Consider the following 115,343-nt stretch of genomic DNA (forward strand, 5'->3'; position numbering starts at 1 on the left):
GCCAGCCGTGTCATGGGAATGAATGAATACCGGCAGCGACTGCTCGGCCTTCAGCGCACGGACCAGTTCACCGGTCGCGAACGGTGTGAGCAGGCCGGCCATATCCTTGATTGCGACCGAGTCGCAGCCCATCGCTTCCATCTGCCGGGCCTGCGCCACGAACGCATCGATGGTGTGAACCGGGCTGGTGGTGTAAGCGATGGTGCCTTGCGCATGCTTGCCCGCGGCTTTTACGGCTTCGATGGCCACACGCAGGTTACGTACGTCGTTCATGGCATCGAAGATGCGGAACACGTCGATGCCATTCACGGCTGCCTTGGCGACGAACGCCCTGACCACGTCATCACTGTAATGGCGATAGCCCAGCAGGTTCTGACCGCGCAGCAACATTTGCAGGCGGGTGTTGGGAAGTGCCGCGCGCAACTGACGCAGGCGTTCCCACGGGTCTTCCTTCAGAAAGCGCACGCAGGCATCGAACGTCGCGCCGCCCCAGACTTCAAGGGACCAGTAGCCGACCTTGTCGAGCTTTTCGCAGATCGGCAGCATGTCTTCGGTGCGCATGCGCGTGGCCAGCAACGATTGGTGAGCATCACGCAGGATGGTGTCGGTGACGAGGATCTTCTTGGACATTTCAGTATTCCTTACAGGCCTGCGTGGGCGGCAATGGCGGCGGCGATGGCCAGAGCCAGCTCTTCGGGTTTGCGCTTGATCGAGTAGTTGGTCAGTTCAGGGTGGCTTTCGACGAAGCTGGTGTTGAACTCACCGCTGCGGAATTCCGGGTTGCGCAGAATTTCCTGGTAGTACGCGGCGGTGGTCTTCACCCCTTGCAGACGCATGTCGTCCAGGGCACGAAGGCCGCGGTCCATCGCTTCTTCCCAGGTCAGCGCCCAGACGATCAGCTTCAGGCACATCGAGTCGTAGAACGGCGGGATGGTGTAGCCGGTGTAGATCGCCGTGTCGGTGCGTACACCGGGGCCGCCGGGCGCGTAGTAGCGGGTGATCTTGCCGAAACTGGGCAGGAAGTTGTTTTTCGGGTCTTCGGCGTTGATCCGAAACTGCAACGCGAAACCGCGATGGATGATGTCTTCCTGTTTGACCGACAGCGGCTGGCCGGACGCGATGCGAATCTGCTCGCGAACGATATCGATCCCGGTGATTTCTTCGGTGATGGTGTGCTCCACCTGAACCCGGGTATTCATTTCCATGAAGTACACCTCACCGTCGGCGAGCAGGAACTCCACGGTGCCGGCATTCTCGTAGCCCACCGCCTTGGCCGCGCGCACTGACAGATCGCCGATGTAGGCGCGCTGTTCCGGGGTCAGTTGCGGGCTGGGGGCGATTTCGATGAGCTTCTGATTGCGGCGCTGGATCGAGCAGTCGCGCTCGAACAGATGCACTACGTTGCCGAAACTGTCGCCCAGAATCTGCGCTTCGATGTGCTTGGGGTTGACGATGCACTTTTCCAGAAACACTTCGGCCGAACCAAAGGCTTTGGTCGCTTCCGAGATCACTCGGGGAAACGCCTGCTCTAGTTCTTCGCGGCTGTTGCAGCGACGAATGCCCCGTCCACCACCACCGGAAGTGGCCTTGAGCATCACCGGATAGCCGATGCGATCCCCTTCGATCAGCGCTTCCTGAATGTCAGCGACGTTGCCTTCGGTGCCCGGTGTAACCGGCACCCCAGCCTTGATCATGCTGCGGCGCGCTTCAGTCTTGTCACCCATGCGGCGAATGACTTCAGCAGACGGACCAATGAACTTGATGCCACGTTCGGCGCAAATGTCTGCCAGTTCGGCATTTTCCGAGAGAAAACCATAACCGGGATGCAGCGCATCACACCCGGTTTCCACGGCGAGATTGACCAGCTTGCGGGGGTTCAGATAGCCCGCCAGCGGTTCGGCACCAATGCTATAGGCTTCGTCAGCGCGTTTGACATGCAGGGCATGCCGGTCGGCGTCGGAAAAGATGGCCACCGAGCGAATGCCCATCTCGGCACAAGCGCGCACGATACGGACGGCAATCTCTCCCCGGTTGGCGATCAATATTTTTGTTATCACTGGCGTTTCCTCGACCTTAAGGACCAACGTCCCGGCTACTTTTGTAACTGGGCATGTGACTGAATGCCGCAGGGACACCCTATGCCTGATCGACAATTAATAAAAATGAGTAAAAATTGGGTCAGTCATAAGTAAAAGCTTATAGTCATCATCCTGACCACTGACGGAAATCGATAACCATGCGTAAGTCATTGATGCGTATGACGTTGCGTCAACTGCGTATTTTCAATGAGGTGTGCGACCTGCGCTCGTACAGCCGGGCGGCCGAGGAAATGGCGCTGACTCAACCTGCGGTCAGCCTGCAGATTCGCCAGCTTGAAGAACTGATCGGGCAGCCGCTGTTCGAGTATGTCGGCAAAAAGCTGTATCTCACTGAAGCCGCCGAAGCGCTGCAGGCTGCCAGTAAAGATATTTTTGGCCGCTTGGAAAACCTCGATATGCAGCTCTCGGACATGCAGGGCTCACTGCAGGGCCAGTTGAAGCTCGCCATCGAATCGAGCTGCAAGTATTTCGTCCCGCACCTGTTTGCCGCTTTCAAACGCCAGCACCCGGAAGTCAGCCTGAACCTGACCGTGGTCAACCGTGCGCTGGTCATCAGAAGGCTGTCGGACAACCGCGATGATCTGGTCATCATGTCGATGGTGCCGCAGGACATGGGGCTGGAGTTTCTTCCATTCCTTAACAACCCTATCGTTGCCGTCGCGCCACCCGGGCATCCGCTGTGCAACCGCGCCGCGTTGAGCCTCAAGGACCTGGAGCCCTGGCCTCTTCTGACCCGCGAGCCGGGGTCGGGCACACGCCGGGCCTGCGAGGAATATTTCAAAGAGAAACGCGTGCACTTCGTGCAGACATCGGAAGTGTCTTCAAGCGAGGCGCAGCGTGAATGCGTGGTGGCCGGATTGGGACTGGCGATGCTGACACGTCACGCCGTGTGTCAGGAGCTGGCCAGCGGCGCTCTCGTGGAGCTGCCCGTGGCCGAGCTGCCGTTGTATCGAAGCTGGTGCGTGGTTCAAGCCAGAGACAAACGCCTGTCGCCAGTGGCACACGCTTTTCTGGCGTTCATTCGTAGCGAACGCGCGCAGATCAGCCAGCTTGTCGAACGCTTCGACGGCCGTCCTCGGACGGCGTGAGAGTCTGCCAGACCGGGCCGGTCACGCCGTCCAGATAGTCAGACAGATCCTGATTGAGCTGGCGTGCCTCACAGTAGCTCTCGATAGCGCGACGAAATTCCATGCGACGCTGATCTTCCTGCTGACGGCGGGTTTTCACGGTGCTGTTGGGTAAATCGTCGTAGTGCCGAGCCATGTCCAGTCTCCCAATACGTTTTGTGGAAATGCATCTTTACACCTCGCGGTTACGAAGACGCGGCGAAAACATGACAAGGCAGTTACATTTTCCAGGGGTATTGGTCGAAAACATCTAAATATGTATCGCGACTCCAGAGACTGAACGGTAGACACTGGCCCTGCAAGACGCAAATCACCGGCAATCGGCCGGTGAATGCATCCATGGAAAGGAGCTGAAAATGACTATCGAAAACAAAAACTGGAAGGCCCGCGATGACCGGATGCCAGGTGTCAACACCCTCAAAATCTCCGGCACCGTAACCGTACCTACCAGCAACACCACCGCTGTACTGGTTCCAAACGGCAGGCCAAGGGCGCTGAGCCATCTGAGTCTGGACCTGATTCTGGAGACCCAGGGTGTCGACCTGCAAGTCCTGACCGAGAAGGAAGTCGTATACACCCAGCGTAGCGGTGCGGACATTACGTCGGTCAGCATCTACTACAACAATGAATTGCTGGCATCCATTGATGGTGTAGAAGTTACCCATTGATGAGCGCGTAACAGCCTTTCGCATAACGACGCCCGCCAGTGATTTGAAGGTCTCTGGCGGGCGTTTCAGTGGCTGTCTGCTACTGACTGCGAACGCTGTCAGTCTTCGTGAGGCTTGATCGATTTCGGCGACAGACGCAGGCTGCGCAAGCTGCGCTTGACGCTTTTGAGGTGGTTGACCAGGCTCGGCCCACGCGCCATGGCCACGCCCATCGCCAGCACATCGATGACCACCAGATGTGCGATGCGCGAGGTCAGCGGCGTATAGATCTCGGTGTCTTCGTGAACGTCGATGGCCAGATTGACCGAAGACAGCTCGGCCAGTGGCGTCTGGCTCGGGCACAGGGTAATAAGGGTCGCGCCGCTCTCACGCACCATGTTGGCGGTGATCAGCAGATCCTTGGAGCGACCGGACTGGGAAATACACACCGCAACATCTGTCGGCTTGAGCGTCGCGGCCGACATGGCCTGCATGTGCGGGTCGGAGTACGCCGCCGCCGTCAAAAGCAACCGGAAGAACTTGTGCTGCGCATCGGCCGCCACGGCGCCGGACGCCCCGAAGCCATAGAACTCGACACGATTGGCACCGGCCATGGCCGTCACCGCCAGTTGCAGCGCATGGGGATCGAGGTTCTCCCGCACTTCCATCAGGGTGTGCAGGGTGGTGTCGAAAATCTTCAGGCTGTAGTCGGCGACCGAATCGTCTTCATGAATCGCGAACTGTCCGAAGCTGGCACCCGCCGCCAGGCTCTGGGCCAGCTTGAGCTTGAGGTCCTGGAACCCGGTACAACCGATGGCGCGACAGAAGCGAACGATGGTTGGCTCGCTGATGCCTACGCTATGGGCAAGATCAGCCATGGAACTGTGCATCACAGCGGCAGGGTCGAGCAGCACATGGTCGGCTACCTTGAGCTCCGATTTGCGCAGCAGGTGACGTGACTGGGCGATGTGTTGCAGCAGATTCAAAAGGCAGACTCGGTAATGAAGCGGTGGGCGGGTTGTAGCTTTCTTGTAGTTATACTACATGACCTGCGAGACGCCCAGTTAAACGAACGTAGAACGCCTTAAACGGAATGAGGACGGGCAAATCGCTCTTTTTTGTGGGAATAATCCTACATTATGCCGAGTCCACGACAACCACGGCGCTGTCTCAGCGCGACTGAATCAGCATCGCAGCCATGGCAGACGCCTCAATCGGCCGGCTGATCAGATAACCCTGTACCTCATCGCATCCATGCTCCCTGAGGAACTCCAGCTGACTCTGGTTTTCAACGCCCTCGGCGACCACCTTCAACCCCAGGCTGTGAGCCATGGAAATGATTGCCTGAATGATGGCGGCGTCTTCGGTGCCATCGCCCAACCCGCTGATGAATGCCCGGTCGATCTTCACGTAGTCCACCGGAAAGCGTCGCAGGTAACTCAATGAAGAGTAGCCGGTGCCGAAGTCATCGATGGCCAGCTTTACGCCCAGCTCACGCAACTGCTGAAAGGTCGCGATAATGTGTTCGACGCTGTCGAGCAACTGGCTTTCAGTCAGCTCCAGCTCCAGCCATTGCGGTTCCAGACCGGTTTCCTCAAGCACCTGCCGCACCAGACTCACCAGTTTCCCATGACGCAGCTGATGGACTGACAGGTTGACCGATACCCTGATCGGCGCCATGCCCTGACGCTGCCATTCGCAGGCCTGCCAGCATGCCTTGCGCAGCACGAATTCGCCGATGGCGCCGATCAGCCCGGTTTCCTCGGCAAGTCCGATGAACTCCCCCGGTGGCACCATGCCGCGCTGTGGGTGGTGCCACCGCACCAGGGCTTCGGCCGAGTCCAGACGCCCACTCCTCAAGCTCAGCTTGGGCTGATAAAAGACCAGCAGTTGATGATCTTCGATGGCCCTGCGCAACTGGATTTCCATTTGCAGGCGCTCCAGCGTACTGGCCTGCAGGCTCTCGGTGAAGAACTGGAAATTGTTGCCGCCCAGGTGCTTGGCGTGCTGCATCGCCATGTTCGCCTGACTCACCAGTGCCGAGACCTCACGGGCAGAGTCCGACAGCAGACTGATACCCACCGATGCGCTGATCACCAGTTCGTGGCCAGCCACCGATAGCGGTACGCGCAATTTGCCCAGCAGACGATTGGTTACGCGGGCCAGGCTGGAGAGGTTCGAGTAGCTGTCAAACAATACGCCGAATTCATCGCCCGAGAGCCTTGCGATCGTGTCGGCTTCCGGCATCGCGTTGCTCAACCGCCGTGCAATGTGCCTGAGCAATTGATCAGCGATTTCATGACCCAGGCTTTCGTTGAGCAGCTTGAAACGGTCCAGATTGATATGCAGCAGTGCCAGACTTCGACCTCCAGACCGCACACGCTCGCGAGCTTCACGCAGGCGCTCGTTGAACAGCGAACGGTTGGCCAGCCCGGTCAGTTCATCGAAATGCGCCAGATAGCGCATGCGCTCTTCAGCGGCACGTCGCGACGAAAGATCGGAGAAAAAGCCGACAATATGGCTCAATTTCCCCGCCTTATCGCGCACGACGTTCAACTGCAGCCATTGCGGATAAAGCTCACCGTTCTTGCGCGCTTCGACGAGTTCGCCCTGCCATTGACCGGTCTGCTCCAGTGATTGATGAATGGCCTGAAAGTGACGCCGCGCATCGCGGCTGCTGGCAATGTCCGTCACCCGGCGCCCGATCAAATCATCTGGCTGATAGCCACTCACCCGGCTGAACGCCTGATTCACCGTGAGGATGCAGTAGTCCGGATCGAAGATCACGATGCCTTCGCTGGCGGCGTCAAAAACGGTGGCGGCCAGGCGCGGCGGGCTTTTGCTCAACGCCTGATTGGCTTCCTCCAGCTCAAGCGTGCGCTGGGCCACACGATCCTCCAGCCCGATCTGCGCCTCTCTCAAACCGCGTTCGGCTTCGCGGCGCTGATCGATTTCGTGGGCCAGCTCGGTGTTGAGTGCCTCACTGGTCGCCTGCGCCTGCTGCAGATGCTCGATCAAAGCCTGATTCTGGAAGCGCCTCAGCAGGCTGCGCTCCAGCAGATGATTGACCTGCCACGCGACTACGCTCAAGGCAAACAGCAGGATGAGTCCGAGCCAGCCCCAACCACGAAACGGCACGTCCCCGCCCCAGAACAGGTACAGAATCGGAGGCAACAGGCAGGACAGGCTGAACACCAGAAACGCGGAAATGCTGACGGCGTAGGCGACGCTGGCGGACAGAATCGCAGCGCCGATCAGGCCGAACACCCAGGCCTGCTGCTCAAAGTTTTCCACCGGGACCAGCACCACTGCCGCAGCGGCCAGGGTCAGGCCACTGACACACGCGCCCATGAGAAACATCCTGCGCCAGACCGGTTGTGCCTGACGCTCTCTGGATGCCGACTCGAACGCGGCGACCTGAGTGATCCGAAGGCAGACAAGTGCAGACAGCCAGCCCAGCCAGATCCACACCAGCAAATAGCGTTCGGCGCCCCAGAGCAACCAGGCGCAGACCAGACCGTTCAGAAACATGAACAGCGTTGGCAGCAGTGAGCCCTGATAAAGAAGACGCGTGCGTTCGAGCGCCAGGGGCGCGGCGAACTGCCGGTAGAGGTCGCAGCGAGTGTTTTCAAGGGCCTCGCCCGCGCTGAAGCGGTATGTCATGGCGTCGTTCTTATCGTTGATCAGACCCCGCATGCGCCCGTTCAGGAGCGTTCAAACAGGGTCTTGGCCTTGAGCGTGTGCGGAGCATACACAAGGCTTCGGGCAGACCACACTGCCGGACTGAACAAAAGTATCAATTTGCCACTCCCCTGATCAATCAAGCCCCGCTCAAGGCACAGCGTGCCACGTTCGCGGCCCTGACCGACCGGTCGTCAGCGTCACCGGTTTTTTATTGCCTCACGCAAAGCATGGTTTGCCCACCATGACGCAGCACCCTAGAATGCGCCGATGCGCGATGATCTCTCTCTGCTTCTCAATTCCCTCAACGATGCCCAGCGTCAGGCCGTAGCCGCCTCCCTGGGTCGTCAGTTGGTCCTGGCCGGAGCTGGCTCCGGCAAAACCCGTGTGCTGGTGCATCGCATCGCCTGGCTGATGCAGGTCGAGCAAGCCTCCCCGCACTCAGTGCTGTCGGTGACGTTCACCAACAAGGCCGCTGCCGAGATGCGTCATCGCATCGAGCAACTGATGGGCATCAGCCCGGCAGGCATGTGGGTCGGCACGTTCCACGGCCTGGCGCACCGCCTGTTGCGGGCGCACTGGCAGGAAGCCGGGCTGGTGCAGACCTTCCAGATCCTGGACAGCGACGACCAGCAGCGCGTGGTCAAGCGCGTGATCCGCGACCTGGGTCTGGACGAGCAACGCTGGCCGGCCCGTCAGGCACAGTGGTTCATCAATGGGCAGAAGGACGAAGGTCTGCGCCCACAGCACATTCAGGCCAGCGGCGATCTGTTCCTGACCACCATGCGCAGCATCTATGAAGCCTACGAAGCGGCCTGCCAGCGGGCGGGCGTGATCGACTTCTCGGAACTGCTGCTGCGTGCTCTGGACCTGTGGCGCGACAACCCTGGTCTGCTGGCGCACTACCAGCGTCGCTTCCGCCATGTGCTGGTGGACGAGTTCCAGGACACCAACGCCGTGCAGTACGCCTGGTTGCGCCTGCTGGCCCAGGGCGGCGACAGTCTGATGGTGGTCGGCGACGACGACCAGTCCATCTACGGCTGGCGCGGCGCGAAGATCGAGAACATTCACCAGTACTCGTCCGACTTCCCGGACACCGAAGTCATCCGTCTTGAGCAGAACTACCGCTCCACGGCGAGCATCCTCAAAGCGGCCAACGGCTTGATCGTCAACAACAGCGGTCGCCTGGGCAAAGAGCTGTGGACCGATGTCGGCGACGGCGAACTGATCAGCCTGTACGCCGCCTTCAACGAACATGATGAAGCGCGTTATGTGGTCGAGACCATCGAGAGCGTGCTCAAGACCGGTATTTCGCGTAACGATATCGCCATTCTGTACCGCTCCAACGCCCAGTCTCGGGTGCTGGAAGAAGCGCTGCTGCGCGAGCGCATTCCATACCGCATCTATGGTGGCCAGCGATTCTTCGAGCGTGCCGAAATCAAGAACGCCATGGCGTACCTGCGCTTGCTGGAAGGTCGCGGCAACGATGCAGCGCTTGAGCGGGTCATCAACGTCCCGGCTCGCGGCATCGGTGAAAAAACCGTCGAAGCGATCCGCGAGCATGCCCGCCATGCCGACGTGTCGATGTGGGAAGCCATGCGCCTGCTGGTGGCCAACAAAGGCCTGACCGGCCGTGCGGCGACTGCGCTGGGCGGGTTCATTGAGCTGATCGAGAACCTGTCGGCCAAGGTCATGGACATGCCGCTGCACCTCATGACCCAGACCGTCATCGAACAGTCCGGGCTGATCACCTATCACGAGCAGGAAAAAGGCGAGAAAGGCCAGGCACGGGTAGAAAACCTTGAGGAACTGGTCAGCGCTGCACGTGCTTTCGAGAACACCGAAAGTGAAGAAGACCTCACCCCGCTGGCCGCCTTCCTCGGGCATGCGTCGCTGGAAGCCGGTGACACTCAGGCCCAGGAGCACGAAGAAAGCATCCAGTTGATGACGCTGCACAGCGCAAAGGGGCTTGAGTTCCCGCACGTGTTTCTGGTGGGCATGGAAGAAGGATTGTTTCCGCACAAGATGAGCCTGGAAGAGCCCGGCCGTCTTGAGGAGGAACGCCGTCTGGCTTATGTAGGCATTACCCGCGCGATGCAGCAACTGGTCATGACCTACGCCGAGACGCGTCGCCTGTACGGCAGCGAGACCTACAACAAGGTTTCGCGTTTCGTACGCGAAATCCCGCCCGCGCTGATTCAGGAAGTGCGCCTGTCCAACAGCGTCAGCCGGCCGTTCGGCGGCACGCAGAAGGTCAATAACAGCAGCCTGTTCACCGGTACCGGCATCCCGGAAACCGAGTTCACCCTGGGCCAGCGTGTGCAGCATGCCGTATTCGGCGAAGGCGTGATCCTCAACTTCGAAGGCGCAGGCGCTCAGGCCCGTGTGCAGGTCAACTTCGCCGAGGGCAGCAAGTGGCTGATGATGGGCTACGCCAAGCTGGTGGCGTTGTAACCGTTTCTGCGGAAGTGTCGGGTTGAATGCGCAGCGTGTAGGCGGCTTGCCGGCGATGCATTTTTTGAAGCGACCTGTCAGCGACTGAACGGACGCCATCGCTGGCAAGCCGCCTCCCACAGTCAGTTGATTGCTGCAAGACGTGCGTATAACTGAACGCGTCGGCGACCAAGCCCACAAGCCGCAGCGAAATGTCTTACGCTGTTTGTGTAAAAGTCCGAAACATTAACGCGCTGGTCATGCAGCCATGTGCTGTGCAACATGACGCGCGTGCAATCACAAAACGGGAATACCCATATGCAACGTTTTCTTAGCTTCGCGATGGCGCTGTGCATCGGGCTCACTCTGAGCCTGGATGTGAACGCCGCGCGTTTCGGTGGTGGCAAGAGCATGGGCTCGGCCCCGACCCATCAGGCGCGCCAGACTGCGCCTTCCACGCCTGCCGCAGCCCCTAACGCTGCCGGACGCCCGACACCTGCCGCCAGCGGCGCATCCCGCTGGCTGGGTCCATTGGCCGGTATCGCTGCCGGTGGCCTGCTTGCAGCCATGTTCATGGGTGACGGCTTCCAGGGCCTTCAACTGTTCGACATTCTGATCGTTGGCCTCATCGCCTTCCTGATCTTCCGCTTCATTGCGCGCAAGCGTCAGCAGAACCAGCCGAAAATGGCCGGTGCCGGTGCGCCTTACCAGCGTGAAGTCAGCCAGCCTGCGCAGAACCCGATTTTCGGCAGCAGCTCGGCCGCTTCCGCCGCACCGGTGATCAACGCGCCAGCCTGGTTCAACGAGGAACGCTTCCTTGAGGCCGCTCGCAGCCACTTCCAGTCGCTGCAGCAGCACTGGGACGCCAACGAGATGGACAAGATCGCAGAGTTCGTCACCCCGCAAATGCTCCAGTTCCTGAAAAAGGAACGTGCCGACCTGGGCGACGGCTTCCAGTCGACTTACATCGACAACCTCAACGTCCAGCTGGACGGTGTCGATGACCGCGCAGACAAAACAATCGCGACCCTGACATTCTCGGGCGTTTCCAAAACTTCGCGCTTTGATCAGGGCGAAGTGTTCAGCGAAAGCTGGAACATGGAACGGGCGCAAGGCGACAATCAGCCATGGCTGGTAGCGGGAATTCGCCAGAACGGTTGAACCAGATTCCGTTATTGCGTTCAGAACCCCGGACATGTCCGGGGTTTTTTGTTTATCCGTTCGGATAGTTATTTTGAGAAAGGCTTTACGCTACTGTATAACCCGCGCCATCAAGTAAGAGGATCCGTGTCGTGGAAGAAGTCATCGAACAATTGCGTGAAGCGAACGAACCGGTTCCGGTTCCGCTCGAACTGCCCGATGAAGACCTGTTGGTCGAGATCGAAGAACAGCTGTTCATCAACATTCCGTTCGTCTTCAAGGAGTTTCTCCTGACAGTCAGCGACGTGGTGTATGGCAGCCTCGAGCCCGTCACGGTCACTGACCCGCAGTCGCACACCTACCTGCCGGATGTAGCCGCAACCGCCTGGGACGACGGTGTACCGCGCGAGCTGATTCCGATCTGCCAGGACGGCGACGACTACTACTGCGTCGAAGAGGACGGCACCGTGCTGTTGTGGTCCGCCGAAGAAGAACTGGTCACCGAAGAGAGCTGGGAATCGGTCTGGCACTGGGCGCGGGACGTCTGGCTGGAAAGCTGATACCCGCTGGCAGTGCCTGCCGAACGTGCGTCACCGGGCTCAATGCCCGGATGACTCCTGATTGTTGTTACCCAATGTCTCTATCAACGCCAGCTGCATGCGCGTGTGCACGCGAATGAACCAGCGCCACAGCAGTGCAGCGACAAGCGCCGCCACCAGCGTGATGACCAGCAACAGCTCGTTGGCCGGCAGAATGCCGGCTGACAGCGCAGCCAGCATGACGAAAATCAGCGCCAGCGAAAGCAGCGGAATAACCTCCGCCAGGATCTTGCGTACCCGCACGGTGTGACGCCCGGCCATTTCCGGTTTGACGCCCATCTCTGCCAGAAGCATCGACAGCGCCTTGAGCTTGCGATATGCCGCGATCAGGAACGGCAGCGACAACAGCAACGCAGCACCACAGATCAATGCCTTCTGATAGCTGATATCCGCTACCCATTCGCTCATGTAGCCGCCAATGCGCTCGGCGAAATATCCGCCACTGAAGAAGATCGCCATCACCAGCGCCAGATTGACGCCGACCTGCAGCAGGATGCGACGGATCATCTGCGCCAGCACCGCCCCTTCCCCTTGTGGCTGAATACTGCGCAGCCATTCACCGTACATATTGAACACCCGCGCAACGCGCCCGGGCACCATCATGGCGAGCCTGTTCGACAGCGGGTCGGCACCACGAATCAGGTAAGGCGTCAGCAGAGTCGTGATGGCAGACACCGCGACCGCCACTGGATACAGGAAATCACTGGTCACCTGCAGCGTCATGCCCAATGCCGCGATGATGAAGGAAAACTCGCCAATCTGTGACAGCCCCATGCCTACACGCAGGGAGGTTCGGCCATCGTTGCCCGCGAGAAACGCGCCCAGCCCACAGGACAGCATCTTACCCAGCACCACCGCGACGGTAATCACGGCGATGGGCCAAGCATAATCGAGCAGGATTTTAGGGTCGATCATCAGCCCGATGGCCACGAAGAAAATCGCACTGAACATGTCTCGTATTGGCTCGATCAGGCGCTCGATCTTTATCAGTTCCCTGGATTCAGCCATGATTGCGCCGATCAGGAAGGCGCCCAACACCATGCTGTACTCCAGCTTGACGACCAGCAGGCAGAAACCGAAGCACAGCCCCAGCACCGTCACCAGCAGCATTTCGTTGCTTTCGAATCTGGCCACGTAGGCCAGCACGCGCGGCACCAGCAGAATGCCGATCACCAGCGCAACGATCATGAACAGTGACAGCTTGCCGACGGTCGAGAACACCTCGCCAGAGCTGACCGATCCGCTGACCGCGATGCCGGACAACAACGCGATGATGCCGATCCCGAGGATGTCTTCGACGATCAGCACCCCGAAGATCAACTGAGCGAAGCGCTCGTTCTTCATCTTCAGGTCGTTAAGCGCCTTGACGATGATGGTGGTCGAGGAGATTGCCAGAATCGCGCCCAGGAACAGCGAATCCATGGTTTTCCAGCCAAAGAACTGGCCGATCTCGTAGCCGATCCAGATCATCAGGGCGATTTCGAGGAACGCTGCAATGAACGCCGTGGCACCGACCTTGAACAGCTTGCGCAAACTGAACTCAAGGCCCAGACAGAACATCAGGAAGATCACCCCCAGCTCGGCGAGGGTCTTGATGGTGTCTTCGTCATGAATCAGGCTGAACGGGGGCGTGTGCGGGCCGATGATGAAGCCTGCGACGATGTATCCCAGCACGACGGGTTGCCGCAGCCGGTGAAAAAGAATGGTCACCACGCCCGCCACCAGCATGATCACTGCCAGGTCCTGGATAAAATTGATGGCATGCATTGGGGTGTGGCTCCTTTGGGTGATGAGTTCCTTGACCGGTAGTGACGTAATGGTCGCGTCGCCTGCCGAAATTTCGTCATCCAAATCTGACGCAAACGTAGGAAAAAACCCGATCCACGGGTTTTTGAAGGTTAACACTGCACTCTTCGACAAAAAGCCGGTGCAATATATAGAAACAGATGGAGTGACGCGTGACGGGCAGTGAATGGCCAGCGTCCCGATACTGTGCAGCCTGAGTGACTGCAACACCTCGAGCGCCAGCATAGGCGTCCTTGAACACCTTGACCGTGTGAGCACGCTATGGAACCCGGAAACGCCCAGCTGTCGATGACTGTATTGATGACCCCGGACATGGCCAACTTCTCTGGCAACGTGCACGGCGGTACGCTACTCAAGTACCTGGATGAAGTGGCTTATGCGTGCGCAAGCCGTTATGCCGGTCGCTACGTGGTCACGTTGTCCGTGGACCAGGTGATCTTCCGTGAGCCGGTGCATGTCGGCGAACTGGTGACCTTCCTGGCATCGGTAAACTACACCGGCAACACCTCGATGGAGGTCGGCATCAAAGTGGTGACGGAAAACATCCGCGAGCGCTCGGTACGCCACTCCAACAGTTGCTTCTTCACCATGGTAGCGGTTGATGACAATCGCAAACCGGCGAGCGTCCCGCCATTGGAACCGGCAACCCCTGAAGCCAAGCGACGTTATATCCAGGCGCAGCAACGCCGCCAGATCCGTCAGGAGCTGGAAAAGCGTTACCAGGAAATCAAGGAAGAAGCGCTCTGAAGAACGGGCTCAGGCAAGGAAGCCTGAGCGGCAGTCCTTTCGGCCATTACAGCCTGACGGCTTCGAAACGCACCCGCGGATGGGCGATACGGTCCTGAGCACGAACCAGTTCCAGTTCGTAACTTGCGCACGCCTGGGTTTCCAGCAGCACTTCGTGCACCGCAGACGCGGTGAATTCGAACGCCGCCACCAGATCATCGCCCAGCAGTATGCGCGACAGGAACAGGCCCGAGGTCAGGTCGCCCACACCCACCGGCTGGCGCGGAAACGCCAGCAATGGACGTCGCAGGTGCCAGCTGGCGTCGGCGGTCACCAGCAGCATTTCAAAACCGTCCGCTGCCTTGCCGGGGTAGTCCAGATGCTTGACCACCACGGCTTTCGGGCCGCGTGCCAGCAGCGCTTTGGCCATCCCCAGGCAATCGAGCAGTGACTCAGGCTTGCGTCCCGAGAAGCTGTCCAGTTCAAGCTGGTTGGGGCACAGGAAGTCGGCCATGGCGGCGGCCTCTTCCAGTAGAAAATCGCTGACTTCAGCCGGGACGATGCACCCCTTCTCAGGATGACCCATCACTGGATCGCACAGATAAAGTGCCTTGGGGTTGGCCGCCTTGATGCGTGCGACGCCGGTCAGGATGGCACGTCCTTGCGCGGCACTGCCCAGATAGCCGGAAAGCACGGCATCGCAGTTGCCCAGCTCGCCGATCGCGGCAATGCCATCGATCAGGGCCGGAATCTGCTGCGGGGCCAGCACTTCGCCGGTCCACTGCTTGTATTGCGTGTGATTGGAGAACTGAACCGTGTTGAGCGGCCAGACATTGACCCCGATACGTTGCATCGGAAACACCGCCGCACTATTGCCTGCGTGGCCGAAGACCACATGGGACTGGATAGCGAGCAAGTGGGGTGTACGTTTCATGGGGATATCCTGAACACGATGCAAATGCAGTAATGAGAAATATAAGTCGCACAGTATGGCTGTAAATCACTCAGGACAGTTAAGCTGGTGGCTCCTTTGCTGGAGCACTCCGTCATGCTGACCCTGGGAAACATTTTCGTGCTGATGCTGTTCGCAAGCGCTGCGGCCTGGTGGTGGCACGCCCATGGTCTGCGCGAGAAAGCGCTGGAGCGCGTCAAACAGCACTGCGCCCGCCTTGAGCTCGAACTGCTGGACGGCAACGTCGCGTTGCGCCGCCTCACTTTTGCACGCGATGCCCAAGGCCACAAGCGGCTGGCCAGGGTATACGGCTTCGAATTCACCGTCACCGGTGAACAGCGCCACCCTGGCACCATCACCATGTTCGGCGCACACACCGCTCAGATCGAACTGGCCCCCTACCCGTTCGAAATCAAGACGCCACCGCCCAGCGCCGAAATCATCCAGATGAGTGAGTGGCGTCAATCGCATCAGAAGTGGAAGCAGTAGGCGCTGTTTTGGGGCTTGTCAGTTGTAAGACCGCGCCCTATCACGTGCCTGCCAACAGGCACTCGGCCATCTGTTTCTGCAACACGTCTGCATCCTGAGGCGCCGAAAAGATCAGTTCCAGCCGCGAGTCCTGTCGCCACTCACTGAGCTGCCAGGCCAGCCGCCCACCTTGCGCAACATTGCCTGAATACCAGCCGCCTGCGCTGTGGATAACCATTTTCGCGCGCTGCCAGTTCAGGCTTTCAAGCCAGAGCAGCACGCGCTGAAGATCGAATTGCTGTGACGGATGCCAACGCCAGCCGATACTCCATCCATCCCCGCCTGGATGGCTGAGGCAGACAGGCACGCGGGGATCGGCCCAGACGGTCGGTAACTGGCCAATACTGCGAGGTACGGTCAGGTTATCCACAACGTTTTTATCCACAGCCGTAGACGTTCGATAACCGGGTAATCGAGCGAGAGGCAGTTCACCAAAACGCGTCCACAGCAAAGAATGCCCCGCAAGCTCATCAGCCAGCGCCTTACGAGACGTTTCCTCCAGGTGTTCGGATTTGTTCATCACCAGCAAACCCGCCATGGCCAACGCTTCCTGCTGGGTCACTGCCAACGGCTGCCCATCGCGCATCGCGGCCGCATCCAGCACCATCACACTGGGCAGCACGTCGAGCACGCCGAGCCAAGGTGCCTCGCGCAACTGCGCCATGAGTTGCGCAGGATGCCCCAGCCCCGACGGCTCGATCAGCAGCCGATCAGGCCTGGCCTTGCGCAGCAGGCGACCCAGCCCGATCTGAAACGGCACACCGTTTACACAGCACAGGCAGCCGCCAGCCACTTCGCCAAGTGCGATACCATCCTCGGCCGTGGTCAACAGTGCGGCGTCCAGACCGATCTGCCCGAACTCGTTGATCAACACCGCCCACCGCTCGCTGGATGGCTTTTGTGCCAGCAACTGTCTGATCAGGCTGGTCTTGCCGGCACCCAGCGGGCCACCGATGACGTGAGTCGGAATGTTCTGCAGCATTAAAATGACTTCTACGCGTGCGTTCGTGATTGAAGAGCAAGGAAAGGTAACCATGCAAGCCATGAAGCTGTCTGCCGGGCTGGCACTGATACTGTTGGCGTTGTCTTCAGGTGAGACCCGGGCTCAGGCGTGTCTGGTACACAGTCAGGCCGAAAGACTTGACGTCAAGGTATGCCAGGAGAATATCAATATCCCGGCAAACCTGTTCCACGACAGCTTCTGTCAGCCGCAACTGGCCGGCCAGAAGACCGAGGTCGTCTACTCGCCGCAATGCCCGACCGGTGCATTCGGCGTGTGCCGTAATGCGCAGGTCGCCAACATGCCTTATCGCGAGCATATCCATTATTACGGCGTGGCGAGTGACGCCTTGTATCTCAAGCCTTTCTGCGAAGGTCAGAGCAAGGGTCAGTGGATCACGCCGTAACAGCCTTCAGGCCAGCCAGTCCAGCGTGAGAATCAGCCTGCGCTCATTGCCCTCAAGTGCCGGCGAGCGATGCACCAGACCCGCGCCCTCGTTCCCACGCCAGCGCTCCCCCTTGAGTAGCGCGACATCTGCGGTGTTGATCTGCTGGATGACACGGGTATCCAGCGGCTCGAATTCAGCGCGGCCCAGTTGCCTGCGATCAATGTCACCTTCCTTGAGCCATTGGCTGCCACATCCGGCATACGTGGTAATCAAACGTACAGGCACGTGATCGACATGAAAGCGCGGGCACATCGCCTTGTCGAGCACCCGCAGGCGCAGGCCGACGCAGTCGCTACCCAGCAGGCACGCATAGGCACTGACCAGCCACGAGACGTCGGCGATGAAGCCGTCGTATCCCTGCAGGTCGGCGTAACCCGACGCCAGTGTGCGCAGATCCGGTTCCAGATCGCCGCCCTTCACGTCCAGCGTCAAGGACTCGGACAGCGGCTGGCCCATCGATAACAGCAATGCACCAAAGTCTTCAATGTGCGCCGGTAACTGACGCTGCCAGACAGCAAGGTTGACGCCGTCTTCCAGCACTTCACCCAATACGTCAGGGGTCGGTCCGCAAGCCTGCCGGATCGTCGTTTGATGGTTCAGGGAATGAGCAAGCATCAGGCGGCCACCTCTTCGTGCCAGGGACCGAACGGGTCGCGCAGGGTGCGCCAGCGCTCGGAGCCCGCGGCCATTTCGTCGTCGGTCAGCAGGCATCCGTCCAGCTCGGCGGTCAATTGGTCAAAATCGATGTTCTGGCCAATGAACACCAGTTCCTGACGGCAGTCGCCAGTCTCCGATGACCAGTTGCCCAGGATAGACGCGACATTTTCCTGATCGTCAGGCCAGCTCTCACGCGCGACGAAACGCCACCAGCGGCCCGCAAACCCGTGTCGCATCAAACCGCCCGCCTGAGACCAGCTGCCAGCGTCCTTGTACTTGCTGGCGAGCCAGAAAAAGCCCTTGGAGCGCAGTAGCTTGCCGTTGGTCCAGGGGCGGTTGATGAAGTCGAAGAACCGCTCCGGGTGAAACGGGCGACGTGCCCGGTAAGCCGTGGACGCGATGCCGTATTCCTCGGTTTCCGGCAGGTGCTCGCCGCGCAGCTCCTTGAGCCAGCCCGGTGCCTGAGAGGCACGGTCAAAATCAAAACGCCCGGTATTGAGAATCTTCGCCAGCGGCACTTCGCCCATCACCATTGGAATGATGTCGGCGTCAGCGTTGAGGCTTCTCAGGATGGCGATCAGTTCTTCGCGCTCGCTGGAACTGATCAGGTCGATCTTGCTGAGCAGGATCACGTCGGCAAATTCGATCTGCTCAATCAGTAGGTCGGTAATCGAACGGTCGTCGTCCTCACCCAAGGTTTCGCCGCGCGTGTCCAGACCGTCGGCGGCTTCGTAATCGAGCAGAAAATTCACACCATCGACCACCGTCACCATGGTGTCGAGACGCGCCAGGTCGGTCAGGCTCTTGCCTGCCTCGTCGCGAAAAGTGAAGGTCTCTGCAACGGGCAACGGCTCGGAAATGCCGGTGGATTCAATCAACAGGTAATCGAAGCGCCCGTCCTGTGCAAGGCGACTGACCTCTTCGAGCAGGTCCTCGCGCAAGGTGCAGCAGATGCAGCCGTTGCTCATCTCGACGAGCTTTTCTTCAGCGCGGTTCAGGCTGACGTCGCGCTGGACTTCACCGCCGTCAATATTGATCTCGCTCATGTCATTGACGATAACGGCCACACGCAGGTTTTCACGATTGCGCAGCACGTAATTGAGTAAGGTGCTCTTGCCAGCGCCGAGAAATCCGGACAGTACAGTAACGGGTAAGCGGTTCGACATCAGGATTCTCCAACCGGTCTGCAAGGCTTCAGCCTTGTTCGTACTGGCTGCAACGAATCCATCTGGCAGCCAGCTCTAATCACCGCCAGATGTTATAGTATAACAACACAAAATAGCTATATGGCTTCGCGAAGGGTTCGTCATGAAACAGGTCTCGTCAGGGTTGATCGCGTTGCTGGCTCTGGCCTGCACACAAGCCATGGCTGCCGGCGCACGGCCTGCCGCCGATCTTGCGCTGTGCACGCGCAGCGCCACCGTGCTGGCGTGCAGTGATGCGCAGGGCAATCACTACAGCGTCACCACGGCCGGACAGACAACCTGGCTGAGAGGCTATGAAGTGCTGGATAAACGCCGTTGGGTGCAGACCAACAGTCGCTACGACCAGTTGACGTTTTTTACAGGGCTGGCCTCGGACGGTGAGGCCTGGATCGGCACCATCCAGCGTGTGGGCTGGACGACGATCACGCGGGTTTCAAGCTCTGATGGTACGCGCAGCAAGATCACCTGCAGCCGCTTGAATGGCTGCAGGTAACGCAGATCAGACCTGCTGTTCCTGCTTCTGCGCCTGCATCCAGGCCATGTGTGAATCCATGGGCGGGTTGCGCTGGAAGTAGCGTTGCAGGCCTTCGAACAATCCGTCGGCGACCGCTTGTTGATGGCGCGCCGTGACCAGACGCTGACTGTCACGGGTATTGGAGATGAAACCTGTCTCGACCAGGATCGAAGGCACGTCCGGCGACTTGAGTACCGCGAAACCGGCCTGTTCCACGCGTTTCTGGTGCAGCGTGGTGATGCCTTCAAGGCTGCCCAGAATGGTATGGCCCAGTTGCATGCTGGCCGCGATGGTCGCATTCATCGACATGTCGAGAATCACCCCCGCCAGCATCGGGTCCTTGTCCTTGAGATTAAGCAGCGAGCTTGCACCCAGCAGGTCCGCGCCGTTCTCACGCTGGGCCATGAAACGCGCTGTGGCAGAGGTGGCGCCACCTTCCGACAACGCAAACACCGACGCACCGGATGCGGTCAGGCGTGGTGCTGCGTCGGCATGCACCGAGATGAACATGTCAGCGTTGGACTTGTGTGCGAACTCGACACGCTTGCGCAGTGGTACGAAGAAGTCATCGTTGCGCACCAGTCGTACGTCGAAACCTTTTTCGCGCTTGAGACGCTTGGCCAGCAACTGCGCGATGGACAACACCACGTCTTTCTCACGCTCACCGCGAGAGCCCACTGCGCCGGGATCCTTGCCGCCATGCCCCGCATCGACCACGACCATGATGTCGCGCCCGCCAGTACGTGCCTTGGCGGGCTCCTTGACGGGCACCGGCGGTGGCAGCTCGGCCATCTGTACCGGCGCACGTACCGTGGAACTCATGTCCAGCACCAGGCGATGGCCCTGATCACCCTGAGGGCCGAGCAGAAAGCTGTTCAGTTGCACGGGCGCGGTCAAGTCCAGCACGATGCGTGTGTCATCGCCCGAACCGTAATGGCCGGAGCGAATGGACGTGATAACAGTCCTGTCCAGCGCCAGTTGGCTGAAATCACCGGTCAGCCGTGAGCCGCTGACGTCGATGATCAGGCGATCCGGGGCTGTGAGGGTAAAGGTTTTGTATTGAACGGGACCGCTGAGATCCAGAACCAGACGCAGCTTGTCATTGGTCCGCCACAGGCGTGCGTTACGGATTTGCGTGGCATAAGCGCCCAGCGGCAAGGTCAGGGCCGCACCGGCCAGGAGCATATTGAGCAGCATTTGGCGTCTGTGCATGGGATGTCTCAAGCGCAAAAACGAGCATCCCGGCTCAGGAAGGTTTCATCCATGACATTAGTAACAATATAACATGCAGTTACGAATGACATATGAAGCACTTCATGAAGATTAAGTCATGGAACACTCTCGCTGAACGACAATAAATCGTCCATTTTTCAAGAATGTTCCACGTGGAACGTAACTCTATGAATTGACTCAGGTACGCGGTGCAACGGTTCCGCACTGCGCGCCCAGCCAGACGGCACGAGTGTCCATGCTGCCGTTCTGTTGCTGACCAGTGGCGTTAAACGTGCCTACAACGTTGGTGGTGAACTCGCGATCACTGAGGAACTGCGCCTGTCCTGTGCCCTGAGCCTTGGGGCAGCTGAACTGGAAATTCCAGGTTTTGCCATTGCGTGCAGTGATTTTCTGCGTGCAGCCTGATTTGGGATCGGTCAACGGGATATCGTCCGATTTAACCTGCGCAGGCGTCAGGCAAACACGCACGCCCTGGCCGCCCAAGGTTACACCCTGCTTCTGCATCATCTGCTCCATCATGGCGCGTTGCTCGGGCGGCAGGTTTTTCAGTTGCCCCAGCATCAGCTGCAGATCGGGCAATTGCTGACCGTCCACTTTCATGTTGCTGGAAGTCAGTTCCCACAAGCCAGGTTGCAGCATCTGGGCCTGAGCCAGCGGCGTCGCCAGACAGAAAAACCACGCCAACATACGTTTATTCATTTGAGTATTCCTGAGCGGCAGTGACAGATACACAAAGCCGGAACAACCGGCCGGAAGATGAGCCTTAGACGACGTAACCGCTGCCCAGTTGCACCGGGAATAAAATAGCGACATTCCGGTTCAGCTGTGGTCTGTTAGGCAGCAAAGCCGAGGAGCATTGTTCCACATGGATTATCACGACCCGTATTTTTTCGGTTACGTCCTGGGTTTCATTCATTTGTTGGGCACTGGTGCCGCGATTCACGCGCTGCTGACCGTACGCACCTCGCAAGGCGCAATTGCCTGGGCGATGCCGCTGCTGTTCATCCCCTACTTCACCCTGATTCCGTATCTGGTCTTCGGCCGCAGTTCGTTCGATGCGTATATCAAGGCGAGGCGTGAGGCCAACCAAGAGATGCGTGTCGCCATCGGCAGCCTGAACTGGCGGCCCTGGATCGAGGAAGCTGTCGCGGCGCGTCGTTCGAAAGCCTACACATCGCTGCGCGCCATGCCCAAACTCGGAAACATGCCAGCGCTGGCCAACAACAAGGTACGGCTGTTGATCAACGGCGAAGAAACATTTGGCGCGATCTTCGAGGCCATTCGTGCGGCCCGGCAAACCATACTGGTTCAGTTTTTCATCATCCATGACGACGCGCTCGGCAGGCAGTTGCAAACCCTGCTGCTGGAAAAAGCCGCGGCAGGTGTGTCGATCTTTGTGCTCTATGACCGAATCGGCAGCCACGCTTTGCCTGCGACCTACATTGACAGGCTGCGTGCTGGCGGTGTGCAGATCAAAGCGTTCGCCACCCACGGCGGCTGGCTCAACCGTTTCCAGATCAACTTCCGCAACCACCGCAAGATCGTGGTCGTGGACGGCCTGAAAGGCTATATGGGCGGACACAACGTCGGCGACGAATACATGGGACTGAAACCGCCGTTGGCACCCTGGCGCGATACTCACGTGGAAGTCATCGGGCCTGTGGTTGCCTGCCTGCAGGAGTCATTTGCCGAAGACTGGTTCTGGGCCACTCGCGAGCTGCCACCCTTGAGCCTGCCGGAAACCTTCCCCGAAGACGGCGTGCTGTGTCAGTTGCTGGCCAGCGGCCCGGCGGACGCTCAGGAAACCTGCTCGCTGTTCTTCGTCGAAGCCATCCATGCCGCAGAAGAGCGCGTCTGGATCACCAGCCCTTATTTCATCCCGGACGAGGCCGTGTCAGCGGCCCTGCGGCTGGCAGTGCTACGCGGCGTGGACGTCCGCCTGCTGTTGCCCTCACGTCCAGACCACTACGTGGTCTACGCCGCGTCCAGTCTGTACGCGTTCGATGCTGTCCGCGCTGGCGTACGGGTTTTCCGCTACGGGCCGGGCTTCCTGCATCAGAAAGTCGTCCTGGTGGACAACGAAATCACCGCCATCGGCAGCGCCAACCTCGACAACCGCTCGTTCAGGCTCAACTTCGAATTGATGCTGCTGACCGTCGACCCTGACTTCTCCAATCAGGTCGAAGCCATGCTCAACGCCGATTTCGCCCAGGCCCGGGAAATCTCTATTCAGGAAAGCCGTGAGACACGAAGGTTGCACCAGCTGGGCATGCGGGTGGCTCGGTTGATCTCGCCAATCCTGTGAAGCAAAGGCGGCCATGGCCCGAGTGCGTGACTGCGCCCCGCCCTGCAGCCTGAATAGTATGAACACGCTGCACGTGCAGGAGCGCCGCCGTCGCCAACGGCGGTCCTTGCTTTTGCACCTGTAACCGATAAGAAAGCCGCATTGATGTAACGCAGCTTGCGCCTGACGATCACCGATAAATATCCTCCCGCGTCAACGGCAGCCCCGTCCCGCCGTCGGCAAAGGGCTTCACAGCCAGGATCTGATGCAGATTGATCCAGCCCCGCGCGAACGCATAAGCACAGCCTGCAAGGTAAATTCGCCAGATGCGTAAGGTATGCTCCGGCACCATCGCAGCGGCTTCGCTCAAGCGGGATTCGAGGCGAGAACTCCAGTGCTCCAGCGTTTTGGCATAATGCGGCCGCAGGCTCTCGACATCGACGACTTCCAGTCCGGCTTCGCTGATGTATGAGCTGATCATTGCCATGTGCGGCAACTCACCGTTCGGGAATACGTAGCGGTCTATGAACTCGCCCGCCCCGCGCCCGACAGGTCGTCCATCGGTATGCCTGGCGGTAATGCCGTGGTTCATCACAAGACCACCCTCTCTCACCGCGCCAAACAGTCGCTGGGTGTAAAGCGGCAGGTTGGCGTGGCCTACGTGTTCGAACATACCGACGCTGACCACTTTGTCGAAGCGTCCATCCTGCGGCAAATCGCGATAATCGAGCAGTTGAAGCTCGACCTGATCGTCGAGTCCATCAGCGGTCACCCGTGCGCGGGCAAGCGCCAACTGCTCGCGGCTTAAGGTGATGCCGAAGACTTTCGCGCCATATTCACGGGCTGCAAAACGCGCCAGACCGCCCCAGCCGCAGCCGACATCCAGCAAATAATCACCGGGTCTGAGGCGCAACTTGCGGCACAGGTGATGAAATTTATCCTGCTGCGCCTGTTCCAGCGATTCGTTGCCGGTTTTGAAGTAGGCACAGGAATAGACCATCTCTTGGTCCAGCCACAGTTGGTAGAACTCGTTGGAAAGGTCGTAGTGGTACGAAATGGAGGCAGCGTCAGTATCCTTGTCGTGCCGGGTGCGCACAGGGGTGTCGGACTCGTCCTGCTCTTCCACCAGCGCGTGGGTCAGCTCGTCGCACACCCGCACCACTTCACTGATGGAGCCCTCGAGTTCGAGTCTGCCTTCCACGAACGCGCTGCCAAGCAGGTCGAGACTGGGATGGGTGAAGTCGGAGACAAGTCGCGGATCCTTGACGACAATCGTGACACTGGGATCAGGCCCCAGGTCCATCTGATGACCGTCCCAGAGCCTGAGACGCAGCGGCAGATGAAGGTTTTGCAAGACCGACGGAAGTTGCGTGAGCATGATGAATCACCCCCTTATCCAGAAACTCGAATAGAGCATCCAAGACAAGCCCTCCAAAAGGGCCGATAGGCTATTGGCGATGGCGACACTGCATTGAATCAACTTCCGGGGAACAGCCTTGTGCCCACTGACTCGAGCCAGACGACAGCCTGAATTTGGACCGCACTCTGTTGAATGACTCTTAATCTGTAACAGAGTTCTTCAAAGCTCAAGCCATTTCTTATACTTAAAAGATCTGTAATGACTCAGGCTTTTCAGGCAAAACGGCGATGCTCGCGACCTGCGAGGTCGCTCACAACGTGCTCAGCGGTTCCTGAAAACGTAGCAGACGCCCGGCATTGCCCAGGACCAGCAACGTGCTCAGGTTATGCAGAATAGCTGCAATCATTGCCCCGGCTGCTCCCAGCAGGCCGAAGGCGGCCAGCGCGACAATGGCCAGCGTCCAGCCAAGGCCAATGATCACATTGACCTGCAAGGTATGACGGCAGCGGCGGCTGAGGCGTACGCAGGTGCCCAGACGACGCAGATCGCTGCCGATCAATACGATATCGGCCGACGCGAGCGCGATGTCGGCACCGCCTGCTCCCATGGCCACGCCCACCACGCCCGCCTTCAGTGCCAGCGAGTCATTGACCCCATCACCCACCACCATCGGTCTGAAGCCGCTGCCGATCTCGCTCATTACCCGGTTGAGTTTGTCTTCGGGCAGTGCTTGGGCATGAACGTCGGTGATTCCGACTTCACGCGCCAGTTGATCAGCCACGCCCTGGCGGTCACCGGTCAACAGCAGTTGCCTGCCCATGCCCAGTTCGCGCAACGCCTGCAGCGCCGCCTGGGCTTCCGGTTTGAGGGTGTCGGCCAGCAACAGCCAGGCGAGGAATTCGCCATTCAGCGACAGACCCGCCAGCGGGCCGTCATGCTCAGGGACGCTGGGCGTGGCGATATCCAACTGCTCGAACAACTCAGGACGACCCAAGGCCGCATCGCCCTGCCCGGTCGACGCCACAACGCCCAAACCCTGACGTTCGCGAATATCAGTCAACGGCAGCAGCGCGCTTTTATCCACAAGCCCGGCCAGTGCGCGGCTGACCGGATGACTGCTGGCGGATCCAAGGCTGGCCGCCAACTCAAGCAATTGAGCGTGTTGCGCGCCTCGCGCCTGTATCGACTGCAAACGCAGGCGCCCGAACGTCAGCGTGCCAGTCTTATCCACCACCAGTGAGGTCAGGTCCGCCAGTTCTTCCAGGAAGGCCGAGCTTCGAATCAGAATTCCGTGACGCGCCGCGACGGCGATACCGGCGATGGCGGTTGCCGGGGCTGAAAGTACCAGCGCGCATGGACAGGCGGCGACCAGCACCGCCAGCATGGCCTGCGCATCGTGGGTGATGAACCAGGTCAGCGCAGCAATCAGCAACACCAGCACCATGTAACTGCCTGCATAACGCTCCAGCAGACGGGTGATCGGCGGTTTGGAGCGCTCGGCGCTCTGCATCAGGGCGATAACCTTGCCGAGCGTGGATTCATCACCGATGCGCGTCACTTCAATGCGCAGCAGCCCATCAAGGTTGATCGCGCCCCCGAATACGTCCACGCCGATTGTGGCTTCCAGTGGCACCGACTCCCCGGTGATCGACGAGGTGTCGAGGCTGGCCTGTCCGGACAGCACCCGGCCATCCGCAGGAACACGGTCCCCGGCCCGCACTTCGACCTGATCACCCGCTTTCAGGGTGGTGTTGTCCACCTCGCGAATACTGCCGTCCTGGGCCAGCAGTCGGGCATGGCTGCGGGTCAGACGACCCAGCGCCTCGATGGCTTCCTGAGAGCCGATCACGCTGCGCTCTTCCAGTACGTGGCCGAAGATCATGATGATCGGCAGCAACGCGGCGGTCATCAGGTCACCGGTAGCCCACGCGCCCAGCATCGCCAGCGCGATCAACTGATCAGTGATGCCATGCAGGCTCGGGTGCCGCAGGCTGTGCCAACCGGCGCTGACCACTGGAATCGCAACCAACAGCGACGCAGCACCGAGCAGCAATTGGCTGACACCGGTCTGCTCCGGCGCAATAAAACGCCAGATCAGGCCTAGCCCCAGCAAACCCAGCGCCAGCATGGCCAGCGTCAACTGCCGGGCTGCACTGCGCTGTTCGGCACCGCTCAGCATGCTGCCGACCGCTTGCGCGTTGACAGGCTCGTGGGTGTGGATGGCTTCGCCACTCATGGTTGTGCTCCCTGAAGGATCAGGCGGGAATCGTCTTTGGGATCGACCGTGGTCACGGAACCGGCCTGACGCAGAATGGCGGGCACCCGCTCGCGATAGATACGCTGCAACAGATCGGGGTCATCCCGGTTCTTGACGGATTGTGCAAGGCTGACCACGGCAGCGGTGTCGGTCTGCGCCTTGGCCAGCCGCTCGGAAGCCTGAGCGTGGGCGACCTGCAGGGTACGGTCGGCTTGCTGGTTGGCGGTCTGAGTCAGCTTTTCGGCGTCAGTACGCGCATTGGCCACGGCCTGATCGGCCTGTTGGCTGGCAGTCAGCACCGCGTTGAACGCATTGACGGCCGAGGGCGGCAGGCTCGACTGCACATCGACGCGGGCGACCTCGATGCCGATGCTCATCCCGGCGTCTTTCAGCGCGGCCAGACGCTGATTGATGCCGCGCACCAAGTCACCTCGCAGACGTTCACGCCGTTCGGCAGCCTGGCTGTCCGCGCCCATCAGTTCAGGGCGCGCGACCAGAATCGTGTCCAGGTCCCGCGCTGCAGCCAGCGCCACCGCACTGCGGTTGACCAGGCGGTCCAGCGCAGGCTCTACATGATCACCCTGCAACACGAAGGCATAAGGGTCCGTGACCTTGTAGAACACGGTCACGTCGAGCTGGACCACACCGGCATCGCCGGTCAGCAGAAAGCCCGAACCTGCCAGCGCATCGCTGATCGGTGCCGACAGGGTCGCGATTTCATCCGCCTTCTGCGCCGCCGACGAACGCAGCAGGGTTTCGACACGTCGTTCGATGACTCGGTCCGCCGAGGGCAGCAACACCACCTGCTCGAACGGCTGCGGCCAGGCGGTCAGCAAGCCTGCGTTCTGGATGCGTTCCAGCGCACCGAAACGCATGACCACTGCACGGTTCTGCGGGTCGATCTGACGCACGTTGGACGTTATCCAGCCCAGCGCCGCCAGAAGCGTTACACCGTATAACCCCAGAAACGCCAGGCGGCTAGCCTGTAGCCAGGGTCCGTTGACCGCAGGACGCTGAACGTTGGTGTCGCCAGACGGCTCACTCATGGCTGTGATCCGCTCTTGCCGTCCAGCGTTGGCGGGCCGTCGACCAGCACACGGAACGGCGCTGCATCGGTGCGCAGAATCAGCCGCGTGCTCGGCGTCACGACAGTGCCCAGCGTGTCCAGCGAACGCAGCAGGTTGTAGAGCTGGGGCGAGCCGGCATAGGCGCGCCCGTAAATCTGCGCGGCCTCGACACGTGATTGCGCTTCGATGTCAGCGGCCTTGACCGTGGCGTCGGCTTCCACGATGCGCGCGTCGCGCTCGGCCGCGGAACGAATCTGCGCCGCCTCGCGCTTGCCGACGGCGGTCCGTTCGGTGGCAATGGTTTCGCGTTCGGCGCGCATCCGGTCTACGGTGGCGTTGAGCGTCACCGACGGCAGCGTCAGGCGCTCGACGCCGACCTGCATCACCCGCACGCCATAGGTGGCGAGCAACTGCTGATCAATCTGCTGGCGCAACTGGTTCTCGAACGCCGTGATGTTCACTTTGCTGGCATCTGTGTTGATCAGGCTCGACAGGTCGAAACTGCTTGCCGTGGTTTCCAGCGCCGAGCCGACGAACGTCCGAATCTGCCGCGCCGCTTCATCCGGCTGGTTCTGCACGGCGCGCATGAAACGCTGCACGTTGTCTGCGTCGCCCTGAACCTGCCACGCCACATAAGCCTGAACGATGATCCGCAAGCCATCACGCGTGCCGACATCCTGCAGACCGCTGGAGGTCGTGCGCAGGCGCAGGTCCACCGGAATGGTCGCTTCGAACGGCGCAGGCCAGCGCCAGTTCAGACCCGGCTCCAGCAGCACACGGGAAGGGTTACCGAAACGGGTGACAACCGTGGCTTCGCCCGAGCGCACCTGCACCAGACTTGCTGCGGCGATGGCGAACGCAATCAGGACCGCGGCCAGACTCGCCCGCCGCCAGGGAAACGCCGCCGGACCCGCCGCGTCATGATGATGGTGGTGATGACCGTGACCACCGTGATCGTGGGCACCGTGGTCGCTGTGATCGTGATGATGATGAAACAGACTCAAGGGACGACTCCTTACTGAGCGGCTTTACGCGGCGCCGTTGGGTCTGCCGGTGGGGTGAAGGAACGCAGGTCGATGGTCGGCGCGTTATCGCCGCCCAGACGGTGATCGAGTATCAGCAATTTCGCATTGCCCAGACCTTCATTGAGGCGGGTCAGGTAGTGCTCCAGCAGGAACGCCCGCCCTGCGCCGGTGTAGGCCTGACGCTCGGCGTCGAAACGCAGGTCTGCGCTTCGGGCCGTGGCCAGTACTTCGCGGGCCGTGGCGCTGGCCTGATCATGGGCGACGCTGGCGTTGAGTTGAGCCTGGTTGGCCTTGTCGCTGGCCGCGCCGCGCTCGCGGGCAATCAGTGCCTGCGCGCCGATCTGCGCGGCCTGCACCGCGTGATAGGCATTGGCGGCACCGGCAGGCGGATGAATCGCCTCGACCACGGTGGCGAGAATTTCCACGCCGCTGTCCAGACGCTGGAGGTCGGCCTGTACGGCCTTGCCGATGTCATCCGACAGACCACTGCGCTGCTCGCCGAGCAGTTCATCCAGCGTGCGTGAAGCGAAGTCATGCACCAGCACGCGGCTGGCAGTGCTGCGAATCAATGCCGGAACATCGGCGCTGTTGTAGGTCGCCGCCAGGGCGGCCGCATCGGTCAGGCCAATCCGGTAGACGAAGCGCACGTCCATGTTGACGATCTGGAAGCTCTGTTTGGCGCCGGCGCTGCTGGCAATGACCTGGGATTTCTCATTGATGTGGCTGGCGTCCCACAAGCGATTGGCACTGGCCGGTGGCGGACCTTCGGCCGGGTCGGCCACCTGCTCGGCGGCACTGGCAGGCGATACGCTGGCGGCCAATTCATGAACCACGCCGTTCTCGACCGCCAGGACACGACCGAACGGCCATGGCAGACCCGCATGCAAACCAGGACCAAAGACCTCGACCGGCTTGCCGAAGCGTTCATAGATGCCACGCGCCTGCAGCGGAATTTCGTGCACGCCGGTCAGCGCCCAGCCCAGCAGGGCAACGACCGCCAGCACCGGCAGGAAGGCCCGGCGCATGTAGGTGAACGCCCAGATCTGGCGCAAGTCGATGCCGAAGCGGTTGTGCAGTTCGTGCTGCAGGGCCATCAGCGGACGCGGAGGCCAGCGCAACAGGTCGGCAATGAAACTGCTGGCCAGCAGACGAGGCTCGATCCGCTCGTTGCGGGGGCTGAACAACGACAGCGCCGCACGCGCGAGAAACTCGATGGCAACCGCCATTGGCAGCAAACCGATCAGCACAGCCAGACGGGCAGGCCAGACCCGATCGACTCGGGAGAAGAACAGACACAGGGCTGCGACCAGGAACACGACAATCGTCATGCGCACCAGACGCGACAATGGCTCGGCTTCAGGCCACTGGGCCTCGCCGCTCAACTGCCGCTCCAGCACCAGCAAGCCGAACGTCATCAACAGCAGGACGCTGCCCGCAAGATTGGCGACTGACGAGATATCGTTGCCGAGCAGCGTCAGGTTCCAGATCGCCTGGATACTGATCAGAACCAGAAGCGCCCATCCGGCCAGCCACAGGGTCGAAACGCCTATCTGGTGCAGCAGCGATTCACTGGATTGGCTCAGGCGAGTGAGCAGACGCTCATACCAGCCGCTGTCATCGACATCAGCCTCCCCATCGAGCACAGACAGATCGCGCTCTGCATGCGCCGGAACATCCAGCACGCGGGCACGCCAGCTCGCGACGCTACGGGCCGACTGCAAACCGGCCGCGAGCAACAGAAGCGCCGCGCAACTGTTGACCAGTGCGGCCATCCACAGCGAGCCGGGAGAAAACAGATCGATGAAAAATGCCAGCACCAGCCCGAAGAGGCCAAGCCCGGCAGCAACATACATCAGGCGTGCGAGACGTCGCGCCTGACGCGCCGCCATTTGAAAACGCGGCAGACCTTCAAGGTCCGCATGTTCAACATCCAGATCAACCCGCATCACTACCCCGAACCTGCTCACTGTCGCCCTTGGCCCGCTGGAGGCCTGCATCGGCGGTCTGAATGCTGCCGCATCATAGCGTTACGATGTAACACTCGCCGTGAAATTTTCGTCAGGTTCAATGCCTGTTCAGGTCGGTATGAGACGGGCGAGATTTTCATCCCTGAGACACGTCGCACAAACAGTACTGCGTAGTACGAGTCACATTATGTTTCACTAGCGGCCTGGCCTGTGCCGCTTCGTTTGTTGCCACAAGGCCGGGTAGTTATCCACAGACACGGATGCTCTTCGTTGATTTCTATCTACCAGCTCAAACCGCGCTTTCAGAACCTGCTGCGGCCCGCCGTGCAGCGCCTTTACGACAGGGGCGTGACGGCCAATCAGGTCACCCTTGCCGCCTGCGCCGTATCTTTGCTGGTGGGTGGCGTCGTCGCCCTGTCGGTGCCGCACTATGCCGTGTTCGCCCTGATTCCGCTGTGGATGATCCTGCGCATGGCACTCAACGCCATCGATGGCATGCTCGCCCGCGAATTCGGCCAGAAGTCGCGGCTCGGGGCTTATCTCAACGAGCTGACCGACGTGATCGCTGACAGCGCGCTGTTCCTGCCCTTCGCGCTGATTTCCGACGTGAGTCTCGGACTGGTCCTGGCCGTGACCCTGCTGGCGATTTTCACTGAATACGCAGGTGTGCTCGGCCCGATGGTCGGCGCTTCCCGACGCTATGACGGTCCGATGGGCAAAAGCGACCGCGCGCTGGTATTCGGCGTGCTGGGCGCTGGCGTTGCCGTGGGGTGGCTCGCCGCCCTGTAGATAAATCTGGTGCTCGCCCTCGTCTGCGCGTTGTTGATGTACACGCTGTACAACCGCGTCCGGCGCGGCCTGGAAGAACAGACCTCGCCTCAAGAATAAGCAGCCAAAAGCCTCCGGCGTAAGGGAGTTGCAATGCGTGAGATGAATGATCGGCGCTTCACGACTCATGACGGGGTAGAGCTTTTCTACCGCCATTGGCCCGCTGTGACGCAGGCCAATGACGCGCCTCGACAGGCCATCGTGTTGTTTCACCGGGGTCATGAACACTCGGGACGCATCGCGCATCTGGTCGATGAACTGGACCTGCCGGGTTTCGATTTCTTTGCCTGGGATGCTCGTGGCCATGGTCAGTCACCCGGCGCGCGCGGCGACAGCCCAAGCTTCGCGACCAGCGTTCGGGACGTGCAGACCTTCGTCGATCATCTGAGCGTGACGTTCGAGATACCGGAAGAGAACATGGCGGTGATTGCCCAGAGCGTCGGCGCAGTCATCGCGGCCACCTGGGCTCACGACTATGCGCCGAAAATCCGCTCGCTGGTCCTCGCCTCGCCGGCCTTCAAGGTCAAGCTGTACGTGCCTTTCGCTCGTTCGGGACTGGCGCTGCTGCGCAAGTTCAAGGGCAACTTTTTCGTCAACAGTTACGTCAAGGCACGCTTCCTGAGCCACGATCCGCAGCGCATCGCGTCCTATGACAGCGACCCGCTGATCACCAAGGCGATCTCGGTGAATGTGCTGCTGGGGTTGTACGAAGCCGCCGACCGGGTGGTTGCCGACGCGCATGCGATTCAGATCCCGACTCAGCTATTGATCTCGGGTGCCGACTTCGTGGTGCATCGCGGTCCGCAGGAGCAGTTTTTCGACCGGTTGGGCAGCGTGCGCAAGGAGAAACACATCCTGCCGGGATTCTTCCACGACACACTGGGCGAGCGGGATCGTCATCTGGCGATCAGCCGTGCACGACGCTTCGTGCTGCAGAGTTTCGAGACCCTGGTGGCGCGCCCTTCCCTGCTGGATGCCGACAAGCTGGGCGTCACCTGCGCGGAGTCCGAAGAACTGGCCGCGCCGTTGCCACACAATTCGCTGCGCGACCTTTACTGGCGCATGACTCGCGCCAGCCTGCGTCTGGGCAGCAAGTTATCCACAGGCGTGAAACTGGGCTTCGACACTGGCTTCGATTCCGGCAGCACGCTGGATTACGTTTACCGCAACAAACCTGCCGGCACTGGCGCGCTGGGCCGGATGATCGACAAGAACTACCTGCAATCCATCGGCTGGCGCGGCATCCGTCAGCGCAAGCTGCACGCCGAAGAGTTGCTGCGTCTGGCCATGGCGCACCTGCGCAATCAGGGCAAGCCGGTGCGTATCGTCGATATCGCCGCCGGACACGGCCGTTACATCCTTGAATCGCTGCACGGCGTGGAACCGCTGCCGGAATCCATCCTGCTGCGCGACTACAGCGACATCAACGTGCGCGACGGCAGCCTGCTGATCGAACAGAAAGACCTCGAAGACGTCGCACGCTTCGTCAAAGGCGATGCCTTCGACCGTGCCGACCTTGCAGCGCTGGACCCCAAACCCACACTGGCCGTGGTCTCGGGTCTGTATGAGCTGTTCGCCAGCAATCAGATGGTCGGTGATTCGCTGGCCGGACTGGCAGCCGCTGTCGAGCCTGGCGGTTATCTGGTGTACACCGGTCAACCCTGGCACCCGCAACTGGAACTGATCGCCCGCGCCCTGACCAGCCACCGTCAGGGACAAGCCTGGGTCATGCGCCGCCGCAGTCAGTCGGAGATGGATCAACTGGTCGAAGCCGCAGGCTTTCGCAAGATCACCCAGCGTGTGGATGAATGGGGGATTTTCACGGTGTCCCTCGCGCAGCGCATTCAGTGAACGCGGTTCGCCAGCCCGGCCTGTGGAAAAGAGCGGTGGTCTGGCTGTTGCTGCTGGCGCCGTTCTTCTTCGCCAGCTACGGCTTTGCCACCTGGTACACAGCCCAGCGCGATGATGTCGGCAGCATGGCATTCGGCTGGGAAAGCCATCTGCCGTTCTGGGCCTGGACCATCGTGCCCTACTGGTCCATCGACCTGCTTTACGGATTCTCACTGCTGGCCTGCCTGACGCGCCGCGAACTGGATACTCACGCGTTACGCCTGTTCAGCGCGCAGTTGATCGCGGTCACCTGCTTTCTGCTCTGGCCGCTGCGTTTCACCTTTGAACGTCCGGAACTGGATGGCCTGTTCGGCTGGCTGTTCGCAGTGCTGGCCGGGTTCGACAAGCCGTTCAATCAGGCGCCCTCGCTGCATATCGCACTGCTGGTGGTGCTGTGGGTCTGCTACGACCGCTATGCACGGCACTTTCACGTGGCATGGCGCTGGTTGCTGCACAGCTGGTTCGCACTGATTGGCGTGTCAGTCCTCACAACGTACCAGCATCACTTCATCGACTTACCCACAGGCGCACTCGCCGGTTGGCTGTGCATCTGGCTTTGGCCGGATGAAGGCCGCAGCCCAATGCTGACTGCGAGGCTGACCCGACAACGGCAGCGTCTCAAGCTTGCGCTGTATTACGGAGTTGGCGCACTGCTGCTGGCGATACCCGTATTCACGCTGGGCGGCGGCTGGCTCTGGCTGGCGTGGCCTGCGCTGTCCCTGCTTCTGGTCGGCCTGAATTATCTACTGTTCGGTGCCACGGGTTTTCAAAAACGCGCCAACGGAAGGTTATCCCCAGCGACCCGCTGGCTGATGGCGCCATACCTCATCGGGGCGTGGATAAATTCTCGGTTGTGGACAAAAAAGCGGCCTGATTCCGATCAGGTTGTGGACAACGTCTGGCTGGGCCGTATTCCGAGTCAAAAGCAGCTGCAACCGTTCAAAGCAGTCGTGGATATGTGTGCGGAATTACCCCTGAAGGCAGGTGCGCGAAGTTATCAACAGGTCGCCGCCCTGGATCTGGTGCCGCTGACCGTCGAGCAATGCCAGCTTGCGGCTGAAGCCATTGAGCGTTTGCGCTTGAATGGCCCGTTGCTGGTGTGCTGCGCGCTGGGCTATTCGCGCAGTGCAATGGCCGTGGCTGCCTGGTTATTGCTCAGCGGACGGGCCAAATCTGTGGATAACGCAGTCGAGTTGATTCGTCAGGCGAGACCGGGTGTTGTCCTGCGCAGCGGACATGTGGATATCTTGAATACTTTCGCAGGGTTTTCATTTAAAGCGCCCGTACCTGGCTAGTTGCACGTAGTGGCCACGCGCGCCCCCTGTGGGAGGCGGCTTGCCAGCGATGAACGATCACGCGATGTACCTGATACACCGTGTCGACCTCATCGCGGGCAAGCCCCCTCCCACGGGCCGGTGTTTGCCCCATGACAGCGCTGCATTGACGCCACGGTGAGGCTTGCCACGGTCAGCGTTCGCAAGTCGTTACTGAAATAATTTATCCACAGGAGTGCTCGTTCATGTCATTGGAAATGCAGTTGCACGTGGTGGCCGCGCTGCTTCGGCGCGGTAAGTCGCTGGATTATTTATCCACAGGGCTTTTGCTGCTGAGCCTGCTGTTTGGCCTGGTGCAGCTGTGGATAGGTTCTGCAAGCCTTTTGATGATGGTGCTTGTGGCGTGCATGGTCCTGACCGGGGCGCTGGCAAAGTCCCAGGCGTTCCGGGTCGCTTTCGATGCAGATCTGTTCCAGCACATGGCTGACCGTCCCAGCCAGTTGAGTGACCGTACTCAGGAGCTCGATCAAGTCTTGGCTGATCTCAAGCTGCAGCCTGCCGAGAAAGGCGGCCGCAACTGGGCGCTGCGTACTCAGGGTGCGCTTCGGCAGTTGCGTCTGCAGGTGCGCTACATCGTGCTGCAGTTGCTCTGGCTGCTGGGCATCATCTTCATCTTTCCCTGGCTGTCCTTCGCCCAATAGGAATTGTCATGTTCGAACCTCTGGTCGCCACGATCATCACTGCCGGTGCGCGCAGCATTACCGGCGCTCGCAGCCTGTGGCTGGGCTGTACCCCCGAGCCCCGGCAGCGGATCTACTTTGCCAATCACAGCAGCCACGGCGACTTCGTACTGCTCTGGGCCTCGCTGCCGCCCGCCCTGCGCAAGACCGCCCGGCCAGTCGCCGGTGCCGATTACTGGCAGTCCAGCCCGTTGCGCCGCTACATCATCAACCGTGTGTTCAACGGCGTACTGGTAGACCGTACGCGCAGTACGCCAGACAGCAACCCACTGCAACCCATGCTTGAAGCGCTGGAAAACGGCGATTCGCTGATCCTGTTTCCAGAAGGTACGCGCAACCCGGATGAAGGACTGCTGCCCTTCAAAAGCGGGCTGTATCACCTGGCGAAAAGTTATCCCCAAGTGGATCTGGTGCCGGTGTGGATATCCAACCTGAATCGGGTCATGCCCAAGGGGCGAATGCTGCCGCTGCCATTGTTATGCACAACCAGCTTCGGCGCGCCGTTGCGGCTGGACAGTGAAGAGAGCAAAGAGCAATTTCTCGCCCGCAGTCGTGAAGCACTGCTGGCCCTGGCACCGGAGCCGCTGTGATGGATAACCAGACTCAACTGCTGTTCATGGGCATTGGCGCCGTTCTGCTGCTGGCCTCGCTGATCGGTTATGTACTCAAGCGCCGCGCAGGCGGACCGAACTCGGTCATCGACAACCTGAACGCGCGGATCAACGCGTGGTGGGTCATGGTGCTGGTGATCGGCATCGCCTTCTGGCTGGGCCAGGGTGCGGTCATCCTGTTGTTCTATGCGGTGTCGTTCTACGCCTTGCGCGAATTTCTGACCCTGACGCCCACCCGGCGCAGCGACTATCCGGCACTGGTGGCCGCGTTCTATCTGGCGCTGCCGTTGCAGTACGTGCTGATCGCCATGAACTGGTACGGGCTGTTCTCGATCTTCATTCCGGTCTACGTGTTCCTGCTGCTGCCAATCCTTGCCTCGCTGGGTGGCGACAGCAAACACTTCCTGGAGCGCGCCTCGAAAGTGCAGTGGGGCCTGATGATCGCGGTGTTCTGCGTGTCCTACGTGCCCGCACTGCTGACCCTCGAAATCGCGGGTTACGAAGGCCGCAACCTGCTGCTGATCGCTTATCTGGTGATCGTGGTGCAGATATCGGACGTGCTGCAATACGTGTGCGGCAAGCTGTTCGGCAAACGCAAAATCGCGCCTAACCTGTCGCCATCCAAAACGGTCGAAGGCTTCGTCGGCGGCATCGCCCTGGCCTCGCTGATCGGCGGCGCGCTGTTCTGGATCACGCCGTTCAACCCGTGGCAGTCGGCGCTGATCGCACTGCTGATCAACCTGCTGGGTTTCGCGGGCGGCATCGTGATGTCGGCCATCAAACGCGACCGTGGCGTGAAGGACTGGGGCCACATGATCGAGGGCCACGGTGGCATGCTCGACCGGCTGGACTCGGTGTGTTTCGCCGCGCCGATTTTCTTCCATCTGGTGCGTTACTGGTGGACATGAGGCCGCTTGCGCAGTCCTTGGCGGCTGATCAATAAGCGCGCCATCCGGCTTTTGGTGCGTGTCTGACAGTTCCGCCGGTCAACGAAATGATTGCTGAATATTGCATAGCCACTACGCGCTCGACGCTCTGCAAAAACATTCCGTTGACCTGCCGTTCGCACCCGACTCGCTTGCAGGCCTTGCGCCAAGCGGCGATGGGCGTGACGGGTCAACCGATACGAACCTCAAAATCGTCCGTTTTGTGCCTCCGACGCCGTTTTCATTCAGCATGAGCGGCGTTTTTTTTCGGCCTATTTCCGAACCGGATCTCGTCTTTGTTATCTGTTGTGGGTAGTTTGCGTTCGGCAAGGAGTCGTTGGCGCGCCATTTTTTGTGCAGGACGCACAGAATTACCTAGAGGCTTCACCCTTATGAATCGCAGGAATCTCCTGAAAGCTTCCATGGCGTTGGCCGCTTATAGCAGCGTGTCGGCTTCAGGGCTTTTTGCTGCACGCGCACTGGCGGCAGCAGCTGATGGTGAAATCGAGCACTTCGATTTTGCAGAGTTGCAAGCTCACGCGAAGAAGCTGGCTGGCAAAGGTTATGTGAGCACCAAGCAGGTGTTGCCACCCGTGCTGGCGAACCTGACGCCACAGCAATTCAATGCCATTCGCTACGACCCGGAACACTCCTTGTGGAAAGACGTCCACGGTCAGTTGGACGTGCATTTCTTCCACGTCGGCGCGGGCTTCAAGACGCCCGTGCGCATGTACAGCGTCGACCCGCAGAGCAAGCAGGCGCGCGAGGTGCATTTCCGCCACGACCTGTTCAACTACGAAAGCAGCGGCATCGACAAGAATCTGGTGAAAGGCGATCTGGGCTTTGCCGGCTTCAAGCTGTTCAAGGCGCCTGAAATCGCCATCAACGACGTAGTCTCGTTCCTGGGTGCCAGCTACTTCCGCGCGGTCGACAGCAACAAGCAGTACGGCCTGTCTGCACGCGGTCTGGCCATCGACAGCTATGCCAAGCGTCAGGAAGAATTCCCGGACTTCACCAAGTTCTGGTTCGAAACGCCGGACAAGAACGCCACCCGCTTTGTGGTCTACGCACTGCTCGATTCGCCGAGCGCGACCGGCGCCTATCGCTTCGACATCGACTGTCAGGCCGGTCAGGTGGTGATGGAGATCGACGCGCACATCAATGCCCGCGTAGACATCCAGCAGCTGGGCGTTTCGCCGATGACCAGTATGTTCAGCTGCGGCACCCACGAACGCCGCATGTGCGACACCATTCACCCGCAGATTCACGACTCGGATCGTCTGTCGATGTGGCGTGGCAACGGTGAGTGGATCTGCCGTCCGCTGAACAACCCGGTCAAACCGCAGTTCAGCGCCTTCTCTGACAATGACCCGAAAGGTTTTGGTCTGGTACAGAGCGATCACGAGTTCTCCAGCTATCAGGACACCGTGGTCTGGTACAGCCGCCGTCCAAGCCTGTGGGTCGAGCCGATCACGCCGTGGGGCGAAGGTGAAGTCAGCCTGCTGGAACTGCCGACCACCGGCGAGACGATGGACAACATCGTGGTGTTCTGGACACCCAAGACACCGGTCAAGGCCGGCGATTCGATGAACTACGGCTACAAGCTGTTCTGGAGCCCGCTGCCGCCAGTGAGCACGCCGCTGGCGCAGGTTCACGCCACGCGTTCGGGCATGGGCGGTTTTCTGGAAGGCTGGGCACCGGGCGAGCATTACCCGAAAACCTGGGCTCGCCGTTTTGCGGTGGACTTCCACGGCGGCGGTCTGGATCGTCTGCCGGAAGGCACCGGGATCGAGCCGATCGTGACCGTCACCCACGGCAAGGTGCAGGACTTCAACATCCTCGTGCTGCCGGACATCAAGGGTTACCGGATCACCTTCGACTGGGTGCCTGACAGCGACTCGGTAGACCCGGTGGAGATGCGCATGTTCATCCGCACCGGCGACCGCACACTGAGCGAGACGTGGCTGTACCAGTACTTCCCGCCAGCACCTGATCGTCGCAAATACCCCTGACCGGTGATCAGACCTGCGCTCCGCGTCACAGCACGAAACCGACGCGGAGCGTCCTGAGCGGCGTTCCCAGGAGTGAGTCACGATCAGGTATCTCGGGTGCGCTGATCGTGCCTGTCGCTCCGCGTGGGCCTGCATCCCGTGACGCTGCGCGTCACCCCAAAGGGTGCGGCACTCATCGGATAATCCATCAATCCTTGCGAATTAATTGACAGTTTCCCGAACTGCGACTGATATACGTCTTGTCATGCCGTTGCGAGCATTCGCTCCAGACTTCTCTTCATCCCCAAAGGCTTCCCCCTCTATCGACCCGCCCGTCGCGGTCGTCGGGCGGTAGCTTTGTCCGTTCGAATTTCCTGACGCCATTCAGAAGGCAGACATCATGGAGCTGAATCCAGCGAACAGCGCCGGCGATTCGTCGTCGATCATTTCCTTCGATAAATCCACAGTGGTCGTGCTGGTCGCGATCAGCCTGATTCTGGTCGAGACCTTTTCCGGAGCCTTGCGCTTCTACTTCGACAAGGCCGGTATCAGCCCCCTTCTCTATCTGCCCAAAGTCGCCTGCATCCTGCTGTTCGCGCTGGAGCTGCGGACCTTCAAGGCTGGACGCCTGTTCTGGACCTTCGTCATCGTGTGGGCGGTTTCCGGGCTGATCGCCATGCTGCACCGCGCAAGTCCGCACAATCTGGCATTCAGCCTGTTCGCGCTGAGCCCGCTGGTGTTCGGCCTGGTGTGCAGCGAGCACCTGATCCATCGCAGAAAGCTGCTGTGCTGGGCCATCGGTTTCTGCCTGCTCGCCTCGCTGGCAGGGGTGGCGCTGGACAAATTCACCGCCGTGCCGTGGAAGGGCTACAGCTACAACGTGGGAGAAACCGAGCTGAGTGCCAACACCACGTGGAGCGCGGACGACGTGGACCGGGTCGCAGGCTTTGCGCGGGTTTCCAATGTGCTGTCGATCCTGATCGCGTTCTACACCCTGTATCTGTTCATGTTCCTGCGCTCGCGCGTGGTGGTGATGCTGCTCAGTGCGATGGCGCTCTATGCCATTGTGCTGACCACCAGCAAGGCCCCGGCCGGGGCATTCGCACTGACCATGGGCCTTTTGATGATTCAGCGCATGAGCTGGACCTGCCGGATTCTGTGCGTGCTGGTGGTGTTCATCGGATTGCTGCTGCCAACGCTGGGCATGGTCATGAGCTTCGATGCGCTCACGGTCAGCAGCAGCGGCAACTCGCTGGCGTCGCTCTACGACCGGCTGATCAAAACCTGGCCCAACGTGATCAACGCCCTGATACGCGAAGGCTGGGTGCTGACCGGCGCAGGCTTCGGCATGGTCGGCAGCACCATGGGCATCTTCCCGGTGGAAGGCTCCGAAATTTTTCTCGGCATGGACAACTCGGCCCTGTACCTGTGGGCGATGCTCGGCGTGGTCGGGGGGTTGCTGTACACCCTGCAGATTCCACTGCTGTTCAAGCTGATCGAGGATGAAAGCCGGGTCGGTCGCATGTTGCTGTCAATCAGTGTCTGCTGGTGCCTGATCAGCTGGACCACGGACATGTTCGAAGTCGCCGTGGCCAATCTGTTTGCAGGTCTGGCCATCGGCTATGTCATCACCGCAAAGCAGGAGGCCATGACGTCCAGACCGGCCGACCTGCAACTGACCGCTCTGCCGAACCTGCGCTGAGGAGGCCGCCATGAAGCGCTCTTTACGCCATACCGCGTGTCTCCTGCTGCTGGGCTGCCTGAACGGCATGCCTGTGGCTCAGGCCGAACCGCCCTTTATCGTCGGCATCGCGACGCACCTGATGAACTTCAACCGCACGCTCAAACAACCGCTGGACCTCACCGCACAGGCCGGCTTCAATTCGGTCAAGGACGATGTGTTCTGGTCAACTGCGGCACCCTACCCTCATGAGTTACGCATCACCGACAACTGGCGCAACTACCTGACCATCGCCCGCGAGCTGAACATGAGCCGCCTGGCGATACTGGGTTACAGCACCTACTTTCACGACAACAAGAAGCCCCGGGACCCGGTGGTGATGAGCGCGTTTCTGAATTACGTCGATTACGTCACCCGCCAGTTGGGCAACCGCATCAGCTACTACGAAATCTGGAACGAGTGGGACCTGGAGGCTTCCGACGACCGCCAGCTGGCGCTGGACTACGTAACGCTGGTGCAGAAAACCGTGCCTGTGATTCGCAAGAACACACGCAATGTCATCGGCCCGCAGGCGAAGATTCTGGCAGGCTCGGTAACGCCCGACGGGATGAGGTTCGGTTTCGCAGACCCGCTGATCGAAAGCGGCGCACTGGACCTGGTCGACGGTCTGTCCGTGCATCCCTACGTTCATTGTTCGGCAACCGATGGCAACACACCCGAAGCCTGGGTGGGCTGGATGGCCGACTACGAGCAATACATCCGCACCAAGGCCGGCCGCGACGTGCCGATCTACCTGACGGAGATGGGCTGGCCCAGCCACCAGGGCCCTTGCGGCAAAAGTGAAACAACCCAGGCGCTGTACATGGCACGGATCTACTTTCTGGCCCGCACCATTCCCAACGTCAAAGGCATGTGGTGGTTCGACCTCTACAACGATGGCCCGGATCGTTACGACCAGGAGCACAACTTTGGTCTGCTCGACGAAGACCTCTCGCCCAAACCCGCTTACACCATGATGAAGGCCATCGCGCCGGTGGTTCGCGATTTCACGTATGACGCCCAGGCCAGTTCGCTGGAGCAGAACCTTTATCAGTTGCACTTCACCAAGGGCGATGAGCGAGTGCTGGTGGCGTGGGCCATCGGTAAGCCGCAGGACGTGCAAGTGATCAGCCAGGGCAACACGAACGGCCCGGTGCGGATGATCGACACCGCCTATGCCGAACGCGGAGAAGTGAACAGCCGTCAGTCCTGGAACTGTGAAGGCGGCCAGTGTGCGGCGTCGATCAACCTGATCCACTTTCCCAAGATCATCCGGTTGAACCCGGAGAGTCGTGGCGGGCAGATGGCTCGAAAAAAATGAAGGGTCGCTGACATGCTTGAGTCAGCATCAGGCTTGGCCAGTACCTCCGACAAATATTCCGCGCCTGGAATGCAGTATTCGCGGACAAGCCCCACGAACCGCTTTTCGTCAGTGGGTTTACAGAGTGTTTGACAAGAGGCGACTGCCGCAAGACGTCGCAGGACCTGCCACTCAACCACCTGCACCCACCCTCCCGATCATCCACTGGCCGGCACTCTCCCATGGACTTCAGAAAAGACATCAACGGCCTGCGCGCCATTGCGGTTCTCGCTGTGCTGCTGTTCCACTTCCATCCCGCCTGGCTGCCGGGCGGCTTTGCCGGGGTGGATGTGTTTTTCGTGATTTCGGGCTACCTGATCACAGGCATCATCCTGCGTGGTTTTCACACCGGCACCTTCAGCCTGACAGCGTTCTACCGCTCCCGGGCGCAGCGCATCATTCCGGCACTGGCGGTAATGTGCATGGCCTTGTTATCGCTGGGCTGGTTCTACCTGCTGCCGCTGGACTACAGCGCACTGGGTACGCATGTCGCGAGCAGCCTGGGGTTTGTCTCCAATTTCGTGTACTGGCGAGAAGCGGGTTACTTCACCGCCAACGCCCATGAAAAATGGCTGCTGCACACGTGGTCGCTGTCGGTCGAATGGCAGTTCTATCTGCTGTACCCGATCACCTTGCTGATGCTCCGTCGCTTCGTGGCGCTGAGGAATATTCGCTGGTGGATCCTGGGCGGCAGCCTGACCGGCTTCGCACTGTGCGTGTTCGCCTCGGCACGCTGGCCGGAAGCGTCGTTCTACCTGTTGCCGACCCGGGCGTGGGAGTTGCTGTCGGGCGGCGTGGCCTGCCTGTTTCCCTTCAAGCTGCGCAGCGCCCGGAAACGCCTTCTGGAAGGCGTCGGGCTGGCGCTCATGCTGACAAGTTTCTTGCTCGTGTCAGTACAGGACCTGTGGCCAGGCTATCTGGTGCTGTTGCCGGTCCTGGGGACCTTTGCGGTCATCATCGCCGCCCGACAGGACTCGTTGCTGACCACCAACCCGCTGTCACAATGGACCGGAAAACTGTCGTACTCGCTGTACCTCTGGCACTGGCCGGTGGTCGTGCTGATGAACTACGCCGGCTGGCTGGGCGATACCGGCAACGTGCTGCTGGGCATGGGCGTGGCCTTCCTGCTGAGCCTGGCTTCGTACGGCCTGATCGAAAGGCCGACAGGCCGCTGGCGCCAGGATGCCCGCTGGATGTTCGCCACCTTCGGTACGTTCGTCGGTCTGGTGTTCGTCGGTGGCGCGGCAGTGAGCGCTACGCAGGGCATGGTCTCACCGATGCGCGAAATCAGTCTGTCCGAGAAGGCCTCGTTCATTCAGGACTACGTCAACCGGCAGCAGAACCTGTACGAGCCTTACTGGCTCAAGTGCGATGCGTTTTCTGCATTCACTCAGCGCGGGCAGTCGGGTATCGACGAGTCGTGTACGCGCAAGCAAGGCGACGGCGGCGTGTTCCTGTGGGGCGACTCGCATGCACAGGCGCTGTCGCTCGGTCTGCGCACCCTGCTGACCAAAGACACGCCGTTTTATCAGGTCGCATCAGCCAGTTGCCGTCCCACCCTGAGTGTCCATCAGGGCCGCACATCACCCACCAGCCGCGCCTGTGACTACTCCAACAGACTGGCCCTGCACAGCATTGAAACGCTGCGCCCCGACATCGTCGTCATCGCGCAAAAGGACGGGCACGACAAGACCGACTGGAACGGCATTGCGATCCGGCTCAAGGGTTACGGCGTGAAACACGTGGTGCTGATCGGTCCGCTGCCGCAGTGGAGTCCGTCGCTGCCCAGCGTTATCGCCAGCCGCCACTGGGGGCTGAATGAATCACACATCAGCGATCCGGCCCTCGACCAGAGCGTCATCGCCGTGGATCAGGCGACCCGGCAACTGGCGGCGTCGGCGGATATTCAGTTCGTCTCGCTGATCGACAAACTCTGCGTGGCCGATGCCTGTCTGGTGCGGCTCGAGGATACCGATTCTCTGCTGCAGATCGATTCGGGGCACCTGAGTACCGAAGGCTCACTGTTTGTCGTGAAGAACTATGTGCTGCCGGAGCTGGTGAATTAGCTCCGTGTGCTCAGTCTCCCGCCTGCAAACGCTCGGCGAACCTGACCAGCTCGGCCAGAGAGTCGGCCTCCATCTTGCGCATCACTGAGCCGCGGCGGACTTTGACGGTGATTTCGCTCACGTTCAGCCGGGCCGCAATCTGCTTGTTCAGCAAGCCGCTGACCACCAGCGCCATGACCTGCTGCTCGCCCGTATTGAGGCTCGCGTGCCTGCGCTGCAGCTCAGCCTGAACCGCTGCGTTCTGACGCCGCACCCGGTCCAGCGCCAGACCTTGCTGAATGGCATCCAGCAGATCCTGCTCGCGAAACGGCTTGGTGAGAAACTCCACCGCACCCGCTTTCATGGCCCGCACCGACATGGGAATGTCGCCGTGCCCGGTGATGAAGATGACCGGCAGAAAAATCCCCGAGCGCGCCATCTGCTCCTGAAAATCCAGGCCACTCATGCCCGGCATGCGGATGTCCAGGATCAGGCAGCCCGGCGCATCGGGCCGGGGCGTGTCCATGAACTGCTGTGTGGAGCCGAACAGCAGGCTGCGCAGCCCCACCGAGGCGAGCAGGTCTTCCAGCGAAGTGCGCACCGACAAGTCGTCGTCGATCACGTAGATGATCGGTTCTTCAGCCTGCGCGGCGGTGTCGGTCGTGTTCATCAGGCGTCCATCTTTCCGGTAGGCAGCGTGAAGTGAAACGTAGCACCGACTGACGAATCGGGTGTTACCCAGATACGCCCGCCATGTGCCTCGATAATCGACCGGCTGATTGCCAGACCGATTCCCATCCCCTCCTCCTTGGTGGTGTAGAACGCATCGAAGATGCGCTCGATGTTTTCCGGCGCCACACCCATGCCATTGTCACGCACCGAAAACTTCACCTCCCCTCCCGCGTTCAAGTCCACCGTCACCTGGAGACGGGCCTGACCGGGCTCGACCTTGCGCATCGCGTCCACCGCGTTGAGCATCAGGTTCAGCAGCACCTGCTGGATCTGCACCCTGTCTGCCAGCAGCGGCGGCAATCCTTCCGAGACCTCGACCACGAGCACGACCTGCTGCTCGTCGATTTCACTGTGGGCCAGCGATACGATCTCGGCCACGGTATCGGCCACGTTGATCCATTCCTTGTGCGCCGCCGAGCGCTTGGCCAGCGCACGCACGCGCACGATGATATCGCCCGCCCGGTTGGCATCGCCGATCATGCGCGCCAGCGCCTGCCGCGCCCGGTCCAGATTGGCCGGTTCAGCGGCCAGCCAGCGCGTGCAGGCATTGCCGCTGGTGACGATGGCCGACAGCGGCTGATTGATTTCATGGGCAATGGACGCGGTCAGCTCGCCCAGCATGTTGACCCGGGCGATCTGCGCCAGTTGTGAGCGCGCCTCGTGAACGGAGCGGATCGCCACCGCCATGCGCAGCGCCAGATAGGTCGCCATGGCAATCGCCGCCAGACTGATGATGCAGTTGATCAGCGCCGACTCGCTGCCCCGGGAAATCGTCAACTCGTAGCTGAGCACTGTCAGTGCCATGCAGGTCAGCGCGATGGCGATGACACCGGCGACCGGCAGGAACCGGACCGCCATGAGCACCACGGCGATCTGGAACACGCCGACGGCAATTTCCAGATCGGTCAGGGTATCGGCAATCGCGATCACCACGGCCAGCCCCAGCAAGGCAGTCAGCCTGATCGCCATCGCAGCCTTGCCAAAGGATTCAGGCTCGCGCATCTGCAACATCTCGCTCGTTCAAAGGGCCAGCGCAGTATGCGCCGACACAGCTCAGGAAGGGTTATCCAGACTGAACTGATCGGCCAGTTCATCGTAGGCGAACAGCTCGGCGTAGCGGCCCCACTGCGTCACTGCATCCAGCGTCTGCCGGGCATCGCTTTCGGACATGAAATCTTCCAGCTGGTCGCGAAAGCGGCGCGCCGGGGCGGTGTGCGTCGAGCGATCATCCAGCACCCGACGAATATGCGCCACCAGCGGCACGAAGCTCAGCAGATGCTGGGCGAACAGGTGTTTGCGCTCATCCACGTCGGCCAGCGCATAACGGTTGGCCGCAGGCAGCAAACGAATGTCGCCGCCCTTGAGTTCGGCAAAACGCAGCAGTTGCAGAACTTCGGCAATCGGAAACAGCTCGTCGGCGTTGTAATGCAGCGCACCGGCCAGCTCTGGCAAGTCGGCCTTCATGCCATAGGGCGGCGCATGAATGGCCTCGATCAGACCGGCCAGCGCGTTGGTGGACACATGCGGCAGCACCATGCCCAGCCCGGTTCCAGGGAACACGCCCTGACGGGTTTCGCCTGCGTCGCTGTCCTGGGTCATCAGCACGTAGATTTCTTCGACCAGCGCCTGAAAGACCGGATCCTGACGGTTGCGCGGCTGCGGCAGGTCGACCTTGATTTCACTGATCACCCGCCCCGGATTGGACGAGAACAGCAGGATCCGGTCACACATCAACACCGCTTCGGCGATGTTGTGCGTCACCATCAGGATCGACTTGATCGGCATACGGCCTTCGCTCCACATGTCCAGCAGATCGGTGCGCAACGTTTCGGCGGTGAGCACGTCGAGCGCCGAGAACGGCTCGTCCATCAACAGCACGTCAGGATCGATCACCAGCGCACGCGCCATGCCGACCCGCTGGCGCATGCCGCCCGACAGCTCCTTGGGATAGGCACTTTCGAAACCGTCCAGACCGATCAGGTCAATCGCCGCCAGCGCCCGCTTGCGGCGCTGCTGGGCCGGAACACCCTGAGCTTCAAGCCCGACCTCGACGTTCTCCAGCACCGTCAGCCAGGGAAACAGCGCAAAACTCTGGAACACCATGCCCACCGACATTGCCTTGCCTTGCGTGCGGTTAGGGAAAATCACTGCGCCTTCGGTCGGCACCACCAGCCCTGCAATGGAGCGCAGCAGCGTGGATTTGCCCGAGCCGGAGCGGCCCAGCAGGCCGATGATTTCGTTTTCGTTGAGTTGCAGTGTCACATCATCCAGCACCAGGCGCTCTTTGCTGGCCTTGCCGTACACATGACGAACCTTCTGCACATCCACCAGGCAACGCTTTTCGACAGCCATCATCGTGGCATCCTCCACACAACAAAAATCACACAAGACTCAGACGTCGCTCGGCGAACCCGTACAGCGGGCGCCACAGCAACCGGTTGAACGCGATCACAAAGACCGACATGACAGCAATGCCCAGCGCGACCTTTGCGTAGTCGCCCGCCTGAGTCGCGTTGGCGATGTACGAACCCAGACCGGCGGCTTCCAGGTGCTTGTCGCCCCAGGACACGGCCTCGGCCACGATGCTGGCGTTCCATGAACCGCCCGACGCCGTCAGCGCGCCAGTGACGTAGTACGGAAACACTCCCGGCAACGCCACCCGACGCCACCACTGCCAGCCGCGCATGTTGAACATGGTGGCCGCTTCGCGCAGGTCGGTCGGCAAGGCGCTGGCCCCGGCAATGACGTTGAACAGGATGTACCACTGGGTGCCGAGCACCATCAGCGGCGACAGCCAGATGTCGGGGTTGAGGTGCAGACCGACGATGGCAATCACGGCAAACGGAAACAGCACGTTTGCAGGAAAGGCCGCCAGAAACTGCGCGACAGGTTGCAGACGCTCAGCCCACACTGGACGCAGACCGATCCACACGCCAATCGGCACCCAGATCACGCTGGCGATGATGATCAGCACGATCACTCGCAGCATGGTGGTCAGTCCCAGTCCGAGCGCGGTGGCCAGATCGCCGAACCCGAGCGATGCTTCGATGAACCGGAACAGGCAGACACTGGCCGCCAGGCAGCCGGCAATCACCAGACCCAGCCAGGCAGCGTCGAGGAGCCGGCTGACACCCGGCGCAGGTTTGACGTTCCAGAAGCGCGTCAAACCGCGCCAATTGACCAGCATGAGGCCTTTCCAGGGCGCGACCAGCACAGTGCCCAGCAGCGGCGCGAGTCGGGAGCGGCCCAACAGGCTGTACATCCAGGAGCGTGGACGCTTTTGCGAAGCGGTCTGCTCGAAGCGAAACTTGTCCGCCCAGGCCACCACGGGCCGGAACAGCAACTGGTCATAAGCCAGGATCACCAGTGCCATGGCCGCAACGGCCCAGGCAATCGCCGTCAGGTCTTTCTGTTCGATTGCCAGCGCCAGCCAGGAGCCGATGCCGGGCAGGTTGACAGTGGTGTCGCCGACCGAAATCGCCTCGCAGGCCACCACGAAAAACCAGCCGCCGGACATCGACATCATCATGTTCCAGACCAGTCCCGGAATGGCGAACGGCAGTTCCAGCCGAGTGAACCTGAGCACCGGCGACAGGCCGAACTGGCGACTGACTTCACTCAGGTCATTGGGCACCGTGCGCAGCGACTGATAAAAACTGAACGCCATGTTCCAGGCCTGGCTGGTAAAAATGGCAAAGATCGCCGCACATTCGACACCCAATTGCCGCCCCGGAAACAGTCCGATGAAGAAGGTCACGGTAAAGGTCAGAAAGCCGAGTACGGGTACCGATTGCAGAATATCCAGCGCCGGGATGATCACCTGCTCGGCCTTGCGGCTTTTGGCGGCCAGCGTGGCCACAATCAAGGTAAAGACCAGGGAGGCCGCCAACGCGATGAACATGCGCAGCGTGGTGCGCAGTGCATATTCCGGCAAGTTCGCGGGATCGAGGGTCATCGGGATTGAAGTCAGCAGCGACAGCGGCTGGAGCATCTGCCCGACACCGTGCAGCAGCAACGCAACCACCATCGCGAGCAGGCACAGGCAGACGATATCGATCCCGTAAGCTGTGCGTGTTCTGGCATCGCCATAGCGGGAGACTCGCAGACGCTTGCCGGACTCGAAAATAGACTGCATGGGCTCACCTCGACACAGCTGCACGGGTACGCGCCGGCAGCGTTTCAGGAAACCGACTGTCAGCGGATACAGAAAAAGGGCAGCGAGTGTTTAACCACTCGTTGAATAAAAGCTTATAGACTTTCGACGCGTGGTTAAAACCTGCAAACGTAGACGGTGCAGACCCGAAAGTATGGGTGTCATATACCAAGGTATATAAACGGCTTAACGTTCAACTCCGTGTTGGTAAAACCACGAAAGGCTATCGGATGAAGGTATTTCGTTTTCTTGCCCTGGCATGTGCGTGGGTCTGGTTTCAACCCGCAGCGCTGGCACAGCCGTATCTGGCGGCCAGCACTGAATGGCGTCCTTTCATCTACACCGACGAATACAACACGCTGCGAGGCGTCTCGACCGATATTGCTCGTCAGGTATTCAAACAGGCCGCTATTGATGTGCAGTTTGTTTCTTACCCCGCCAACCGCATGCAAGTGATGCTGGAAAAACAACAGATCGATATCAGTTATGCCGAGTCACCCAACTGGACCAGCGAAGATGACACGAGCAAGTATGTATTCTCGGTGCCTTACCTGGCGGTACGCGAACACTTGTACTTCGCCGCCGATGATCCACTTTCAGTTGCACCGTTAAGTGAGCTGAGGGATGTAACAATCGGCATGATCCGGGGGTATACCTACCGCTCATTGGACACGGCCTTTGAGGAAGGGCGCGTGACCCGACTGGAAACCTCAGAGGACTCGGCCTTGCTGGCGTTGCTCGCCAACAAGCGCGTGAACGCCGTCGCCATGGTCGATGACCTGTACAACTATCTCGTCAATACGCATCAGATCGATCCCGCCCGCTTCCGTCAGGGCGCTCTACTGAATGAGTCGAATCTGGCGATCATGCTGTTGAGCAGGCACGCCTCGCTGCTGCCGAAGATCAATGCCGCGATCCTCGACATGCAGCGCCGCGGCGAACTGCAGCGCATCCGCGACGCTTACCTGCCGACCGCCTCAACGAAAGTATGCGCCGACCACGACCAGTCCTGCTGAACCGAAAATTGGCGCTGACTACGATTTTTTGGGTGTTTCCTGCAGGGCAGCGCGCCCTACAGGTCCCCTTTGCCTTCAGCCATCACACCCGGAAGTGGCTGACCAGCATCTGCAACTGCCCACCCAGACGCGCCAGCTCGACGCTGGAAGCGGCGGTTTCTTCACTGGCTTCTGCGGTCTGCTCGGACACGTCGCGCACATTGACGATGCTGCGGCTGATCTCGTCGGCCACCGAGCTTTGCTGCTCGGCTGCGGCGGCGATCTGCTGGTTCATGGCCTGAATGTTCGACACGGTCCGGGTGATGCTTTCCAGCGACACACCGGCCTTGCGGGTCAGTTCGACGCTGCTGTCGGTGAGCGTGCGGCTGCCCAGCATGATCTCCGACACTTGACGGGTGCCGTTCTGCAAACCGGCGACCAGGCTTTCGATTTCCTCGGTCGATTGCTGAGTACGCTGCGCCAAGCCTCGCACTTCGTCAGCCACGACAGCAAACCCACGACCCGCCTCGCCTGCGCGCGCGGCCTCGATGGCAGCGTTGAGCGCCAGCAGGTTGGTCTGCTCGGCAACGGCCTTGATCACGTCCATGACCTTGCCGATTTTGTCGCTTTCCTGCTCAAGCACGGTCATCGCATCGGATGAGCGCACCACCTCGGCAGCCAGTCGTTCGATCTGGCCGATGGCTTCACCCACGACCTTGTCACCGGCGCGAGCCTCCTTGTCGGCATCGGCGGCCGCAACAGACGCTTGTTCGGCATTGCGCGCAACCTCGTGCACCGTGGCCGACATTTCGTGCATGGCGGTGGCGACCTGATCGGTCTCGACCTTCTGGCTGTTCACGCCAGCGCTGGTCTGTTCAGTGACCGCAGAGAGTTCTTCAGCCGCGCTTGCAATCTGGGTCACGCCGTCGCGAATCCCGGAGATCAGATCGCGCAGGGTTGTACCCATGCGCTGAATGCCTTGCTGCAGCACACCCAGTTCATCGCGACGGGTGATGACCGCCGTGTGGGTAAGGTCGCCCGAGGCAATTCGATCGACAATCGCCAGGGTTTCCTGCAACGGGCGCGTGATCTGACGCGTAATGATGACCGCAGCCATAATGCCGAGAATCAGCACCAGCAGGATGCAGCCGATCTGCAGGTGGCGCGCCTGAGCGGTGTCGTCATCGCCGAGCTTCATTTGCAGATCGTAAAGCTCATCGCCCAGCTTGACGATGGTTGCGCCCTGAGTGGTCAGGTCCTTGCGCACGGTTGCCGCCTCGACGATTGTGGCCTTGAAGGCTTCTACCGAACGGCGATAACTGCGCAATGCGTTCTCCAGCGGCACGACTCTGGCCGCACCGAAGGCGGATTTGAGACCGTCCAGGTGCTCAATGGCAGTGTCCAGTTGCTGGAACGCGGCCTTTTCCGACTTATCGTCGGGCTTGCTGGTGTGACCGCGCACTTCATAACGCACCAGCGTCAGGTCCTGCCGGGCTGTGTTCACCAACTGGACCTGATCGAAACGGGCCGGATCCGATGGGTCCATCTGCAGGACGGCACTGTTGAGCGCATCAATCGACTGTGTGGCCGTCGTGACGTTGGCCGTCATCTCGGCACGTACCCTGGCGCTGGTCTGGTAGACCGCACGCATCTGATTCAACGACGTTTCATACTCGCGAATGACATCGGTGAGCTGCTCAAGAGGCTTGATATTCACAGGGTTATTGAACGTGCTGAGCAGTAATTGCTGGTGCTTTTTGAAGGTATCCAGCTTGCCCTGCATGTTTTGCGCTGCGGCTTCGTCGCCGTCGGTCAGCATGTATTGCAGACGGGCAATGCGCAGGTCGGTCAGTTTGTTACCGAGTTGGGTGATGTCACCGATTCTGTCGGTGCGATAGATGAGTTTGTCGAGGCTGGTCCAGCCGACGAGGGCGAGTATGGCAGTGAAGAAAAGGACTGCCCCAAAGCCCAGGGCCAACTTCATGTTGACGCTGATGTTCGCAAAGCTGCTGTTCATGCAATCTCCTGAATATGCTTTTTATGCGCAACGAAAGAGCTGAAGATTTGTTTTTATGAACAGCAAACCTGCGCGCTAGAGCTATCGGCCGGCATCAGGCATAACTTGACCAAAAAGACAGAATCAGCGGCAAGACCGCTGATTCAGGGAGATTCGCTGTGCGTCGACACAGCGCTTTGACGTGTCAAATGGGGAAGCAAGAGGCGAGAGGCCTCCCGCAAAAAAGCCAACGCTGATTCAGTTTGAATCACGCCCCAAGCTTGAAGCGCGACACCACCGAGCGCATTTCGCTGGCGACGCGGCCCAGCTCGCTGGCCGTGGTGGCGTTGTTCTCGATGCCCTGCATCAGCGTGCCCGAACTGCTGCGGATGCCCATCACGTTGCGGTTGATGTCTTCGGACACGGCATGCTGTTGCACGGCGGCGCTGGCGATCTGAGTGTTCATCTCCACGATCCGCTCCACGCCCTGGCTGATGCTCGACAGGCTGCCCGAAGCCTCGCCAGCGGCACTGATGCACGCCTGTGCTTTCTGTTGACCGGCCTGCATCTGCTGCACGGCGGCGTCCGTTGCGCCTTGCAACTGTTGAATGATGTTACGGATTTCTTCGGTGGACGACTGGGTACGCGACGCCAGCGTACGTACTTCGTCTGCTACTACGGCAAAGCCACGGCCCTGTTCGCCGGCACGTGCTGCTTCAATGGCAGCGTTCAGCGCCAGCAGGTTGGTCTGGTCGGCGATGGTGCTGATCACCTGGATCACGCCGCCAATCGACTGGCTGTGCAGTGCCAGCGCCTGGACTTTCTGAGCGCTGAGTTCCACTTCCTCGGCCAGCGCCTGAATGGTCGAATGAGCCTGATGCATGACGCGCAGCCCGGTGCGCGACGCCGTGTTCGCTTCGTCAGCGGCCTGCGCGGCACCTTCAGTGTTTTGCGCGACGTCGGCGACACTGGCGGTCATTTCGTTGATAGCAGTCGCCACCTGTTCCGTTTCGGCCTGTTGCGCGTTCATCGACTCTTTGGCCAGGCTGATGGAGTTGCCCAGTCGAGCGGCCACTTCGGACAGCTCATAAGAGGTGCGATCCATGTGCGAGATGGAGCCGGAAAAGGCTTCGGCCATCAGATTCAGCCCTGTGCCGATATCGGCCACTTCATCCTGGCTGGTCACATTGACACGTGCGCTCAGATCACCGTCGGCCAGACGGCGTGTGACTTCAAGCAAACCGTCGATGGCCAGACGCAAGGCCTTGTAGATGCTGCAGAACGCATAGAGCAGCAGCAAGCCCATGATCACGCACATGCCGATAACGGTTTCGCGTTGCAGCAAAAGTTCGTCATAACGCGCATTCAGTTCGCCTTGCAGCGACGTCTGGATCTCGTCCTGCGCCTTGTAGAAAGCAGCCACGACGACGTTGCCGCGCGCACTCAGTGCCTGCCCTTGCTGAACAGACACATTGGTGCCGCCCACATAAGCCTTGAGGTCATCACGAAAGCTGTCCATGGCGGCGATGGCTGCCACCACGGGTGCATTGACGCGTTCGCTCAGTTCGGTATCACGACGCTTGAGCAGGCGAATGCTCTGCTCCAGTTCCAGTCGGGTCTGCGCTTCCTGTTTGAACAGGCTATCGAGCGAACCGCGCATGGTCGGGGTCAGGTTCTGACCCGAACTCAGGCCAGCAGCGATCCCGCGAATCTGGCCCGCTACGTTGATCTGGCGAGGCATGCGGATAGTGCTCAGGTCAATCAGGAACAGCGACGCATAATCCTCGTCCAGCACCAGCCCTGACGTGGCCGACAGGTAATAAATGAAGTTAAGGGTCTGAGTCAGTTGCTCATTCCACTGAGTGAACATTTCATCCGGGGAGGCCCCTGGTTTCGCGCTGTCCATCAAGGTGCGGGCGCCGTCACGCAGACGTTGAACGCGGTTTTCGGTTTCCAGTGCGCGGCCCTGACGAGCGTCAATCTCAGCCAGATTGGCGAACGCGGTTTCGAGCTGGCTGCGATTGGTGACGAGGTCTTGCGCGGCTGCGGCATCGCCCGTCAACATGCGGTTGGTCAAGGCGCGCTGCAGCATCGAGAGGCGCAATACCGGTGTCACAACGTGCAGATACTCCTGCCCCACGCGCTCTTGTGCGACGGTGGAAATACTTGCATTGAGGCTGTTGAAAACGCGCATTCCGAGCACAAGCAGTGGAATGACGATGATGATGGCAAGGACAGTGAATTTGGCAGGAAAACGCAGGCGGTTGGTCAGGTAGACACCGGGCGACAGAATATTCATATCGTTCTCTTTTTAATAAAGGGGCCTGATCCGGCTGAAAGAACTCCCTTCTTTACGTCGCGACAGGTGGCAGTACGTCACGTTTACAAATGGGAGGGTGTACCGACCAAGTGAAGGCATTGTGACATCACGTCAGAGCGTGCTCCGATTGGTTAGTTCAATAGGGGTCATGCAATCCGATACCGGCCTATCGGCGTATTGAAGGGAAACGTGAGGACGGGAAAGCGACAAAAACCGAGCATTTGTCAACGTATTGGGAAGGCGCTTTATGTAACGTACTGTTTCCAGTAGCTACGGGCAAAATGTGGCGGACAGCAGGCGACACGTGGTTATTGGAAATCGCCCCTGGCGCCGTCTCGATTCTTTTTGAAACCTCTGAGATTGATGACGCAGAGACCTGCCTGCAGGACGATCAGCGCATAGGCCTGAGCATGAACACCCCAGATGATGCAGAGGACGTTGCTGGAGTGAAGCACCAGAAAGCAAGCATGCGCCTGGCGGGTCATTGCGACCCGATGAACCAGGCGGCCAGTAACGTCACAGCCATTGCAGGCCACTGAATCAGATCAACCAACACCACCTCCATCCACCATCGTGCGACACCGGACCTGCACGCTGGTGAACGTCTATCGCCTACCTGATCACCGAACCTTACGCCCGTTTCCACTCCACATTCGATAGGCCCAGTTTCTCGGCCTGTGGTTTGCTTAGCTTCGGTACTCTGTCGGAACGATATTTGGGAATCGCACCAAACCCTGCGTCAACCGTCGCCCAATGCCAGGCTTCCTGGCTGTCCATATCGACAGCCCTGATGTAGAAGGTCTTATAGCTACCGTGCAGCAAATAATCGATCCGGTAGTGTTTTTCATCAGCCATTTTGTTGCTCCTGCTTTGTCCACTCGCAAAACAGATCGTGCTCATTTCAAAAAATTCCCAGTATTTTAAAGCCTGTTTTAGGCGATATCATATAGCCATTATCCAGAAACTCTCTTGTGGATTAAACGAAGCAAGTTCAGTCATAGGTATTGTTAATACGCATAAAAAACCGACGTTTCCAGACTGTTTCAGCCAACAGAGTGCACTCCCTGAAATCAGGCGCTATCAGCCGATTTTCTGAAACTTTCGCCGGCAGGTGCGAAATAACGAAATTCTATTGAACTCGTTATTTTCAACCACTCATCCCGTCACTGCATAGTTTCGAGCAACGTTCCGCACCTCGCTCTTTCATACCCAATGACTGCACCGCATCGTGTTCCACCCAAGGGCACATGCTTACCGAAAGAGTCAGCCTGAGGAAATGATATGTTTATACATAACAAGCGCCTTCAGTACACCGTACGTGTAGCCCGTCCGAATCCGGGGCTTGCCAACCTTCTATTGGAACAATTCGGCGGCGCTCAAGGCGAGCTTGCCGCAGCAGGCCGCTACTTCACTCAGGGGCTGAGTGAGGACGATCCAGGTCGCAAGGATTTACTGATGGACATCGCGACAGAGGAACTGAGCCACCTGGAGATCGTCGGCTCCATTATTGTGATGCTCAACAAAGGCGCCAAGGGCCAGTTGGCCGAAGGCATTGAGGAGGAAGGCGAGTTGTACCGGTCGTTGAACGGCGCTGGCAATGACTCGCACATCACCAGCCTGCTGTATGGCGCCGGTGCGCCGCTGGTCAACTCTGCAGGCGTGCCGTGGACCGCCGCTTATATTGATACCATCGGTGAGCCGACGGCAGACTTCCGCTCCAATATTGCTGCCGAGGCACGGGCCAAGATTGTCTACGAGCGCCTGATGAACGTGACGGACGATCCGGGCGTAAAAGATGCACTGGGCTTTTTGATGACGCGCGAGATCGCTCATCAACTGTCCTTCGAAAAAGCCCTGCATGCCATCCAGCCCAACTTCCCGCAAGGCAAGTTGCCTGGCATGCCCGAGTTCACCCATAAGTACTTCAATATGTCCGGCGAACCCAATGTACGGGGCGCCTGGAATCAGGGTGGCGAATGGGAGTATGTGGAATCGCCACAACCCGCAGTCGATGGAGGCGATGGTTCTGCTTCAGTGACGTTGAGTGCCGACGACGCCCAGGTTCTGGAAGCCATGAAAACCCGGACCATGTCCGACCCGGAGGCCAACCCCATTACCGGCGCAGACCTGGGCTCGGGTTTCGTGCAAGGTAAAGAGCTTTGATAGCAGCGGATTCACTGATTATTAAGGATGAACATCATGAAAACGAACCGTATAAATGTCATCGTAAAGGCGGAGCCTGGCAATACCGTCTTCGATAAAGGACTTCAGTCTTTTGATGCTCAGGCACGCTTGGCCCGTCGAGGTTTTCAAGTTGTGATGGCCACTAAAGTATTTGGTGTTGCATCGCTGCTGGATAATAACTTACCCAGTCGATAATATTTCGATATGCATGAACGGCCTCGTTTAACGGCAAGGCTTATTCAGGCGAATAAAAATAACCGGCCTTGTGCCGGTTTTTTTTGTGAGTCAGTAGAATTGTTGCCGATCAGGCGTCGTATCAAAAAATCGCCTGACACCGTTCCTCCAAAGAGGCTCCGGTCATACGGCATCGCCTTCGAGGAGACAGCGATCAGGTCCCGGCGTTATATGCGTTCGAGCATATGCCTGAATTTCATCGGCGCATGACAGGCACTCAAGGCGCGGTTCTGATTATCGTTGGCAAGATCTGTTCGAGGCATTCCCTGACGGACATCTCACTGGTATCAAGACACAGGTCAGCGTCCAGAGGCGGCTCATAAGGTGAGCTGACGCCGGTAAAGTCTTTCAACTCCCCTGCTTTCGCCTTGCGATAGAGACCTTTCGGATCTCTCGACACGCATGTCTCCAGAGGCGTGCTGACGAACACTTCCACAAAGCGGTGCCTGCCGATGATGGAACGCGCCATTTCCCGATCTTCCCGGTAAGGCGAAATGAACGAGGCAATCACAATCAGGCCAGCGTCATTCATGAGCTGAGCGACTTCAGCGATGCGCCTGATATTTTCCGATCTGTCGGCGGGAGAAAATCCCAGATCCCGGCAAAGCCCTTGCCGCACATTGTCGCCGTCCAGTGCATAGGCGAGTTTGCCCAGATCGAGCAACGTGCGCTCCAGTGCAAATGCCAGGGTCGACTTCCCGGAGCCGCTGAGCCCCGTCAGCCAAAGCGTTTGGGGCGACTGTTTCAAGAGTGCTTCGCGATCCGCGTGGCTGACCTGGCTCGAATGCCAGACCAGATGCCCTGAATCATGTGGCTGCTTGTCCATGAACGCCCATTCAAGATTTCCAAACGTGTCGCGAGAATAACGTCTTTGTGCACAGGCGATCCATCGGCAACGCAATCGACCCATTCGCCTCGAGCAGCAAAACGCCACCCATCGGCCTTGCGCAAAATACGCTGAATTTTCCAAACGGCCCGGCACTCTTTTTCCAATAGAACAACAGAAAGTCTCGTGCGACTGCTTCTCTCGTGACTCTCAACTGCCGAGGTACGATTTTTATGACGTCTCTTCAGCTGATGACAGGCAACACTGTCGTCAAATCCACTGCAGTGGAAGAAGAATCAAAAGCTGTTTATCAATCCTTGATGAATGAAAGCACAGACGAGTCGCGACACGAGGCAGTCATTTTTCTTGAGCGTTGCCTTGCGATGGCGGACCGCGAAACGTGTGAGCTGCCGCCACAGCCAGAAGCCCTCGAACACTGGATCGAGCAGAACGTTGGTCAGATCGCCGAGCAGTACGCGGCCTATCTGGAACAGCGCCGTGCAGGCCAGCCGCGTCGTTTCTTCAAGAGCAAAGCCCATGCGATGTATTTCATCCAGCAGGTCGCGCCCACCAAACTGGTCGATGGCGCCTGGCTTTACGGGCTTCTGCCGCACTGGGCGGATTACCGTTTTCACGGGCTGATTCGTACCTATCTTGAAGAACTGGGCGACGGTGAGCAGGCGCAGAACCATGTGTCGCTTTACCGCAAGCTGCTGGCAGACCTGGACTGCGACACCAACGTACCGCTACAGGAAGAAGCCTATCTGCAAGGCGCAATCCAGCTGGCATTGGGGCAGTCGGGCGATGATTTTCTTCCCGAGGTAATCGGCTACAACCTGGGCTATGAACAACTGCCGTTGCACTTGCTCATTACCTCGTTCGAGCTGAATGAGTTGGGGATCGATCCTTATTACTTCACCTTGCATGTCACGATCGACAACGCCAGCACCGGGCATGCCCGCAAGGCTGCGCAGAGCGTCATGGCGCTGTTGCCGGTGGGTCAGGAGCGGGACGCGTTCTATCGTCGGGTCGCCAGCGGCTACAAGCTGAATGAGTTGGGCATTGGTTCATCGGCCGTCATCCAGTCGTTCGATCTGGAGCAGGAAGTGATCGCCATGCTCGAGCGCAAACGCACCTTTGGCCAGCACATGCATTCCGATTACTGCCGTCTGGATGGCAAGACCGTCAACGAGTGGCTCGCCAGCCCCGATCAGATTCCCGAGTTCCTCAGCGTTCTGGAAAACCGTGGCTGGATCAAGCGCCATGAAGACCCGATCCATAGCCGTTTCTGGCAACTGTTCGAGGGTGTCGGCGCGCCGATGTTCGGCGTGTTCAACGGCTACGAAAAACAACTGGTGCACGACTGGATTGCCGGTGACTGGCTGGCCGACGGCAGCGCTCAGCCCAGCGCGGGCAAGCGCCTGCCCGAAGCGTTTCGCTCAAGATTCCGCAACCTGCCGGGCAGCGGCCAACCTGTTCCTGCGCAGGCAAACGATGCCGATCCGGATGTGCGCGAGCTTCATATGAAACTGGAGTCCGTGGCGGCAACCGAAAAGATGCCGGTGCTGATCGAAAGCCTGTCTCCTTCCCGCCATTCGAGCGCAGCAGGTCTGTACGCCACACGCCTGTTCGTCTCGCACATGGCCGAGCGCATGACGGGAGTTCAAGCATGAGCCTGAGTTTGCCGGACCGCACGGCACTGACCACCCTCGCTCAGAAACTTGCAGCGGGCGGTTATCGCTTTATCACACCCACGCCGCTCACTCACCAGCGCGTCAACGAACGTCCTGAAAATCGCACTGCCCTTTCGCTGCGCGATGTATTCGGATGGAGCCGGATAATTCCCGAATCCATGCTGCCGGCGTCGGAAGCTCAGGGTCTTCTGGAAGCCGGGATTCTGCAGCGAAGTGACGACGGCCTGAAAAGCCGTGTCAGGTTTTCAAGCCTGGATGATTTGTTACTGGTGCATTCCGCCTACCCGACTCACGATGAAGATTCGGTATTTTTCGGGCCAGATACGTACCGCTTTGCCCGATCGATCAAAGGTCATCTGCAACGCACATCGCACCCGATAACGCGTGCCGTGGACATTGGTTGTGGTACTGGCGCAGGCGCGCTGCTCATTGCACAGGCACGTCCTGATGCGCAGGTTCACGCTGTGGATATCAACCCCAGAGCGCTGCACTTCGCTCAGGTCAACGCCTCCATCGCGATCGTTGAAAATCTGACCTGCAGTCACAGCGATATCCTCACCGGCCTTGCCGACAGCTTCGACCTGATCGTGGCCAACCCGCCCTACATGAAAGACACTCAAAAGCGTGCCTATCGCCATGGCGGAGACGCCTTGGGCGCCGACCTGTCGGTACGCATCGTGCGCGAGTCCATCGACCGCCTCTCGCCCGGCGGTTCGTTGTTGCTCTATACAGGCGTGGCTATGGTCGGCGAGCACGACCCGTTTCTGGAAGCCGTGCGCGGGGACATCGATCATACTGAGCTGGCATGGACCTACCGTGAGCTGGACCCCGACGTGTTCGGGGAAGAGTTGCTCGAAGAAGGCTATGAGGATGCGGAGCGTATTGCCGCCGTCGAGCTGATCGTGACGCGCAAGCCCGCCAGGACCTGAGACTCAATCAGCCGCTCTTAAGCCGCTTCGCGAGACGAGCATTCGAAACGGCGGATAAACACCCCAGCCTGGTAAATCCCGCGTGTTTGTTAGCCCGCTTGCCTGAGCATCTCCATCTCCGTGATTCGTTGACAAAAGACCTCGCTCAGCATCGGATCGAAATGATGATTCGCCTGCTCTTTGACGTAAGCGACAGAGGCCTCAAGACTCCAGGCGTTTTTATAGGGACGCTGAGTGCGTAACGCGTCATATACGTCACATAACGCAACGATCCGAGCACTCAGGGGGATCTGCTCCCCCGACAACCCCGAGGGATAGCCACTGCCGTCCCATTTCTCGTGATGCCCCAATGCTATTTCCGCGGCCATGTCGGTCAGCGCGGAACCGCAGGGATCATGCAGGATTTCGTAACCGATTTGAGGGTGCTGGAGCATTAGCAACCGCTCCTCGGGCGTCAAAGGCCCCGGTTTCTGCAAGATGTGATCCGGGATGCCGATCTTGCCGACGTCGTGCATGGGCGCTGCCTGCCTGATCAGTTCGCACCATTGCGCCGGCATACCGACGCTTCGCGCCAGCAACGCAGCGGTTTCGCCGATGCGGTGAATGTGATCGCCAGTCTCGTTGTCACGGTAGCTGGCTGCGCGCCCCAGACTGCGCAGCATGGCGCGATAACTCTCCTGCAATTGCGTGGTTCGCTGATCGACCTTGCGTTCGAGATCACGCTTGGCCTCCTGCAACATGCGGCTGTTTTGCGAAAGCGTCAGGCAACTGCGTACCCGTAAAAGCACCTCAGGCAGGTCGATGGGTTTGCAGATGTAATCGTTGGCACCTTTCTCAAGGCCAATCCGCCGGCTTTGAGGGTCATTCAAGGCCGTCACGATGATGATCGAAGAGGCCGTGCAGTCGCGGTCCTGCAGTGCATCGAGAATTTCGAAGCCATTGGGCGATGGCATGTCCACATCCAGTAACAACAAGTCCCAGCCGTGGGTTTGGCACCACAGCAGTCCCTCGGATGAGTTGGCGAAAATCTGAATATTCTGTAGACCAAAGGCACGCAGGCAAGACTCCAGAAGACGAAGGTTGGTTGCTACATCATCGATGATGACAATCACAGCATCGCTTCTTATGGCTGAAAACATGTTCCAACTCCTGTTTGAGAGCCGATGCGGCCCATTCCCTGTCATTCCTGGTGGGGCGAAGGGCTCTGCACGATATCTTCGGACGTGCTGTAGAACGGCAGCTCTATCCAGAATCGACTTCCGACACCGGTTTCGCTGCTGACTCCCATTCTCGCGCCCATGAGTTCCGCCAGCTCCCGGCACAGCGCCAGGCCAATGCCCGTGCCCTGTATCTTCGAATTTTCCTTGCCCAGCCGCTGAAAGGGCTGGAACAGCAGCTTCTGCATGCCGAGGTCCAGCCCCGGCCCTGTATCGGCGACAAACAGTCGCGTCGTGAGGTGCTCTCTGTCCATCTCCACGCCCATCACGATAGACCCTGCTGGCCGGTTGTACTTGGCGGCGTTCGAAAGAAGATTGAGCATCACCTGTTTGAGGCGACGGGCATCGGCCAGCACGATGCAGGGCTGATCCGGTAATTGCAGCGCCAGCGACAGCCCTTGCGCAACGGCCTGCGGCCTGATCATCTCCTGACACTCCAGCAGGAGCGCGCCGGCGTCGACGGGCCTGAGCGCCAGTCGCGGAGACTCGGCCTGCAGGCTAGACCAGGCCAGCAGATCCTCGACCAACTGATGCAGATGAGTCCCGGCATTGATGATTTCCTGAGCGTAGCCAGCATGCAGGGCCGCGCTGGAAGAGGCCTGAAATTGACTGAGCTGAGCGAAGCCGAGGATGGCATTCAACGGTGTCTTCAGCTCATGACTCATGCTGGAGATGAAGCGTGACTTTGCCTGACTGGCCGCCTGGGCTTCGAGAGTCTTGTCGCGCAGGTGCTGCTCGACCTGTTTGAGCGTATCGATGTCGACACACGTACCCACTACTGAGGGCTCGTGCGTGATCGCGTCCGGCAGCGTACTGGCGCGGCAGAGCAGCCAGACCAGCTCACCCTGAAGGTCCGGCAGCCTGAATTCAACCTCGGTGACGGGATGCTCGTTGTGCTGGGCCGCCTCTAACAGGCGCGAGAAGGCGTGGCGATCCTCTTCAGGCATGAGGCCGAGAAAATACTCGGTCGAAACGTGCCGGGACGGCAGGCCAAAGCGCTCTCGAAGCGCGCCCTTGAACGCGAACGTACGGGTATTGGGGGCGTATTCCCACAGACCTTCGGTGACGCTTTCCATCACCACCTCAAGCCGCTGCTGTACGGCCCCGCGACGTGATTCGGCGTCCGCCAGTTGTCGCCCCATGTCCAACGCATGGTTCGACATCAGGTTCAGCTCCTGAATGTTCGACTGACTTGCCTGAGGCGTCCAGTTGCCTTGGCCGATCTCGCCCATCATGTTGCACAGACCGGAAACCGGCGTATTGAGCTCCAGACTCAGTCGCCGGGCACGCAACCACAGGTAAGCGAAAAAGACGATGTAGAAGACAATCAGACCGATGACCATCAGGTAGCCGACCGTCCGGAAATGGCGGGCCAGACTCATGGGCTCCTGCATCACGACAGCTTCATCCACCACTGCCAGCAATCGCCATCCCGACAGCGCTACCTTGCTCCAGGCGATCAGGTGTGTGCGCTTGTCCAGTTCAACCGGCAACAACCCGTCAGGCTGGCTGTCCAGCGCCTGTGTAAGTGCACGAAACTCCGGGTGGGTGCCCATATTGAAGTCGGTGGGCTCGACGTATTCGTGCCGGATACCTTTGTACCCGCTCGACGTCTCGAGCTTGGTAACCCCGAAGGCAGCTTCGACGCCCTGTGGCAGGGCCATGATGTTGAGCTTGTCACTGACCAGCACCAGATAGCCATTGGAAGGTACATGCAGCGCGGCCATCTTCTGCAAAACGGCTTCTACCGTAATGTCGATGCCCACCACCCCTTTGAGCGTGTCGCCGTTGTAGACCGGCGTCACGATGGACATCATCCAGCCATTGCCAGCCGGATCCAGATAGACATCGGTCCAGACTGACTGCCGGCCGGGATTATGTTCGGCGTCGGCCAGGTAATAGAAGTTGAACCGGGTGATGTCCATGTCATGTGGGTACTGGGCCAGCGTGTCGATCCAGGGATAGATGCGGTTGTAGCTGTCCGGGCTGTTGAAGTACACGCTGGTGATCAAGGGATCGCCGTCTTTCAGCGCCTTCATCATGAAATCCACGCGGCTCAGGCGATCGACCTTGTCCAGGTCCTGCCGATCCAGGGGTGTGACATTCGAATAAAAGGACGCCGCGCCGCCGTCATCCTTCGCGCTGTAGCGCACACCGTCTTCGCTGACCGACAACTCGGCAGCGTGATAGGGAAGGGATTCGGCCAGTTCGGTTTCGATGTTCCGGGCAAGCAGCAGGGAGAGATTGTTGATGTTGGCCAACTGGCCTTCGACGATATCGGCATTTTGCGCCACCGATGCCTGCAGCTCTCGTGCAGCACTTTTGCGCAGGTACTCGCCCTGGGACTCAAGAATGGATTGATTAGTGAGGAAATAAGCCAGGAGCAGCGCTATTTCCACCATCACCAACGGTACCAGGCTGGTGCTTATAAAGGCCCGCCACATCCAGCTGCGAAAATTGAGCGTGGTCTGAGCCATGAAGGCGCTCCCGACGATTCCGACATCCATCGAGCGATGTAGTATTATTTTGACATCATTCTTGATGGGTTTCGGCAAGAAGTCCAGCGCATTTCCGAAAAACGGATGAGCCGCCAGGCCTCCTCTGTCTGATCGATATTCCGAGACCCAGCTGGCCATGAGCTATGATCAGGAGCATGCGTCCTCCGACGCGTCGGCATGGAAGTCATCATGATTCAGGATAAGTTGGACCGACGTGAACCCCGTTACCGTGAGATTTTCGACCACTCTCTGGACATGATGTGTCTATTGCAGGTGGGACCCGACCGGACATTGACCTGCCTGGAAGCCAATCCGGCGCTCTACCGCCGGCTCGCCTGCCCTCATGACAGACTGATCGGGGCCTCCGTCGAGCATATCCTGAGCCCCGACGTGGCCGAAGTGGTGCTGGCGATCTGTGGACATTGCATCGACGTCGGCGCCCCCATCGAGCTCGATGCCCAATTGCCCTGCGCGTCGCGTCCGGCGTATGTTCATTTCAATCTGGTGCCGCTCAACAATGACGCCGGCGACCTGGAACTTATTGCCTGCATTGCCAGGGACTTTACCGACCTTCGCGAAGTGCAACGCAAGGAGCGCGAACGCCAGCAGGAAATCGGCACCCTGGTTGAAAACTCTCCCGACGGCATCGCCCGGCTGAGTCCCGACAGACGCGTGTTGTACATCAACCCGGTGCTGGAGCAGTGGTTGAACCAGGCCAAAGGCGACGTGCTGCAGCGTCCTCTGGAAGAGATCCTTGTCGCCAGCAGGCAGTCCGGCCTCTTGCTCGCCGCGATCAAAGACGCAGTCGAACAGGCCAGTCCGGTGGAGCACGAATACATCCAGCATCGCCCTCAAGGGCGCCAGCGTGTATTTCAGATCAGCCTGGTACCCGAGCGTGACATGCAGGGTCGTCTCACCAGCCTTCTGGCGGTGATCCGGGACATCTCCAGATTGCGCAATGCCGAGCGCGGTCTTGCCTCATCGAACGCTCAATTGCGGGAGCTGTTGAGCAGCCGAGAGAACGCCCGAGAGGAAGAGCGCACACTCATTGCCCAGGAAATTCATGACGAGCTCGGTCAACACCTGACCGCGATTCGCATGGGTATTTCGTTGCTCAGGTTTCAATTCGGCGCTGAAGTGCCTGCCCTGGCCGATCAGGTCGCCAACCTGCTGCAACTGACCGACCGCACTGTGCAAGTGGTGCGCAATGTCTCCAACGCCCTGCGCCCCTCGGCGTTGAACATGGGGCTGGCGGCCTCGCTGGAATGGTTGACCGAAGAGTTCACGCGCCAATGGTCAATGCCCTGTGCGCTCGACCTGCCTGCACAGTTGCCGGCGCTGAACACCGCCGAAGCCACGACGCTTTTCAGGGTGGCACAGGAGTCACTCACGAACATCGCCCGTCATGCCAACGCTTCGCGCGTGACCATCACCCTGACTCTGGAAAACGACCGCTGGCGGCTGCAGATTGTCGATAACGGCCAAGGCTTTGACCCGAACAGCCTGGGCAGCAAGACACTTGGCTTGTTCGGCATGCGCGAGCGCGGGCGGGTGCTTGGCGGGGGGACCGATATCTCCAGCCGGCCTGGCAACGGGACCACCGTCAGTCTGTGGTTTCCAGCCCCAAGGAGTGCCTCCACGTGATTCGTCTACTGGTGGCCGATGACCATCGCATCATGCGTGAAGGGCTCAAGCAGCTGTTCGCGCTGGTCAAGGAACTGGAAGTGGTGGCAGAGGCCGAGAATTCTGCGCAGGTTCTGGACGGGCTGCGGGCGCACACGATTGATGTGTTGTTGCTGGACATGAACATGCCGGGCGAGTGCGGTGAGAACCTGATTGCCCGCATCCGTGCACACTACGCCCGGCTGCCGATTCTGATCCTGAGCATGCACAACGAAACCCACATCGCCCAACGCGCCCTTAGAGCCGGCGCCTCCGGCTACCTGACCAAGGACCACGACCCCGAGACACTGCTCGCGGCCATTCGCCGGGTGGCGTGCGGAGAACGCTACCTGGACCCGGTGCTGGCCGAAAAGATTGCCCTGCAAAGCACAACGAGCAACACGGCGATGACGCCAGGTGAAAGCCTTTCCGATCGCGAACTCCAGATCCTGCGCATGCTTGCCCAGGGTTTGAGTGTCAACGAGATCGCCCAAAGACTGATGATCAGCAACAAGACCGTCAGCACCCACAAGACACGCCTCATGGAAAAGATGAGCTTCCTGTCCAACGCCGACATCGTACGTTACGCCATTCAGCAGGACTGGATCTGACGCCTCTCTCATGACGTGTAAGGAAATCCCTACTCACTTCGCAAATTCCTATCTCACTATCAGCATTGCCTGATAGCTCTTTGACATCAATCATCGGAAGGTGGTGACAAGTCCCGACGAACCGTGATCTACCACCTGAGCGCAGGTGACAGGACGGTTCAGACAGTTGGAGTGCACCATGAAAGTACTGATTGCCGACGACTCGTCCCTGTCCCGCAAACTGGTTCTGCGGTCTCTTCCCGCGTCCCTGACCGAAGACGTCAGCCAGGCCGGCAATGGCGCTGAAGTCATGGCCGCTTACCACGCCGGTCTGGTGGAACTGTTGTTTCTCGACCTGACCATGCCGGTCATGGATGGCTTTGAAACTTTGGAGGCACTGAAGCGCGAGGAAGCCAACGTGGTAGTGGTCGTGATCAGTGCCGACATTCAGCCCTTGGCACGACAGCGGGTGAGAGAGCTGGGTGCCGCGGCGTTCGTGGCCAAACCGGTCACCGCCGAAGCGGTGTTCGAAGCCCTGCATCTCACAGGAGTTCTGTGATGAAAACACTGGCTGCACTCAACGAAGAGCAACGGGATGCGCTTCAGGAGTTGATGAACATTGCCATGGGGCAGGCCGCCGAACGCCTGGCCAGACTGACCGATACCATCGTGACGCTCTCGGTCCCGTTCATTCATCCGCTGATTCGCGAACAGAACAACCTGACGATTCCCGATCACCTGCGGCGCAACGCAATGATCGTCACCCGTCAGTCCTTTCTGGGCGAGCTGCGGGGCGAGGTGTTCGTCTGCTTCGGTGCCATGGGGGCTGACGAACTGGCCGGGCTGATGGGTTATGAGGGCGGTGGCCCTGCCCAGCAGGAAGAGCTGATGCTGGAAGTCACCAATATCCTTTCCGGTGCCTGCATCAGTGGCCTGGCCCGTCAGGTGGAGATCCAAGTGAGCTACGACGCGCCTTCCATCCTGTCCTGCGACAAGGGCCTGCAGAACGGCCTGGACCAGCTCAACCTGAACGAGCATCTGGCGATGGTGCTGGAGATCCGCTTCGGGGTTCAGGCGCACCAGTTCTCGTGCGACCTGTTGATCTGCATCACCGAGCGTACGGCCGGCATCGTCGTGCGAGCCATTGATCGGCTGCTTGAAGGTCTTTGAGGGAGCACGCTCATGACAGACAACAAAGCTATTTCCCGGGAAACCCTTGAGTCCATGCTCAAGGCCATCAATATGGGCGTGCTGCTGGTCGATCAGGACTACCGGGTGCTGTTCTCGAACCGCTTCATGTCCATCAACAGCGGCCGGTCGGCAGAAGACCTGATCGGGCGCACACTGTTCGAAGCCTTTCCTGAATTGCCCGAGCGCTGGGTCCGGCAGAAGATCAACAGCGTCTTCACCCTGCAGAACTTTGCCTTCACCTCCTGGCAACAAAGACCGCACCTGTTCAATTTCGGCAGCACCCGGCCCATCAGTGGGTCGGTGAAGCTCATGTATCAGAACTGCACGTTTTTCCCGGTTCAGGATGTCGACGGCAGCTCGCTCGGCGTAGGGCTGGCCATCGGCGACGCCACCGACACGGCGGCGCGGCAACTGGAGCTGGCGCAACTGAACGAGCTGCTGGAAACAGAAAAAAGCGCACAGGCACGCTTGATCACACGCCTTGAAGAAGCACAGGCGCAGTTGCTGCAGTCGGAAAAGATGGCCGCCATCGGACAGTTGGCTGCGGGCGTCGCCCATGAGATCAACAACCCCATCGGTTTCGTCTCCTCCAACGTCAACAGCCTGCGCGGCTACCTGACGGATGTGTTCGCGCTGATCGAGGCCTATGAAAAGGCCAATGACGAGGAACACTCACGCGCCCATCCCGAACTGCACTCGATTCTGGAGAAGGCCGACTACGGCTTCCTGCGCCAGGATATCAACGACCTGTTGCTCGAATCGGTGGACGGGCTGGACCGGGTCAACCGGATTGTTCAGGACCTGCGCGAGTTTTCCCATGTCGATAGCTGCGAATGGCAACTCGTCGACCTTCACAAGGGGTTGGACAGCACCCTCAACGTCATCTGGAACGAGGTCAAGTTCAAGGCACAGGTGATCAAGTATTACGGTGATATCGAAGCCATCGAATGCATGGGGTCGCAGATCAACCAGGTGTTTCTGAACCTGATCATCAACGCCAGTCATGCCGTGGGCGCCGATGGGGAAATCATCATCACCAGCGGTCGGGAGGGTGGCGGGGTGTTCATCGAAATCGCCGACAACGGCCATGGGATTCCGCCAGAGATCCAGAACCGCATCTTCGAACCCTTTTTCACCACCAAACCCGTGGGTATGGGTTCAGGGCTTGGCCTGTCGCTGTCCTACAACATTGTCATGAAGCATCAAGGCAGGCTCACAGTGGACAGCGATCCAGGTGCAGGCAGTCGCTTCCGCATATGGCTGCCACTGCGCCAGCCTCAAGCCCCTGCGCCCTCTTCCCCCTCACGCGTTGAAGGAAGCTGATCATGAACACTGTCCCTGTGAGCGGAAAACGCTACACCGTCATGCTGGTGGACGACGAGGAAAACATTCTCAACAGTCTGCGCCGAGTGTTGCGAGGCAAGCCCTATGACCTGTTGCTGGCCACCAGTGGCGCACAGGCGCTGAGTCTTTTCGAGCTGCACCAGATCGACCTGATCGTCAGCGACGCGCGCATGCCAGCCATGGACGGGCCGACCCTGCTCAGTGAGGTTCACCGGCGCGACCCGGAATGCATGACCATCCTGCTCACCGGTTACGCCGATATGAGCATGATCACCAAGGCGATCAACGAGGGGCATATCTTCCGATACATCAGCAAGCCATGGAATGACGAAGAACTCATGCTCACGCTCGAGCAGGCGCTGGAGATGCAGAGTGTTCGTCGTGACCGTGACGCATTGCTCACACTGGCCGACGCCCAGGTCGAAGCCTTGCGTGAGTTCAACGAAACCCTCGAACAACGGGTCGCGGCGCGAACCAGCGAGCTGCAGCAGACCGCTGATATGCTCGACCTGGCCTATGACGAGCTCAAGCACAGCTACGTGGTCTGTACCGAAGTCTTTTCATCACTGGTCAACCAGCGCCTGCCAAGGGCACGCCAGACCAATGAACGGGTCATTGAAGTGGTGCGCGCCTACTGTGCACGCCACGGCGTCAGCGAGGCCGAAAGCCGCAACCTTTCGATGGCGGCGGCCCTTTATAACATCGGCAAGTTGGGCTGGAGCGATACCATGCTGTCGGGGTGTGCCGACCTTCTGCTGCGCACGCACGCCGAGGAGTACAAGGATTATCCCGGCAAAGGTGAAGCACTGATGATGGCCCTGGAGCCGTTGCAGGACGCCAACCCTCTGATCCTTCATCATCAGGAGCATTGGGACGGAAGCGGTTTCCCTGATCGGCTCAAGGGACAGGCCATCCCGCTCGGCGCACGCATTCTCAAACTGGCGATCGACTTCGTGGAATTGCAGTGCGGGCTGGTGCTTGACCGCTACCTCACACGCGACGAAGTGCTGGCGCACCTGCGTCATCACAAGGCTCATCTGTACGATCCGGCGCTGATAGAGGGCTTCATCGAGGTCTGCCTGCATCATCTGCCGGAAAACTTCATCGACCCTTCGGTGAAGGCCCTGGAGGTTCGTCGCTTGCTGCCAGGCATGGTGCTGAGCCGGAACCTGAATGCCAGCAATGGCATGTTGCTGCTCAACGAAGGCAAGGTCCTTACAGCTCTGCTGATCGAAAAACTGTTGGCCTTTGAAGCCGTCGACGGCGGGCATTTCACGGTGTTCGTGCGAGCTGACAATGCTCCAAGACAGGTCAGCCAGCCGCAAGCCTGCGCGGACTGAATGTACCCCCCGCAGGATGTGAACCATGGTCCAGAGGCTTCTGATTGTCAGTGACTCCAGCGTCCTCTGCCGCATGCTGGTCATCACGCTCAAAGGTGCCGGCTACAGCGCGCTGGAGTGCTGTGGGAGCGCCCGGACGCTGGACCGGCTCGGCCAAAGCCGGACTCACCTGATCATCATCGACAGGGACCTGACGACCATGGACAGCCTGGCGCTGATTGAACAGATACGACACAGACCGGACTGCAGATTTACGCCGATCCTGCTGCTGGCTGCACACAGAGACGGGTGGATGGCGCTACGCGGCCAAGAGCTCGGTATCAGGGACTGGCTCGTCAAACCCTTTCAGCCACAGCATCTGCTAGTGATGGTTTCCAGACTGATACTCGCCTGACGAGGAGAGCACCCATGCCCGACAACAGCTGCCTGTTGCAGCGAATCGTCATCAAGGAAGGCGATTTGACAATACATACGGTCGTTGCCCAGGAAGGCCTGTTACTGGAATTGATACCCATGGCTCTGGAAGTCGAAATCGACTTGGGCGATGTGCTGGAAATAGACGCGGCGGGACTGCAATTACTGATTACGGCCAAAACCGAGTCGCTACGCCTGGGTCGCCGTCTGCTGCTGAGTAACGCCAGTGAAGTGACCATCATGGCGCTACAAAGCCGAGGACTTGTCCGCCTGTTGCACGCTTAGGGAGAACTCTGGAAAGCGGCCAGTCCCTGGCCGTTGAACGTTCGGCGGCGTGTTGCGCAACCTCAGTCCGAGTGTGAGTCGATATCCGGCCGATGGCTGGCCCTGTAGCGACCCGGTGGCATGCCGAACCATCGTTCACAAGCCTTGTTGAAAGCACTCTGGTTCTTGAACGCCACCCTGTAGCTGATTTGCTTGAGTGACAGTTGAGTACTGGTCAGCAGCTGATGGCTCTGTTGAGATCTGACGACGTCTATGAGCTTTCTGATGCTCTTCCCTTCAAGCTCAAGCGCCTGCGTCAGTTGGTAGGGCGTCAGTTTCATCGTGTGGGCGATGGTTTCGAGCGTCAGCGGCTGGGTTTGATTAAGGAGTTTGAGCACGGCACTTTTGGTGCGGGCACCCATTTTGTCCGTCATCACCTGTCGCGGCTGTACTGCGAGGTGGTCGCTGTGTATGGCCTGAAGTGACTGATTGCTCGTGGCTGTCGGAAGGTTGCCGTCCTCGTGACTGAACGCAAGCGAGTTGTTTTCAGCAGAAAACCGGAGTTCGGGTCCGAACAGGCTTTCCAGTGCTCGGGTATCTGCCGGTCTTGCGTAGGTGAACTCGGCGAACACCGGCATTATTTTCCGGCGGGGCACCAACCAGTGGATCAGCCCCAACGTCATCGAGGCAATACCGTCGATAAACGCTCTGGGCAGTTCGGCGTCGTTCAGGTCCTCGGCGAATCCGGCGATCTTCACGGTTCGGGGTTGCTCATCCAGAAACATGCAGAACCCGGTACCGATCAGATAATGGAAGTCCACGATACAGGCAAGTGCATCACGGACGGTGGGACTGGACATGACCGCATAACCCAAAGATCCCAGATTCCCCGGATGAGCCTTGTGATAGGCAAGAAGGCCCATATCGTCATCACCTCCTGAGCGCTGCACCATGGCAAAAAACTGATCCAGCACATGAAGAGGAATATGTGACGTCTCGTCGCCAGCCCTTAAGTTCTGAGTGATGACCGCAGGGAGGGGCACTGTAGTCTGGCGTCACGCCAAGGGATTTCAGCAGATGCCAGACCTCAACGGTTTGAAAAATGCCCTGATCTCTTCAGCAAGGAGTTCGGGTTGTTCAAGCGCCGCGAAATGGCCACCGCGGGCCATGCGCTCCCCACGATGAACATCAAATACGCGCTCGACCTGACAGCGCGGGAGCATGGGTAGTTCTTTGGGGAACAGGGCAACGTCCAACGGCGTTTCCAGTCGCTCGCCAGTTCCGAACACGAGCAGGTTCAATCGATTCTCCTTGTACAACCTCAAGGCTGACTGGAATAAACCCCACCGAACTCAAGATGGCAGGGGCGCTCAGCCAAGCGATACCGGTGAGCAGTCCTCGGGCGCGTCGCTACCTCCTTCGCTCGGCTGGCAGAGTCATCAAAAAGGGGAACCGGCTTATCCGGTGGGGCATCAAAAAACGTAGACGAACGGTCGCATAATGTTATGTTATAACACAAGCGCTTTTCTTCAACGCAGTCTTCCTGAGCGACCCACCCGTCATGATCCACTCCTTTTCACGGTCCAGAACCGCAGCCGCCAGCCTGTGTCTGCTGGCAGGCAGCAGCGCCGCTTACAGCAACGCTTCAGAACAGGTAGAGCTCGCTCCGTCCATGATCAGGTCCACCGCCAATGGACAGGAGGCTGACACTCTGGATGCCGTGACCGGTGCCGGATCACGCCTTCAGCTGACAGCCCTGCAGACCCCGGCAAGCACCAGTTCTCTTGATGGCGATGAGGTGCGCAGCCGGGGCGACGCCAACGTGCAGCAAGCCGTGGCACGCAGCCCTGGCATTACCGCTATCGGTACAGCGGGCGATGGCGGCACAGCGTTGTCTGCCCGAGGTTTTACCGGACAGGGGTCGGTGATGCAGCTGTATGACGGCAGCCGCATGTACAGCGCCATGGGCACCGTCACGATGCCTGTCGACACATGGGCAATTGATCGCATCGAAATACTGCGAGGTCCGGCTTCGGTGCTCTACGGCGAAGGCGCGACGGGTGCTGTGATCAATGTCATTCCCAAGAAACCCTTTGAAGGCGAGATCCAGAACCATCTTCGCCTGGGCTACGGTTCTTACGACAGCCATCAGGCCGCACTCGACAGCGGCGGCTCGTTGTCCGATCAATTGAGCTATCGCCTGAACGTCAATCAGCTGAACAGCAACGGCTGGGTGGATCGCGGAGATTCGGCCAGCACCTTCTTCAGCGGGGCATTGCGCTGGCAGGCCAGTGACACCTTGTCCTTTACCCTCGCCCACGACGGCGGCGAGCAGCGCCCGATGAATTATTTTGGCGTGCCAATGATCAACGGCCGCTATCACGAAGGCCTGCGGGACAAGAACTACAACATCCAGAATGACGTACAACGCTACGACGATCAGTGGACGCGGCTGACCACCGACTGGCAGATTTCCGATCAGGTGACGTCATCCAACGAGCTGTATTACCTGACGTCGCACCGACGCTGGCAGAACGCTGAAAACTACAACTGGAATGCCGCGACACAGCAACTGTCGCGCAGTGGCTATTTCAGCATCAAACACAATCAGGAACAGGCAGGCGATCGCCAGACCTTCACCTTCAAGCACAGCCTGGCCGGCCTCGAGAGTCAGAGCGTGCTGGGCACGGACGTCAACCGGATACGCTTCAAGCTGACCAACAACTCGCCTTATGACGACGTGAACCCGGCCGGCGATCCGATTGATATCGAGAACCCCGCACCTGGCGGTTTTCAGAGCGCTTCGCCCTACGCCGAGCTGTTCAAGAGTACGACGCGGCAATTGTCGGTCTTCGGCGAAAACCGCACCCTGCTGACCGATCAGTTATCGATCATCACAGGCTTGCGACGTGACTACGTGAACATCGAACGCAATGCGTTGCGTGACGACAGTCGCACCGAAAAAGACCTGATCGGCAACAACTGGAAAGTCGGCCTGGTCTACGCACTGACCCCGAACAGTTCGGCTTACGCGCAATACTCCACCAGCACCGATGGCGTCGGCAGCCTGGTTTCGCTCAATCCGGGCCAGCAACAATTCGATCTGGCCACCGCCCGGCAATCGGAAATCGGCTTCAAACAGGCGCTGTGGGATGAGCGTCTGGAATGGACGCTGGCCGCCTATCACATCGTCAAGAAGAAGCTGCTCACCACCGATGCAGGCAATCCTGACCTCACCCAACAGGTCGGACACCAGTCTTCCAGCGGACTGGAGGCGAGCCTGAAGCTGCAACTGCCGCAGTACTGGGCGCTGACCGCCAACGCAGCCTTCGTGCGTGCTCGCTACGATCAGTTCGATCAAAGCGTTGCGGGTGTGGCCGTGTCGCGTGACGGCAATACACCGGTCGATGTGCCGAAACGCACGGCCAACCTCTGGCTCGACAAACAGCTCAGCAGCGTGCTGCAGATCGGCGGCGGGCTGCGCTATGTCGACAGCCGTTACGCGGATATCGCCAACACCCGAGAATTGCCCGCCTACACCGTAGCCGACGCCAGCCTGTCGTGGAAAGCACTGCGCAATACCACGCTGGGTCTGCAGATACGCAATCTGTTCGATCGTCAGTACGCGGCCAGTCAGTACAACGAGGGGCAGCAATGGATCCTCGGAGAACCGCGCTCCCTGTACGTCACCGCGGACCTGAGCTTCTGATGCTTACCCTGAAGAACCTGGCCTGGGCCCCGGAACAAGCGTCTGTCTGCGACCACGAACATTTCGCCCTCAAGGGCATCGACCTGCAGATCGCCGCAGGCGAATTCGTGGGGCTGATCGGTCCCAATGGAAGCGGCAAGACCAGCCTGCTGCGCTGCGCGTTCCGCTACAGCCGCCCGCACAGCGGTAACGTCACGCTGACCGACCATGACATCTGGAGCCGCAGCCCGCGCTGGTGCGCACAGCATGTCGCCGTGGTTGCCCAGGAGTTTCCCGACGCATTCGGCCTGACACTGCTGGATGTCACGGCGATGGGGCGCGCACCTCATCAGGGATTTTTCGCAGCGGACAGTGCCGAAGACCGTGCCATCGTGCAGCGCGCCCTGAAAGCCGTCGGGCTGGAAGGCTATGAACAGCACCGTTTCGACACCTTGTCCGGCGGCGAAAAACAACGTTGCCTGCTGGCGCGTGCGCTGGTTCAGCAACCGCAATTGATGGTGCTGGACGAACCGACCAACCATCTCGATCCGCGTCATCAGCTCGAACTACTGGGGCTGGTCAGACATCTCGGCGTGGCGACGCTGGCCAGCATTCACGACCTGAACCTGGCAGCGGCGTTCTGCGACCGGTTGTATGTGGTGCACCACGGCCGGCTGGTTGCTCAAGGCACGCCTTGGGACGTACTGACCCCGGACCTGTTGCTCCGCGTGTTCGGCGCCAAGGCGTTGGTCGATTGTCATCCTCTGCGTGATTACCCGCGCATCACATGGATTCCCTGAAATGAAGCCGTTGTTCACGTGGCTGACCCTGTCCACACTACTGATCATCCCGATGGTGCACGCCCAGAGCACGACCTACCCGGTCACCGTGCAAAGCTGCGACCGCTCGGTAACATTCGACGCTGCGCCGCAACGCGCGGTCAGCAACGACATCAACCTCACCAAAATGATGGTCGCGCTGAGCCTGCAATCTCACATGGTGGGCTACAGCGGCATCACCGGATGGAATAAACCCGACCCCGCGTTGCTGCACGACCTGGGCAAGCTGCCCGAACTGGCAAGCAAATACCCGTCAGTGGAAAACCTGCTCAACGCCAACGCCGATTTCTACTTCGCAGGCTGGAATTACGGCATGCGGGTCGGCGGCGACGTGACACCGCAGAGCCTGGCAACACTGGGCATTCAGACCTACGAGCTGACCGAATCCTGTGCTCAGATCATGCCTCGCGCTGAAGCGACGCTGGATGACGTGTACAACGACTTGCTCAATCTGGGCCGTATATTCAATGTGCAGGACCGGGCACAAACGCTGGTGACTGACATGCAGAGCCGGGTGAGTCGGGTCGACGAGCAACTGGCGGGACAGGTGCCCCCGCGTGTCTTTCTGTACGACAGCGGCGAAGACCGGCCCATGACCGCCGGGCGTCTGGCAATCCCGCAAGCGCTGATCAGCGCAGCGGGCGGGCGCAACGTCATGGGCGATGTCGCGGCCAGCTGGACCCACGTGAATTGGGAGTCGGTGGTGCAGAGCAATCCCGAGATCATCGTGATCGTCGACTACGGCGAAGTCAGCGCCGCACAAAAGCAGCAATTCCTGGAGCACAACCCGGCCCTTCAAACCGTCGATGCGGTTCGCAACAGGCGCTACGTCGTATTGCCCTACGTCGCCGTCACACCGGGAATCGATAACGTCGCCGCCATCGAGACTCTGGCGGCGGCCTTTCACGATGTGGCGCGATGACCCTGTCGCAGTGGCTGACGGAACGACGGAGCCGCTACACAGGTTTGCTGATCACCCTGACCATTGTGCTGCTGATCTCGTGCCTGGTGTCTGTCACCTTCGGCGCAGCGCCTGTGCCGCTGGAGCAGGTCATCGGCATCCTGACCTTCAAACTGTCAGGCATCGGTCACGGGCATCACCTCTGGACGGCGGGACAGGAAACCATCGTCTGGCTGATCCGCATGCCGCGTGTGTTGCTGGGCGCTCTGGCAGGCGCAGGCCTGGCGCTCATCGGCTGCGTACTGCAAGCCGTCACCCGCAACCCGCTGGCCGATCCCCATCTGCTGGGAGCCACCTCAGGCGCCACACTCGGCGCCGTGATGGTGGTCATGCACGTCGGTGAAATCCTCGGCATGCTGACCTTGCCCCTCGCCGCGTTCGCAGGCTCGCTCGCCAGCCTGATCCTGGTGCTGTGGCTGTCCAGCCGCAACGGCCGCCTCGACAGCCAGCGCCTGCTGTTGAGCGGCGTCGCCGTATCATTCGTCATGATGGCCATCGCCAACCTGCTGCTGTTTCTGGGCGATCACCGCGCCAGTTCTTCCGTGCTGTTCTGGATGCTGGGCGGCCTTGGCCTGGCTCGCTGGGAACTGCTGACGGTTCCCCTGGTGACCGTGCTGGCAGGCTGGATATTGCTGCAGGGACTCGGCCGCGCGCTGAACGCCTTGATGGCAGGCGATCAGACCGCCGTCAGCCTGGGCCTGCAAGTGCGCAACGTCCGCCTGCTGGTATTCCTGATCGCCTCGCTCATGACCGGCGTACTCGTCGCCCTGTGTGGCTCCATCGGCTTCGTCGGCCTGATGGTGCCGCACATCGCCAGACGCCTCGTGGGCTCGGAACACCGACGGTTGCTGCCGGTTGCGACGCTGCTGGGCGCGTTGCTGATGGTGTGGGTCGACGTGGTGTCGCGCACGTTGATTGCACCCGAGGATCTGCCCATCGGGATATCGACGGCGTTATTGGGCGGGCTGTTTTTTATTTTTATGATGAGGCGGGGGTGAGAGAAGAGGCCGTGCCGTAGTGTAGTGGTCTAATGAAACCGGACACCCATTTAGGCGAGAATGCTCGTCAGAACGAGGTGTCAGATGACCAAACAACGCTTTACCTTTCCCCTGAGTTCAAACGCGAGGCTGCCGATCTCGTTTTTAAGCGCCTTTGGCGATATCGCATTCGTCAGAACATGAGCCGGCGAGGAATTATTGGGATGATGCGCCGATGAAGCGGGTGTTCAGGAGCCTGAAAACCGAGTGGATACCTGCCATGAGCTACACGACGGTCCAATAAGCTCAGGGGGATATCAGCCATTTTTTGACGCCCGGTACAGCTGGATTCGACCGTACCAATTTAATGATGGGCTACCACCCGACTCAGGCCGAGAAAAAAATTAACGTCGTGTCCAGGATCAATTGACCACTACACCCCGAGCACGGTGGCCCGGAAAAAGCGTCACCGGCTACTCGACCGTAAAGTTCGGAGGCGCCAGCGACAGACTTTATTTCGTAGCTTCACCACAAGCTAACGTTGTGGATAACTACTCCACCGTCACCGACTTCGCCAGGTTCCTTGGCTGATCCACATCCGTGCCCTTCAACACCGCCACGTAGTACGAAAGCAGCTGCAACGGGATGGTGTACAGAATCGGTGCCAGGGCATCGATGATGTGTGGCATGGCGACAACGTGAGTGCCTTCACCGTTTTTCATGCCTGCCTGTTCGTCAGCGAACACCACCAGTTCCCCGCCACGTGCACGGACTTCCTGCAGGTTGGATTTGAGTTTTTCCAGCAGTTCGTTGTTCGGCGCGACGGTGACCACAGGCATGTCGGCGTCGACCAGCGCCAGCGGGCCGTGTTTCAGTTCGCCGGCCGGGTAGGCTTCGGCGTGGATGTAGGAGATTTCCTTGAGCTTGAGTGCACCCTCCATGGCGACCGGGAACTGCGCGCCGCGACCGAGGAACAGGGTGTGGTGCTTCTCGGCAAACAGCTCGGCGACTTTCTCGACGGTGGTGTCCATCGCCAGTGCTTCGCCCAGGCGGGTTGGCAGACGGCGCAGTTCGTCGACGAGTTGCGCTTCGACGCCCGCTTCCAGTGAGCCTTTGACCTGCCCCAGCGACAGGGTCAGCAGCAACAGGGCAACCAGTTGGGTGGTGAATGCCTTGGTGGAGGCGACGCCGATTTCCGGTCCGGCCTGGGTGAGCAGGGTCAGGTCGGATTCACGCACCAGTGAGCTGATGCCCACGTTGCAGATCGCGAGGCTGGCCAGGAAGCCCAGTTCCTTGGCGTTGCGCAGTGCGGCCAGGGTGTCGGCGGTTTCGCCGGACTGGGAGATCGAAACGAACAGGGTATCCGGCTGGACCACGACCTTGCGATAGCGGAATTCGCTGGCGACTTCGACCTGACATGGAATTCCGGCCAGACCTTCGAGCCAGTAACGCGCAACCATACCGGCGTGATAGCTGGTACCGCACGCCACGATCTGCACGTTGCGTACCTTGGCGAACAGCTCGGCGGCCTGTGGACCAAAGGCATGGACCAGCACCTGTTGCTGGCCGAGACGACCTTCGAGCGTGCGCTGCACGACCTTGGGCTGCTCATGGATCTCCTTGAGCATGAAGTGGCGGTACTCGCCTTTGTCAGCCGCTTCGGCACCTTCATGGTATTGCACGACCTCACGCTCGACCGGCAGACCGTCCACGCTCCAGATCTGCACGCTGTCGCGGCGGATTTCGGCGATATCACCCTCTTCCAGGTACATGAAGCGGTCAGTGACCTGACGCAAGGCAAGCTGGTCGGAGGCGAGGAAGTTCTCGCCCAGGCCCATGCCGATCACCAACGGACTGCCGCTACGTGCCGCCAGCAGACGATCCGGTTGTGCAGCGCTGATCACTGCCAGTCCGTAAGCACCGTGCAGTTCCTTGACCGCAGATTTCAGGGCAGTCGCCAGATCCGGCGTGTCCTTCAGCCTGTGATGCAACAGGTGAACGATGACTTCGGTATCGGTATCGGACGAGAACACATAGCCCAAAGCCTTGAGCTGCTCGCGAAGGGCTTCATGGTTTTCGATGATGCCGTTGTGGACAACTGCCAGCTCGTTGGCCGAGAAATGGGGATGGGCGTTTCGCTCGCACGGCGCACCGTGGGTGGCCCAACGGGTGTGGGCAATGCCCAGACGACCGACCAGAGGCTCGCCGGCCAGTGCCTGCTCGAGCTCGCTGACCTTGCCCGAACGACGGCGACGCTCAAGCGTGCCTTCGTTACTGAAAACGGCCACGCCTGCGCTGTCATAGCCGCGGTATTCAAGACGCTTCAGGCCTTCGAGCAAAATGGCCGTGATATTACGTTCGGCGACTGCGCCAACGATTCCACACATGGTTCTCTCCTAGCTGACAGCGGCACAAATCAGATTGATGCCGCGGGCCTGTATCTGGTCGCGCGCCTCGGTGGGCAGACGATCATCGGTAATAAGGGTGTGGATACTGCTCCAGGGCAGCTCCAGATTGGGGATCTTGCGGCCGACCTTGTCGGCTTCGACCATCACCACGACTTCCCGGGCGACTTCGGCCATGACGCGGCTCAGGCCCAGTAATTCGTTGAAGGTCGTGGTGCCACGGATCAGATCGATCCCGTCGGCACCGATGAACAATTGATCGAAATCGTAGGAGCGCAGCACCTGTTCGGCGACCTGCCCCTGGAAGGATTCGGAATGCGGGTCCCACGTTCCACCCGTCATCAGCAACACAGGCTCGTGCTCCAGCTCAGTCAGGGCTCGGGCGACGTGCATCGAGTTAGTCATGACCACCAGGCCAGGCTGTGCGCCCAGTTCGGGGATCAACGCTGCGGTAGTACTGCCGCTGTCGACAATGATTCGGGCGTGCTCGCGAATTCGGGTGACGGCAGCGCGGGCAATGGCCTGTTTGTATCTGGAAACCGGTTGAGCGCCCTCGCTGATCAGCTCATGCGGCAACGTGACGGCGCCGCCGTAACGACGCAGCAGCAGGCCGTTGGCTTCGAGCGCGGCGAGATCCTTTCGAATCGTAACTTCGGATGTTTCGAAGCGCCTGGCCAGATCGTCCACACTGACCTCGCCTTGCTCATTGAGCATGGCAAGGATGTTGTGACGGCGTTGAGGAGTATTGCGCTTCGACATGACTGCCTTAAGTTTCGTTTCGAAAGATAACGAAGGCAATCAAAACCTATTTGGCAAGATTGGTCAAGCGTCGAAGATAACCAGAAAGATATCCACACGCTGACCGACAGGAGACGATCAGCGGAGGACACCGGATGTGGATAACTCAGTCCTTCCTGATTTTCACCGGGCGCTTCCAGCCTTCGATGTTGCGCTGACGGGCTCGGGCGACGCCGAGTTGCTGAGCGGGAACCGCCTGGGTGATGGTAGAACCTGCGGCTGTGGTCGCGCCGTCCAGGATATCCACAGGCGCCACCAGCGAATTGTTAGACCCTATGAAAACGTCTGCGCCCAACACGGTCCGGTGTTTGTTAGCGCCATCATAGTTGCAGGTAATGGTGCCAGCGCCGATGTTGGTACGTGCGCCCACTTCGGCGTCACCCAGGTAAGTCAGGTGCCCGACTTTCGCACCTTCACCCAGCACGGCATTCTTCAGCTCGACAAAGTTACCCACATGCGCCTTAGAGCCCAGCACACTGCCAGGACGCAAACGTGCGAAAGGTCCGGCATCGCTGCCTTCGCCCAGCACCGCGCCTTCGATATGACTGTTGGCCTTCACCACTACGCCCTTACGCAAGGTGCTGTCCTTGATGACGCAGTTCGGGCCGATGACCACGTCATCCTCGATTACCACTTTGCCTTCCAGCACCACGTTGATGTCGATCATCACGTCACGTCCGACACTGACGTCACCGCGCACATCAAAGCGCGCTGGATCACGCAATGTCACACCAGCCGCCATCAGACGACGCGCCTCGCGCTGCTGATAATGACGCTCGAGATCCGAGAGCTGCTTGCGATCATTGGCGCCCTGCACTTCCATCACATCGTGCGGCTGCTCGGTGGCGACAATCAGACCGTCATTGACCGCCATGGCGATCACGTCTGTCAGGTAGTACTCGCCTTGTGCGTTGTCGTTGGACAGCCGTCCCAGCCATTCGGCCAGGCGCTTGCCAGGGACGGCAAGAATGCCGGTATTGCCCTCATTGATTGCGCGCTGTGCCTCACTGGCATCCTTGTGCTCGACGATGGCCGATACCCGACCCTGTTCGTCACGGACGATACGGCCATAGCCTGTCGGATCATCCAGGGTAACGGTCAGCAAGCCCAGTTGCTCGGGGGTCACCCGCTTGAGCAGACGATGCAGGGTCTCCACCTCAATCAACGGCACATCGCCGTACAGAATCAGCACGGTGTCCGCTGTCAACGCAGGCAGCGCCTGTGCCACGGCATGCCCGGTGCCCAGTTGCTTGTCCTGCATCACGAAATTCAGGTCGTCGGCAGCCAGTTGCTCACGGACCGACTCTGCGCCGAAACCGATCACCACATGAATGCCCACTGGGGATAACTGCCGGGCGCTGTGGATAACATGGCCGAGCATGGAGTTGCCGGCAACGGGATGAAGCACCTTCGGCAAGGCCGAACGCATCCGCGTACCTTGGCCAGCAGCAAGAATAACGATATCGAGGGACATGAGGACTACCAACTGAGCGGCGCGGCATCAAGACCAGCAGCCGGGAACGGGCTTATTCTGAAAAAAGAAAAAGGGTAGCCGAGGCTACCCTTTTTCTCAATCGCGCATGAAGCAGCGGGGTTAGCCGCCAAACTTCTTGCGAATTTGCTGAACGGTACGCAGCTGGGCTGCGGCCTCGGCCAGACGAGCAGTAGCAGATCCGTAGTCGAAGTCTGCGCCTTTCTCGTTCAGGGCCTTCTCGGCAGCCTTTACAGCTGCTTGAGCGGAGGCTTCGTCCAGGTCGGCAGCACGTTGCACAGTATCGGCAAGCACCTTGACCATGTTCGGCTGAACCTCAAGGAAACCACCGGAGATGTAGAACACCTCGGCTTCCCCACCCTGCTTGATCAAGCGGATCGGGCCCGGCTTCAGATCAGTGATCAGCGGCGCGTGGCCTGGAGCGATACCGATATCACCCAGGTTACCGTGCGCAATCACCATCTCGACCAGACCGGAGAAGATTTCCCCTTCCGCGCTGACGATGTCGCAATGGACTGTCATAGCCATTTGCTTGCCTCAACCTGATTAGCGCCCGTTTCCGGGCGCCGGGATTACAGTTTCTTGGCTTTCTCGATCGCTTCTTCGATGCCGCCGACCATGTAGAACGCTTGTTCTGGCAGGTGGTCGTAGTCACCGTTGAGGATGCCTTTGAAGCCAGCAATGGTGTCTTTCAGGGAAACGTATTTACCCGAAGCACCGGTGAAGACTTCTGCCACGAAGAAAGGCTGGGACAGGAAGCGCTGGATCTTACGAGCACGGTTAACCAACTGCTTGTCGGTCTCCGACAGCTCGTCCATACCCAGGATCGCGATGATGTCTTTCAGCTCTTTGTAACGCTGCAACACGTACTGAACGCCGCGAGCGGTGTCGTAGTGTTCCTGGCCGATAACGTTCGGGTCCAGCTGGCGCGAAGTCGAGTCGAGTGGATCGACCGCCGGGTAGATACCCAGGGAGGCGATGTCACGGGACAGTACGACGGTTGCGTCCAAGTGGGCAAACGTGGTCGCTGGCGACGGGTCGGTCAAGTCGTCCGCTGGTACGTATACCGCCTGGATCGAGGTGATCGAACCGTTCTTGGTCGAAGTGATGCGCTCTTGCAGAGTACCCATCTCTTCGGCCAGGGTCGGCTGGTAACCTACTGCAGAAGGCATACGGCCCAGCAGTGCGGATACTTCAGTACCGGCCAGTGTGTAACGGTAGATGTTGTCGACGAACAGCAGAACGTCGTTACCTTCGTCACGGAACTTCTCGGCCATGGTCAGGCCGGTCAGGGCTACGCGCAGACGGTTACCCGGCGGCTCGTTCATCTGGCCATAGACCAGAGCAACCTTGTCCAGAACGTTGGAATCCTTCATCTCGTGGTAGAAGTCGTTACCCTCACGAGTACGCTCACCCACACCGGCGAACACGGAATAACCGCTGTGCTCGATGGCGATGTTACGGATCAGTTCCATCATGTTTACGGTCTTGCCGACACCGGCACCACCGAACAGACCGACTTTACCGCCTTTGGCGAACGGGCAGACCAGGTCGATAACCTTGATGCCTGTTTCCAGCAGATCGTTGCCGCCCGCTTGCTCAGCGAAGGTTGGCGCAGGACGGTGAATGCCCCAGCGTTCTTCGGTGGCGATCGGACCCGCTTCGTCAATCGGGTTGCCCAGTACGTCCATGATCCGGCCCAGAGTCGCTTTACCGACGGGTACGGAGATGGCTGCGCCGGAGTCTGTTACTTCCAGACCACGCTTCAAGCCCTCGGTGGAGCCCATTGCAATGGTACGAACCACGCCGTCGCCCAGCTGCTGCTGAACTTCGAGGGTGGTTTCTGCCGCGCTCTGTACTTTCAGCGCGTTGTAGATACTCGGTACGCTATCGCGTGGAAATTCCACGTCGATCACGGCGCCGATGATTTGAACGATACGTCCGCTACTCATTAGCTGGTTCCTCTAATATTTGAACCGTTAAACCGCGGCAGCGCCGCCGACGATTTCCGAGATCTCTTGGGTGATCGCTGCCTGACGCGCCTTGTTGTAGATCAGTTGCAAATCGCTGATCAGATCACCGGCGTTGTCGGTGGCGTTCTTCATTGCAATCATCCGCGCCGCTTGTTCAGCTGCGTTGTTCTCGACCACCGCCTGGTACACCTGCGACTCAACGTAGCGAACCATCAAGCCATCGAGCAGCTCTTTGGCATCGGGTTCGTAGAGATAGTCCCAGTGGTGCTTGAGTTCCTGATCCGGGGTTGCCACCAGCGGAATCAACTGCTCCACCGTTGGCTGTTGCGTCATGGTGTTGATGAACTTGTTGGATACCACGGACAGGCGATCAATACGGCCATCCAGGTAGGCATCCAGCATCACCTTGACGCTGCCGATCAAGTCATTGATCGACGGCTCTTCGCCCAGGTGGCTGATTGCAGCGACGACGTTACCGCCGAAGTTGCGGAAAAATGCCGCACCTTTGCTGCCAACCACGCACAGATCGATCTCTACGCCGTTTTCACGGTTTACCGCCATGTCCTTGACCAAAGCCTTGAACAGGTTGGTATTCAAGCCGCCGCACAGACCACGGTCACTGCTCACCACGACATAACCGACACGCTTTACTTCGCGCTCGATCATGAAAGGGTGGCGATATTCCGGGTTAGCGTTGGCAAGATGACCAATCACCTGGCGGATACGATCCGCGTAAGGACGGCTAGCAGCCATGCGCATTTGAGCCTTGCGCATTTTGCTGACCGCCACTTTTTCCATGGCGCTGGTGATCTTTTGCGTGCTTTTGATGCTCGCAATCTTGCTGCGAATCTCTTTTGCGCCTGCCATGTAACACCTATCAGGTTAGCAAGCGGGAGCCTTCCGGCCCCCGCTGCGGCTTACCAGGTTTGGGTGGCCTTGAACTTCTCGATGCCGGCTTTCATGCCAGAATCGATTTCGTCATTGAAGTCACCCTTCACGTTGATCTTCGCCATCAAATCGGCGTGATCGCGGTTGAAGTAAGCAATCAGCGCTTGTTCAAAGCTGCCAATCTTGGCGATTTCGATGTCGGTCAGGAACCCACGCTCAGCGGCATACAGCGACAGCGCCATGTCAGCGATCGACATTGGTGCGTATTGCTTCTGCTTCATCAGCTCGGTAACGCGCTGACCATGCTCAAGTTGCTTACGGGTCGCTTCGTCCAGGTCAGAAGCGAACTGGGCGAATGCCGCCAGTTCACGGTACTGAGCCAGAGCGGTACGAATACCACCGGAGAGCTTCTTGATGATCTTGGTCTGAGCGGCACCACCTACACGCGATACCGAAACACCGGCGTTCACAGCTGGACGGATGCCAGAGTTGAACATGGCCGATTCCAGGAAGATCTGACCGTCGGTGATGGAAATCACGTTGGTCGGAACGAACGCGGAAACGTCGCCAGCCTGGGTTTCGATGATCGGCAGTGCAGTCAGGGAACCGGTTTTGCCGGTCACTGCGCCATTGGTGAACTTCTCTACGTATTCTTCGGAAACACGCGATGCGCGCTCCAGCAGACGGGAGTGGAGATAGAACACGTCACCCGGATAGGCTTCACGGCCTGGTGGACGGCGCAGCAGCAGGGAAATCTGGCGGTAAGCCACTGCTTGCTTGGAGAGATCGTCATAAACGATCAGCGCGTCTTCACCGCGGTCGCGGAAGAATTCACCCATGGTGCAACCCGAGTACGGTGCAAGGAATTGCAGCGCAGCGGATTCGGAAGCACTTGCAGCCACGACGATGGTGTTAGCCAATGCGCCGTTTTCTTCGAGCTTGCGAACAACGTTGGCGATGGTCGATTGTTTCTGACCAATTGCCACGTAGACGCAGAAGATGCCGCTGTCTTTCTGGTTGATGATTGCGTCGATGGCCAGAGCGGTCTTACCGATCTGACGGTCACCGATGATCAGCTCACGCTGGCCACGGCCGACTGGAATCATGGCATCGACAGCCTTGTAGCCAGTCTGTACAGGCTGGTCTACCGACTTACGCCAGATCACGCCTGGAGCAACTTTCTCGACCGCATCGGTCTCGGTGTTGTTCAGCGGACCTTTGCCGTCAACTGGGTTACCCAGTGCATCGACTACGCGACCCAGCAGTTCCTTACCAACCGGAACCTCCAGGATGCGGCCAGTGCACTTAGCGCTCATGCCTTCAGCCAGAGTCGTGTAAGCGCCCAGTACAACGGCACCCACAGAGTCTTGCTCAAGGTTCAGCGCCATACCGTAGACGCCGTCCGGAAACTCGATCATCTCGCCGTACATTACGTCGGCCAGACCGTGAATCCGCACGATACCGTCAGACACGCTGACGACTGTGCCTTCGTTACGGGCTTGGGAGGTTACATCGAGCTTCTCGATGCGACCCTTGATGATTTCACTTATTTCGGAAGGATTGAGTTGCTGCATTGCTCTGCTGCCCCTTCAAACTCAAGATTTCAATGCTTCGGCTAGTTGCGCGATTTTGCCGCGAACTGAGCCATCGATAACCAGGTCGCCGGCGCGGATTACGACACCACCGATAAGGGTGGCATCCTCCGCAGCATGCAGGCGCACTTCCCGGCCGAGCCGTGCACTGAGAACCTTGGCGAGTTTGTCTTGCTGTTCTTGGTTCAATGCGAAAGCACTGGTGACATCCACATCGACCGATTTTTCCTGCTCGGCCTTGTACAGGTCGAACAGCTCGGCGATCTCCGGCAGAAGCGGGAGACGGTCGTTTTCAGCAACGACGTGGATGAAATTCTGTGCCTTGGCATCGAACTTGTCGCCACACACTTCAATAAAAGTGGTGGCCTTTTGTGCGCTCGTCAGTCGCGGGGCCTTGAGCATGCGCTGCATGGTGTCGTCTTGCGACACCGCAGCAGCCAGGCCGAGCATGGCTGACCAATTGGCCAGTTGCTGGTGGGCCTGCGCGTGCTCGAAGGCCGCCTTAGCGTAAGGTCGGGCCAACGTGGTCAGTTCTGCCATGATCGCCCTCGCTTAAATTTCAGCAGCCAGTTTGTTAACCAGCTCCGCGTGCGCGTTTTGATCGATTGTGGCACCCAGGATCTTCTCTGCACCATTGACTGCCAGGCTACCCAACTGGGCGCGCAAGGCGTCTTTGACACCGTTCAGTTCCTGCTCGATCTCGGCCTGAGCCTGAGCCTTCACACGGTCAGCTTCAACGCGAGCCTGTTCACGGGCTTCGTCGACAATCTGAGTACCGCGTTTCTTGGCTTGCTCAATGATTTCAGCTGCTTGAGCCTTAGCTTCGCGCAGTTGTTGACCCACTTTGTCTTGGGCCAGCTCCAGGTCGCGAGCTGCTCGGGAAGCAGCGTCCAGTCCATCCGCGATCTTCTTCTGACGTTCGTGCAAAGCCGCGATGACCGGAGGCCACACGAACTTCATGCAGAACAGCACAAAAATGAAGAACGCAACGGACTGGCCAATCAGGGTTGCATTAATGTTCACGCCAACACCTCGCTCGTTCGTTGTCCATCACACCAATCAACTCGAAAATTCGAGTGATCAGCCAGCGAGTTGACCAACGAAGGGGTTCGCAAAGGTGAAGAACAGAGCGATACCAACACCGATCATGGTCACGGCGTCGAGCAGGCCCGCTACGATGAACATTTTAACTTGCAGCATTGGAACCATTTCCGGCTGACGCGCTGCGCCTTCCAGGAATTTGCCGCCCAACAGGCCGAAACCGATTGCAGTACCCAGTGCGCCCAGGCCGATCAACAGTGCAACAGCGATAGCGGTTAGACCAACTACAGTTTCCATCTTTCCTCCCGACTTTTACGTCGTATTGGTTAGGTTTTTTTAATTAAAGCGGTAAAGCAAAATCGTTTGTTACATCAGCCCTTGCGGGCACCGCCCCGCAGTTCGCGGGACGGTCATCAGATACGCCCGGAGGCGAATCTCAATGGTTATCTTCGTGAGCCATCGACAGGTAGACGATGGTCAGCATCATGAAGATGAACGCTTGCAGGGTGATGATCAGGATGTGGAACACAGCCCATGCCCATTGCAGAACGATACCCAGTCCGCTCAGCCAGAGCAGACCGCTGCCGAACATGACGGCGATCAGGATGAATACCAGCTCGCCAGCATACATGTTGCCGAACAGACGCAGTGCCAGAGAAATCGGTTTGGCTACCAGCGTCACGAATTCCAGCAGGAAGTTGACCGGGATCAACAGAGCCTGAACGAAGATGTTCTTGCTGCCGAACGGGTGCAGGGTCAGTTCGCCGATGAAGCCGCCGATGCCCTTGACCTTGATGCTGTAGAAAATGATCAGTGCGAAAACCGACAGGGCCATACCCAGTGTCGCGTTCGGGTCAGTGGTCGGTACGGCACGGAATGGAATGTGCTCGTCGCCGGAGATCAGCATCGCCAACTGAGGAATCCAGTCAACCGGTACCAGGTCGACGGCGTTCATCAGGAATACCCAGACAAAAATGGTCAGGGCCAGTGGCGCGATGACCGCGCTGCGACCGTGGAAGCTGTCTTTCACGCTGCCGTCGACGAACTCGACCAGCACTTCAACGAAGTTCTGCAGGGCGCCCGGCTGGCCGGAAGTCGCCTTCTTGGCCGCCATGCGGAAAATCAGAACGAAAATCAGACCCAGCGCAACCGACCAGCCGAGGGTATCGACGTGGAAAGCCCAGAAACCCATTTCCTTGGCTTCTGCTGCGGTGTGGGCAAAGCCCCATTCGCCATTGGGCAGGTGCCCGAATGTCAGGTTCTGCAAGTGGTGCTGGATATAGCCCGAAGCTGTTTGCTCTGCCATGGTTGCCTCAAACGCCCTAAGGTCTCGAAAGTCTTGTTCTCGTAAGCAGTGGAGCGAACCAGTTGACCACCTGGATCAACATGAACACTCCGAAAACTGCCAGCGGTGCCAGCGGTTTCACGCCTGCAAACGTCAGTGCGAAAAGCACTGCCGTCAAAATAAGTTTGCCCGCCTCACCGGCGTAAAACGACCGGACGATGGCTTGAGCGGCTCGGGCTCCGGAAAACCGGAATGCCTTGTGAGCGAAGTATAAATTGGGCAGCCAGGCTATCAGGCCTCCGCAGAGCCCCGAATATCCTGCTACGACTCCACGCCACTGCCACAGCGCCAACGCGGCTATCAGCAGGACGATCAATTGAGCCAGCAAAACCGGAAAAACCGCCAGGCGATGAAACGGCAAGCGGTCTGGCATGCGTGATTCCATCGCATTTGCTCCTTGGCTGTCGGTCGCCATCATCTGTAACTTGGCATAATTTGTGCCGACAAAATGCGCGCAGAGTATAGGGGCGGTTAAGTCCCTATTCAACAGTCAGGTAGTGATTTCCGACTATACGCTACAGAGCAATTGTTTCAGCGGATGTGAGCAAGCACACCTTGCAACTCATCCAGCGAGTTGTAGCGGATCACCAATTGTCCTTTTCCCTTCTGCCCGTGGCGGATCTGGACTGCAGACCCCAAACGCTCGGCCAGACGCTGCTCGAGGCGGCTGATGTCGGGGTCAGCCTTGGCAGGTTCCGCAGGGGTTTCCTTGCCGCTGAGCCACTGCCTGACCAATGCTTCGGTCTGGCGTACAGTCAGCCCGCGTGCGACAACATGTCGCGCGCCTTCGACCTGCCTTTCTTCCGGCAGACCGAGCAAGGCACGTGCATGCCCCATCTCCAGGTCACCGTGAGAGAGCATGGTCTTGATCACTTCCGGCAGCGCAATCAGTCGTAACAGGTTGGCCACGCTGACCCGCGACTTGCCAACGGCATCGGCCACCTGCTGTTGAGTCAGCTGGAATTCCTGCTGCAGACGCTGCAACGCCATCGCTTCTTCGATGGGATTGAGGTCTTCGCGCTGGATGTTTTCGATAAGCGCCATGGCGATGGCGGTTTCGTCCGGCACATCGCGAACCATGGCCGGAATCGTCTCCACGCCAGCCTGTTGACTGGCGCGCCAGCGACGCTCACCGGCAATGATTTCAAAACGGTTGTCGCCAATCGGGCGAATCACGATCGGCTGCATCACGCCCTGGGACTTGATTGACTGCGCGAGTTCTTCAAGCGCCTGAGGGTCCATGTCGCGACGCGGCTGGTACTTGCCGCGCTGGATCAGGTCCAGCGGCACATGCTGCAACTCGCTTGGCGGCGCCTTTATGGCCTGTTCTTCCAGCGTACTGACGGTTGGACTGCTCAGAAGTGCGTCCAACCCACGTCCGAGACCTCGTTTCTTGACGGCCATGGGAATTCCTTAGGTTGGCTGAGCGGTTTTCGCACCGCGACGTTGACGACGAACCAGCTCACTGGCGAGCGCCAGATAAGCCAGCGCCCCCCGGGAAGACTTGTCGTAGGCCAGCACCGGCATGCCGAAACTCGGCGCCTCTGCCAGCCTGATGTTTCTCGGGATAACCGTGTCGTACAGCTGCTCACCAAAGTGTTCCTTGAGCTGAGCAGAGACATCGTTGATCAGGCTCAGACGCGGGTCGTACATCGTGCGCAGCAAGCCTTCGATCTTCAGTTGCGGATTGAGCAACTCGCCGATTCGCTTGATGTTATCCACAAGGTCGCTAAGACCTTCCAGTGCGAAGTACTCGCACTGCATGGGGATAATCACGCCATCGGACGCCACCAGGGCGTTGAGCGTGAGCATCGACAGCGAAGGTGGGCAGTCGATGAGAATGTAATCGTAGTTTTCGCGGATCGGCGCCAGCGCATTGCGCAAACGGCTCTCCTTCATCTGCATTTCCAGCAGAACCACCTCGCCTGCAGTCAGGTCGCGGTTGGCCGGAAGCAGTTGATAACCACCGTGCTCGGAAAACTGCATGGCCTCGGCCAAGTCACATTCGCCAATCAGCAGGTCGTAAACGGAGTTTTCGAGGTTATGTTTATCCACACCACTCCCCATGGTCGCATTGCCCTGGGGATCGAGGTCGATGAGCAGCACGCGTCGTTTGGTAGCGACCAGTGACGCGGCGAGGTTGATGCATGTGGTGGTCTTGCCTACCCCACCTTTCTGGTTCGCTATCGCGAATACCTTAGCCATTATCGCTTGTGTTCCCAATCATGCCGTGCGGCGCAGTATCAGCAGATGGCGTTGGCCTTGGCAACCCGGAACGGTCAAGGCTTGTGCGCTATCGAGGTGAAAATCCGTGGGCAATGCTACCAGTTCATCGGCAGGATGCAGCCCTTTCATCGCCAGCCAGCGTGTCTGTGTATCGCCCATGTGGCGAGTCCATCCGGCAAAGTCTTCCAGACTGCTGAACGCACGGGAAATGATTCCGTTGAACGGTACATCCGGCTGATAGGTTTCAGCGCGACTGTGGATAACTTCAAGGTTATCCAGCTTCAGCTCCAGTTTGACCTGGGTCTGAAAACGAGTCTTCTTGCCGTTGCTGTCCAGCAGCGAGACGTTCATCTGCGGAAACATGATCGCCATGGGGATGCCGGGCATCCCACCGCCGCTGCCGACATCAAGCCAGCGTTCGCCTTCGGCGTCACTGTCGATGAAAGAAATCACGCTGAGGCTGTCGAGCAAATGCCGGGACACCATTTCGTCCGGGTTACGCACAGCCGTGAGGTTGTACGCCTTGTTCCACTTGATCAAAAGCGCCAGATAGGCCAGCAGTTGCTCGTGCTGGACCGGAGTAAGCTCGATACCCAAAGCGCGTGCGCCTGTGGATAACTCTTCGGCGTGTTGCGGGGTGACCATAGAACTCAAGCGCTTTGCTCCAACTGACGGCCGGCGCCGCGTTTTTTCAAGTGAATCATCAACAGGGAAATCGCTGCTGGTGTAACACCTGGAATGCGGGAAGCCTGCCCCAGGGTTTCGGGACGGGTTATCCCCAGCTTGCTTTGAATTTCTTTCGACAGACCGGAAATCCCGGCGTAATCGATGTCTTCAGGCAGCTTCGTGTCCTCGCTCGCACGCAAACGGGCGATTTCGTCCTGTTGCCGATCGATGTAACCGGCGTACTTGGTCTTGATCTCGACCTGCTCGGCGACTTGCGGATCAGTGCAACCCTCACCGGTGAGGGAGATCAGGCTGGCGTAATCGATTTCCGGACGCGTCAGCAGATTGAGCAGATTGTATTCATGGGTCAGTGGCGTACCGAAATGCGCCGCGATGGCATCGCCCTGTTCAGTACCCGGACGAACCCAAGTGCTCTTCAGACGTTGTTCTTCCAGCGCGATGTTTTCACGCTTGGTGCAGAACGCAGCCCAACGCGCATCATCGACCAGACCCAGTTCGCGACCTTTCTCGGTCAGACGCAGGTCGGCGTTGTCTTCACGGAGAATCAAACGGTACTCGGCACGGGATGTGAACATCCGGTAAGGCTCTTGCGTACCCAGCGTGATCAGGTCATCGACCAGCACGCCGATGTACGCCTCGTCACGACGCGGGCACCAGCTGTCACGCCCCTGCGCCCGCAATGCCGCGTTGGTTCCGGCCAGCAAACCTTGAGCACCCGCTTCTTCGTAACCGGTTGTGCCGTTGATCTGTCCTGCGAAGAACAGGCCGCCGATCACCTTGGTTTCGAGGCTGTACTTCAGATCGCGCGGGTCGAAGTAGTCGTACTCGATGGCGTAGCCAGGGCGAACGATGTGCGCATTCTCCATACCGCGAATCGAACGAACGATCTGCAACTGCACGTCGAACGGCAGAGACGTGGAGATACCGTTCGGGTACAGCTCGTGGGTCGTCAAACCTTCCGGCTCGATGAAGACCTGATGGCTTTCCTTGTCGGCAAAGCGGTGGATCTTGTCTTCGATCGATGGGCAATAGCGCGGGCCGATCCCTTCGATCACACCGGAATACATCGGCGAGCGATCAAGGTTGGACGCAATGATTTCGTGTGTCCGCGCATTGGTGTGGGTAATCCAGCAACTCACCTGCGACGGGTGCTGTTCCTTGGAGCCCATGAACGACATGACTGGAATCGGCGTATCGCCCGGTTGTTCGGTCATTACCGAAAAATCCACAGAACGACCATCGATGCGCGGCGGCGTGCCTGTTTTCAGCCGGCCTACCCGCAATGGCAATTCGCGCAGACGACGTGCAAGCGCGATGGACGGCGGATCACCTGCACGGCCACCCGAATAATTCTGCATACCGATGTGGATAAGACCGCCCAGAAACGTGCCGGTGGTCAATACAACGGAATCGGCCATGAAGCGCAGGCCCATCTGCGTCACTACACCGCGGACCTGATCCTGTTCAACGATCAGGTCATCGCAGGATTGCTGAAATATCCACAGGTTCGCCTGGTTTTCGAGCGTTTCGCGAATAGCGGCCTTGTACAGAACACGGTCTGCCTGGGCACGGGTCGCCCGTACGGCCGGGCCTTTACGGCTGTTCAACACGCGGAACTGAATGCCGCCCTTGTCAGTGGCCATGGCCATCGCACCGCCGAGGGCGTCGATTTCCTTGACCAGGTGACTTTTGCCAATGCCGCCAATCGCAGGGTTGCAGCTCATCTGGCCGAGGGTTTCCACGTTATGCGTCAACAGCAGGGTTTTGACACCCATGCGTGCCGACGCAAGTGCGGCCTCGGTACCGGCATGACCGCCACCGATGACGATCACTTCAAAACGGGAAGGGAAATCCACCACGCACCTCGTGCCTGTTGTCGATGGGAAATTGGGATAGCTGACAAGTATAGGGACTTACCCCACCTGAATGAAACCCGTTGCACAAAATTTAACCAGCTGTGGAAAACTCGCGAATAAAGAAAATAAAAAGGAAAGAAAGTTTATAAAGCCTTGTTTTTATGTTTATTCTTACTGAGCACCTTATCTGTGGATAGATTGCTACAGGCCTTTATTTTCGTTGTGTACAGAGAATCAAAAGTCTGTGGTCATGTGCCAGTGAGAGGTTGGGATAACTGTCCTGAGCCTGTGGATTAAAGTGTACTTTGTCCACAGGCGGGTTTATCTTCAGGTTTCAGGCCCGGTTATCAACCGAGCTGAAGCGTGGTTATGCACAGGGCTTATTTTGCGGAAAATGATGAAATCAGAGTTCTGTCGAAGGCTGATCGGTCAAAAAGGGGCTGCCTGATCGTCACAGAGAGGGCATCTCGAGGCGCGTTGTGTATCGAAGCGACCAATCGCCGGCTACAGGAATCATGATCAGGCAATGCGACGGGGGACGTTTTGGTAGTGTGGAGGAGGGTTATCAACAGGCAGCAGGGACGGTTGCCGTCCCCTCAGACTGACTCAGGGGTGAGAAAGCTGGTTGCCTGACACTGTCAGATGAGAAGCATCTGTTGTTGAGGGACTATTTTCCGATGCAGAAGCTGGAAAAGATCCTGCCGAGCAGGTCATCGGAGCTGAAAGCACCGGTGATTTCACCCAGCGACTGCTGAGCCTGGCGCAAATCCTCCGCCAACAGCTCTCCAGCGCCGGCAAGCGTCAATTGTGCCCTGCCGTGCTCAAGGGAGTCACTGGCATGGCGCAGGGCTTCAAGGTGACGCCGACGGGCGCTGAAGCTGCTTTCGGACGTCTGTTCATACCCCATGCACGCTTTTAGATGTTCACGCAGAAGTTCCAGTCCTTCACCACCGTCCTTCGCGCTCAGGCTGATGGTGACATGGCCGTCCGGGCTGGTTTCCAGACCTGTGAGGTCGCCGCTCAAGTCTGACTTGTTCCGAATCAATGTGACCTTGGCCGGGTCCGGCCGCTCTTTCAGAAACTCAGGCCACAGGGCAAAGGGATCATTCGCTTCCGGTGCTGTGGCATCCACCACCAACAGGATCCTGTCCGCTTCACCAATCGCCTTGAGCGCACGTTGTACACCGATCATTTCGACCTGATCCTGTGTGTCCCGCAAGCCAGCGGTGTCCACCACGTGCAATGGCATTCCGTCGATGTGGATATGTTCACGCAATACATCGCGAGTAGTGCCGGCGATCTCGGTGACGATCGCAGCCTCACGTCCAGCCAGTGCGTTGAGCAGACTGGATTTGCCTGCGTTTGGTCTGCCAGCAATGACCACGGTCATGCCGTCGCGCAGCAATGCACCCTGCCCGGCTTCGCGCAATACTGTGGATAACTCGGCACGCACTTCGTCGAGCATGCTCAGTACATGGCCATCGGCAAGAAAGTCGATTTCCTCTTCCGGAAAGTCGATTGCCGCCTCCACGTAAATTCGCAGACCGATCAGTTTCTCGGTCAACTTATCCACACGTTGGGAAAAAGCACCCTGTAACGAGCGCAATGCATTGCGGGCAGCCTGTGCAGAACTTGCCTCAATCAGATCGGCAATCGCTTCAGCCTGTGCCAGGTCCAGCTTGTCGTTGAGAAATGCACGCTCGCTGAATTCACCTGGGCGGGCCAGACGGCTGCCCAATTCCAGGCAGCGCTGCAGCAACATATCGAGCACGATCGGACCACCGTGGCCCTGCAGTTCCAGAACATCTTCGCCGGTAAAGGAGTTGGGGCCAGGGAAGAACAGTGCGATACCTTCGTCCAGTGTCTGGCCAGATGCATCTGCGAACGGTCCGTAATGGGCATAACGCGGTTTGGGCTCACGCCCGATTATTGCCTGCGCCGCTTTGCTGGCCAGCGGACCTGAAATACGGACAATGCCGACGCCACCACGACCTTGAGCAGTGGCGATGGCAGCGATGGTTTCACGAGGGACGTTCATGGTCCGGCTCCTGGACAACTGACAGATAGCAAAACGCCCCACGAGGGGGCGCTTTGTAAAACTTATTCACAGGTTAGATCAGGCAGCTGCTTTCTTGGTAGCGGCTTCGATCTTGCGAGTGATGTACGCCTGCTGAGCGATCGACAGGGTGTTGTTCACAACCCAGTACAGAACCAGACCGGCAGGGAACCACAGGAAGAAGAACGTGAAGATGATTGGCATCATTTTCATGACCTTGGCCTGCATCGGATCCGGAGGAGTCGGGTTCAGACGCTGCTGAATGAACATGGTCGCGCCCATGATGATCGGCAGGATGAAGAACGGGTCCTTGATCGACAGGTCGGTTATCCACAGAATCCATGGAGCCTGACGCATTTCCACGCTTTCCAGCAGTACCCAGTACAGCGACAGGAAAACCGGCATCTGTACAAGAATCGGCAAGCATCCACCCAGCGGGTTGATCTTCTCTTTCTTGTACAACTCCATCATCGCCTGGGACATTTTCTGGCGATCATCGCCATGTTGTTCCTTCAGCAAGGCCAGCTTCGGAGCCACGGCGCGCATGCGTGCCATGGATTTGTAGCTGGCTGCGGAGAGCGGGAAGAACAGGCCCTTGATCAGCATGGTCAGAACAATGATCGACCAGCCCCAGTTCCCGAGAATTGCGTGGATGTGTTGCAGCAGCCAGAAGATAGGCTGGGCAATGAACCACAGGAAGCCATAGTCGACAGTCAGTTCCAGACCTGGGGATAACTCTTTGAGTACCGCCTGGCTTTTCGGACCTGCATACAAGGTCGCGGTCGCCTCGCCTTTGGCGCCCGGAGCAACGGTCAACGTCGGGCTGGTGAAGCCGATGATGTAGTTGCCCTGGCTGTCTTTGCGAGTCTGAACCAGGTTTGCCGCGTTGTGATCAGGGATCCACGCCGTCACAAAGTAGTGTTGCAACCAGGCAACCCAGCCACCTTGAACTGTTTCCTTGACCTGACCCTTGTCGATATCTTTCATCGACACTTTTTTGTAGGGCTCTGCAGCTGTCCACAGTGCCGCACCCAGATAGGTGGCGGTACCGGTAGCCGTGGTCGACGATGGATCGGAACTGGCGTCACGCTTCAATTGTGCGAACAGGTTACCAGCCCAAGGCTGAGCGCTCTGGTTATCAACAATGTAGGTCACGACCAGGTCGTAAAGGCCACGTTTGAATGTGAAGCGCTTGATGTAATTGATGCCGTTTTCCGAGAACTTCAGGTCCACGACCATATCGTTCTGGCCATCAGCCAGTTGATAAGTCTTCTGAGCGGACGTGTAAACCGGACGACCGGCGGCACGAGCATCGGGACCGTTGGTACCCGTCAGGCCACTTTGGGCCAGAAAAGTACGCTCGCCACCGTTGTCGAACAGCTGAAACGGTACTTCAGGACGGTCCTGACGACGTGGATAAAGAGGCAGACGAAGCTGAACCACGTCACCACCCACCGGATCGATCGCCAGATCGAGCACGTCGGTCTTGACCTGAATCAGGTCTTTGCTGGCTACGGCCGGAGTTTCAAGAGGAGCCGCGGCATTGGTTGCGTTCGCGCTTGGAACATCAGCGCTGGCGGAACCATTATTACCAGCAGCCGTATCCGGAATACCCGGTGCGGTGTTGCTGGCTGCAACATTCTGGGTCGGCATGGCTGCCTGACCGTAGTCCTGGTTCCATTTCAGAACCCCGACGTAGGTCACGATTGCCAGGGCGACGATCAGGATCGTGCGTTTAATATCCATGATTACTCGGCCATCGAAGAAGAACGGGAGGTGGGGACAGGTGGAACCGGGTCATAACCACCGGGATTCCACGGATGACAGCGACCCAGGCGGCGCATTGCCAGCCAGCCGCCGCGCAAAAGGCCATGATTATCGATGGCTTCATACGCGTAGCAGGAGCAACTGGGGTAGAAACGACAGTGACTGGCCATCAGCGGGCTAATGGCATAGCGATAAAACTGGATCGGAACGAGTGCCAGTTTACGCATCGGGACTGTCCACCCCTGCAGGTTCGGTTTTTGTCTGCGGAGCAGGTTGGCTGCGTGCCAGACGTTTCCACAGTTTGCCGAAATGCTGAATCAGTTCAGGGTTTTCTACATCACCCAAACCTTTACGCGCGACGATAACGATATCCCAACCGACCAAGCTGTCTTGGTGTTGGCGAAATGATTCGCGCATCAGGCGTTTCAAACGATTGCGCTGAACGGAGAGCTTGACGCTCTTTTTACCTATAACCAGCCCCAGGCGGGGATGATCGAGGTCGTTGTTGCGCGCAAGGAGCAGGAGATTTTTCCCCGGAACCTTGCCGGTAGGGGAGTCAAAGACTGCCTTGAAATGCCGGGGAGTCAGCAAACGCTTTTCCCGACTGAAGTCTCGACTCACCTCCTGTGCCGATTTATCAAACTGCCAGACGCTTACGGCCTTTGGCGCGACGACGCGACAGAACGGCACGGCCGTTTTTGGTGGCCATACGTGCACGGAAACCGTGGGTGCGGGCGCGCTTGATAGTGCTGGGTTGGAAAGTACGTTTCATGGCGTGTTACCTGGTTCGTCCACTACGGGCCGGAATGGCCCCCGTTTTAAGAGACCGGGGATTCTAGAGAAAGCAGGCCCGCAGGTCAATTTCCAACCAGCTTTTCTTCAATAACGTTCTATATGGGTATTTTCCCGTCTTTGGTGGGAGGGAACCCTCACGTCCCTGCCCGTTGTTATAGAAATAAAGAAGGAGAGTATTTAAAGCTTTTTTATAAAGCTTATAATTCTTACGGCGTTCATATCTGTGGATAAAACGCTAGAGACCTCATTTTACATGGTGTACAGCGTTTCAAAAGGCTGTCGAGAAACCGTGCCCTGCCTGTGCTGCAACCTCGGAAAAGCTGTGCATGAATAGCTGATTTATCCACAGGCGCGTTATCCACAGACTTCAACCCCGACTTATGCAATGGGCTGAAGTGTTCTTATCCACAGACCTTATGCACATACCGTTCGTCGCGTGTCGGCCCACCAAATCAATGATTTATAGCCGACTGTTAGCAACCTACATGTGGATAAGTCTTCAGCGGACCGTTACAATGGCGGTTGTTTTTGCCTCACCGGCTTTCGACTTAGGGGATATCCGTGTCAGTGGAACTTTGGCAGCAGTGCGTGGAGCTTTTGCGCGATGAGCTGCCTGCCCAGCAATTCAACACCTGGATCCGTCCGCTACAGGTCGAAGCCGAAGGCGACGAGTTGCGTGTCTATGCGCCGAACCGCTTCGTGCTTGATTGGGTCAATGAAAAATACCTCAGCCGATTGCTTGAGCTTCTTGGCGAACACGGTCAAGGGATGGCGCCTGCGCTTTCCTTATTAATAGGAAGTAAACGCAGCTCTGCTCCTCGTGCAGCGCCCAACGCACCGTTGGCTGCCGCTGCTTCGCATGCCTTGTCTGCCAGCTCCGCCAATAGCGCTCAGGCACCTGCGCCAGTTGCCGCGCCGGTTGCCCAGGCAGCATCGCCCTCTCCTGTCCAGGAGACACCGGTTCATAACGAGCCGTCGCGTGACAGTTTCGATCCCATGGCCGGTGCAAGTTCGCAACAGGCGCCCGCGCGTGCCGAACAACGTACCGTTCAGGTCGAAGGTGCGCTCAAGCACACCAGCTACCTGAACCGCACGTTCACGTTCGAGAACTTCGTCGAAGGTAAATCCAACCAACTGGCGCGCGCAGCCGCCTGGCAGGTCGCGGATAACCCGAAGCACGGCTATAACCCGCTGTTTTTGTATGGCGGTGTCGGCTTGGGTAAAACGCATTTGATGCATGCTGTGGGTAACCACTTGCTCAAGAAAAACCCCAATGCCAAGGTTGTCTACCTGCATTCGGAGCGTTTCGTGGCCGATATGGTCAAGGCGCTGCAGCTCAATGCGATCAACGAGTTCAAGCGTTTCTACCGCTCGGTCGATGCGCTGCTGATCGATGACATTCAATTCTTCGCCCGCAAGGAACGTTCGCAGGAAGAGTTTTTCCACACGTTCAACGCTCTCCTTGAAGGCGGGCAGCAGGTCATCCTGACCAGCGACCGTTATCCGAAAGAAATCGAAGGTCTTGAAGAACGTCTCAAGTCGCGTTTCGGGTGGGGTCTGACGGTAGCGGTCGAGCCCCCCGAACTGGAAACCCGCGTCGCGATTCTCATGAAGAAGGCAGACCAGGCCAAGGTCGATCTGCCCCATGATGCGGCGTTCTTCATCGCGCAACGCATTCGCTCCAACGTCCGTGAACTCGAGGGCGCGCTCAAGCGAGTCATCGCGCACTCTCACTTCATGGGCCGTGACATCACGATCGAACTGATTCGTGAATCGCTGAAAGATCTGCTCGCTCTTCAGGACAAGCTGGTGAGTGTGGATAACATTCAGCGCACCGTTGCCGAGTACTACAAGATCAAGATCTCCGACCTGTTGTCCAAGCGTCGTTCCCGCTCCGTAGCCCGTCCAAGACAGGTTGCGATGGCGTTGTCCAAAGAGCTGACCAACCACAGTCTGCCGGAAATCGGTGACGTGTTTGGCGGCCGCGACCATACGACTGTTCTGCACGCGTGCCGAAAGATCAACGAACTCAAGGAATCCGATGCGGATATCCGCGAGGACTACAAGAACCTGCTGCGCACTCTGACTACGTGATGACGCCAGTGCAGCTTATTAAGGCAAGGGACTAGACCATGCATTTCACCATTCAACGCGAAGCCCTGTTGAAACCCCTGCAATTGGTGGCCGGCGTGGTTGAACGCCGTCAGACCTTGCCGGTGCTATCCAACGTCTTGATGGTCGTCGAAGGCCAGCAACTGTCGCTGACCGGTACCGACCTTGAAGTCGAACTGGTTGGACGCGTGCAGTTGGAAGAGCCAGCCGAACCTGGGGAAATCACTGTCCCTGCGCGCAAGCTGATGGACATTTGCAAAAGCTTGCCCAACGATGCCCTCATCGACATCAAGGTCGATGACGCCAAGTTGGTGGTAAAAGCCGGTCGTAGCCGTTTCACTTTGTCCACGTTGCCTGCCAACGACTTCCCTACCGTGGAAGAAGGTCCGGGCTCGCTGACGTTCCAGCTGGGTCAAAGCAAGCTGCGCCGTTTGATCGAGCGCACCAGCTTCGCCATGGCTCAGCAGGACGTGCGCTACTACCTCAACGGCATGTTGCTTGAAGTGAGCGCAGGTGTACTGCGCGCTGTAGCCACCGATGGCCACCGCCTGGCAATGTGCTCCATGACTGCCGACATCGAACACGCTGATCGCCACCAGGTCATCGTGCCGCGCAAAGGTATTCTGGAAATGGCGCGTCTGCTGACAGAGCAGGATGGCATTGTCAGTATTGTGCTGGGTCAGCACCATATTCGCGCAACCACAGGCGAGTTCACCTTCACCTCGAAGCTGGTAGACGGCAAGTTCCCTGACTATGAGCGCGTGCTGCCGAAAGGCGGTGACAAGTTGGTACTGGGCGATCGTCAGGCACTGCGTGAAGCGTTCAGCCGTACCGCGATTCTGTCCAACGAAAAATACCGCGGCATTCGTCTGCAACTGGCCAGTGGTCAGCTCAAGATTCAGGCCAACAACCCTGAGCAGGAAGAAGCAGAAGAAGAAATCGGCGTTGAGTACAACGGCGACTCGTTGGAAATCGGTTTCAACGTCAGCTATCTGCTCGACGTTCTGGGCGTCATGACCACTGAGCAAGTGCGTTTGATTCTGTCTGACTCCAACAGCAGTGCGCTGGTGCAGGAATCAGACAACGATGACTCGGCGTACGTTGTCATGCCGATGCGCCTGTAACTTATGTACAGCGCAACCTAGATGTCTCTCAGCCGCATCTCGGTCACCGGGGTGCGCAATCTGCACCCGGTGACCCTCTCCCCCTCCCCGCGTATCAACATCCTTTACGGTGCCAACGGCAGCGGAAAAACCAGCGTACTGGAAGCTATCCACTTGCTGGGTATCGCTCGCTCGTTTCGCAGCAGCCGTCTGCTTCCTGTCATCCAGTATGAGCAACCATCTTGCACGGTCTTCGGCCAGGTCGAACTTGCGCAAGGTGGCCATAGCAGCTTGGGTGTTGCGCGTGACAGGCAGGGCGAGTTCCAGATTCGCATCGATGGACAGAATGCCCGCAGTGCTGCGCAGCTTGCCGAGATCCTTCCGCTGCAGCTCATCAATCCTGACAGTTTCAGATTGCTTGAGGGCGCGCCCAAGATTCGGAGGCAGTTTCTGGATTGGGGAGTGTTCCACGTGGAACCTCGTTTCATGACCACTTGGCAGCGGCTCCAGAAGGCCTTGAGGCAGCGAAACTCATGGCTTCGGCATGGTACACTTGACGCCGCTTCGCAGGCGGCATGGGACCGAGAACTGTGCCTGGCGAGTGATGAAATCGATGAGTTTCGTCGCGCTTACATCAAGGCATTGAAGCCAGTCTTTGAACAAACTTTGAGCGAACTTGTTGAACTCGAAGGTTTGACCCTGAGCTACTACCGAGGATGGGATAAGGAAAAAGAGTTGAGCACCGTGCTCGCTTTATCCCTGAATCGCGATCAGCAGATGGGCCATACACAGGCCGGACCACAACGCGCTGATTTGCGTCTTAGATTGGGCGCACACAACGCCGCGGATATTTTGTCCCGGGGTCAGCAGAAGTTGGTGGTCTGTGCGTTGCGCATCGCGCAAGGACATCTGGTTAGTCAGGTCCGGCGCGGGCAGTGTATCTATCTCGTCGATGACTTGCCTTCCGAACTGGATGACAACCATCGCCGGGCGCTTTGCCGTTTGCTGGAAGAATTACGCTGCCAGGTATTTATCACCTGTGTAGACCAAGAATTTTTGAGGGAAGGCTGGCAGACGGAAACGCCAGTCGCTTTGTTCCACGTGGAACAAGGCCGTATCACCCAGACCCACGACCATCGGGAGTGATTGCATGAGCGAAAATCAAACGTACGACTCGTCCAGCATTAAAGTGCTGAAAGGACTCGATGCCGTACGCAAGCGTCCCGGAATGTACATCGGCGATACAGACGACGGTAGCGGTCTGCATCACATGGTATTCGAAGTGGTTGATAACTCGATCGACGAAGCATTGGCAGGCCATTGCGACGACATCAGTATCATCATTCACCCTGACGAATCGATCACGGTCCGCGACAACGGCCGCGGTATTCCTGTAGACGTGCACAAAGAGGAAGGCGTATCGGCAGCCGAGGTCATCATGACCGTGCTTCACGCTGGCGGTAAGTTCGACGACAACTCGTACAAGGTATCCGGCGGCCTGCACGGCGTAGGTGTCTCTGTAGTAAACGCGCTCTCGGAAATTCTGCTGCTGACCGTGCGTCGCAGCGGCAAGATCTGGGAACAGACCTATGTTCATGGTGTTCCACAGGAACCGATGAAGATCGTAGGTGAAAGCGATACCACGGGTACTCAGATCCACTTCAAGCCTTCTGCAGACACGTTCAAGAACATCCACTTCAGCTGGGACATTCTGGCCAAGCGGATACGTGAACTGTCGTTCCTGAACTCCGGTGTCGGCATCATGCTGAAGGATGAGCGCAGCGGTAAGGAAGAGCTGTTCAAGTACGAAGGCGGTCTGCGCGCATTCGTTGAATACCTGAACACCAACAAGACGCCGGTCAACGAAGTGTTCCACTTCAACGTCCAGCGTGACGATGGGGTGGGCGTCGAGATCGCGTTGCAGTGGAACGACAGCTTCAACGAGAACCTGTTGTGCTTCACAAACAACATTCCGCAGCGCGACGGTGGTACTCACCTGGTCGGCTTCCGCTCCGCGCTGACCCGTAACCTGAACAACTACATTGAGCAGGAAGGTCTGGCCAAGAAGCACAAGGTCGCCACCACCGGTGACGATGCGCGTGAAGGTCTGACAGCGATCATCTCCGTTAAAGTGCCCGATCCCAAGTTCAGCTCGCAGACCAAAGACAAGCTGGTTTCGTCTGAAGTCAAAACCGCCGTTGAACAAGAGATGGGTAAATACTTCTCGGACTTCCTGCTGGAAAACCCAAACGAAGCCAAGGCTGTTGTCGGCAAGATGATCGACGCTGCGCGCGCTCGTGAAGCCGCTCGCAAGGCCCGCGAAATGACTCGCCGTAAAGGCGCATTGGACATCGCAGGTCTGCCAGGCAAACTTGCTGACTGCCAAGAGAAAGACCCTGCCCTCTCCGAACTCTACTTAGTGGAAGGGGACTCTGCTGGCGGATCAGCCAAGCAGGGGCGTAACCGTAAAACCCAGGCCATCCTGCCGCTCAAGGGTAAGATCCTGAACGTTGAAAAAGCGCGTTTCGACAAGATGATCTCTTCGCAGGAAGTGGGCACCTTGATCACAGCGCTGGGCTGCGGTATTGGCCGTGAAGAGTACAACATCGACAAGTTGCGTTATCACAACATCATCATCATGACCGATGCTGACGTCGACGGTTCTCACATCCGTACGTTGCTGCTGACCTTCTTCTTCCGTCAGCTTCCCGAGCTGATCGAGCGTGGCTACATCTACATCGCTCAGCCGCCGCTGTACAAGGTCAAGAAAGGCAAGCAGGAGCAGTACATCAAAGACGACGAGGCCATGGAAGAGTACATGACCCAGTCGGCTCTGGAAGACGCCAGCCTGCACCTCAGCGAGTCGGCTCCGGGCATCTCCGGTGAGGCGCTGCAGCGTCTGGTCAACGACTTCCGCATGGTCATGAAGACGCTCAAGCGTCTGTCGCGCCTGTACCCTCAGGAACTGACCGAACACTTTGTCTACCTGCCTCCAGTCACGCTTGAGCAGCTTTCCGACCACGCTGCCATGCAGTCCTGGCTGGATCTGTTCGATGCGCGCCTGCGCACCGGTGAGAAGTCGGGTCTGGTCTACAAGGCCAGCCTGCGCGAAGACCGTGAACGTAACGTCTGGCTGCCAGAGGTCGAACTGATCTCCCACGGTCTGTCGAACTACGTCACCTTCAACCGCGACTTCTTCGGCAGCAACGATTACAAGACTGTCACCGCCCTGGGCCTGCAGATCAGCTCGCTGCTGGAAGAAGGCGCCTACGTGCAACGTGGTGAGCGCAAGAAGCAGGTGACGGAGTTCAAGGATGCCCTCGCCTGGCTGATGGCCGAAAGCACCAAGCGCCACACCATTCAGCGATACAAAGGTCTGGGTGAGATGAACCCGGATCAGCTGTGGGAAACCACCATGGACCCAAGCGTGCGCCGCATGCTTAAGGTCACTATCGAAGACGCCATCGGCGCTGATCAGATCTTCAACACCCTGATGGGTGATGCGGTCGAGCCACGTCGTGACTTCATCGAGAGCAATGCGCTGGCAGTGTCCAACCTGGACTTCTGATCCAGAACGCATGCTTCACCCTCAACCCCGGCGAAAGCCGGGGTTTTTGTTTGCATGCGTTCTGGAATTGTTACCGGATTACAGGATCAGGCAAGAGACACGTCAACTCTCGCAAAACCGAATCCGGTTCCCGAATGGATCATAAACCTCAAGCACTCTCCCCCACCCCTGCTCCACGATATCGGGACGTCCATACCCATAACGCTTGGCCTGTAATTCATCGCGAAGCATGTCGATGTTCTGAGTGGGAATAAATACTGTCGATCCAGGGCTGCTATCGCCGTGATGCTCTGAGAGGTGGATCCGCAAACCGTCCCTGATGATGCCCAGATACAACGGCAGATCCGCTTCGAAGCGGTGCTCGAACTCCACGCTGAAGGCCAGGAAGTCCAGGTAAAACTCACGGGCCTTGGCTTCGTCGAACATCCGAAATATCGGTATCGGGCTTTTGAAGGTAGTGGCGGTGGGCTGAGGCGTTTCTTGAGGCAGCAGGGCCGAGGCCGTGTTCCAGTCCTTGTAGCCGAGTTGCCGGGAAACCAGCTCCAGCGCTTCAGAGTGGGACACGTTCTGATCCCGTGCTGCCAGCGCTGCACGCAGCGTCTTGGCCAGCTGTTTGGCGTTCTCGATGGATGACATCATTTCTCCCTGAGTCGAAGCATGCAGGTGCCCGCGTTGCCAAGCCTCGACCGGTCGATAACGATGCAGTTGAGTTGGGAGTCGCAATGCTTTCACCTTCCTTGCGGAGCGAGCGGCGGGCAGCATCGGCCTGAGCTGGATAGTACACAGGCAACATTCGAAGCGAAAGTCGGCAACTGTGTGCAGAAGCTCGGGGTGCCTGGTTTCTATGAAAACCGTCATTTGAAAGGCAATAAAAAACCGACCTCAAACGGGTCGGTTTTTTTATATCACCAAAACTTATGCACGTTTTTGGCTTGTTAATGGCTTTAAGAAATAAATAAAGCTATCAATAGGTTACGTGCATTTTTCAGCGCTTATCAAAAAAGCGTACACAGGTTATCCACAAAATCAGGCCGGGACTTTTTCGCCGCTCGCTACCGGTGCAGCCGGGGAGCCCAGTGCACGCTGAGTGTCCTCATTCCACGTCTGAACGCGCTCATTCAGTGCGGCGATGGCACGGGGTCCTGTGCCTTCGGCGTACATCGGCTCGCCGATCACGACCTGAATCGTGCCGGGCTTTTTCGCCCAGCCGTCTCTCGGCCAGTACTTGCCTGCGTTGTGGGCTATCGGCAGCACTGGAAGATCGGCGTTGACCGCCAGTGCCGTACCGCCGCGGGAAAACTTGCCCACCTGGCCATACGGCACTCGGGTGCCTTCCGGGAAGATCAAAACCCAGATTCCGTCCTTGAGCAGTTCGTCGCCCTTTTTGGCGATCGCCTTCAGCGCAGCCTTGGGGTTATCACGATCAATCGCGATAGGACGAAGCATGGCCATGGCCCAGCCAAAGAACGGGACGTAGAGCAACTCGCGCTTGAGCACCTGGCTCATTGGCTCGAAGTACGCCGACAGGAAGAAGGTTTCCCACGTGCTCTGATGGTTGGAGATGATCACGCAGGGTGTCTTCGGAACGTTCTCAGCGCCGGTGACTTCGACCTTGATGTCGAGGAACACACGGGTCAGCCAAATGGCGCAGCGGCACCAGTAGACGTTGATGAATCGATAACGAGCCTTGAATGGCATGAATGGCGCGATGAAAAAGCTCAACGTGCACCACAGCAGCGAGCTGGTGCCCAGCAACAGGTAGAAGAAGAAAGTCCTGATTGCCTGCATGATCGACATAGTTACGTTTACCGTACGGGCAGGTGCCCGCTCCTTGAGCGCTTCAAGCCGAACTTAGGGAGTATTCAGCGAAACGCTAGTGTGGATAAGCTCTGCGGCAACCGCCGCCAGATCGTCAAAAACAAGGGTGCCGGTCGGCACGTCGCCAGCCAGGGTCTTCTGACCTTTGCCGGTCTTTACCAGAACAGGCTGACAATCGACGGCCAAAGCCGCCTGCAGGTCACCTTTGCTGTCGCCCACAAACCATAGACCCTTCAGGTCGACTGCGTAATGTCGGGCGATGGTCTGCAACATGCCGGGCCGGGGCTTGCGGCAGTCGCAGCCTTCGTCTGGCCCATGCGGGCAGTAGACGATCAAACCAACCTCGCCACCCTGCTCTGTCACAAGCTCGCGCAGTCGCGCGTGCATGGCGTCCAGAGTGGCCAGATCGTAATAACCTCTGGCAATGCCGGACTGGTTGGTGGCGATGGCCACCGTCCAGCCAGCCTTGCTCAGCGCTGCGATCGCCTGGATCGAGCCGGGAATGGGAATCCACTCTTCCACCGACTTTATGTAAGCGTCGGAGTCATGGTTGATCACTCCATCCCGATCCAGTATCAGCAGTTTCAACATCGACCCCTTGTCAGCCCAGCAGCGAGATATCGGCAACGCCGAGGAACAGGCCACGCAGGCGGGCCAGCAGTGCATAGCGGTTGGCACGCACGTTGGCATCTTCGGCGTTGACCATCACCGCTTCGAAGAACGCATCGACCGGCTCACGCAGACTGGCCAGACGCGCCAGCGATTCGCTGTACTGGCGCTCGGCGGCCATTGGCTGCACAGCGTGGTCGGCTTGCTGGATCGCGGAGTACAGCGAGAACTCGTTGGCGTTGTCGAAGTACTTGGGCTCGACGGTCTGGGCGATGTTGCCCTCGGCCTTGCTCAGCAGGTTCGATACGCGCTTGTTCACCGCTGCCAGTGCGGCTGCCTGTGGCAGCTTGCGGAATGCCTGAACGGCCTGCACACGCTGATCGAAGTCCAGCGCAGAACCTGGCTGCAGCGCACGGACCGACAGGTACACGGCTACTTCGACGCCTTCGTCTTCGTAACGCGCACGCAGACGGTCGAAGATGAACTCCAGCACCTGCTCTGGCAGACCGGCCGGCTTGACCTTGGCACCGAACTGAGTGACTGCGAATTTCACCGTTTCGATCAGGTCCAGGTCCAGCTTCTTCTCGATCAGAATGCGCAGGATACCCAGCGCTGCGCGACGCAGAGCATAGGGGTCCTTGCTGCCGGTGGGCAGCATGCCGATACCGAAGATGCCCACGAGTGTGTCGAGCTTGTCTGCGATGGCAACCGCTGCACCGGTCAGGGTGGTCGGCAGTTCAGCACCTGCGCCACGAGGCATGTACTGCTCGTTCAGCGCCAGAGCCACGTCTTCAGCCTCGCCGTCGGCCTTGGCGTAGTAGTAGCCTGCCACGCCCTGCATCTCGGGGAACTCGCCAACCATCTCGGTCGACAGGTCGCACTTGGACAGCAGGCCCGCACGCGCTGCACGCTGAGCGTCGCCGCCGATGCGTGGCGCGATGTAGGCGGCCAGTTTCGAAACGCGCTCGGCCTTGTCGTAGACACTGCCCAACTGAGCCTGGAACACGACGTTCTTCAGGCGCTCGTTGAAGGTCTCCAGCTTCTGCTTCTTGTCCTGCTTGAAGAAGAACTCAGCGTCGGTCAGGCGTGGACGAACCACCTTCTCGTTACCGGCGATGATCTGCGCCGGGTCCTTGCTTTCGATGTTTGCGACGGTGATGAAACGTGGCAACAGCTTGCCGTCGGCATCCAGCAGGCAGAAATACTTCTGGTTGTCCTGCATGGTGGTGATCAGCGCTTCCTGAGGCACCTCGAGGAAACGTTCTTCGAACGAGCACACCAGCGGCACTGGCCATTCGACCAGACCGGTGACTTCGTCCAGCAGGCTTGGCGGCACGATGGCGGTGCCTTCCTGTTGGGTGGCCAGTTCTTCGACGCGCTTGCTGATGATCTGGCGACGCTCGTTGAAGTCAGCCAGTACGTTGGCGGCACGCAGGTCGCTCAGGTAGCCGGCAGGCGAGGAGATACGCACATCTTCCGGATGGTGGAAGCGGTGACCACGGGAATGACGACCCGAGGTCTGAGCCAGGATTGTGCAATCGACAACCTGATCGCCGAACAGCATCACCAGCCACTGGGTCGGGCGCACGAACTCTTCCTTGCGAGCACCCCAGCGCATGCGCTTGGCAATCGGCAGGTCGTTCAGCGAGTCTTCGACGATGGTAGGCAGCAGCGACACGGTCGGCTTGCCGACGATGTTCTGGCTGTAACGAAGCTTCGGGCCGCTCTGATCGATTTCGCTCAGGTCAACGCCGCACTTCTTGGCGAAGCCCAGGGCGGCCTGAGTCGGATTGCCGTCGGCATCGAACGCGGCCTGACGTGGCGGGCCATCCAGATTGACGGCACGATCCGGTTGCTGCGTGGACAGCTCGGTGATCAGCACCGCCAGACGACGCGGTGCGGCGTAGACCTGTTTGGCGCTGTAAGTCAGGCCGGCGCTCTGCAGGCCCTTCTCGATACCGGCCAGAAACGCGTCGGCCAGTGAACTCAGGGTCTTGGGTGGCAGCTCTTCGGTGCCCAGTTCGACCAGAAAATCTTGAGCACTCATTGTGCAGCCTCCAGCTTAGCCAACACTTCGTCGCGCAGATCGGGTGGCGCCATCGGGAAACCGAGTCTGGCGCGAGCTTGCAGATAAGCCTGAGCCACCGAGCGAGCCAGTGTGCGCACGCGCAGGATGTATTGCTGACGCGCGGTCACGGAGATGGCGCGACGGGCATCCAGCAGGTTGAAGGTGTGCGAGGCCTTGAGGACCATTTCGTAACCTGGCAACGGCAGCTCGAGTTCGATCAGGCGGGCCGCTTCACTTTCGTAGAAATCGAACAGCTCGAACAGTTTGTCGACGTTGGCGTGCTCGAAGTTGTAGGTCGATTGCTCAACCTCGTTCTGATGGAACACATCGCCGTAAGTCACTTTGCCGAACGGACCGTCGGCCCAGACCAGATCGTAGACCGAGTCCACGCCCTGCTGGTACATGGCCAGACGCTCCAGGCCGTAGGTGATTTCGCCGGTGACCGGATAGCATTCCAGCCCGCCGACCTGCTGGAAGTAGGTGAACTGCGACACTTCCATGCCGTTGAGCCAGATTTCCCAGCCCAGACCCCAGGCGCCCAGCGTCGGCGATTCCCAGTTGTCTTCGACGAAGCGCACGTCGTGCACCAGCGGATCGAGGCCGATGTGCTTGAGCGAGCCCAGGTACAGTTCCTGAAAGTTGTCAGGGTTCGGCTTCAGGATCACCTGAAACTGATAGTAGTGCTGCAGGCGGTTGGGGTTCTCGCCATAGCGGCCATCTGTAGGACGACGGCTTGGCTGTACGTAGGCGGCATTCCAGGTTTCCGGGCCTACGGCGCGCAGAAACGTGGCGGTGTGGAAAGTGCCGGCGCCTACTTCCATATCGTAGGGCTGAAGTACCACACAACCTTGTTCTGCCCAGTATTGCTGGAGGGCGAGGATCAAGTCTTGGAAGGTACGCACGGCTGGCGTAGGCTGGCTCACAAATTTCACCTGTGCTGGGCTGCGATTCAAAGAGCGGGAGTATACCCGATTCGGCTGCACGTCCACCCTTGGGAGCCCTATGACACGCTGCTTTTGGTGCAACGAAGACCCCCTTTACATCGCTTATCACGATCAGGAGTGGGGCGTGCCGCTGCGCGACGCGCAGAAGCTCTTCGAGTTGCTTTTGCTCGAAGGGTTCCAGGCCGGCCTTTCCTGGATCACGATTCTCAAACGACGCGCCCGATATCGCGAGGTGCTGTTCGGTTTCGATGCCGAGCGTCTGGCGCAACTGACCGATGCTGAGATCGATGCGCTGATGCTCGATCCAACCATCATTCGCAACCGGCTCAAGCTCAGGGCCGTGCGTACCAACGCCAGGGCCTGGCTGGCGCTGAAGGAACCGGTGGATCTGCTCTGGTCGTTTGTCGGCGGTCAGCCGAAGGTCAACCATTTCAAGGATCGCAGCGAAGTGCCTGCCATCACCGCTGAAGCCGAAGCGATGAGCAAGGCACTGAAGAAAGCCGGCTTCACGTTCGTCGGTCCGACCATTTGTTATGCCTACATGCAGGCCAGCGGAATGGTCATGGACCACACCGTTGACTGTGATCGGTACGCGATCCTGAGCCGCTGACGGTACAATGCCTGCCTCAAGAATCCGGGAGTGATCTGTGGAAAAGTTCAAAGGCGCCATGATGGTCGGGGCGTTACGCCTGTTTGCCCTCCTGCCCTGGCGTGCCGTGCAGTGGGTCGGCACCGCCATCGGCTGGCTGATGTGGAAACTTCCCAACCGTTCGCGCGAAGTGGCGCGGATCAATCTGTCCAAGTGTTTCCCCGAGCTGAGCGAGCCCGAGCTTGAAAAGCTGGTGGGCAGAAGCCTCATGGACATTGGCAAGACGTTGACCGAAAGCGCTTGTGCATGGATCTGGCCTGCACAGAAATCGATCAATCTGGTGCGTGAAGTCGAAGGGCTCGACGTGCTCAAGGAGGCGCTGGCGTCCGGCAAGGGCGTGGTCGGGATCACCAGCCACCTGGGCAACTGGGAAGTGCTCAACCATTTCTATTGCAGCCAGTGCAAGCCGATCATTTTCTACCGTCCGCCGAAGTTGAAGGCTGTGGATGATCTGCTGCGCAAGCAACGGGTACAACTGGGCAACCGCGTAGCGGCGTCTACCAAGGAAGGCATCCTCAGCGTCATCAAGGAAGTCCGCAAAGGCGGTTCGGTGGGCATCCCCGCAGATCCTGAGCCGGCGGAGTCCGCCGGCATCTTTGTGCCCTTCTGCGGCACAATGGCGCTGACCAGCAAGTTCGTGCCCAACATGCTGGCAGGCGGCAAGGCAGTCGGCGTCTTCCTGCACGCCATGCGCCTGCCGGACGGTTCGGGTTACAAGGTTGTACTGGAAGCGGCCCCTGAAGCCATGTACAGCACTGACACCGAAACGTCGGCAGCGGCGATGAGCAAAGTGGTCGAGAAGTATGTACGCGCTTACCCGAGCCAGTACATGTGGACCATGAAGCGCTTCAAGAAGCGTCCCGAGGGTGAGAAGCGCTGGTACTGATCTGGCGCTTCACTCGCCGACTTGCGGGATCAGGCCTATCGGGACGCGGAGCGTCCCGACGGCATGTGCAGCGAACTATCGGTCTGCTCAGAAAAAGCTCAAACCCACCTGGAACAGCCGCTCTACGTCGCGGATGTACTTTTTATCCACAAGGAACATGATCACCTGATCGCCGGATTCGATCACGGTGATGTCGTGGGCGATGAGGACTTCTTCGTTGCGGATGATCGCGCCAATCATGGTGCCGGTCGGCAGATTGATGTCCTTGATGGCGCGGCCGATGACCTTGCTGGATTTCGAGTCGCCGTGTGCCACGATCTCGATGGCTTCGGCTGCACCCCGGCGCAGAGAGTGGACACTGACGATGTCGCCGCGTCGTACGTGGGCCAGCAAGGTTCCGATGGTCGCCAGTTGCGGGCTGACCGCGACATCGATTTCCCCGCCCTGCACCAGATCCACATACGCCGAGTTGTTGATCAGGGTCATCACTTTGCGTGCGCCCAGCCGTTTGGCGAGCAGCGACGACATGATGTTGGCTTCATCGTCATTGGTCAGGGCCAGGAACAGGTCGGTATTGCCGATGTTTTCCTCGATCAGCAGGTCGCGATCCGAGGAACTGCCTTGCAGCACGACCGTGTTGTCCAGGTTCTCCGAGAGGTAACGGCAGCGTGCCGGGTTCATCTCGATGATCTTGACCTGGTAGCGGCTCTCGATGGCTTCCGCCAGGCGCTCGCCGATGTTGCCGCCGCCAGCGATCACGATGCGTTTGTAGCTTTCGTCCAGGCGCCGCATTTCGCCCATCACCGCACGAATGTCAGCCTTGGCGGCCACGAAGAAGACTTCGTCGTCGGCTTCGATGACGGTATCGCCCTGAGGCAGGATGGGGCGGTCGCGGCGGAAAATCGCGGCGACGCGGGTTTCAACATTGGGCATGTGCGCCTTGAGCTGGCGCAGTTGCTGGCCCACCAGCGGCCCGCCGTAGTACGCCTTGACCGCGACCAGCTGAGCCTTGCCCTCGGCAAAGTCGATCACTTGCAGGGCACCGGGGTATTCGATCAGGCGCTTGATGTAATTGGTGACCACCTGCTCCGGGCTGATCAGCACGTCCACTGGAATAGCGCTGTTGTCGAACAGCTCCGAGCGTGTCAGGTAAGCGGCTTCACGCACTCGCGCAATTTTGGTCGGCGTGTGAAACAGCGTGTACGCGACCTGACAGGCGATCATGTTGGCTTCATCGCTGCTGGTCACGGCGACCAGCATGTCGGCGTCGTCGGCACCGGCCTGGCGCAGTACAGCCGGGTAGGAGCCTTTGCCCTGCACGGTCCGGATGTCCAGCCGGTCGCCCAGGTTGCGCAACCGATCACCGTCCGTGTCGACCACGGTGATGTCGTTGGCTTCGCCTGCCAAATGCTCGGCCAGCGTGCCGCCGACCTGACCTGCACCCAGGATGATGATTTTCAACCGTTCACTCCGTGGAAATTCCTGGGCACTGTCGCCCGTTGCATCCTCAAGCCCGCGCCGCGGCGATCTTGATCAGTTTGGCGTAGTAGAAACCATCGTGGCCGCCTTGCTGGGCCAGCAACTGGCGACCATGCGGCTGTTTGATGCCCGCTTCGCTGGCGATATCCAGCTCCCTTGCCCCGGAAGTGCGGGCCAGAAAGGCTTCGACCACTTCGGTATTTTCCGTCGGCAGTGTCGAGCACGTGGCGTAGATCAGCATGCCGCCCACCTCAAGCGTAGGCCACAGGGCATCGAGCAGCTCACCTTGCAGCGTGGCGAGCGCGATGATGTCGTCTGGCTGACGCGTCAGCTTGATGTCCGGATGGCGACGGATCACGCCAGTTGCCGAACACGGGGCATCGAGCAGGATGCGCTGGAATGGCTTGCCGTCCCACCACTGCGCGGTTTCCCGGGCATCGGCGGCGATCAGTTCGGCATCCAGGCCGAGGCGGTCGAGATTCTCGCGAACACGCACCAGACGCTTGGCTTCCAGATCCACGGCCACCACGCCCTTCAGTTGCGGCTGTACTTCCAGAAGATGGCAGGTCTTGCCGCCCGGTGCGCAGCAGGCGTCGAGCACGCGTTGGCCGGGGGCAAGCTCCATCAGGTCAGCGGCCAGTTGCGCGGCTTCGTCCTGAACACTGATCCAGCCTTCGGCAAAACCGGGCAGCGAGCGTACGTCGCAGGGCTCGGCGAGCACGATGGCGTCCTGACTGAACGTGCAGGCGCTGGCTTCAAGACCTGCAGCCTTCAACAATTCAAGGTATTGATCGCGGCTGTGGTGACGACGATTGACCCGCAGGATCATCGGTGGATGAGCATTGTTGGCGGCGCAGATTGCTTCCCAGTGTTCAGGCCATGCGGCTTTCAGGGCTTTCTGCAGCCAGCGCGGATGGGCCGTGCGCACGACCGGGTCATGTTCCAGCTCGATCAGCAGTGCTTCGCCTTCGCGCTGTGCGTTGCGCAATACGGCGTTGAGCAAACCCTTCGCCCAGGGTTTTTTCAGCTTGTCGGCACAGCCCACGGTTTCGCCAATCGCGGCGTGAGCAGGCATGCGGCTGTAGAACAGCTGATACAGACCGACCAGCAGCAAGGCTTCGACGTCGGCATCGGCCGCCTTGAACGGCTTTTGCAGCAGTTTGGCTGCGAGGGCCGACAAACGTGGTTGCCAGCGCGCGGTGCCGAATGCCAGGTCCTGAGTCAGGCCGCGATCACGCAGCTCGACCTTGTCCAGTTGCGTGGGCAGTGAACTGTTCAGCGATGCCTTGCCGCTGAGAACAGCGGCCAAGGCTTTGGCCGCGGCCAGACGCGGGTTCATTGGCCCAGCACCGTGCCGACGGCGAATTTCTCGCGGCGGCTGTTGAACAGGTCGGTAAAGCTCAGTGGCTTGCCCCCCGGCAGTTGCAGGCGAGTCAGGCGCAGGGCGTTCTCGCCGCAGGCGACGATCAGACCTTCCTTGCTGGCACTCAGAATCGTGCCCGGCGCGCCCTGCCCTTCGACCAGATCGGCGACCAGATCAGCGGCCAGAACTTTCAATGCTTCGGTGTTCAACGTGCTGTGACAGATCGGCCATGGATTGAACGCACGCACCAGGCGCTCCAGCTCATCGGCCGGACGCGTCCAGTCGATGCGCGCTTCGTCCTTGTTCAATTTGTGAGCGTAGTTGGCCAAGCTGTCGTCCTGAACCTCGCCGATCAGCGAGCCGTCTGCCAGCCCGGCAATGGCTTGCAACACTGCGGGCGGGCCGAGCTCAGCCAGACGATCATGAAGCGTACCTCCGGTGTCCTGCGCAGTAATCGGGGTTACGGCCTTGAGCAGCATGGGGCCTGTGTCGAGACCGGCCTCCATGCGCATCACCGTCACGCCACTTTCGGCGTCACCCGCCTGAACGGCACGCTGAATGGGCGCGGCGCCGCGCCAGCGTGGCAGCAGAGAGGCGTGGCTGTTGATGCAGCCCAGACGCGGAATATCCAGCAC

100 protein-coding genes and 5 pseudogenes (2 of these 105 cut by a window edge) are annotated in these 115,343 nt (G+C 59.1%); 44 read left to right on the forward strand and 61 right to left on the reverse strand.

Annotated features, from left to right (window positions below; genetic code table 11):
- Both oadA and KDX39_RS10270 read right to left on the reverse strand, forming a co-directional pair.
- Nucleotides 1-630, reverse strand: partial view of a sodium-extruding oxaloacetate decarboxylase subunit alpha gene (gene oadA / locus KDX39_RS10265; protein ID WP_231660262.1) — the 5' end (the start) only. It extends 1,179 nt beyond the left edge of the window; only the first 630 of its 1,809 coding nucleotides appear in the window; the start codon lies at nucleotides 628-630; its stop codon lies beyond the left edge, outside the window.
- Between the two features lie 11 nt (nucleotides 631-641).
- Nucleotides 642-2,057, reverse strand: a complete 1,416-nt coding sequence (locus KDX39_RS10270) for an acetyl-CoA carboxylase biotin carboxylase subunit (RefSeq protein WP_099231194.1) — start codon at nucleotides 2,055-2,057, stop codon at nucleotides 642-644.
- Between the two features lie 194 nt (nucleotides 2,058-2,251).
- Between KDX39_RS10270 and KDX39_RS10275 the strand changes: the two genes are divergently transcribed.
- On the forward strand, nucleotides 2,252-3,187 hold the full coding sequence (locus KDX39_RS10275; RefSeq protein WP_231660525.1) for a LysR family transcriptional regulator: 936 nt from the start codon (nucleotides 2,252-2,254) through the stop codon (nucleotides 3,185-3,187).
- Here the strand turns inward: KDX39_RS10275 and KDX39_RS10280 are convergent.
- Complete coding sequence (locus tag KDX39_RS10280; RefSeq protein ID WP_231660264.1) at nucleotides 3,141-3,362, reverse strand: PA3496 family putative envelope integrity protein; 222 nt, start codon at nucleotides 3,360-3,362, stop codon at nucleotides 3,141-3,143. The genes KDX39_RS10275 and KDX39_RS10280 overlap by 47 nt on opposite strands.
- A gap of 220 nt (nucleotides 3,363-3,582) precedes the next feature.
- Between KDX39_RS10280 and KDX39_RS10285 the strand changes: the two genes are divergently transcribed.
- On the forward strand, nucleotides 3,583-3,894 hold the full coding sequence (locus KDX39_RS10285; RefSeq protein WP_231660266.1) for a hypothetical protein: 312 nt from the start codon (nucleotides 3,583-3,585) through the stop codon (nucleotides 3,892-3,894).
- Between the two features lie 98 nt (nucleotides 3,895-3,992).
- Here KDX39_RS10285 and hexR read toward each other — a convergent pair whose 3' ends face one another.
- Together hexR and KDX39_RS10295 are read right to left on the reverse strand one after the other, a co-directional pair.
- Nucleotides 3,993-4,859, reverse strand: a complete 867-nt coding sequence (gene hexR, locus KDX39_RS10290; RefSeq protein WP_004881672.1) for a transcriptional regulator HexR — start codon at nucleotides 4,857-4,859, stop codon at nucleotides 3,993-3,995.
- Nucleotides 4,860-5,043: 184 nt separating this feature from the next.
- Complete coding sequence (locus KDX39_RS10295; protein ID WP_231660267.1) at nucleotides 5,044-7,536, reverse strand: putative bifunctional diguanylate cyclase/phosphodiesterase; 2,493 nt, start codon at nucleotides 7,534-7,536, stop codon at nucleotides 5,044-5,046.
- Nucleotides 7,537-7,824: 288 nt separating this feature from the next.
- On the opposite strand from KDX39_RS10295, the gene uvrD reads away from it, so the two are divergent.
- From uvrD to KDX39_RS10310, 3 genes are all read left to right on the forward strand, one after another.
- On the forward strand, nucleotides 7,825-10,008 hold the full coding sequence (uvrD, locus tag KDX39_RS10300) for a DNA helicase II (protein WP_231660269.1): 2,184 nt from the start codon (nucleotides 7,825-7,827) through the stop codon (nucleotides 10,006-10,008).
- Between the two features lie 297 nt (nucleotides 10,009-10,305).
- Nucleotides 10,306-11,148, forward strand: coding sequence for a Tim44 domain-containing protein (locus KDX39_RS10305; protein ID WP_231660270.1), 843 nt, complete (start codon nucleotides 10,306-10,308; stop codon nucleotides 11,146-11,148).
- Nucleotides 11,149-11,279: 131 nt separating this feature from the next.
- The gene (locus KDX39_RS10310) at nucleotides 11,280-11,687 is read left to right on the forward strand and encodes an SMI1/KNR4 family protein (RefSeq protein WP_004881680.1); all 408 of its coding nucleotides are present in this window, start codon (nucleotides 11,280-11,282) and stop codon (nucleotides 11,685-11,687) included.
- A 39-nt stretch (nucleotides 11,688-11,726) separates the two neighbouring features.
- On the opposite strand, the gene KDX39_RS10315 is transcribed toward KDX39_RS10310, so the two are convergent.
- On the reverse strand, nucleotides 11,727-13,493 hold the full coding sequence (locus tag KDX39_RS10315; protein ID WP_231660272.1) for a cation:proton antiporter: 1,767 nt from the start codon (nucleotides 13,491-13,493) through the stop codon (nucleotides 11,727-11,729).
- 300 nt (nucleotides 13,494-13,793) lie between these two features.
- Here KDX39_RS10315 and KDX39_RS10320 point away from each other — a divergent pair, with 300 nt between their 5' ends.
- Nucleotides 13,794-14,279 carry an acyl-CoA thioesterase gene (locus KDX39_RS10320; protein WP_099231176.1) on the forward strand — a complete coding sequence of 162 codons (486 nt, stop codon included), beginning with the start codon at nucleotides 13,794-13,796 and terminating at the stop codon, nucleotides 14,277-14,279.
- Nucleotides 14,280-14,325: 46 nt separating this feature from the next.
- Here KDX39_RS10320 and pdxY read toward each other — a convergent pair whose 3' ends face one another.
- The gene (gene pdxY / locus KDX39_RS10325) at nucleotides 14,326-15,192 is read right to left on the reverse strand and encodes a pyridoxal kinase PdxY (protein ID WP_099231174.1); all 867 of its coding nucleotides are present in this window, start codon (nucleotides 15,190-15,192) and stop codon (nucleotides 14,326-14,328) included.
- 114 nt (nucleotides 15,193-15,306) lie between these two features.
- Here pdxY and KDX39_RS10330 point away from each other — a divergent pair, with 114 nt between their 5' ends.
- A complete protein-coding gene (locus tag KDX39_RS10330) occupies nucleotides 15,307-15,699 on the forward strand; it encodes a DUF3301 domain-containing protein (protein ID WP_004881684.1) in 393 nt (130 codons plus the stop codon).
- Between the two features lie 40 nt (nucleotides 15,700-15,739).
- On the opposite strand, the gene KDX39_RS10335 is transcribed toward KDX39_RS10330, so the two are convergent.
- Nucleotides 15,740-16,720 (reverse strand): CobW family GTP-binding protein, encoded by a 981-nt coding sequence (locus KDX39_RS10335; protein ID WP_231660273.1) that lies wholly within the window; start codon nucleotides 16,718-16,720, stop codon nucleotides 15,740-15,742.
- Nucleotides 16,721-16,772: 52 nt separating this feature from the next.
- Between KDX39_RS10335 and KDX39_RS10340 the strand changes: the two genes are divergently transcribed.
- Nucleotides 16,773-17,144, forward strand: a complete 372-nt coding sequence (locus KDX39_RS10340; RefSeq protein WP_210070444.1) for an NADH:ubiquinone oxidoreductase — start codon at nucleotides 16,773-16,775, stop codon at nucleotides 17,142-17,144.
- A gap of 6 nt (nucleotides 17,145-17,150) precedes the next feature.
- Here the strand turns inward: KDX39_RS10340 and KDX39_RS10345 are convergent, their stop codons facing one another.
- Together KDX39_RS10345 and zigA are read right to left on the reverse strand one after the other, a co-directional pair.
- Nucleotides 17,151-17,801: a DUF1826 domain-containing protein gene (locus KDX39_RS10345; RefSeq protein WP_231660275.1), complete on the reverse strand. Its 651-nt coding sequence runs from the start codon at nucleotides 17,799-17,801 to the stop codon at nucleotides 17,151-17,153.
- Entirely contained in the window at nucleotides 17,801-19,009 is a 1,209-nt protein-coding gene (zigA, locus tag KDX39_RS10350) for a zinc metallochaperone GTPase ZigA (RefSeq protein WP_231660276.1), read from the reverse strand. The genes KDX39_RS10345 and zigA overlap by 1 nt, the downstream gene beginning before the upstream one ends.
- Before the next feature lie 142 nt (nucleotides 19,010-19,151).
- Between zigA and KDX39_RS10355 the strand changes: the two genes are divergently transcribed.
- Nucleotides 19,152-19,541, forward strand: a complete 390-nt coding sequence (locus KDX39_RS10355; RefSeq protein ID WP_184322482.1) for a glutamine synthetase — start codon at nucleotides 19,152-19,154, stop codon at nucleotides 19,539-19,541.
- A 6-nt stretch (nucleotides 19,542-19,547) separates the two neighbouring features.
- Here the strand turns inward: KDX39_RS10355 and KDX39_RS10360 are convergent, their stop codons facing one another.
- Together KDX39_RS10360 and KDX39_RS10365 are read right to left on the reverse strand one after the other, a co-directional pair.
- Entirely contained in the window at nucleotides 19,548-20,774 is a 1,227-nt protein-coding gene (locus KDX39_RS10360; RefSeq protein ID WP_099231162.1) for an N-acetylmuramoyl-L-alanine amidase, read from the reverse strand.
- Between the two features lie 198 nt (nucleotides 20,775-20,972).
- Nucleotides 20,973-21,494 carry a DUF3617 domain-containing protein gene (locus KDX39_RS10365; RefSeq protein ID WP_099231160.1) on the reverse strand — a complete coding sequence of 174 codons (522 nt, stop codon included), beginning with the start codon at nucleotides 21,492-21,494 and terminating at the stop codon, nucleotides 20,973-20,975.
- Nucleotides 21,495-21,660: 166 nt separating this feature from the next.
- Here KDX39_RS10365 and cls point away from each other — a divergent pair, with 166 nt between their 5' ends.
- Entirely contained in the window at nucleotides 21,661-23,100 is a 1,440-nt protein-coding gene (gene cls / locus KDX39_RS10370; RefSeq protein ID WP_231660278.1) for a cardiolipin synthase, read from the forward strand.
- A 169-nt stretch (nucleotides 23,101-23,269) separates the two neighbouring features.
- On the opposite strand, the gene cfaB is transcribed toward cls, so the two are convergent.
- The 5 genes from cfaB to hflK (KDX39_RS10395) form a co-directional block, all read right to left on the reverse strand.
- Nucleotides 23,270-24,457 carry a C17 cyclopropane fatty acid synthase CfaB gene (gene cfaB / locus KDX39_RS10375; RefSeq protein ID WP_099231156.1) on the reverse strand — a complete coding sequence of 396 codons (1,188 nt, stop codon included), beginning with the start codon at nucleotides 24,455-24,457 and terminating at the stop codon, nucleotides 23,270-23,272.
- A gap of 292 nt (nucleotides 24,458-24,749) precedes the next feature.
- The gene (locus KDX39_RS10380) at nucleotides 24,750-26,675 is read right to left on the reverse strand and encodes a cation-translocating P-type ATPase (protein ID WP_231660280.1); all 1,926 of its coding nucleotides are present in this window, start codon (nucleotides 26,673-26,675) and stop codon (nucleotides 24,750-24,752) included.
- Complete coding sequence (hflK, locus tag KDX39_RS10385; protein ID WP_231660281.1) at nucleotides 26,672-27,742, reverse strand: protease modulator HflK; 1,071 nt, start codon at nucleotides 27,740-27,742, stop codon at nucleotides 26,672-26,674. The genes KDX39_RS10380 and hflK (KDX39_RS10385) overlap by 4 nt, the downstream gene beginning before the upstream one ends.
- The gene (hflC, locus tag KDX39_RS10390; RefSeq protein WP_099231150.1) at nucleotides 27,739-28,767 is read right to left on the reverse strand and encodes a protease modulator HflC; all 1,029 of its coding nucleotides are present in this window, start codon (nucleotides 28,765-28,767) and stop codon (nucleotides 27,739-27,741) included. Before hflC ends, hflK (KDX39_RS10385) begins: the two co-directional genes overlap by 4 nt.
- Nucleotides 28,768-28,778: 11 nt before the next feature.
- The gene (hflK, locus tag KDX39_RS10395) at nucleotides 28,779-30,734 is read right to left on the reverse strand and encodes a protease modulator HflK (RefSeq protein WP_231660283.1); all 1,956 of its coding nucleotides are present in this window, start codon (nucleotides 30,732-30,734) and stop codon (nucleotides 28,779-28,781) included.
- A 291-nt stretch (nucleotides 30,735-31,025) separates the two neighbouring features.
- Here hflK (KDX39_RS10395) and KDX39_RS10400 point away from each other — a divergent pair.
- From KDX39_RS10400 to KDX39_RS10445, 10 genes and pseudogenes are all read left to right on the forward strand, one after another.
- Nucleotides 31,026-31,643: pseudogene (locus KDX39_RS10400) on the forward strand (CDP-alcohol phosphatidyltransferase family protein).
- Nucleotides 31,644-31,676: 33 nt separating this feature from the next.
- Nucleotides 31,677-33,434: a bifunctional alpha/beta hydrolase/class I SAM-dependent methyltransferase gene (locus tag KDX39_RS10405; RefSeq protein WP_231660285.1), complete on the forward strand. Its 1,758-nt coding sequence runs from the start codon at nucleotides 31,677-31,679 to the stop codon at nucleotides 33,432-33,434.
- Nucleotides 33,431-34,768, forward strand: a complete 1,338-nt coding sequence (locus KDX39_RS10410) for a phosphatase PAP2/dual specificity phosphatase family protein (protein WP_231660287.1) — start codon at nucleotides 33,431-33,433, stop codon at nucleotides 34,766-34,768. The genes KDX39_RS10405 and KDX39_RS10410 overlap by 4 nt, the downstream gene beginning before the upstream one ends.
- Before the next feature lie 224 nt (nucleotides 34,769-34,992).
- Entirely contained in the window at nucleotides 34,993-35,448 is a 456-nt protein-coding gene (locus KDX39_RS10415) for a hypothetical protein (RefSeq protein WP_099231140.1), read from the forward strand.
- Between the two features lie 8 nt (nucleotides 35,449-35,456).
- Nucleotides 35,457-36,077, forward strand: a complete 621-nt coding sequence (locus tag KDX39_RS10420) for a lysophospholipid acyltransferase family protein (RefSeq protein ID WP_184322475.1) — start codon at nucleotides 35,457-35,459, stop codon at nucleotides 36,075-36,077.
- Nucleotides 36,077-37,006: a phosphatidate cytidylyltransferase gene (locus KDX39_RS10425; RefSeq protein ID WP_025995482.1), complete on the forward strand. Its 930-nt coding sequence runs from the start codon at nucleotides 36,077-36,079 to the stop codon at nucleotides 37,004-37,006. The genes KDX39_RS10420 and KDX39_RS10425 overlap by 1 nt, the downstream gene beginning before the upstream one ends.
- A 410-nt stretch (nucleotides 37,007-37,416) precedes the next feature.
- Complete coding sequence (locus KDX39_RS10430; protein ID WP_099231135.1) at nucleotides 37,417-39,036, forward strand: glucan biosynthesis protein D; 1,620 nt, start codon at nucleotides 37,417-37,419, stop codon at nucleotides 39,034-39,036.
- A 379-nt stretch (nucleotides 39,037-39,415) separates the two neighbouring features.
- Nucleotides 39,416-40,717, forward strand: coding sequence for a hypothetical protein (locus KDX39_RS10435; protein ID WP_231660289.1), 1,302 nt, complete (start codon nucleotides 39,416-39,418; stop codon nucleotides 40,715-40,717).
- A gap of 10 nt (nucleotides 40,718-40,727) precedes the next feature.
- Nucleotides 40,728-42,056 (forward strand): hypothetical protein, encoded by a 1,329-nt coding sequence (locus KDX39_RS10440; protein ID WP_231660290.1) that lies wholly within the window; start codon nucleotides 40,728-40,730, stop codon nucleotides 42,054-42,056.
- A gap of 221 nt (nucleotides 42,057-42,277) precedes the next feature.
- Complete coding sequence (locus tag KDX39_RS10445) at nucleotides 42,278-44,161, forward strand: acyltransferase family protein (protein WP_231660291.1); 1,884 nt, start codon at nucleotides 42,278-42,280, stop codon at nucleotides 44,159-44,161.
- 10 nt (nucleotides 44,162-44,171) lie between these two features.
- Here KDX39_RS10445 and KDX39_RS10450 read toward each other — a convergent pair whose 3' ends face one another.
- The 4 genes from KDX39_RS10450 to KDX39_RS10465 are packed head-to-tail and all read right to left on the reverse strand — an operon-like array spanning nucleotide 44,172 to nucleotide 49,007.
- Nucleotides 44,172-44,810, reverse strand: coding sequence for a response regulator transcription factor (locus KDX39_RS10450; protein ID WP_231660292.1), 639 nt, complete (start codon nucleotides 44,808-44,810; stop codon nucleotides 44,172-44,174).
- A complete protein-coding gene (locus tag KDX39_RS10455) occupies nucleotides 44,810-45,874 on the reverse strand; it encodes a sensor histidine kinase (protein ID WP_231660526.1) in 1,065 nt (354 codons plus the stop codon). Before KDX39_RS10455 ends, KDX39_RS10450 begins: the two co-directional genes overlap by 1 nt.
- 51 nt (nucleotides 45,875-45,925) lie before the next feature.
- On the reverse strand, nucleotides 45,926-47,227 hold the full coding sequence (locus KDX39_RS10460) for an ABC transporter ATP-binding protein (RefSeq protein WP_231660294.1): 1,302 nt from the start codon (nucleotides 47,225-47,227) through the stop codon (nucleotides 45,926-45,928).
- 25 nt (nucleotides 47,228-47,252) lie between these two features.
- Entirely contained in the window at nucleotides 47,253-49,007 is a 1,755-nt protein-coding gene (locus KDX39_RS10465) for an ABC transporter permease (RefSeq protein WP_231660295.1), read from the reverse strand.
- 248 nt (nucleotides 49,008-49,255) lie between these two features.
- On the opposite strand from KDX39_RS10465, the gene KDX39_RS10470 reads away from it, so the two are divergent.
- Entirely contained in the window at nucleotides 49,256-50,041 is a 786-nt protein-coding gene (locus tag KDX39_RS10470) for a substrate-binding periplasmic protein (protein ID WP_231660297.1), read from the forward strand.
- A gap of 82 nt (nucleotides 50,042-50,123) precedes the next feature.
- On the opposite strand, the gene KDX39_RS26570 is transcribed toward KDX39_RS10470, so the two are convergent.
- The 6 genes and pseudogenes from KDX39_RS26570 to KDX39_RS10490 all read right to left on the reverse strand — a co-directional run bounded on the left by KDX39_RS26570 (nucleotide 50,124) and on the right by KDX39_RS10490 (nucleotide 55,191).
- The gene (locus tag KDX39_RS26570) at nucleotides 50,124-50,987 is read right to left on the reverse strand and encodes a methyl-accepting chemotaxis protein (RefSeq protein ID WP_442964535.1); all 864 of its coding nucleotides are present in this window, start codon (nucleotides 50,985-50,987) and stop codon (nucleotides 50,124-50,126) included.
- A pseudogene (locus KDX39_RS26575) lies at nucleotides 50,979-52,037 on the reverse strand (methyl-accepting chemotaxis protein); the annotation flags it as partial. The gene KDX39_RS26570 and the pseudogene KDX39_RS26575, both read right to left, overlap by 9 nt.
- Nucleotides 52,038-52,284: 247 nt before the next feature.
- Nucleotides 52,285-53,154 carry a methyl-accepting chemotaxis protein gene (locus KDX39_RS26580; protein ID WP_414813191.1) on the reverse strand — a complete coding sequence of 290 codons (870 nt, stop codon included), beginning with the start codon at nucleotides 53,152-53,154 and terminating at the stop codon, nucleotides 52,285-52,287.
- Nucleotides 53,155-54,315 (reverse strand): annotated as a pseudogene (locus tag KDX39_RS26585) (HAMP domain-containing protein); the annotation flags it as partial.
- A gap of 329 nt (nucleotides 54,316-54,644) precedes the next feature.
- Nucleotides 54,645-54,901 (reverse strand): annotated as a pseudogene (locus tag KDX39_RS10485) (hypothetical protein).
- A gap of 65 nt (nucleotides 54,902-54,966) precedes the next feature.
- Entirely contained in the window at nucleotides 54,967-55,191 is a 225-nt protein-coding gene (locus tag KDX39_RS10490; RefSeq protein WP_231660301.1) for a DUF6555 family protein, read from the reverse strand.
- A 426-nt stretch (nucleotides 55,192-55,617) separates the two neighbouring features.
- Between KDX39_RS10490 and KDX39_RS10495 the strand changes: the two genes are divergently transcribed.
- Together KDX39_RS10495 and KDX39_RS10500 are read left to right on the forward strand one after the other, a co-directional pair.
- A complete protein-coding gene (locus KDX39_RS10495; protein ID WP_231660303.1) occupies nucleotides 55,618-56,499 on the forward strand; it encodes a manganese catalase family protein in 882 nt (293 codons plus the stop codon).
- A 36-nt stretch (nucleotides 56,500-56,535) separates the two neighbouring features.
- Entirely contained in the window at nucleotides 56,536-56,715 is a 180-nt protein-coding gene (locus KDX39_RS10500) for a hypothetical protein (RefSeq protein WP_231660305.1), read from the forward strand.
- Between the two features lie 256 nt (nucleotides 56,716-56,971).
- Here KDX39_RS10500 and cysC read toward each other — a convergent pair whose 3' ends face one another.
- On the reverse strand, nucleotides 56,972-57,580 hold the full coding sequence (gene cysC, locus KDX39_RS10505) for an adenylyl-sulfate kinase (protein WP_231660527.1): 609 nt from the start codon (nucleotides 57,578-57,580) through the stop codon (nucleotides 56,972-56,974).
- A 233-nt stretch (nucleotides 57,581-57,813) separates the two neighbouring features.
- Here cysC and KDX39_RS10510 point away from each other — a divergent pair, with 233 nt between their 5' ends.
- Both KDX39_RS10510 and KDX39_RS10515 read left to right on the forward strand, forming a co-directional pair.
- On the forward strand, nucleotides 57,814-59,253 hold the full coding sequence (locus tag KDX39_RS10510) for an iron-containing redox enzyme family protein (protein WP_231660307.1): 1,440 nt from the start codon (nucleotides 57,814-57,816) through the stop codon (nucleotides 59,251-59,253).
- Complete coding sequence (locus tag KDX39_RS10515; protein WP_231660308.1) at nucleotides 59,250-60,203, forward strand: methyltransferase; 954 nt, start codon at nucleotides 59,250-59,252, stop codon at nucleotides 60,201-60,203. The genes KDX39_RS10510 and KDX39_RS10515 overlap by 4 nt, the downstream gene beginning before the upstream one ends.
- Before the next feature lie 89 nt (nucleotides 60,204-60,292).
- On the opposite strand, the gene KDX39_RS10520 is transcribed toward KDX39_RS10515, so the two are convergent.
- Nucleotides 60,293-61,342 (reverse strand): response regulator, encoded by a 1,050-nt coding sequence (locus KDX39_RS10520; protein ID WP_231660309.1) that lies wholly within the window; start codon nucleotides 61,340-61,342, stop codon nucleotides 60,293-60,295.
- Between the two features lie 41 nt (nucleotides 61,343-61,383).
- Entirely contained in the window at nucleotides 61,384-63,897 is a 2,514-nt protein-coding gene (locus KDX39_RS10525) for a sensor histidine kinase (RefSeq protein WP_231660311.1), read from the reverse strand.
- Nucleotides 63,898-64,107: 210 nt separating this feature from the next.
- On the opposite strand from KDX39_RS10525, the gene KDX39_RS10530 reads away from it, so the two are divergent.
- The 8 genes from KDX39_RS10530 (at nucleotide 64,108) to KDX39_RS10565 (ending at nucleotide 70,744) form a co-directional block, all read left to right on the forward strand.
- Nucleotides 64,108-65,562, forward strand: a complete 1,455-nt coding sequence (locus KDX39_RS10530) for a PAS domain-containing sensor histidine kinase (RefSeq protein ID WP_231660313.1) — start codon at nucleotides 64,108-64,110, stop codon at nucleotides 65,560-65,562.
- Entirely contained in the window at nucleotides 65,559-66,191 is a 633-nt protein-coding gene (locus KDX39_RS10535; protein ID WP_231660315.1) for a response regulator, read from the forward strand. Before KDX39_RS10530 ends, KDX39_RS10535 begins: the two co-directional genes overlap by 4 nt.
- 178 nt (nucleotides 66,192-66,369) lie before the next feature.
- Complete coding sequence (locus tag KDX39_RS10540; protein ID WP_231660317.1) at nucleotides 66,370-66,729, forward strand: response regulator; 360 nt, start codon at nucleotides 66,370-66,372, stop codon at nucleotides 66,727-66,729.
- The gene (locus tag KDX39_RS10545; protein WP_231660319.1) at nucleotides 66,729-67,340 is read left to right on the forward strand and encodes a chemotaxis protein CheC; all 612 of its coding nucleotides are present in this window, start codon (nucleotides 66,729-66,731) and stop codon (nucleotides 67,338-67,340) included. Before KDX39_RS10540 ends, KDX39_RS10545 begins: the two co-directional genes overlap by 1 nt.
- A 12-nt stretch (nucleotides 67,341-67,352) precedes the next feature.
- Nucleotides 67,353-68,684 (forward strand): ATP-binding protein, encoded by a 1,332-nt coding sequence (locus KDX39_RS10550; protein ID WP_231660321.1) that lies wholly within the window; start codon nucleotides 67,353-67,355, stop codon nucleotides 68,682-68,684.
- Nucleotides 68,685-68,686: 2 nt separating this feature from the next.
- Entirely contained in the window at nucleotides 68,687-70,045 is a 1,359-nt protein-coding gene (locus tag KDX39_RS10555) for an HD domain-containing phosphohydrolase (protein ID WP_231660323.1), read from the forward strand.
- 25 nt (nucleotides 70,046-70,070) lie between these two features.
- Entirely contained in the window at nucleotides 70,071-70,439 is a 369-nt protein-coding gene (locus tag KDX39_RS10560) for a response regulator (protein WP_231660324.1), read from the forward strand.
- A 14-nt stretch (nucleotides 70,440-70,453) separates the two neighbouring features.
- Nucleotides 70,454-70,744, forward strand: coding sequence for an STAS domain-containing protein (locus KDX39_RS10565; RefSeq protein WP_231660326.1), 291 nt, complete (start codon nucleotides 70,454-70,456; stop codon nucleotides 70,742-70,744).
- Between the two features lie 62 nt (nucleotides 70,745-70,806).
- On the opposite strand, the gene KDX39_RS26415 is transcribed toward KDX39_RS10565, so the two are convergent.
- Both KDX39_RS26415 and KDX39_RS10575 read right to left on the reverse strand, forming a co-directional pair.
- Nucleotides 70,807-71,766 (reverse strand): AraC family transcriptional regulator, encoded by a 960-nt coding sequence (locus KDX39_RS26415; RefSeq protein ID WP_231660328.1) that lies wholly within the window; start codon nucleotides 71,764-71,766, stop codon nucleotides 70,807-70,809.
- 27 nt (nucleotides 71,767-71,793) lie between these two features.
- The gene (locus KDX39_RS10575; RefSeq protein ID WP_231660330.1) at nucleotides 71,794-72,024 is read right to left on the reverse strand and encodes a hypothetical protein; all 231 of its coding nucleotides are present in this window, start codon (nucleotides 72,022-72,024) and stop codon (nucleotides 71,794-71,796) included.
- 260 nt (nucleotides 72,025-72,284) lie between these two features.
- Between KDX39_RS10575 and KDX39_RS10580 the strand changes: the two genes are divergently transcribed.
- The 5 genes and pseudogenes from KDX39_RS10580 to KDX39_RS10600 form a co-directional block, all read left to right on the forward strand.
- Nucleotides 72,285-74,432 carry a TonB-dependent receptor gene (locus KDX39_RS10580; protein ID WP_231660331.1) on the forward strand — a complete coding sequence of 716 codons (2,148 nt, stop codon included), beginning with the start codon at nucleotides 72,285-72,287 and terminating at the stop codon, nucleotides 74,430-74,432.
- Nucleotides 74,432-75,211, forward strand: coding sequence for an ABC transporter ATP-binding protein (locus KDX39_RS10585; RefSeq protein ID WP_231660332.1), 780 nt, complete (start codon nucleotides 74,432-74,434; stop codon nucleotides 75,209-75,211). Before KDX39_RS10580 ends, KDX39_RS10585 begins: the two co-directional genes overlap by 1 nt.
- 1 nt (nucleotide 75,212) lies before the next feature.
- Nucleotides 75,213-76,172 carry an ABC transporter substrate-binding protein gene (locus KDX39_RS10590; protein ID WP_231660333.1) on the forward strand — a complete coding sequence of 320 codons (960 nt, stop codon included), beginning with the start codon at nucleotides 75,213-75,215 and terminating at the stop codon, nucleotides 76,170-76,172.
- Entirely contained in the window at nucleotides 76,169-77,209 is a 1,041-nt protein-coding gene (locus KDX39_RS10595; protein WP_231660335.1) for a FecCD family ABC transporter permease, read from the forward strand. Before KDX39_RS10590 ends, KDX39_RS10595 begins: the two co-directional genes overlap by 4 nt.
- 86 nt (nucleotides 77,210-77,295) lie before the next feature.
- Nucleotides 77,296-77,618, forward strand: a pseudogene (locus tag KDX39_RS10600) (IS3 family transposase); the annotation flags it as partial.
- Nucleotides 77,619-77,739: 121 nt separating this feature from the next.
- On the opposite strand, the gene glmS reads toward KDX39_RS10600, so the two are convergent.
- The 21 genes from glmS to rpmH all read right to left on the reverse strand — a co-directional run bounded on the left by glmS (nucleotide 77,740) and on the right by rpmH (nucleotide 98,086).
- Nucleotides 77,740-79,575 carry a glutamine--fructose-6-phosphate transaminase (isomerizing) gene (gene glmS, locus KDX39_RS10605; RefSeq protein WP_231660337.1) on the reverse strand — a complete coding sequence of 612 codons (1,836 nt, stop codon included), beginning with the start codon at nucleotides 79,573-79,575 and terminating at the stop codon, nucleotides 77,740-77,742.
- A 9-nt stretch (nucleotides 79,576-79,584) separates the two neighbouring features.
- The gene (locus tag KDX39_RS10610) at nucleotides 79,585-80,352 is read right to left on the reverse strand and encodes a DeoR/GlpR family DNA-binding transcription regulator (protein ID WP_184322456.1); all 768 of its coding nucleotides are present in this window, start codon (nucleotides 80,350-80,352) and stop codon (nucleotides 79,585-79,587) included.
- 145 nt (nucleotides 80,353-80,497) lie between these two features.
- Entirely contained in the window at nucleotides 80,498-81,865 is a 1,368-nt protein-coding gene (glmU, locus tag KDX39_RS10615; RefSeq protein ID WP_231660339.1) for a bifunctional UDP-N-acetylglucosamine diphosphorylase/glucosamine-1-phosphate N-acetyltransferase GlmU, read from the reverse strand.
- A 120-nt stretch (nucleotides 81,866-81,985) separates the two neighbouring features.
- Entirely contained in the window at nucleotides 81,986-82,411 is a 426-nt protein-coding gene (locus tag KDX39_RS10620; RefSeq protein ID WP_004882435.1) for a F0F1 ATP synthase subunit epsilon, read from the reverse strand.
- Nucleotides 82,412-82,455: 44 nt separating this feature from the next.
- The gene (gene atpD / locus KDX39_RS10625; protein WP_025996049.1) at nucleotides 82,456-83,835 is read right to left on the reverse strand and encodes a F0F1 ATP synthase subunit beta; all 1,380 of its coding nucleotides are present in this window, start codon (nucleotides 83,833-83,835) and stop codon (nucleotides 82,456-82,458) included.
- 27 nt (nucleotides 83,836-83,862) lie between these two features.
- Complete coding sequence (gene atpG / locus KDX39_RS10630) at nucleotides 83,863-84,723, reverse strand: F0F1 ATP synthase subunit gamma (RefSeq protein ID WP_004882437.1); 861 nt, start codon at nucleotides 84,721-84,723, stop codon at nucleotides 83,863-83,865.
- Nucleotides 84,724-84,773: 50 nt separating this feature from the next.
- On the reverse strand, nucleotides 84,774-86,318 hold the full coding sequence (gene atpA, locus KDX39_RS10635; protein WP_025996048.1) for a F0F1 ATP synthase subunit alpha: 1,545 nt from the start codon (nucleotides 86,316-86,318) through the stop codon (nucleotides 84,774-84,776).
- Between the two features lie 21 nt (nucleotides 86,319-86,339).
- Entirely contained in the window at nucleotides 86,340-86,876 is a 537-nt protein-coding gene (locus KDX39_RS10640; protein ID WP_004882439.1) for a F0F1 ATP synthase subunit delta, read from the reverse strand.
- A 12-nt stretch (nucleotides 86,877-86,888) separates the two neighbouring features.
- Nucleotides 86,889-87,359 (reverse strand): F0F1 ATP synthase subunit B, encoded by a 471-nt coding sequence (locus tag KDX39_RS10645; RefSeq protein ID WP_004882440.1) that lies wholly within the window; start codon nucleotides 87,357-87,359, stop codon nucleotides 86,889-86,891.
- A 57-nt stretch (nucleotides 87,360-87,416) separates the two neighbouring features.
- Nucleotides 87,417-87,674: a F0F1 ATP synthase subunit C gene (gene atpE, locus KDX39_RS10650; RefSeq protein WP_002555987.1), complete on the reverse strand. Its 258-nt coding sequence runs from the start codon at nucleotides 87,672-87,674 to the stop codon at nucleotides 87,417-87,419.
- A gap of 139 nt (nucleotides 87,675-87,813) precedes the next feature.
- The gene (gene atpB / locus KDX39_RS10655; RefSeq protein ID WP_004882441.1) at nucleotides 87,814-88,683 is read right to left on the reverse strand and encodes a F0F1 ATP synthase subunit A; all 870 of its coding nucleotides are present in this window, start codon (nucleotides 88,681-88,683) and stop codon (nucleotides 87,814-87,816) included.
- A gap of 16 nt (nucleotides 88,684-88,699) precedes the next feature.
- On the reverse strand, nucleotides 88,700-89,107 hold the full coding sequence (locus KDX39_RS10660) for a F0F1 ATP synthase subunit I (protein ID WP_004882442.1): 408 nt from the start codon (nucleotides 89,105-89,107) through the stop codon (nucleotides 88,700-88,702).
- A 146-nt stretch (nucleotides 89,108-89,253) separates the two neighbouring features.
- Nucleotides 89,254-90,126 carry a ParB/RepB/Spo0J family partition protein gene (locus KDX39_RS10665; protein ID WP_231660341.1) on the reverse strand — a complete coding sequence of 291 codons (873 nt, stop codon included), beginning with the start codon at nucleotides 90,124-90,126 and terminating at the stop codon, nucleotides 89,254-89,256.
- A gap of 9 nt (nucleotides 90,127-90,135) precedes the next feature.
- The gene (locus KDX39_RS10670; protein WP_083184967.1) at nucleotides 90,136-90,927 is read right to left on the reverse strand and encodes a ParA family protein; all 792 of its coding nucleotides are present in this window, start codon (nucleotides 90,925-90,927) and stop codon (nucleotides 90,136-90,138) included.
- A gap of 18 nt (nucleotides 90,928-90,945) precedes the next feature.
- Nucleotides 90,946-91,602 carry a 16S rRNA (guanine(527)-N(7))-methyltransferase RsmG gene (gene rsmG / locus KDX39_RS10675; protein ID WP_210073619.1) on the reverse strand — a complete coding sequence of 219 codons (657 nt, stop codon included), beginning with the start codon at nucleotides 91,600-91,602 and terminating at the stop codon, nucleotides 90,946-90,948.
- Entirely contained in the window at nucleotides 91,599-93,491 is a 1,893-nt protein-coding gene (gene mnmG / locus KDX39_RS10680) for a tRNA uridine-5-carboxymethylaminomethyl(34) synthesis enzyme MnmG (RefSeq protein WP_231660343.1), read from the reverse strand. The genes rsmG and mnmG overlap by 4 nt, the downstream gene beginning before the upstream one ends.
- Nucleotides 93,492-94,158: 667 nt before the next feature.
- The gene (gene mnmE, locus KDX39_RS10685; RefSeq protein ID WP_231660345.1) at nucleotides 94,159-95,529 is read right to left on the reverse strand and encodes a tRNA uridine-5-carboxymethylaminomethyl(34) synthesis GTPase MnmE; all 1,371 of its coding nucleotides are present in this window, start codon (nucleotides 95,527-95,529) and stop codon (nucleotides 94,159-94,161) included.
- Between the two features lie 78 nt (nucleotides 95,530-95,607).
- Complete coding sequence (gene yidC, locus KDX39_RS10690; protein WP_231660346.1) at nucleotides 95,608-97,293, reverse strand: membrane protein insertase YidC; 1,686 nt, start codon at nucleotides 97,291-97,293, stop codon at nucleotides 95,608-95,610.
- Nucleotides 97,294-97,295: 2 nt separating this feature from the next.
- Nucleotides 97,296-97,541: a membrane protein insertion efficiency factor YidD gene (yidD, locus tag KDX39_RS10695; RefSeq protein ID WP_004882449.1), complete on the reverse strand. Its 246-nt coding sequence runs from the start codon at nucleotides 97,539-97,541 to the stop codon at nucleotides 97,296-97,298.
- A complete protein-coding gene (rnpA, locus tag KDX39_RS10700) occupies nucleotides 97,534-97,935 on the reverse strand; it encodes a ribonuclease P protein component (RefSeq protein WP_004882450.1) in 402 nt (133 codons plus the stop codon). Before rnpA ends, yidD begins: the two co-directional genes overlap by 8 nt.
- A 16-nt stretch (nucleotides 97,936-97,951) precedes the next feature.
- Nucleotides 97,952-98,086: a 50S ribosomal protein L34 gene (rpmH, locus tag KDX39_RS10705; RefSeq protein WP_002551315.1), complete on the reverse strand. Its 135-nt coding sequence runs from the start codon at nucleotides 98,084-98,086 to the stop codon at nucleotides 97,952-97,954.
- Between the two features lie 584 nt (nucleotides 98,087-98,670).
- Between rpmH and dnaA the strand changes: the two genes are divergently transcribed.
- From dnaA to gyrB, 4 genes are read left to right on the forward strand one after another with little or no spacing between them, the layout of a single operon-like run.
- A complete protein-coding gene (gene dnaA, locus KDX39_RS10710; RefSeq protein ID WP_231660347.1) occupies nucleotides 98,671-100,203 on the forward strand; it encodes a chromosomal replication initiator protein DnaA in 1,533 nt (510 codons plus the stop codon).
- A 38-nt stretch (nucleotides 100,204-100,241) separates the two neighbouring features.
- Nucleotides 100,242-101,345 (forward strand): DNA polymerase III subunit beta, encoded by a 1,104-nt coding sequence (gene dnaN / locus KDX39_RS10715; RefSeq protein ID WP_099231076.1) that lies wholly within the window; start codon nucleotides 100,242-100,244, stop codon nucleotides 101,343-101,345.
- Between the two features lie 21 nt (nucleotides 101,346-101,366).
- Entirely contained in the window at nucleotides 101,367-102,470 is a 1,104-nt protein-coding gene (recF, locus tag KDX39_RS10720; RefSeq protein ID WP_231660348.1) for a DNA replication/repair protein RecF, read from the forward strand.
- Nucleotides 102,471-102,474: 4 nt separating this feature from the next.
- Nucleotides 102,475-104,892, forward strand: a complete 2,418-nt coding sequence (gene gyrB / locus KDX39_RS10725; protein WP_004882454.1) for a DNA topoisomerase (ATP-hydrolyzing) subunit B — start codon at nucleotides 102,475-102,477, stop codon at nucleotides 104,890-104,892.
- Nucleotides 104,893-104,994: 102 nt separating this feature from the next.
- On the opposite strand, the gene KDX39_RS10730 is transcribed toward gyrB, so the two are convergent.
- From KDX39_RS10730 to glyQ, 5 genes are all read right to left on the reverse strand, one after another.
- The gene (locus tag KDX39_RS10730) at nucleotides 104,995-105,528 is read right to left on the reverse strand and encodes a glyoxalase superfamily protein (RefSeq protein WP_231660528.1); all 534 of its coding nucleotides are present in this window, start codon (nucleotides 105,526-105,528) and stop codon (nucleotides 104,995-104,997) included.
- 390 nt (nucleotides 105,529-105,918) lie between these two features.
- Nucleotides 105,919-106,689, reverse strand: coding sequence for a lysophospholipid acyltransferase family protein (locus tag KDX39_RS10735; RefSeq protein WP_210041861.1), 771 nt, complete (start codon nucleotides 106,687-106,689; stop codon nucleotides 105,919-105,921).
- A gap of 54 nt (nucleotides 106,690-106,743) precedes the next feature.
- On the reverse strand, nucleotides 106,744-107,301 hold the full coding sequence (gmhB, locus tag KDX39_RS10740) for a D-glycero-beta-D-manno-heptose 1,7-bisphosphate 7-phosphatase (RefSeq protein ID WP_184322449.1): 558 nt from the start codon (nucleotides 107,299-107,301) through the stop codon (nucleotides 106,744-106,746).
- Between the two features lie 10 nt (nucleotides 107,302-107,311).
- Complete coding sequence (glyS, locus tag KDX39_RS10745; protein ID WP_184322448.1) at nucleotides 107,312-109,366, reverse strand: glycine--tRNA ligase subunit beta; 2,055 nt, start codon at nucleotides 109,364-109,366, stop codon at nucleotides 107,312-107,314.
- Nucleotides 109,363-110,310 carry a glycine--tRNA ligase subunit alpha gene (gene glyQ, locus KDX39_RS10750; protein WP_002551326.1) on the reverse strand — a complete coding sequence of 316 codons (948 nt, stop codon included), beginning with the start codon at nucleotides 110,308-110,310 and terminating at the stop codon, nucleotides 109,363-109,365. The genes glyS and glyQ overlap by 4 nt, the downstream gene beginning before the upstream one ends.
- A gap of 79 nt (nucleotides 110,311-110,389) precedes the next feature.
- Between glyQ and KDX39_RS10755 the strand changes: the two genes are divergently transcribed.
- The gene (locus KDX39_RS10755) at nucleotides 110,390-110,941 is read left to right on the forward strand and encodes a DNA-3-methyladenine glycosylase I (protein WP_099231070.1); all 552 of its coding nucleotides are present in this window, start codon (nucleotides 110,390-110,392) and stop codon (nucleotides 110,939-110,941) included.
- A 37-nt stretch (nucleotides 110,942-110,978) separates the two neighbouring features.
- The gene (locus KDX39_RS10760; RefSeq protein ID WP_231660349.1) at nucleotides 110,979-111,866 is read left to right on the forward strand and encodes a lysophospholipid acyltransferase; all 888 of its coding nucleotides are present in this window, start codon (nucleotides 110,979-110,981) and stop codon (nucleotides 111,864-111,866) included.
- An 87-nt stretch (nucleotides 111,867-111,953) separates the two neighbouring features.
- On the opposite strand, the gene trkA is transcribed toward KDX39_RS10760, so the two are convergent.
- The 3 genes in view from trkA to fmt are tightly spaced (at most 46 nt apart) and all read right to left on the reverse strand, a layout consistent with a single transcriptional unit that may run on beyond the window.
- Nucleotides 111,954-113,327 (reverse strand): Trk system potassium transporter TrkA, encoded by a 1,374-nt coding sequence (gene trkA, locus KDX39_RS10765; protein WP_099231066.1) that lies wholly within the window; start codon nucleotides 113,325-113,327, stop codon nucleotides 111,954-111,956.
- Between the two features lie 46 nt (nucleotides 113,328-113,373).
- Nucleotides 113,374-114,684, reverse strand: a complete 1,311-nt coding sequence (rsmB, locus tag KDX39_RS10770) for a 16S rRNA (cytosine(967)-C(5))-methyltransferase RsmB (RefSeq protein ID WP_231660350.1) — start codon at nucleotides 114,682-114,684, stop codon at nucleotides 113,374-113,376.
- Nucleotides 114,681-115,343: the 3' portion of a methionyl-tRNA formyltransferase gene (gene fmt, locus KDX39_RS10775; protein ID WP_231660352.1), read on the reverse strand. The gene runs 294 nt beyond the window's last position; the window shows 663 of its 957 coding nt (coding positions 295-957); its start codon lies beyond the right edge, outside the window — the gene reads right to left on this strand; its stop codon occupies nucleotides 114,681-114,683. The genes rsmB and fmt overlap by 4 nt, the downstream gene beginning before the upstream one ends.

Source organism: Pseudomonas sp. CDFA 610 (assembly GCF_021147865.1).
GTDB classification, from domain to species: domain Bacteria; phylum Pseudomonadota; class Gammaproteobacteria; order Pseudomonadales; family Pseudomonadaceae; genus Aquipseudomonas; species Aquipseudomonas alliivorans.

Coding starts and splice junctions, on each gene's coding strand:
- glmS (WP_231660337.1), bottom strand. CDS start 79,575: ATGTGTGGAATCGTTGGCGCAGTCGCCGAACGTAATATCACGGCCATT.
- KDX39_RS10465 (WP_231660295.1), bottom strand. CDS start 49,007: ATGCAGTCTATTTTCGAGTCCGGCAAGCGTCTGCGAGTCTCCCGCTAT.
- KDX39_RS10490 (WP_231660301.1), bottom strand. CDS start 55,191: ATGGCTGATGAAAAACACTACCGGATCGATTATTTGCTGCACGGTAGC.
- KDX39_RS10340 (WP_210070444.1), top strand. CDS start 16,773: ATGCAAGCCATGAAGCTGTCTGCCGGGCTGGCACTGATACTGTTGGCG.
- KDX39_RS10515 (WP_231660308.1), top strand. CDS start 59,250: ATGAGCCTGAGTTTGCCGGACCGCACGGCACTGACCACCCTCGCTCAG.
- KDX39_RS10335 (WP_231660273.1), bottom strand. CDS start 16,720: ATGCTGCAGAACATTCCGACTCACGTCATCGGTGGCCCGCTGGGTGCC.
- KDX39_RS10435 (WP_231660289.1), top strand. CDS start 39,416: ATGGAGCTGAATCCAGCGAACAGCGCCGGCGATTCGTCGTCGATCATT.
- pdxY (WP_099231174.1), bottom strand. CDS start 15,192: ATGAAACGTACACCCCACTTGCTCGCTATCCAGTCCCATGTGGTCTTC.
- atpE (WP_002555987.1), bottom strand. CDS start 87,674: ATGGAAACTGTAGTTGGTCTAACCGCTATCGCTGTTGCACTGTTGATC.
- KDX39_RS10545 (WP_231660319.1), top strand. CDS start 66,729: ATGAAAACACTGGCTGCACTCAACGAAGAGCAACGGGATGCGCTTCAG.
- KDX39_RS10315 (WP_231660272.1), bottom strand. CDS start 13,493: ATGCATGCCATCAATTTTATCCAGGACCTGGCAGTGATCATGCTGGTG.
- hflK (WP_231660281.1), bottom strand. CDS start 27,742: ATGAGTGAGCCGTCTGGCGACACCAACGTTCAGCGTCCTGCGGTCAAC.
- KDX39_RS10520 (WP_231660309.1), bottom strand. CDS start 61,342: ATGTTTTCAGCCATAAGAAGCGATGCTGTGATTGTCATCATCGATGAT.
- KDX39_RS10455 (WP_231660526.1), bottom strand. CDS start 45,874: ATGCGCGAGCCTGAATCCTTTGGCAAGGCTGCGATGGCGATCAGGCTG.
- KDX39_RS10540 (WP_231660317.1), top strand. CDS start 66,370: ATGAAAGTACTGATTGCCGACGACTCGTCCCTGTCCCGCAAACTGGTT.
- rsmB (WP_231660350.1), bottom strand. CDS start 114,684: ATGAACCCGCGTCTGGCCGCGGCCAAAGCCTTGGCCGCTGTTCTCAGC.
- cysC (WP_231660527.1), bottom strand. CDS start 57,580: ATGGACAAGCAGCCACATGATTCAGGGCATCTGGTCTGGCATTCGAGC.
- KDX39_RS26570 (WP_442964535.1), bottom strand. CDS start 50,987: ATGGGTACAACCCTGCGCGATCTGATCTCCGGGATTCGCGACGGCGTG.
- uvrD (WP_231660269.1), top strand. CDS start 7,825: ATGCGCGATGATCTCTCTCTGCTTCTCAATTCCCTCAACGATGCCCAG.
- cls (WP_231660278.1), top strand. CDS start 21,661: ATGGATTATCACGACCCGTATTTTTTCGGTTACGTCCTGGGTTTCATT.
- KDX39_RS10425 (WP_025995482.1), top strand. CDS start 36,077: ATGGATAACCAGACTCAACTGCTGTTCATGGGCATTGGCGCCGTTCTG.
- yidD (WP_004882449.1), bottom strand. CDS start 97,541: ATGCGTAAACTGGCACTCGTTCCGATCCAGTTTTATCGCTATGCCATT.
- atpD (WP_025996049.1), bottom strand. CDS start 83,835: ATGAGTAGCGGACGTATCGTTCAAATCATCGGCGCCGTGATCGACGTG.
- cfaB (WP_099231156.1), bottom strand. CDS start 24,457: ATGCTCACGCAACTTCCGTCGGTCTTGCAAAACCTTCATCTGCCGCTG.
- KDX39_RS10345 (WP_231660275.1), bottom strand. CDS start 17,801: ATGCTTGCTCATTCCCTGAACCATCAAACGACGATCCGGCAGGCTTGC.
- KDX39_RS10470 (WP_231660297.1), top strand. CDS start 49,256: ATGAAGGTATTTCGTTTTCTTGCCCTGGCATGTGCGTGGGTCTGGTTT.
- rpmH (WP_002551315.1), bottom strand. CDS start 98,086: ATGAAACGTACTTTCCAACCCAGCACTATCAAGCGCGCCCGCACCCAC.
- KDX39_RS10590 (WP_231660333.1), top strand. CDS start 75,213: ATGAAGCCGTTGTTCACGTGGCTGACCCTGTCCACACTACTGATCATC.
- atpB (WP_004882441.1), bottom strand. CDS start 88,683: ATGGCAGAGCAAACAGCTTCGGGCTATATCCAGCACCACTTGCAGAAC.
- recF (WP_231660348.1), top strand. CDS start 101,367: ATGTCTCTCAGCCGCATCTCGGTCACCGGGGTGCGCAATCTGCACCCG.
- atpA (WP_025996048.1), bottom strand. CDS start 86,318: ATGCAGCAACTCAATCCTTCCGAAATAAGTGAAATCATCAAGGGTCGC.
- KDX39_RS10355 (WP_184322482.1), top strand. CDS start 19,152: ATGAAACAGGTCTCGTCAGGGTTGATCGCGTTGCTGGCTCTGGCCTGC.
- KDX39_RS10580 (WP_231660331.1), top strand. CDS start 72,285: ATGATCCACTCCTTTTCACGGTCCAGAACCGCAGCCGCCAGCCTGTGT.
- KDX39_RS10595 (WP_231660335.1), top strand. CDS start 76,169: ATGACCCTGTCGCAGTGGCTGACGGAACGACGGAGCCGCTACACAGGT.
- KDX39_RS10420 (WP_184322475.1), top strand. CDS start 35,457: ATGTTCGAACCTCTGGTCGCCACGATCATCACTGCCGGTGCGCGCAGC.
- KDX39_RS10665 (WP_231660341.1), bottom strand. CDS start 90,126: ATGGCCGTCAAGAAACGAGGTCTCGGACGTGGGTTGGACGCACTTCTG.
- KDX39_RS10285 (WP_231660266.1), top strand. CDS start 3,583: ATGACTATCGAAAACAAAAACTGGAAGGCCCGCGATGACCGGATGCCA.
- KDX39_RS10460 (WP_231660294.1), bottom strand. CDS start 47,227: ATGATGGCTGTCGAAAAGCGTTGCCTGGTGGATGTGCAGAAGGTTCGT.
- atpG (WP_004882437.1), bottom strand. CDS start 84,723: ATGGCAGGCGCAAAAGAGATTCGCAGCAAGATTGCGAGCATCAAAAGC.
- KDX39_RS10280 (WP_231660264.1), bottom strand. CDS start 3,362: ATGGCTCGGCACTACGACGATTTACCCAACAGCACCGTGAAAACCCGC.
- KDX39_RS10365 (WP_099231160.1), bottom strand. CDS start 21,494: ATGAATAAACGTATGTTGGCGTGGTTTTTCTGTCTGGCGACGCCGCTG.
- KDX39_RS10585 (WP_231660332.1), top strand. CDS start 74,432: ATGCTTACCCTGAAGAACCTGGCCTGGGCCCCGGAACAAGCGTCTGTC.
- KDX39_RS10295 (WP_231660267.1), bottom strand. CDS start 7,536: ATGACATACCGCTTCAGCGCGGGCGAGGCCCTTGAAAACACTCGCTGC.
- KDX39_RS10525 (WP_231660311.1), bottom strand. CDS start 63,897: ATGGCTCAGACCACGCTCAATTTTCGCAGCTGGATGTGGCGGGCCTTT.
- KDX39_RS10305 (WP_231660270.1), top strand. CDS start 10,306: ATGCAACGTTTTCTTAGCTTCGCGATGGCGCTGTGCATCGGGCTCACT.
- KDX39_RS10530 (WP_231660313.1), top strand. CDS start 64,108: ATGATTCAGGATAAGTTGGACCGACGTGAACCCCGTTACCGTGAGATT.
- hflK (WP_231660283.1), bottom strand. CDS start 30,734: ATGCGGGTTGATCTGGATGTTGAACATGCGGACCTTGAAGGTCTGCCG.
- KDX39_RS10735 (WP_210041861.1), bottom strand. CDS start 106,689: ATGTCGATCATGCAGGCAATCAGGACTTTCTTCTTCTACCTGTTGCTG.
- gmhB (WP_184322449.1), bottom strand. CDS start 107,301: ATGTTGAAACTGCTGATACTGGATCGGGATGGAGTGATCAACCATGAC.
- KDX39_RS10640 (WP_004882439.1), bottom strand. CDS start 86,876: ATGGCAGAACTGACCACGTTGGCCCGACCTTACGCTAAGGCGGCCTTC.
- KDX39_RS10450 (WP_231660292.1), bottom strand. CDS start 44,810: ATGAACACGACCGACACCGCCGCGCAGGCTGAAGAACCGATCATCTAC.
- yidC (WP_231660346.1), bottom strand. CDS start 97,293: ATGGATATTAAACGCACGATCCTGATCGTCGCCCTGGCAATCGTGACC.
- KDX39_RS10620 (WP_004882435.1), bottom strand. CDS start 82,411: ATGGCTATGACAGTCCATTGCGACATCGTCAGCGCGGAAGGGGAAATC.
- dnaN (WP_099231076.1), top strand. CDS start 100,242: ATGCATTTCACCATTCAACGCGAAGCCCTGTTGAAACCCCTGCAATTG.
- KDX39_RS10330 (WP_004881684.1), top strand. CDS start 15,307: ATGCTGACCCTGGGAAACATTTTCGTGCTGATGCTGTTCGCAAGCGCT.
- KDX39_RS10440 (WP_231660290.1), top strand. CDS start 40,728: ATGAAGCGCTCTTTACGCCATACCGCGTGTCTCCTGCTGCTGGGCTGC.
- KDX39_RS10670 (WP_083184967.1), bottom strand. CDS start 90,927: ATGGCTAAGGTATTCGCGATAGCGAACCAGAAAGGTGGGGTAGGCAAG.
- KDX39_RS10510 (WP_231660307.1), top strand. CDS start 57,814: ATGACGTCTCTTCAGCTGATGACAGGCAACACTGTCGTCAAATCCACT.
- zigA (WP_231660276.1), bottom strand. CDS start 19,009: ATGTCGAACCGCTTACCCGTTACTGTACTGTCCGGATTTCTCGGCGCT.
- KDX39_RS10380 (WP_231660280.1), bottom strand. CDS start 26,675: ATGAGTGGCGAAGCCATCCACACCCACGAGCCTGTCAACGCGCAAGCG.
- KDX39_RS10275 (WP_231660525.1), top strand. CDS start 2,252: ATGCGTATGACGTTGCGTCAACTGCGTATTTTCAATGAGGTGTGCGAC.
- gyrB (WP_004882454.1), top strand. CDS start 102,475: ATGAGCGAAAATCAAACGTACGACTCGTCCAGCATTAAAGTGCTGAAA.
- glyS (WP_184322448.1), bottom strand. CDS start 109,366: ATGAGTGCTCAAGATTTTCTGGTCGAACTGGGCACCGAAGAGCTGCCA.
- KDX39_RS26580 (WP_414813191.1), bottom strand. CDS start 53,154: ATGGCCGAAGCCTTTTCCGGCTCCATCTCGCACATGGATCGCACCTCT.
- KDX39_RS10560 (WP_231660324.1), top strand. CDS start 70,071: ATGGTCCAGAGGCTTCTGATTGTCAGTGACTCCAGCGTCCTCTGCCGC.
- KDX39_RS10730 (WP_231660528.1), bottom strand. CDS start 105,528: ATGTCATCCATCGAGAACGCCAAACAGCTGGCCAAGACGCTGCGTGCA.
- KDX39_RS10660 (WP_004882442.1), bottom strand. CDS start 89,107: ATGGAATCACGCATGCCAGACCGCTTGCCGTTTCATCGCCTGGCGGTT.
- KDX39_RS10415 (WP_099231140.1), top strand. CDS start 34,993: ATGTCATTGGAAATGCAGTTGCACGTGGTGGCCGCGCTGCTTCGGCGC.
- KDX39_RS10555 (WP_231660323.1), top strand. CDS start 68,687: ATGAACACTGTCCCTGTGAGCGGAAAACGCTACACCGTCATGCTGGTG.
- KDX39_RS10610 (WP_184322456.1), bottom strand. CDS start 80,352: ATGTCGAAGCGCAATACTCCTCAACGCCGTCACAACATCCTTGCCATG.
- KDX39_RS10495 (WP_231660303.1), top strand. CDS start 55,618: ATGTTTATACATAACAAGCGCCTTCAGTACACCGTACGTGTAGCCCGT.
- glmU (WP_231660339.1), bottom strand. CDS start 81,865: ATGTCCCTCGATATCGTTATTCTTGCTGCTGGCCAAGGTACGCGGATG.
- KDX39_RS10500 (WP_231660305.1), top strand. CDS start 56,536: ATGAAAACGAACCGTATAAATGTCATCGTAAAGGCGGAGCCTGGCAAT.
- KDX39_RS10550 (WP_231660321.1), top strand. CDS start 67,353: ATGACAGACAACAAAGCTATTTCCCGGGAAACCCTTGAGTCCATGCTC.
- KDX39_RS10405 (WP_231660285.1), top strand. CDS start 31,677: ATGCGTGAGATGAATGATCGGCGCTTCACGACTCATGACGGGGTAGAG.
- KDX39_RS10445 (WP_231660291.1), top strand. CDS start 42,278: ATGGACTTCAGAAAAGACATCAACGGCCTGCGCGCCATTGCGGTTCTC.
- mnmE (WP_231660345.1), bottom strand. CDS start 95,529: ATGAACGTCCCTCGTGAAACCATCGCTGCCATCGCCACTGCTCAAGGT.
- KDX39_RS10360 (WP_099231162.1), bottom strand. CDS start 20,774: ATGCACAGACGCCAAATGCTGCTCAATATGCTCCTGGCCGGTGCGGCC.
- KDX39_RS10320 (WP_099231176.1), top strand. CDS start 13,794: ATGGAACCCGGAAACGCCCAGCTGTCGATGACTGTATTGATGACCCCG.
- KDX39_RS10565 (WP_231660326.1), top strand. CDS start 70,454: ATGCCCGACAACAGCTGCCTGTTGCAGCGAATCGTCATCAAGGAAGGC.
- KDX39_RS10755 (WP_099231070.1), top strand. CDS start 110,390: ATGACACGCTGCTTTTGGTGCAACGAAGACCCCCTTTACATCGCTTAT.
- KDX39_RS10430 (WP_099231135.1), top strand. CDS start 37,417: ATGAATCGCAGGAATCTCCTGAAAGCTTCCATGGCGTTGGCCGCTTAT.